The organism is Blautia sp. OM06-15AC, assembly GCF_003481425.1.
Classification (GTDB): Bacteria; Bacillota; Clostridia; order Lachnospirales; family Lachnospiraceae; genus Fusicatenibacter; species Fusicatenibacter saccharivorans.
Window position 1 is genome coordinate 56,747 of the sequence record NZ_QULD01000008.1, and the last position, 100,482, is coordinate 157,228.

General features: G+C 47.0%; 97 protein-coding genes and 2 tRNA genes (1 of these 99 running past the window's edge). 72 read left to right on the forward strand and 27 right to left on the reverse strand.

Annotated elements, in window-relative coordinates; all coding sequences use genetic code 11:
- The 9 genes from DXB83_RS11270 to atpC all read left to right on the forward strand — a co-directional run.
- A protein-coding gene (locus DXB83_RS11270) for a hypothetical protein (protein ID WP_117509356.1) crosses the window boundary here: on the forward strand, nucleotides 1–5 show its 3' end. 418 nt of this gene lie to the left of the window's left edge; only the last 5 of its 423 coding nucleotides appear in the window; its start codon lies off the left edge, out of view; the stop codon is at nucleotides 3–5.
- Between the two features lie 166 nt (nucleotides 6–171).
- On the forward strand, nucleotides 172–933 hold the full coding sequence (locus DXB83_RS11275) for a F0F1 ATP synthase subunit A (protein ID WP_022462450.1): 762 nt from the start codon (nucleotides 172–174) through the stop codon (nucleotides 931–933).
- Nucleotides 934–983: 50 nt separating this feature from the next.
- Nucleotides 984–1,262: an ATP synthase F0 subunit C gene (gene atpE / locus DXB83_RS11280; RefSeq protein ID WP_022462449.1), complete on the forward strand. Its 279-nt coding sequence runs from the start codon at nucleotides 984–986 to the stop codon at nucleotides 1,260–1,262.
- Between the two features lie 37 nt (nucleotides 1,263–1,299).
- Nucleotides 1,300–1,803 (forward strand): F0F1 ATP synthase subunit B, encoded by a 504-nt coding sequence (gene atpF, locus DXB83_RS11285; RefSeq protein ID WP_022462448.1) that lies wholly within the window; start codon nucleotides 1,300–1,302, stop codon nucleotides 1,801–1,803.
- Nucleotides 1,800–2,339, forward strand: coding sequence for an ATP synthase F1 subunit delta (atpH, locus tag DXB83_RS11290; RefSeq protein WP_118697646.1), 540 nt, complete (start codon nucleotides 1,800–1,802; stop codon nucleotides 2,337–2,339). The genes atpF and atpH overlap by 4 nt, the downstream gene beginning before the upstream one ends.
- Nucleotides 2,340–2,348: 9 nt before the next feature.
- On the forward strand, nucleotides 2,349–3,878 hold the full coding sequence (atpA, locus tag DXB83_RS11295; protein ID WP_055220549.1) for a F0F1 ATP synthase subunit alpha: 1,530 nt from the start codon (nucleotides 2,349–2,351) through the stop codon (nucleotides 3,876–3,878).
- Between the two features lie 18 nt (nucleotides 3,879–3,896).
- A complete protein-coding gene (gene atpG, locus DXB83_RS11300; RefSeq protein ID WP_055220552.1) occupies nucleotides 3,897–4,763 on the forward strand; it encodes an ATP synthase F1 subunit gamma in 867 nt (288 codons plus the stop codon).
- 35 nt (nucleotides 4,764–4,798) lie between these two features.
- Nucleotides 4,799–6,199, forward strand: a complete 1,401-nt coding sequence (gene atpD / locus DXB83_RS11305; protein WP_117802068.1) for a F0F1 ATP synthase subunit beta — start codon at nucleotides 4,799–4,801, stop codon at nucleotides 6,197–6,199.
- Between the two features lie 14 nt (nucleotides 6,200–6,213).
- A complete protein-coding gene (atpC, locus tag DXB83_RS11310; protein WP_022462237.1) occupies nucleotides 6,214–6,615 on the forward strand; it encodes an ATP synthase F1 subunit epsilon in 402 nt (133 codons plus the stop codon).
- Between the two features lie 74 nt (nucleotides 6,616–6,689).
- On the opposite strand, the gene DXB83_RS11315 is transcribed toward atpC, so the two are convergent.
- The 8 genes from DXB83_RS11315 to DXB83_RS11350 form a co-directional block, all read right to left on the reverse strand.
- The gene (locus DXB83_RS11315; protein ID WP_118697647.1) at nucleotides 6,690–8,087 is read right to left on the reverse strand and encodes a Na+/H+ antiporter NhaC family protein; all 1,398 of its coding nucleotides are present in this window, start codon (nucleotides 8,085–8,087) and stop codon (nucleotides 6,690–6,692) included.
- Between the two features lie 63 nt (nucleotides 8,088–8,150).
- The gene (gene aguB / locus DXB83_RS11320) at nucleotides 8,151–9,029 is read right to left on the reverse strand and encodes an N-carbamoylputrescine amidase (RefSeq protein ID WP_117760667.1); all 879 of its coding nucleotides are present in this window, start codon (nucleotides 9,027–9,029) and stop codon (nucleotides 8,151–8,153) included.
- Nucleotides 9,026–10,156, reverse strand: a complete 1,131-nt coding sequence (gene aguA / locus DXB83_RS11325) for an agmatine deiminase (protein WP_118697648.1) — start codon at nucleotides 10,154–10,156, stop codon at nucleotides 9,026–9,028. The genes aguB and aguA overlap by 4 nt, the downstream gene beginning before the upstream one ends.
- Nucleotides 10,128–11,261, reverse strand: a complete 1,134-nt coding sequence (nspC, locus tag DXB83_RS11330) for a carboxynorspermidine decarboxylase (protein ID WP_118697649.1) — start codon at nucleotides 11,259–11,261, stop codon at nucleotides 10,128–10,130. Before nspC ends, aguA begins: the two co-directional genes overlap by 29 nt.
- A gap of 4 nt (nucleotides 11,262–11,265) precedes the next feature.
- Complete coding sequence (locus DXB83_RS11335) at nucleotides 11,266–12,525, reverse strand: saccharopine dehydrogenase family protein (RefSeq protein WP_022462242.1); 1,260 nt, start codon at nucleotides 12,523–12,525, stop codon at nucleotides 11,266–11,268.
- 470 nt (nucleotides 12,526–12,995) lie between these two features.
- On the reverse strand, nucleotides 12,996–13,526 hold the full coding sequence (locus DXB83_RS11340) for a GNAT family N-acetyltransferase (protein ID WP_022462243.1): 531 nt from the start codon (nucleotides 13,524–13,526) through the stop codon (nucleotides 12,996–12,998).
- A 2-nt stretch (nucleotides 13,527–13,528) separates the two neighbouring features.
- Nucleotides 13,529–14,047 carry a peptidylprolyl isomerase gene (locus DXB83_RS11345; protein ID WP_055227969.1) on the reverse strand — a complete coding sequence of 173 codons (519 nt, stop codon included), beginning with the start codon at nucleotides 14,045–14,047 and terminating at the stop codon, nucleotides 13,529–13,531.
- Between the two features lie 150 nt (nucleotides 14,048–14,197).
- On the reverse strand, nucleotides 14,198–15,406 hold the full coding sequence (locus DXB83_RS11350; protein ID WP_022462245.1) for an aspartate kinase: 1,209 nt from the start codon (nucleotides 15,404–15,406) through the stop codon (nucleotides 14,198–14,200).
- Nucleotides 15,407–15,651: 245 nt separating this feature from the next.
- Here DXB83_RS11350 and tsaE point away from each other — a divergent pair, with 245 nt between their 5' ends.
- From tsaE to DXB83_RS11375, 5 genes are all read left to right on the forward strand, one after another.
- On the forward strand, nucleotides 15,652–16,071 hold the full coding sequence (gene tsaE / locus DXB83_RS11355; protein ID WP_022462246.1) for a tRNA (adenosine(37)-N6)-threonylcarbamoyltransferase complex ATPase subunit type 1 TsaE: 420 nt from the start codon (nucleotides 15,652–15,654) through the stop codon (nucleotides 16,069–16,071).
- Between the two features lie 117 nt (nucleotides 16,072–16,188).
- Entirely contained in the window at nucleotides 16,189–16,941 is a 753-nt protein-coding gene (tsaB, locus tag DXB83_RS11360; RefSeq protein ID WP_117804712.1) for a tRNA (adenosine(37)-N6)-threonylcarbamoyltransferase complex dimerization subunit type 1 TsaB, read from the forward strand.
- Nucleotides 16,938–17,393 (forward strand): ribosomal protein S18-alanine N-acetyltransferase, encoded by a 456-nt coding sequence (gene rimI / locus DXB83_RS11365; protein ID WP_179965869.1) that lies wholly within the window; start codon nucleotides 16,938–16,940, stop codon nucleotides 17,391–17,393. Before tsaB ends, rimI begins: the two co-directional genes overlap by 4 nt.
- A gap of 168 nt (nucleotides 17,394–17,561) precedes the next feature.
- Nucleotides 17,562–17,804, forward strand: coding sequence for a hypothetical protein (locus tag DXB83_RS11370; protein ID WP_022462249.1), 243 nt, complete (start codon nucleotides 17,562–17,564; stop codon nucleotides 17,802–17,804).
- A gap of 46 nt (nucleotides 17,805–17,850) precedes the next feature.
- Nucleotides 17,851–18,849 carry an alpha/beta fold hydrolase gene (locus DXB83_RS11375; protein WP_118697650.1) on the forward strand — a complete coding sequence of 333 codons (999 nt, stop codon included), beginning with the start codon at nucleotides 17,851–17,853 and terminating at the stop codon, nucleotides 18,847–18,849.
- Nucleotides 18,850–18,922: 73 nt separating this feature from the next.
- On the opposite strand, the gene DXB83_RS11380 is transcribed toward DXB83_RS11375, so the two are convergent.
- Nucleotides 18,923–20,011 carry an MFS transporter gene (locus DXB83_RS11380; RefSeq protein WP_118697651.1) on the reverse strand — a complete coding sequence of 363 codons (1,089 nt, stop codon included), beginning with the start codon at nucleotides 20,009–20,011 and terminating at the stop codon, nucleotides 18,923–18,925.
- Between the two features lie 358 nt (nucleotides 20,012–20,369).
- Here DXB83_RS11380 and DXB83_RS11385 point away from each other — a divergent pair, with 358 nt between their 5' ends.
- The 11 genes from DXB83_RS11385 to DXB83_RS11440 all read left to right on the forward strand — a co-directional run bounded on the left by DXB83_RS11385 (nucleotide 20,370) and on the right by DXB83_RS11440 (nucleotide 34,039).
- Nucleotides 20,370–21,506 (forward strand): aldo/keto reductase, encoded by a 1,137-nt coding sequence (locus tag DXB83_RS11385; protein ID WP_243108917.1) that lies wholly within the window; start codon nucleotides 20,370–20,372, stop codon nucleotides 21,504–21,506.
- Nucleotides 21,507–21,896: 390 nt separating this feature from the next.
- Nucleotides 21,897–22,853, forward strand: coding sequence for a substrate-binding domain-containing protein (locus DXB83_RS11395; RefSeq protein ID WP_118697652.1), 957 nt, complete (start codon nucleotides 21,897–21,899; stop codon nucleotides 22,851–22,853).
- Nucleotides 22,854–23,042: 189 nt separating this feature from the next.
- Nucleotides 23,043–23,897, forward strand: a complete 855-nt coding sequence (gene pstC, locus DXB83_RS11400; RefSeq protein ID WP_022462254.1) for a phosphate ABC transporter permease subunit PstC — start codon at nucleotides 23,043–23,045, stop codon at nucleotides 23,895–23,897.
- Nucleotides 23,887–24,789, forward strand: a complete 903-nt coding sequence (pstA, locus tag DXB83_RS11405) for a phosphate ABC transporter permease PstA (protein WP_330378100.1) — start codon at nucleotides 23,887–23,889, stop codon at nucleotides 24,787–24,789. The genes pstC and pstA overlap by 11 nt, the downstream gene beginning before the upstream one ends.
- Nucleotides 24,790–24,809: 20 nt before the next feature.
- Complete coding sequence (pstB, locus tag DXB83_RS11410) at nucleotides 24,810–25,562, forward strand: phosphate ABC transporter ATP-binding protein PstB (protein ID WP_117802078.1); 753 nt, start codon at nucleotides 24,810–24,812, stop codon at nucleotides 25,560–25,562.
- Between the two features lies 1 nt (nucleotide 25,563).
- Nucleotides 25,564–26,208, forward strand: coding sequence for a phosphate signaling complex protein PhoU (phoU, locus tag DXB83_RS11415; protein ID WP_118697653.1), 645 nt, complete (start codon nucleotides 25,564–25,566; stop codon nucleotides 26,206–26,208).
- A 3-nt stretch (nucleotides 26,209–26,211) separates the two neighbouring features.
- On the forward strand, nucleotides 26,212–26,883 hold the full coding sequence (locus DXB83_RS11420; RefSeq protein WP_022462258.1) for a winged helix-turn-helix domain-containing protein: 672 nt from the start codon (nucleotides 26,212–26,214) through the stop codon (nucleotides 26,881–26,883).
- A 9-nt stretch (nucleotides 26,884–26,892) separates the two neighbouring features.
- On the forward strand, nucleotides 26,893–28,551 hold the full coding sequence (locus DXB83_RS11425) for an ATP-binding protein (protein ID WP_118697654.1): 1,659 nt from the start codon (nucleotides 26,893–26,895) through the stop codon (nucleotides 28,549–28,551).
- Between the two features lie 438 nt (nucleotides 28,552–28,989).
- Nucleotides 28,990–30,471, forward strand: coding sequence for a 4-alpha-glucanotransferase (gene malQ, locus DXB83_RS11430; protein ID WP_117760683.1), 1,482 nt, complete (start codon nucleotides 28,990–28,992; stop codon nucleotides 30,469–30,471).
- A 98-nt stretch (nucleotides 30,472–30,569) separates the two neighbouring features.
- Complete coding sequence (locus DXB83_RS11435; protein WP_117760685.1) at nucleotides 30,570–31,604, forward strand: LacI family DNA-binding transcriptional regulator; 1,035 nt, start codon at nucleotides 30,570–30,572, stop codon at nucleotides 31,602–31,604.
- A 170-nt stretch (nucleotides 31,605–31,774) separates the two neighbouring features.
- On the forward strand, nucleotides 31,775–34,039 hold the full coding sequence (locus DXB83_RS11440) for a glycogen/starch/alpha-glucan phosphorylase (protein ID WP_117760687.1): 2,265 nt from the start codon (nucleotides 31,775–31,777) through the stop codon (nucleotides 34,037–34,039).
- A 73-nt stretch (nucleotides 34,040–34,112) separates the two neighbouring features.
- Here the strand turns inward: DXB83_RS11440 and DXB83_RS11445 are convergent, their stop codons facing one another.
- Genes DXB83_RS11445 through DXB83_RS11455 form a run of 3 tightly spaced genes read right to left on the reverse strand, consistent with a single transcriptional unit; the run spans nucleotide 34,113 to nucleotide 36,008 of the window.
- Nucleotides 34,113–34,946 carry a hypothetical protein gene (locus DXB83_RS11445; protein ID WP_117760689.1) on the reverse strand — a complete coding sequence of 278 codons (834 nt, stop codon included), beginning with the start codon at nucleotides 34,944–34,946 and terminating at the stop codon, nucleotides 34,113–34,115.
- Nucleotides 34,940–35,638 (reverse strand): ATP-binding cassette domain-containing protein, encoded by a 699-nt coding sequence (locus tag DXB83_RS11450; RefSeq protein WP_117760691.1) that lies wholly within the window; start codon nucleotides 35,636–35,638, stop codon nucleotides 34,940–34,942. Before DXB83_RS11450 ends, DXB83_RS11445 begins: the two co-directional genes overlap by 7 nt.
- Nucleotides 35,631–36,008, reverse strand: coding sequence for a GntR family transcriptional regulator (locus tag DXB83_RS11455; RefSeq protein ID WP_022462266.1), 378 nt, complete (start codon nucleotides 36,006–36,008; stop codon nucleotides 35,631–35,633). The genes DXB83_RS11450 and DXB83_RS11455 overlap by 8 nt, the downstream gene beginning before the upstream one ends.
- A 202-nt stretch (nucleotides 36,009–36,210) precedes the next feature.
- Here DXB83_RS11455 and pepF point away from each other — a divergent pair, with 202 nt between their 5' ends.
- The 5 genes from pepF to DXB83_RS11480 all read left to right on the forward strand — a co-directional run bounded on the left by pepF (nucleotide 36,211) and on the right by DXB83_RS11480 (nucleotide 40,813).
- Nucleotides 36,211–38,019, forward strand: coding sequence for an oligoendopeptidase F (gene pepF / locus DXB83_RS11460; RefSeq protein ID WP_243038175.1), 1,809 nt, complete (start codon nucleotides 36,211–36,213; stop codon nucleotides 38,017–38,019).
- 339 nt (nucleotides 38,020–38,358) lie between these two features.
- Nucleotides 38,359–39,123, forward strand: coding sequence for a nitroreductase family protein (locus DXB83_RS11465; protein ID WP_022462268.1), 765 nt, complete (start codon nucleotides 38,359–38,361; stop codon nucleotides 39,121–39,123).
- 2 nt (nucleotides 39,124–39,125) lie between these two features.
- The gene (locus DXB83_RS17025) at nucleotides 39,126–39,251 is read left to right on the forward strand and encodes a hypothetical protein (protein ID WP_279221691.1); all 126 of its coding nucleotides are present in this window, start codon (nucleotides 39,126–39,128) and stop codon (nucleotides 39,249–39,251) included.
- Nucleotides 39,252–39,693: 442 nt separating this feature from the next.
- A tRNA-Gly gene (locus DXB83_RS11470) sits at nucleotides 39,694–39,765 on the forward strand.
- 520 nt (nucleotides 39,766–40,285) lie between these two features.
- The gene (locus DXB83_RS11480) at nucleotides 40,286–40,813 is read left to right on the forward strand and encodes a flavin reductase (protein WP_117509337.1); all 528 of its coding nucleotides are present in this window, start codon (nucleotides 40,286–40,288) and stop codon (nucleotides 40,811–40,813) included.
- A gap of 304 nt (nucleotides 40,814–41,117) precedes the next feature.
- Here the strand turns inward: DXB83_RS11480 and DXB83_RS11490 are convergent, their stop codons facing one another.
- Nucleotides 41,118–42,302, reverse strand: coding sequence for an MFS transporter (locus tag DXB83_RS11490; protein WP_055227985.1), 1,185 nt, complete (start codon nucleotides 42,300–42,302; stop codon nucleotides 41,118–41,120).
- Between the two features lie 338 nt (nucleotides 42,303–42,640).
- Between DXB83_RS11490 and DXB83_RS11495 the strand changes: the two genes are divergently transcribed.
- The 8 genes from DXB83_RS11495 (at nucleotide 42,641) to DXB83_RS11530 (ending at nucleotide 54,770) form a co-directional block, all read left to right on the forward strand.
- Nucleotides 42,641–43,516 (forward strand): LysR family transcriptional regulator, encoded by an 876-nt coding sequence (locus DXB83_RS11495; RefSeq protein ID WP_055227986.1) that lies wholly within the window; start codon nucleotides 42,641–42,643, stop codon nucleotides 43,514–43,516.
- A 207-nt stretch (nucleotides 43,517–43,723) separates the two neighbouring features.
- The gene (locus DXB83_RS11500; protein ID WP_117813789.1) at nucleotides 43,724–45,136 is read left to right on the forward strand and encodes an amidophosphoribosyltransferase; all 1,413 of its coding nucleotides are present in this window, start codon (nucleotides 43,724–43,726) and stop codon (nucleotides 45,134–45,136) included.
- A gap of 95 nt (nucleotides 45,137–45,231) precedes the next feature.
- On the forward strand, nucleotides 45,232–46,791 hold the full coding sequence (locus tag DXB83_RS11505; protein ID WP_117813791.1) for a response regulator transcription factor: 1,560 nt from the start codon (nucleotides 45,232–45,234) through the stop codon (nucleotides 46,789–46,791).
- A gap of 198 nt (nucleotides 46,792–46,989) precedes the next feature.
- Entirely contained in the window at nucleotides 46,990–47,931 is a 942-nt protein-coding gene (locus DXB83_RS11510; protein WP_227093647.1) for an ABC transporter permease, read from the forward strand.
- A 38-nt stretch (nucleotides 47,932–47,969) separates the two neighbouring features.
- Complete coding sequence (locus DXB83_RS11515) at nucleotides 47,970–48,881, forward strand: carbohydrate ABC transporter permease (protein ID WP_118666577.1); 912 nt, start codon at nucleotides 47,970–47,972, stop codon at nucleotides 48,879–48,881.
- A 54-nt stretch (nucleotides 48,882–48,935) separates the two neighbouring features.
- Nucleotides 48,936–50,606, forward strand: a complete 1,671-nt coding sequence (locus DXB83_RS11520; RefSeq protein ID WP_158579811.1) for an extracellular solute-binding protein — start codon at nucleotides 48,936–48,938, stop codon at nucleotides 50,604–50,606.
- Nucleotides 50,607–50,733: 127 nt separating this feature from the next.
- A complete protein-coding gene (locus tag DXB83_RS11525; protein WP_118697655.1) occupies nucleotides 50,734–52,779 on the forward strand; it encodes a glycoside hydrolase family 31 protein in 2,046 nt (681 codons plus the stop codon).
- 236 nt (nucleotides 52,780–53,015) lie between these two features.
- Complete coding sequence (locus DXB83_RS11530; RefSeq protein WP_118697656.1) at nucleotides 53,016–54,770, forward strand: sensor histidine kinase; 1,755 nt, start codon at nucleotides 53,016–53,018, stop codon at nucleotides 54,768–54,770.
- Between the two features lie 143 nt (nucleotides 54,771–54,913).
- On the opposite strand, the gene DXB83_RS11535 is transcribed toward DXB83_RS11530, so the two are convergent.
- Together DXB83_RS11535 and DXB83_RS11540 are read right to left on the reverse strand one after the other, a co-directional pair.
- The gene (locus DXB83_RS11535) at nucleotides 54,914–56,866 is read right to left on the reverse strand and encodes a glycoside hydrolase family 31 protein (protein WP_117813798.1); all 1,953 of its coding nucleotides are present in this window, start codon (nucleotides 56,864–56,866) and stop codon (nucleotides 54,914–54,916) included.
- A 151-nt stretch (nucleotides 56,867–57,017) separates the two neighbouring features.
- Nucleotides 57,018–57,926 (reverse strand): AraC family transcriptional regulator, encoded by a 909-nt coding sequence (locus DXB83_RS11540; protein ID WP_117509328.1) that lies wholly within the window; start codon nucleotides 57,924–57,926, stop codon nucleotides 57,018–57,020.
- A 130-nt stretch (nucleotides 57,927–58,056) separates the two neighbouring features.
- Here DXB83_RS11540 and DXB83_RS11545 point away from each other — a divergent pair, with 130 nt between their 5' ends.
- Both DXB83_RS11545 and DXB83_RS11550 read left to right on the forward strand, forming a co-directional pair.
- Nucleotides 58,057–58,401 carry an MATE family efflux transporter gene (locus tag DXB83_RS11545; protein ID WP_117509327.1) on the forward strand — a complete coding sequence of 115 codons (345 nt, stop codon included), beginning with the start codon at nucleotides 58,057–58,059 and terminating at the stop codon, nucleotides 58,399–58,401.
- Nucleotides 58,401–59,021, forward strand: coding sequence for a sugar O-acetyltransferase (locus DXB83_RS11550; protein WP_118697657.1), 621 nt, complete (start codon nucleotides 58,401–58,403; stop codon nucleotides 59,019–59,021). Before DXB83_RS11545 ends, DXB83_RS11550 begins: the two co-directional genes overlap by 1 nt.
- 168 nt (nucleotides 59,022–59,189) lie before the next feature.
- Here the strand turns inward: DXB83_RS11550 and DXB83_RS11555 are convergent.
- Nucleotides 59,190–59,262 (reverse strand) — tRNA-Phe (locus DXB83_RS11555).
- Nucleotides 59,263–59,516: 254 nt separating this feature from the next.
- On the opposite strand from DXB83_RS11555, the gene DXB83_RS11560 reads away from it, so the two are divergent.
- The 6 genes from DXB83_RS11560 to trmL all read left to right on the forward strand — a co-directional run bounded on the left by DXB83_RS11560 (nucleotide 59,517) and on the right by trmL (nucleotide 65,417).
- On the forward strand, nucleotides 59,517–61,268 hold the full coding sequence (locus DXB83_RS11560) for a B12-binding domain-containing radical SAM protein (RefSeq protein WP_118697658.1): 1,752 nt from the start codon (nucleotides 59,517–59,519) through the stop codon (nucleotides 61,266–61,268).
- 41 nt (nucleotides 61,269–61,309) lie between these two features.
- Nucleotides 61,310–62,047 carry a 3'-5' exonuclease gene (locus tag DXB83_RS11565; protein ID WP_055220616.1) on the forward strand — a complete coding sequence of 246 codons (738 nt, stop codon included), beginning with the start codon at nucleotides 61,310–61,312 and terminating at the stop codon, nucleotides 62,045–62,047.
- Between the two features lie 24 nt (nucleotides 62,048–62,071).
- On the forward strand, nucleotides 62,072–62,230 hold the full coding sequence (locus DXB83_RS16485; protein WP_022462412.1) for a hypothetical protein: 159 nt from the start codon (nucleotides 62,072–62,074) through the stop codon (nucleotides 62,228–62,230).
- 55 nt (nucleotides 62,231–62,285) lie between these two features.
- A complete protein-coding gene (locus DXB83_RS11570; protein WP_118697659.1) occupies nucleotides 62,286–63,794 on the forward strand; it encodes a VanW family protein in 1,509 nt (502 codons plus the stop codon).
- Nucleotides 63,795–63,903: 109 nt separating this feature from the next.
- Nucleotides 63,904–64,884: an AIR synthase-related protein gene (locus DXB83_RS11575; RefSeq protein ID WP_118666573.1), complete on the forward strand. Its 981-nt coding sequence runs from the start codon at nucleotides 63,904–63,906 to the stop codon at nucleotides 64,882–64,884.
- 32 nt (nucleotides 64,885–64,916) lie between these two features.
- Entirely contained in the window at nucleotides 64,917–65,417 is a 501-nt protein-coding gene (gene trmL / locus DXB83_RS11580) for a tRNA (uridine(34)/cytosine(34)/5-carboxymethylaminomethyluridine(34)-2'-O)-methyltransferase TrmL (RefSeq protein WP_117804690.1), read from the forward strand.
- Nucleotides 65,418–65,459: 42 nt separating this feature from the next.
- Here the strand turns inward: trmL and DXB83_RS11585 are convergent, their stop codons facing one another.
- The 4 genes from DXB83_RS11585 to DXB83_RS11600 all read right to left on the reverse strand — a co-directional run bounded on the left by DXB83_RS11585 (nucleotide 65,460) and on the right by DXB83_RS11600 (nucleotide 70,587).
- The gene (locus tag DXB83_RS11585) at nucleotides 65,460–65,951 is read right to left on the reverse strand and encodes a CinA family protein (protein WP_022461605.1); all 492 of its coding nucleotides are present in this window, start codon (nucleotides 65,949–65,951) and stop codon (nucleotides 65,460–65,462) included.
- Between the two features lie 63 nt (nucleotides 65,952–66,014).
- Nucleotides 66,015–67,433, reverse strand: coding sequence for a sensor histidine kinase (locus tag DXB83_RS11590; RefSeq protein ID WP_022461606.1), 1,419 nt, complete (start codon nucleotides 67,431–67,433; stop codon nucleotides 66,015–66,017).
- The gene (locus tag DXB83_RS11595; protein WP_118697660.1) at nucleotides 67,433–68,137 is read right to left on the reverse strand and encodes a response regulator transcription factor; all 705 of its coding nucleotides are present in this window, start codon (nucleotides 68,135–68,137) and stop codon (nucleotides 67,433–67,435) included. Before DXB83_RS11595 ends, DXB83_RS11590 begins: the two co-directional genes overlap by 1 nt.
- Nucleotides 68,138–68,211: 74 nt before the next feature.
- Nucleotides 68,212–70,587 carry an endonuclease MutS2 gene (locus DXB83_RS11600; RefSeq protein ID WP_118697661.1) on the reverse strand — a complete coding sequence of 792 codons (2,376 nt, stop codon included), beginning with the start codon at nucleotides 70,585–70,587 and terminating at the stop codon, nucleotides 68,212–68,214.
- A gap of 348 nt (nucleotides 70,588–70,935) precedes the next feature.
- Between DXB83_RS11600 and DXB83_RS11605 the strand changes: the two genes are divergently transcribed.
- The 4 genes from DXB83_RS11605 (at nucleotide 70,936) to DXB83_RS11620 (ending at nucleotide 75,452) form a co-directional block, all read left to right on the forward strand.
- The gene (locus DXB83_RS11605; RefSeq protein WP_118600858.1) at nucleotides 70,936–72,375 is read left to right on the forward strand and encodes a S1C family serine protease; all 1,440 of its coding nucleotides are present in this window, start codon (nucleotides 70,936–70,938) and stop codon (nucleotides 72,373–72,375) included.
- Nucleotides 72,376–72,585: 210 nt separating this feature from the next.
- Nucleotides 72,586–73,536: a 3'-5' exoribonuclease YhaM family protein gene (locus DXB83_RS11610; RefSeq protein ID WP_118600857.1), complete on the forward strand. Its 951-nt coding sequence runs from the start codon at nucleotides 72,586–72,588 to the stop codon at nucleotides 73,534–73,536.
- Nucleotides 73,533–75,194, forward strand: coding sequence for a 23S rRNA (uracil(1939)-C(5))-methyltransferase RlmD (gene rlmD, locus DXB83_RS11615; RefSeq protein WP_118697662.1), 1,662 nt, complete (start codon nucleotides 73,533–73,535; stop codon nucleotides 75,192–75,194). Before DXB83_RS11610 ends, rlmD begins: the two co-directional genes overlap by 4 nt.
- A gap of 24 nt (nucleotides 75,195–75,218) precedes the next feature.
- Nucleotides 75,219–75,452, forward strand: a complete 234-nt coding sequence (locus tag DXB83_RS11620) for a DUF6061 family protein (protein WP_055303613.1) — start codon at nucleotides 75,219–75,221, stop codon at nucleotides 75,450–75,452.
- A gap of 157 nt (nucleotides 75,453–75,609) precedes the next feature.
- Here DXB83_RS11620 and DXB83_RS11625 read toward each other — a convergent pair whose 3' ends face one another.
- The 7 genes from DXB83_RS11625 to DXB83_RS11655 all read right to left on the reverse strand — a co-directional run bounded on the left by DXB83_RS11625 (nucleotide 75,610) and on the right by DXB83_RS11655 (nucleotide 81,791).
- Nucleotides 75,610–75,936: a hypothetical protein gene (locus tag DXB83_RS11625; RefSeq protein WP_055303614.1), complete on the reverse strand. Its 327-nt coding sequence runs from the start codon at nucleotides 75,934–75,936 to the stop codon at nucleotides 75,610–75,612.
- A 38-nt stretch (nucleotides 75,937–75,974) separates the two neighbouring features.
- The gene (locus DXB83_RS11630; protein WP_055303615.1) at nucleotides 75,975–76,856 is read right to left on the reverse strand and encodes a sensor histidine kinase; all 882 of its coding nucleotides are present in this window, start codon (nucleotides 76,854–76,856) and stop codon (nucleotides 75,975–75,977) included.
- 12 nt (nucleotides 76,857–76,868) lie between these two features.
- A complete protein-coding gene (locus DXB83_RS11635) occupies nucleotides 76,869–77,705 on the reverse strand; it encodes an ABC transporter permease subunit (protein ID WP_158581110.1) in 837 nt (278 codons plus the stop codon).
- On the reverse strand, nucleotides 77,698–78,612 hold the full coding sequence (locus DXB83_RS11640) for an ABC transporter ATP-binding protein (RefSeq protein ID WP_055303617.1): 915 nt from the start codon (nucleotides 78,610–78,612) through the stop codon (nucleotides 77,698–77,700). Before DXB83_RS11640 ends, DXB83_RS11635 begins: the two co-directional genes overlap by 8 nt.
- Before the next feature lie 67 nt (nucleotides 78,613–78,679).
- Nucleotides 78,680–79,363, reverse strand: a complete 684-nt coding sequence (locus DXB83_RS11645) for a response regulator transcription factor (RefSeq protein WP_055303618.1) — start codon at nucleotides 79,361–79,363, stop codon at nucleotides 78,680–78,682.
- A gap of 188 nt (nucleotides 79,364–79,551) precedes the next feature.
- Complete coding sequence (locus DXB83_RS11650; protein ID WP_330426817.1) at nucleotides 79,552–80,562, reverse strand: hypothetical protein; 1,011 nt, start codon at nucleotides 80,560–80,562, stop codon at nucleotides 79,552–79,554.
- Between the two features lie 125 nt (nucleotides 80,563–80,687).
- Complete coding sequence (locus DXB83_RS11655) at nucleotides 80,688–81,791, reverse strand: DUF6076 domain-containing protein (RefSeq protein WP_055303620.1); 1,104 nt, start codon at nucleotides 81,789–81,791, stop codon at nucleotides 80,688–80,690.
- A 222-nt stretch (nucleotides 81,792–82,013) separates the two neighbouring features.
- Here DXB83_RS11655 and DXB83_RS11660 point away from each other — a divergent pair, with 222 nt between their 5' ends.
- From DXB83_RS11660 to DXB83_RS11770, 22 genes are all read left to right on the forward strand, one after another.
- Entirely contained in the window at nucleotides 82,014–82,634 is a 621-nt protein-coding gene (locus DXB83_RS11660) for a CHC2 zinc finger domain-containing protein (protein ID WP_117767770.1), read from the forward strand.
- Nucleotides 82,609–83,982, forward strand: coding sequence for a DNA primase family protein (locus tag DXB83_RS11665; protein WP_070100996.1), 1,374 nt, complete (start codon nucleotides 82,609–82,611; stop codon nucleotides 83,980–83,982). The genes DXB83_RS11660 and DXB83_RS11665 overlap by 26 nt, the downstream gene beginning before the upstream one ends.
- 400 nt (nucleotides 83,983–84,382) lie before the next feature.
- Entirely contained in the window at nucleotides 84,383–84,598 is a 216-nt protein-coding gene (locus DXB83_RS11670; RefSeq protein ID WP_031473406.1) for a hypothetical protein, read from the forward strand.
- Between the two features lie 348 nt (nucleotides 84,599–84,946).
- Complete coding sequence (locus DXB83_RS11680) at nucleotides 84,947–86,236, forward strand: plasmid recombination protein (protein ID WP_055303623.1); 1,290 nt, start codon at nucleotides 84,947–84,949, stop codon at nucleotides 86,234–86,236.
- 16 nt (nucleotides 86,237–86,252) lie between these two features.
- Complete coding sequence (locus tag DXB83_RS11685; RefSeq protein ID WP_055303624.1) at nucleotides 86,253–86,438, forward strand: hypothetical protein; 186 nt, start codon at nucleotides 86,253–86,255, stop codon at nucleotides 86,436–86,438.
- A gap of 90 nt (nucleotides 86,439–86,528) precedes the next feature.
- Entirely contained in the window at nucleotides 86,529–86,759 is a 231-nt protein-coding gene (locus DXB83_RS11690) for a helix-turn-helix domain-containing protein (RefSeq protein WP_055303625.1), read from the forward strand.
- Nucleotides 86,740–88,416, forward strand: a complete 1,677-nt coding sequence (locus DXB83_RS11695; RefSeq protein ID WP_279221259.1) for a recombinase family protein — start codon at nucleotides 86,740–86,742, stop codon at nucleotides 88,414–88,416. Before DXB83_RS11690 ends, DXB83_RS11695 begins: the two co-directional genes overlap by 20 nt.
- Nucleotides 88,417–88,715: 299 nt before the next feature.
- On the forward strand, nucleotides 88,716–89,738 hold the full coding sequence (locus DXB83_RS11700; protein ID WP_226906385.1) for a ParB/RepB/Spo0J family partition protein: 1,023 nt from the start codon (nucleotides 88,716–88,718) through the stop codon (nucleotides 89,736–89,738).
- Between the two features lie 19 nt (nucleotides 89,739–89,757).
- The gene (locus DXB83_RS11705) at nucleotides 89,758–90,135 is read left to right on the forward strand and encodes a TnpV protein (RefSeq protein WP_158579614.1); all 378 of its coding nucleotides are present in this window, start codon (nucleotides 89,758–89,760) and stop codon (nucleotides 90,133–90,135) included.
- Nucleotides 90,136–90,153: 18 nt separating this feature from the next.
- Nucleotides 90,154–91,092, forward strand: coding sequence for a ParM/StbA family protein (locus tag DXB83_RS11710; RefSeq protein WP_118660758.1), 939 nt, complete (start codon nucleotides 90,154–90,156; stop codon nucleotides 91,090–91,092).
- Nucleotides 91,093–91,100: 8 nt separating this feature from the next.
- Nucleotides 91,101–91,643: a hypothetical protein gene (locus DXB83_RS16685; protein WP_173815382.1), complete on the forward strand. Its 543-nt coding sequence runs from the start codon at nucleotides 91,101–91,103 to the stop codon at nucleotides 91,641–91,643.
- Nucleotides 91,644–92,017: 374 nt separating this feature from the next.
- The gene (locus DXB83_RS11720) at nucleotides 92,018–93,508 is read left to right on the forward strand and encodes a MobA/MobL family protein (RefSeq protein WP_118660760.1); all 1,491 of its coding nucleotides are present in this window, start codon (nucleotides 92,018–92,020) and stop codon (nucleotides 93,506–93,508) included.
- 159 nt (nucleotides 93,509–93,667) lie between these two features.
- Entirely contained in the window at nucleotides 93,668–94,264 is a 597-nt protein-coding gene (gene purN, locus DXB83_RS11725; protein WP_118660796.1) for a phosphoribosylglycinamide formyltransferase, read from the forward strand.
- Nucleotides 94,265–94,286: 22 nt separating this feature from the next.
- Complete coding sequence (locus tag DXB83_RS11730; RefSeq protein ID WP_118660762.1) at nucleotides 94,287–94,787, forward strand: kinase; 501 nt, start codon at nucleotides 94,287–94,289, stop codon at nucleotides 94,785–94,787.
- A 46-nt stretch (nucleotides 94,788–94,833) separates the two neighbouring features.
- Nucleotides 94,834–95,244 carry an ASCH domain-containing protein gene (locus tag DXB83_RS11735; RefSeq protein ID WP_118660764.1) on the forward strand — a complete coding sequence of 137 codons (411 nt, stop codon included), beginning with the start codon at nucleotides 94,834–94,836 and terminating at the stop codon, nucleotides 95,242–95,244.
- Nucleotides 95,245–95,318: 74 nt separating this feature from the next.
- Nucleotides 95,319–96,116, forward strand: coding sequence for a hypothetical protein (locus DXB83_RS11740; protein ID WP_118697665.1), 798 nt, complete (start codon nucleotides 95,319–95,321; stop codon nucleotides 96,114–96,116).
- Between the two features lie 15 nt (nucleotides 96,117–96,131).
- On the forward strand, nucleotides 96,132–97,052 hold the full coding sequence (locus DXB83_RS11745) for a helix-turn-helix transcriptional regulator (RefSeq protein ID WP_118660768.1): 921 nt from the start codon (nucleotides 96,132–96,134) through the stop codon (nucleotides 97,050–97,052).
- 85 nt (nucleotides 97,053–97,137) lie between these two features.
- On the forward strand, nucleotides 97,138–97,701 hold the full coding sequence (locus tag DXB83_RS11750; protein ID WP_118660770.1) for a GNAT family N-acetyltransferase: 564 nt from the start codon (nucleotides 97,138–97,140) through the stop codon (nucleotides 97,699–97,701).
- Between the two features lie 3 nt (nucleotides 97,702–97,704).
- Nucleotides 97,705–98,340 carry a GyrI-like domain-containing protein gene (locus DXB83_RS11755; protein WP_118660772.1) on the forward strand — a complete coding sequence of 212 codons (636 nt, stop codon included), beginning with the start codon at nucleotides 97,705–97,707 and terminating at the stop codon, nucleotides 98,338–98,340.
- 24 nt (nucleotides 98,341–98,364) lie between these two features.
- Nucleotides 98,365–99,225 (forward strand): helix-turn-helix domain-containing protein, encoded by an 861-nt coding sequence (locus DXB83_RS11760; protein WP_158579615.1) that lies wholly within the window; start codon nucleotides 98,365–98,367, stop codon nucleotides 99,223–99,225.
- A 50-nt stretch (nucleotides 99,226–99,275) separates the two neighbouring features.
- Entirely contained in the window at nucleotides 99,276–100,025 is a 750-nt protein-coding gene (locus DXB83_RS11765; RefSeq protein WP_118660776.1) for a VOC family protein, read from the forward strand.
- 8 nt (nucleotides 100,026–100,033) lie between these two features.
- The gene (locus DXB83_RS11770; protein WP_118660778.1) at nucleotides 100,034–100,357 is read left to right on the forward strand and encodes a TfoX/Sxy family protein; all 324 of its coding nucleotides are present in this window, start codon (nucleotides 100,034–100,036) and stop codon (nucleotides 100,355–100,357) included.
- Nucleotides 100,358–100,482: the final 125 nt, after the last annotated feature.

Genomic DNA, 100,482 nt, shown 5'->3' on the forward strand with positions numbered 1-100,482 from the left:
GCTGAACCTGATCTTTGGCGAAAGCCGCAAAGACGGGACGGCGTTTTGAAACCGAAACAGCGAAGCAGCGATTCGGTTATGAGCAAGCAGCGAAGCGGATTGTGAAGATCCGCTTTGACAAAAGGTTCAAATTTTTTATTTTATCTCATACAGAGGAGGTGAGAAAAGAGAATGGAGGTTGATATCTCCGGTGCAAAAGTCTTTTTTACGATCCCGATCGATTTTCCGCTGTTCGGGAAAATTCAGATCAGCGAAACGCTGGTGGTAAGCTGGATTGTAATGGCACTCATTACCGGACTTTGCATCTGGCTCACAAGAGATTTGAAGATACGGAACATCTCCAAACGCCAGGCGGTGGCAGAAATGATTGTGGAGACCGCAAATAAATTCGTCATCGGCAACATGGGAGAAAAATTCCGGTATCTGATTCCTTTTGTGTCGGCGCTTTTCGCGACCAGCGTTGTCTCGAACCTGATCAGCCTGATCGGACTTCGAAGTCCGACAGCAGATCTTTCCACCGAGGCGGCCTGGGCTGTTGTGGTTTTCATCATGATCACCACACAGAAGATCAAAACCAACGGTTTTGGCGGATATCTGAAGGGCTTCACGACTCCGATTGCGGTTATGACACCGTTTAACGTTTTGTCGGAGCTCGCAACGCCGATCAGTATGGCGTGCCGTCACTTTGGAAACATTCTTTCCGGCGTTGTCATCAATGCCCTGATCTACGGATCGCTGGCACTGGCAAGCGGAAAGCTGCTGGGACTGCTTCCCGGCGTGCTCGGAAGAACCCTTTCACAGATCCCGATTCTGGACGTCGGTGTCCCGGCTGTTCTGTCGGTCTATTTTGACTGGTTCTCCGGCGTGATGCAGGCCTTTATTTTCTGTATGCTGACTGTCATGTACATTGCGAATGCAGCAGAAGAAGGCTAAAGAGATTAAAAAATGAGGTTTACAAAAAGAAAATACAGGAGGAAAACAAGATGGATTTTCAGATTTTAGCAAAAGGTATCGCTCTCGCAGGATGCGCAATCGGCGCAGGATGCTCCCTGATCGCAGGTATCGGACCTGGTATCGGTGAAGGTAACGCCGTAGCAAAGGCACTTGAGGCAATCGGACGTCAGCCGGAATGCAAAGGTGATGTAACAAGTACGATGCTTCTTGGCTGTGCGATCGCAGAGACCACAGGTATTTACGGTTTCGTAACCGGCCTGCTTCTGATCTTCGTAGCACCGGGAATGTTCATGAACTTCCTGAAATAGTTGCAAGGAGTAAATGATTGCTAGGAGGAAAGAAACTATGCAGGTTCAGGAACTGGTAGGAATTGTCCCCTGGACTTTTATCGCACAGATCTGCAACCTCTTCATCCAGATGTATCTGATCAAACGGTTCCTTTTCAAACCGATCAATGAGATGCTGGAAAAACGGCGTGCGGCAGCCGATGCGGAGATCACAGACGCAGAGGCGGCAAAAAAAGAAGCCAACGCCATCAAAGAGGAATATGAGCAGAATATGCAGGAGGCCAAGGCAAAGGCCAACGAGATTCTCGAAAGCGCCAGAAAGACAGCGACGCTGCAGAGCGAGAAAATCGTAAAAGAGGCTTCCGAACAGGCAGCTGCCCTGAAAAACAAGGCAGAAAAAGAGATTGCCCAGGAGAAAAAGAAAGCGGTCAATGAAGTCAAAGGCGAGATCGGCGGCATTGCCATGGATATTGCCGGAAAGGTCATTGAACGTGAGATTAATGAAAAAGACCATGAGAAGCTGATAGATGAATTTATATCGAATGTAGGTGAAGCATCATGACAGAAACTGCCAGAGTATACGGTGGAAGCCTGTATGAGCTGGCCGCAGAGGAGCATCTCGAGGAGGAAATCCTTTCCGAGATGAAGGAGATCCGAGCTCTGTTCCGGGAAAATCCGGAGTATCCGCGCCTTTTATCGGAGCCTTCGATTCCGCGAAAAGAGCGGATCGGGCTGATCGACGCGGCATTTGGCAGCCAGGCGGAACCGTATTTGGTCAATTTTATCAAACTGCTGTGTGAAAAAAATCTTCTCCGGGAATTCGGCGGATGCCAGGAAGCGTTTCAGCGCAGATACTTTGCGGCGCACAACATTGCCGAGGCAGTTGTGACGAGCGCAGCATCCCTGTCGAAGGAACAGGAAGAGCTTCTGAAGAAAAAACTGGAAACAATGAGTGGAAAAACGGTCGTGATGGAACTGAAAACCGATCCGTCCGTTCTGGCGGGTGTCCGCGTAGAACTCGACGGAAAGCTGTTTGACGGAACCGTAAAGGGACGTTTGTCCGAGCTTTCCAGAAGAATCAGCGATACAGTGGTGTAGGAGGAAAACATGCAACTGAAACCAGAAGAAATATCCAAGGTCATCCGCAGCCAGATCAAATATTATGAAAATGCGATCCGGCAGGATGAGACAGGCACCGTTCTGATGGTCGGAGACGGAATCGCGAGAGCCAGCGGTCTTTCGAACTGCATGGCGGGCGAGCTGCTGGAGTTCGAGGATGGAAGCTATGGAATGGCACAGAACCTCGAGGAAAACAGCGTATCTGTCGTTTTATTCGGTTCCGGCGAGAACATCAGCGAGGGACAGCTTGTAAAAAGAACGGGAAAAGTTGTTTCGGTTCCGGTCGGAGAAGGCATGATCGGACGCGTTGTCAACGCGCTCGGCCAGCCAATCGACGGCGCAGGCCCGATTACGGCAGCAGAGTACCGTCCGATTGAAAGCCCGGCACCGGGCATCTGTGAGAGAAAAGGTGTTAATCAGCCGCTGCAGACCGGTATTAAAGCGATCGATTCCATGGTTCCGATCGGAAGAGGTCAGCGAGAGCTGATCATCGGAGACCGTCAGACCGGAAAGACAACGATTGCAACCGATACCATTCTGAACCAGAAAGGCAAGGATGTGATCTGTATTTACGTTGCCATCGGACAGAAACGTTCGACAGTAGCGTCCTTAGTAGAAAATCTTGAGAAGAACGGCGCAATGGCGTACACCATCGTCGTGGCAGCGACGGCATCCGAAGCGAGCCCGCTGCAGTATATCGTACCGTATTCCGGCTGTGCCATGGGCGAGTACTTTATGTATCAGGGAAAAGATGTGCTGATCATTTATGATGACTTAAGTAAGCACGCGGTTGCATACCGTGCACTTTCCCTGCTGATCCGCCGTCCGCCGGGACGTGAGGCTTATCCGGGAGATGTTTTCTATCTCCATTCCAGACTTCTGGAGCGTGCCGCAAAGCTGGACGATGAACACGGCGGCGGATCCATGACGGCCCTGCCGATCATTGAGACCCAGGCAGGCGATATTTCCGCCTATATTCCGACGAACGTCATCTCCATCACAGACGGACAGATTTTCCTTGAGACAGAGCTGTTCCACTCGGGCGTTATGCCGGCGGTAAACCCTGGCGTATCCGTATCCCGTGTCGGTGGAAATGCGCAGATTAAGGCGATGAAGAAGGTAGCCGGAACTCTGAAACTGATCTATTCCCAGTACCGCGAGCTGGCAAGTTTTGCACAGTTCGGATCCGATCTGGATGCCGATACAAAGGCGCGTCTGGAGCAGGGTGTGCGTATCGTGGAAGTATTAAAACAGAACCAGAATGCACCGGTTCCGGTAGAAAAACAGGTGGCCATTCTTTATGCGGTAACGAAAGGAATTCTGTCAAAGGTTGCAGCTGAGGATGTCCGCGCCTATGAGGACGGACTGTATACCTGGCTTGATACCGATGCCGAGGGTGCTGCCGTGATGCAGGAGATTTCCGCAACCGGAAAACTCGAGGCAGATACCGAAGAGAAGCTGAAAAGTGCGCTCGAATCGTACACCGAAAACTTTATCAATACAAGACCTGCAAAATAAGGAAAGAAGGAGGAGCCTATGGCTGCAAACATGAAAGCCGTAAAGCTGCGGATCAAAAGTGTCGAAAGCACGATGCAGATTACCAAGGCGATGGAACTTGTAGCGTCCTCCAAGCTGCGAAAAGCGAAGGAGCGGGCTGATACCTGCCGTCCGTATTTTCAGGAGCTGTACCGCACTTTGCAGGATATTGCAAAAGGAAACACGGAATTTTATTCCATTTATGCAAAAGAGGCAAAAAACGAGAAATGCTGCTACGTGCTGGTTGCCGGAGACCGCGGCCTTGCGGGCGGATACAACGCGAATCTGTTCCGATGCTTTGAGGCAGATGCCAAAGGAAAAGAGATCTGTGTGGTTCCGGTCGGCAAAAAGGCAGTGGAGTATGCGAAATCCCGGAAGCTGGACATTCTGACGGACAGCTTTGCCGAGATCGCAAATCTTTCCGTGGCAGACAGCTTTGAGATCGCGCGCGCACTGTGCCGTGAGTTCCGGAAAGGGACCTTCGGACATGTGGAGCTTTGCTATACGAAATTCGTGTCGATGCTGTCGCAGATGCCGGTTTCCGTGCCGATCCTGCCTCTGATTGACATTGCAAAAGAGGACGGAGAGGATCCGGAAGCGAAAAAAATCCGGAATCTGATCCTGTATGAGCCAAACGGTGTCGAGGTATTCGAAGCGATTGTGCCGGAATACTTAGGCGGCCTGATCTACGGCGGTATCTGTGAGAGTGTGGCAAGTGAGCTTGCGGCACGCCGTACCGCAATGGAGGCGGCAACGGGAAATGCAGAGGAGATGATTGAACAGCTCAATCTGTATTACAACCGTGCCCGTCAGGCAAGCATTACGCAGGAGATCACGGAGATCGTCGGCGGTGCGGAAGGCGTGTAAGAGTGGAAACAAGAAAAGTGAGGAGAAGTCGTTAAATGAGTGAAAAACACATTGGCGAGGTTGTGCAGGTAACGGGTCCTGTTCTGGACATCCGTTTTCCGGAAGGAGAGCTGCCGGCACTTCTGAATGCCATCGAGATAGACAACCACGGCGAGAAGCTGGTTGTGGAAGTGGCGCAGCAGACAGGCGACAACATGGTTCGCTGCATTGCCATGAAGTCCACAGATGGACTTGTCCGCGGAACGAAAGCAGTCGACACGGGCGGCCCGATCGCCGTTCCGGTCGGAGAGGAGTGCTTAGGCCGCGTGTTCAACCTGCTCGGTGAGACCGTAGACAATAAGCCGGCACCGGAAACAGTAGAAAAATGGCCGATCCACCGCGATCCGCCGTCCTATGAGGAACAGGTTCCGGCAACGGAAATCCTCGAAACCGGAATCAAGGTCGTTGACCTGATCTGCCCGTATGCCAAGGGCGGAAAAATCGGTCTGTTCGGCGGTGCCGGCGTTGGAAAAACAGTCCTTATCATGGAGCTGATCCACAACGTGGCAACGGCGCACGGCGGACTTTCCGTTTTCACCGGTGTCGGAGAGCGTACCCGTGAAGGAAATGACCTTTACAACGAGATGAAAGAGAGCGGTGTTATCGATAAAACAGCACTGGTCTATGGACAGATGAACGAGCCGCCGGGAGCGCGTATGCGTGTCGGACTTTCCGGCCTTACCATGGCAGAATACTTCCGTGATGTGAAAAATCAGGATGTGCTGCTGTTCATTGATAATATTTTCCGATTTACGCAGGCAGGTTCCGAGGTTTCGGCTCTGCTTGGCCGTATGCCGTCCGCAGTAGGATACCAGCCGACGCTGGCAACCGAGATGGGCGCACTGCAGGAGCGTATTACGTCCACGAGAAAGGGTTCCATCACATCGGTACAGGCTGTTTATGTGCCGGCCGATGACCTGACCGACCCGGCTCCGGCAACGACATTTACCCATCTGGATGCCACGACGGTACTTTCCCGTGAAATTTCCAGCCAGGGTATTTATCCGGCCGTTGATCCGCTTGATTCTACCAGTCGTATTCTGACACCGGAAATCGTAGGTCATGAGCATTATGAGGTAGCGCGTGCCGTACAGCAGGTGCTGCAGAGATACAAAGAGCTGCAGGATATCATCGCCATCATGGGTATGGACGAGCTGTCCGAGGAGGATAAGCTGACGGTCAGCCGTGCCCGTAAGGTACAGCGTTTCCTGTCCCAGAGCTTCTCGGTAGCGGAGCAGTTTACCGGTATGGAAGGAAAATACGTGCCGTTAAAAGAAACCCTGCGCGGATTCCGCATGATCCTCGATGGCGAGTGCGACGATCTTCCGGAGAGCTGCTTCCTGTTTGCAGGTACCATCGACGAGGTATTTGAAAAAGCAAAAGCACTGAATCAGTAAAGGAGGAATGACGTATGAGTACATTTCCTTTACGTGTCGGCACGCCGGACGGACTTCTCTATGAGGGTGACGTAGCGCGCGTTGTCTGCAGAACCATCAGCGGCGACCTGGCAATTCTGCCTGGGCACTGCAATTACTGCACTGCACTCGGTATGGGCGAGGCGCATATTGTGCTGGAGGACGGAACGAGAAGAAATGCCGCCTGCATCGGCGGAATGCTTTCCATGATGAACGGGGTCTGCCGTGTCCTGGCAACGACCTGGGAGTGGGAAGAGGATATTGATGCAGAGCGCGCCGAGGCTGCCAAACACAGGGCCGAGCAGGCGCTGGCAAACGGCGGTCTGACGGACAAAGAATACCGTATTGCCGAAGCCAAGCTGCAGCGTGCGCTGGTGCGGTTGAGTGTAAAAGAATAAAAAAACAAAAAAAGCCTTCGACGAATCTGGGAAAATCCGATCGTCGAAGACTTTTTTTATTTTAAGGGTGCTTTTTAAAGAGCAAAAATTCCGCAGATTAAGAATCCTGCTACGGCGAGAGCAGCACTGATCAGGACGTAAGGAAACTGCGACACGGCATGTGACATATTGTCAATCTCGCAGGTCGCGGAGGAAAGAACCGTTGCGTCGGAATAGAAGCATGCATGGCTTCCGAAAACACCGCCGGATACGACAGCGCCAAGCGCCAGAAGTACATTAGCATCAAGGGCGATGGCAAGCGGAACAACGATGGAAACGGCTACGGCCTCAATTCCCCAGAAAGAGCTGGTGACAAAGGTCAGAACTGCAATGACAACAAAAATAATAGCTGCCAGTGTTTTGGCATTCATATACGGAACACACAGGTTGATGACGTATTCCGAGAGTCCCATTTCGCCGCAGGCAGTCTTGATCATAAAGGATGCAAGAAGAATGGCGAGAACCGGAAGAATATCTGCAAAGCCGGCAAAAAACAGTTCCACGTACCGCGTAAAGGTCATTTTCTTCCGCGGAAGATAAAGAATCATACAGGAAGCAAGAGCAAGAATAATCGCCTGCATCATATCCTGTGTGGCTACTGTCACACCGATCAGAATGCCAATAGGGATCAGAAAATCCAGTATATTTCCGGTATTGGTATTTTCGGGCGGGTAATCAACGCTCATTCCGGCCATGGCAAGGTCGACGGAAGGGGCATTGTGCATTTTGGGATGCTCCGGTGTCTGCTCTTTCTTTTCCAGATCGGTATAGGCATCTTTCATTTTTCCGAGCTTTGGCATCAGTTTGCAGGCAAACAGAATGACAACCAGAAGTGCAGCCATGGGATAAAACATATAAGGAAGCACTTTTAAGTAAACACTCATACCGGTGGAAAAGCCCATATTGAGAATGCCCGGTTCCTGAATAAAAACACCGGAATAAAAAACTACCCAGGTGGAAAAGGGAATCAGTGCACAGACAGGTGCACCGGTTGAGTCAATGATATAGGCAAGGGCCTGGCGTGGGACTTTTCGTTTATCACAGACATCCTTCATACAGGTTCCAACGGTCATGATGTTGAGATAATCATCGACAAAAATAATGATTCCGAGAAATACCGACATCATCATGGTGATCCGTTCATTTTTACAGAAACGGCTTAACAGGTTGGAAAAACCAAGTGTTCCTTTTGCCTCGCGGAGCAGGAAAATGAAGCCTCCGAACAGTCCGCAGAGAAGAAGAATATACTGGTTATCTGCGTTGCTGATTTCTGAAAGCAGCAGATCACACCAGGGTTCGATAAAAGCCGCTTTATACATGATGAGATAGGCAACCAGGGTTCCAAAAATCAGAGCTTCGAAGGATTTTTTTGTTTTTAATGCAAAAATCAGCATCGCTGCAGGCGGCAGCAGACATAAAACTCCATATTGCATAGCGGTTCTCCTTTGTAGTTAGAATATGTGATGCAGCGTACCGCTGTAGGAAGCGACGGGGCTTTACTGTTTCGTCATGATACGGTAGGTTTCCGGCCGCCGGTCACGGAAAAGGCCCCAGGAAAAACGTTCTTCACGCAGGCCATCCAGATCGAAGGAAGCATACAGGATTTCCTCGGTATCTCTTCCGGCAGATGCCACGAGTTCACCGGTTGCATCGGCAATAAAGGAAGAACCGTAGAAAGTAAGAGAAGAGGACTGGCCGCCATTTTCTTCACAGGGCATTACGGTTTCAGTACCAATCCGGTTTGCAGCAGCAACCGGAACAAGATTTGCGGCCGCATGTCCCTGCATGACGCGTCGCCAGTGCCCGCTGCTGTCTACATTCAGGATCGGCTCACTTCCGATAGCGGTAGGATAGAGCAGGATTTCAGCACCCTGAACGGCCATGCATCGTGCTGTTTCCGGAAACCACTGATCCCAGCAGATGCCGACGCCGACGGTTCCAAAACGTGTTTCAAAGACTTTGAATCCCGTATCTCCCGGAGTGAAATAGAATTTTTCCTGATAAAAATGATCGTCCGGGATATGGGTCTTGCGGTAAACGCCAAGAATGGATCCGTCTGCATCAATCATGGCAATGGAATTAAACAGGCGCTGAACATCCCTTTCATAAAAGCTGACCGGAATCACGACCCCAAGTTCTCCGGCAACGGCCTGAAAACGCCGGACAGCGGGATTTTCTGTCAAAGGCAGGGCATAATCATAATAATCGTATCGCTTTTCCTGACAAAAATACGGTCTTTCAAATAATTCAGGAAGAAGGATGAGATTGGCGCCGTTGGAAGCGGCTTCACGGACCATGGTCTCTGCTTTGTCTATATTTTCCTGTACCTGGCTGCAGCATGAAAACTGCAGTGCGGCAATTTTTATATTTCTCATAATCTGTTTCCTCTTTTCTTTGCCGGAATCTGCTGGGTAATACAGTGAATATTGCCTCCGCCGGTCAGAATGACGCGTGCATCGATCGGAAAGATTCGTCGATCGGGGAAGCATTCTCCGAGAATTTCTGCAGCCACGGTATCGTTTTCATCGCCGAACCGGGGAAGAAGGACACAGTGATTGGCAAGGTAAAAATTGATATAACTGGCGGCAAGACGTTTGCCGGCTTCCCGCTGGTCTTCGCCAGCTTCAAAATCATAGCCGAGAAGATCTTCTTCTGTAATACAGATGGGATGCTTTGGAATGGGCAGCTTGTGAATCACAAAGCTTCGGCCCTTCGCGTCAACGGTATGGGAGAGAAGATCAAAAGCGGCCCTGCTTCTGGCATACTGAGGATCGTTTTCGTCATCTGTCCAGGCAAGAAGAACTTCTCCGGGCTTTACAAAGCAGCACATATTATCAATATGGCCGTTGGTTTCATCGTTGTAAATACCAAAAGGCAGCCAGATGATTTTTTCAACCGAAAGATACTGACGCAGCTTTTCTTCAATTTCCGCTCTTGTAAGAGAAGGATTGCGTCCCGGACTCAGCAGACATTCTTCGGTAGTAAGCAGGGTTCCTTCCCCGTCAACATGGATGGAACCGCCTTCCAGAACAAAGGGGCGGGCATTATAGAAGGAATCTCCGAGAAAATTGCAGATTCGTTCCGGAACCTCACGGTCATGTTCAAAGTGGGAGTACAGACCGTCATACTGACCACCCCAGGCGTTGAATTCCCATTGAATGCCTCTTCGCCCGCCCTGATTGTTGACCACAAACGTAGCGCCGGTATCCCTCGCCCAGGCATCCTCTGTCGGGGCTTCGATCAGATGGATCCGCTCGGAGGAAAGCAGTTCCTGTGCCGATGCTTTATCCTGTGGCCGGACGAAGAGATAGACCTGCTCATAAGCGGCAATTGTTTCTGCAATTTCTGCAAATGCCGTTCTGGCCGCTTTTGCCCCGTAATTCCAGGAACCGGGGCGCCACGGCCAGATCATCAGCGTGCCTTCATGGGGCTCAAATTCGCCCGGCATGTAAAAGCCATCGGCTTTTGGGGTTCTAAGACAATCGGTTTTTGAAATCTTCATATCCAAACTCCTTTATCATTCGGCAGTTTCCAGCTTTGTCCATCACCGCGATGGAAGGGAGTGGGATTCCGTTAAAGGTATTGGTTTTTACCATCGAATAAATCGCCATATCTTCAAAATACAGTCTGTCACCGATCCGGATTTGGGAATCGAAGGAATATTCGCCGATTACGTCGCCCGCCAGGCAGGTATTGCAGGAAAGGCGGTAGGTATAAGGCTTTTCTCCGGGCAGTCCGCTGCCTTTGAGCGGAGGGCGGTACGGCATCTCAAGCACATCCGGCATATGGCAGGCGGCGGAAGTGTCAAGAATTAAAATTTTTCCGTTATTTTCGACAATATCGAGAACTTCTGTGACATTGTAGCCTGCGTTTAAGGCAAATGCTTCCCCGGGCTCCAGGTAAATCTGAAGACCATACGTTTCTTTCATATGGTTGATACAGGAAATCAGGCGTTCGATATCGTAATCCTCACGGGTGATATGATGTCCGCCTCCCATGTTAAGCCAGTTCATTTTAAAAAGCCACTTGCCGAATTTTTCTTCCACGGCGCGCAGCGTGGTTTCCAGATCATCCGAATTCTGTTCACAGAGGGTATGAAAATGAAGACCGTCCACAAGATCAGCCAGTTCGTCTGTAAAATCGCAGGCGCGGATGCCCATGCGGGAGCCGGGCGCACAGGGATCATAAATCGCATGGCCTTCCTGCGTGGAGCATTCCGGGTTGATGCGAAGTCCGGCTTTTGCGGTTCCGGAAGCCTTAAGTACAGGGAGGTACGTTCGGAGCTGCTTTTCTGAATTGAAAATAATGTGATCGCAGATCTGTGCGAGCTCTTCCATATCCTGCGGGCGGTAGGCCGGAGAATACACATGATTCTCCAGCCCCATTTCTTCCTTTCCAAGCCGCGCCTCATAGAGTCCGCTGGCAGTTGTTCCGCTGATATATTTTCCAATCAGCGGATATTCCGAAAAGCAGGAAAAGCATTTCTGAGCCAGCAGAATTTTTGCACCGGTGCGTTCTTCTACCTGGTGCAGGATCTTTAAGTTTTCTTCCAGTTTGCCTTCATCAATGACAAAACAGGGAGTTGGCAGTTCGTTTATCTTATACATAGGCTTAATCTACTAAAACAGGATTTTCTACGACCTTCCACGGAAGACCCCACTTGTTGAGTGCTTCCATGTACGGATCCGGATCGAATTCATCTGTGGTGTAGACACCCGGCTTGTTCCAGAGGCCGTTCACGACCATCATGGTTCCGATCATAGCCGGAACGCCGGTGGTGTAGGAGATTGCCTGAGACTCTACTTCCCGGTAGCATTCCTGGTGGTCACAGACGTTGTAAATGTAAATGCTTCTTTCTTTTCCATCCTTGATACCGGTAAAAATACAGCCGATATTGGTTTTACCCACGGTGCGCGGGCCAAGAGTGGAAGGATCCGGGAGAAGCTCTTTTAAAAACTGGATCGGTACAATCTGCTGCCCGTTGAAGGTAATCGGAGTGGTAGAGAGAAGTCCTACATTCTCCAGACATTTCATATGAGTCAGATAGCTCTGGCCGAAGGTCATGAAAAAGCGGATTCTTTTTACGCCCGGGATGTTTTTGGCAAGAGCCTCAATTTCTTCATGATGAAGAAGATACATATCCTTCTCGCCTACCTCATCGAAGTTATATTCCCGTTTGATCGACATTGGCGGAATTTCCACCCAGTGGCCGTTTTCCCAGTAAGAACCGGGAGCGGATACCTCGCGGAGGTTGATTTCCGGATTGAAGTTGGTTGCAAACGGATATCCATGATCGCCGCCGTTGCAGTCCAGAATATCAATCGTGTGAATTTCATCGAAATAGTGTTTCTGTGCATAGGCTGCAAAAACGCTGGTGACACCAGGGTCAAAGCCGGTTCCGAGAAGACCGGTGATGCCGGCTTCCTTGAAACGGTCCATATAAGCCCACTGCCAGGAGTAATCAAAGTAAGCAGAAAAGCCAAGCTCTTCGCATCTCTTTTCGTAGATCGCACGCCATGCCGGATCATCCGTGTTTTCTGCTTCGTAGTTTGCAGTATCAATGTAAGGAACCTTACATGCAAGGCAGGCATCCATAATGGTAAGATCCTGATAAGGAAGAGCCAGATTTAATACGGCATCCGGCTGATACTGTTTGATTAAGGCGATTAATTCTTCTGTGCAGTCGGCATCCACCTTTGCTGTTGTGATAATGGTTTTTGTGGTCGGAGCCAGCTTTTCTTTTAAAGCATCGCACTTGGAAAGGGTGCGGCTTGCAATCATAATTTCAGAAAATACTTCACTGTTCTGGCAGCATTTGTGAATGGCTACGGATGCAACACCGCCGCATCCGATGATCATAACTTTTGACATTGTTTGGTTCTCCTTTTTCAGAAAATGGTGTTGGGTTCATCTTTGGCTATAAGCACGAAAAAAAGACAGATGACGTGCATCATCTGTCTAAAAATCGAAATTTATACATGATCGTATTGTGCAAACTTCAGGGGATGGACAAAAATCCAAGCTTCTCCCTGTTTTCCTATGCAGAAATATATAGTCACGTACTCTTATTGACCGTTTCATAAGATGATGTGCTCGTCGTAGAGCATCGATTATAAAGTAATCAACTCATAAAATTTGCGCTTTTAACGCAATCAATAATGTGGCTCTTAACCACGCTCGGCAACTACCCCTGCCTGTCCGTCGGTTTTTTACCAGGGGCATATATTTTGCATAAGAACAGAATTGTTCGCTTGCAGTTCCAAATTATAAAGTGAAATGACATGGATGTCAAGAAAAATTTGTGAAACTATTCAGAGCTATGCGAAATGGAAGATTAAAAATCACAGGGTGATCCAGTAACGCTCCAGTGTTTTGTTTTCATCGGCACGATAAGCGGTGCCGTCGAACCGGCCGCCATTTTTCAGGATCGTTCTGCGGCTTCCCTCGTTGGTATCTAGGCAGCAGACCAGAATTTCGGAAAGGCCGAGGCTTTTGCAGTACGGCTGCACATTTTTCAGCATCCAGGAGGCATAGCCTTTTCTGCGTTCCGACGGGCGGACGGAGTAGCCGATATGGCCGCCAAAGGTGCGCAGAAAATCGTTCAGGTAGTGGCGCACCTGAATCATGCCGACAAGGCGGTTGTCTGATTTGCGGATGCACAGAAACTGTGTTGCGAGAACCATGCCCTCCGGCAGAGTCTCCTCTCTGGTATACCGCATGGTATCTTCAAGATACGCCTTCATATCATCAAACCGGCGAAGCGGTCCGCAGCCGTCCATGGAATCGCTGTTTTCCAGAAAATCGTTCCGGTAGGCGGCGAGCTCGGCGAAGTATTCCTCCGACGGTTCAACTAACATCAGTTCATCGTTCATCCTTAGCATTTCTCCGGTTCCGGATACTCGACGCCGAAGGTCTCAACGGTAACGGTAGCCATTCTCTGCGGCTGCAGCGGTTTGTCGCTGTAGTCGGTGTTGACAGATGCGATTTTATCTACGACTTCCAGGCCTTCTGTTACTTTTCCGAAAGCAGCGTATGCGCCGTCCAGATGCGGAGCAGCTTTGTGCATGATGAAGAACTGGCTTCCTGCGCTGTCCGGGAACATGGTACGTGCCATGGAGAGAACGCCTGGGGTGTGTGCGAGGTTGTTCTCAAATCCGTTCTGGGAGAACTCACCCTTGATGCAGTAATCCGGGCCGCCGGCGCCTGTGCCTGCAGGATCTCCGCCCTGGATCATGAATCCCGGGATGACGCGGTGGAAGATCAGGCCGTCATAGAAGCCTTTTTTTACCAGACTGATGAAGTTGTTTACGGTGTTCGGGGCGATTTCCGGGTAAAGCTCTGCTTTCATCACATCGCCGTTTTCCATAGTAATTGTAACGATTGGGTTAGACATCATTGTTTTCCTCCTGATTTTTAAACGATTTCTTGATAAGACGTAAGCAGCCATTTTTCGAAGAAAAATGGGCGGATTACGAATGTTTTTGATGATTGCCGGAGTGCAAAGCACGTAGCAATCTGGTATCAAAGGGGTTCCCCCTTTTTTTCAGACACGCTCCAGGAATGTCTCATGGATCGCACGCATTGCCTGATCTGCGTATGCTTCGTCGATCAGGGCAGTGATGCGGATTTCTGAGGTGGTAATCATCTCGGTATTGATTCCTGCATTGGCGAGCGCGCCGAACATTTTGGCAGCCACGCCCGAATGGGAGCGGACACCGGCTCCGATGACGGAAATCTTTGCCACGTTCTCATCATAATCCAGCTTTTTGATGCCGAGCGAATCCTTATTGTCGTTCAGCACATCGATCGTGCGCAGCATATCCGGCTTTGCAACGGTAAAGGAAACGGACTTTGTGCCGTCCTTTCCGAGTGACTGGATCATGACATCGATGTTCAGATTGTTCCGATCCAGTAAATTTAAGAGGCGGAACGTGCTCTCCGGATCGTTGCCAAGGCCTGCAACACGGATTTTTGCCACATTTTTGTCGGCAGCCACGCCGCTGATTAACATTTTTTCCATTTTGGTTTTCTCCCTTACCATCGTTCCGGAATTCCGGTTCAGACTGGAGCAGACCAGAAGTTCCACGCCGTATTTTTTTGCGATTTCCACGCATCTGCTGTGAAGGACTTTTGCGCCGAGCGAAGCCATCTCCAGCATTTCATCGTAAGTTACCTCTTCCATTTTGCGCGCATTCGGTACAATCCGCGGATCTGCGGTGTAGACGCCGTCTACATCCGTGTAGATTTCACAGACATCCGCGTGCAGCTCTGCAGCGAGGGCAACCGCAGTCGTATCGGAGCCGCCGCGTCCGAGCGTTGTGATATCATCGTATTTGTTGATCCCCTGGAAGCCGGTGACAATGACAATTTTGTTGTCATCCAGCTCTTTACGGATGCGCTCGGTGTCGATCCGTTTGAAGCGCGCGTTCTGATAATCGGAGGTCGTGTGCATCGGTACCTGCCAGGCATTTAAAGAAACAGCACTGACGCCCATCTGAATCATGGTTATGGCCATCAGGGAAACGGAAACCTGTTCACCGGTGGCAAGAAGCATATCCATCTCGCGGCGGGACGGTTTTTCCGTAATCTGTTTTGCGGTTGCAATCAGTCCGTCCGTCGTTTTTCCCATCGCGGAGAGAACGACAACGACCTGGCTTCCGGCCTGCTGTTTTTCGATGCAGCGCTGTGCTACATTGCGGATGTGCGCAAGATCTGCGACGGAGCTTCCGCCAAATTTCATTACAGTCAGCATAACAGTTTTGATCTCTTTCCTTTTTGATTTACGCGGACAAAAGCGCAGAGCGTGTTTTACCGCGTTTTCCGGGCCGAAAAAACAGGAGTGGGACGTTTTTGGGCCGCGAAACTCTGATACATAGTATAGCGAAAACAGATAGAAAAAGCAAGGAAAAGCACAAGGAAAAGCGGTTTCGTTCTGCGGTTGTATTACCTTTTTGTTTGTGTTAAAATGATAGGCAGAAAAAGAGGAGAAGAAAGCATATGATCATAGAAACAAATTCTGCGTCGGAGACGCTTGCCCTTGGCGAAAAGCTGGGAAAAGCGGCGAAGCCGGGCCAGATTTATACATTAAACGGAGACCTTGGTGTTGGAAAAACCGTTCTGACGCAGGGCTTTGCAAAAGGACTTGGCATCACAGAGGCAGTCAACAGTCCTACATTTACCATTATTCAGGAATATACCGAAGGGCGCCTGCCATTTTATCATTTCGATGTTTACCGGATCGGTGATATAGAAGAAATGGAAGAAATCGGATACGATGATTACTTTTTCGGTGAGGGTGTCTGCCTGATCGAATGGGCAGAACTGATTGAAGAGCTGATCCCGGAGGGTGCGATTTCGATTACGATAGAAAAAGACCTCGAAAAAGGGTTTGATTACCGGAAAATTACGGTGGAATAAAAGAAAAAATCCTGAATGTGGTGGAAAAACAAAAGGAAATCGTAAAGATTCCTGTTTCCGGCAGACTGCCAAAATGAGTTGCACAGGAAGGAAATATCGGAAAGGAAACAAAAAATTATGAAAATACTTGCACTGGACAGCTCCGGCCTGGTGGCTTCGGTGGCTGTTGTTGAAAATGACACACTGCTTGCGGAATACACCGTAAATTATAAAAAAACACATTCCCAGACTCTGCTTCCGATGCTGGATGAAATCTCGAACATGACAGAGCTGGATCTTTCGACGATCGATGCGATTGCAGTTGCCGGAGGTCCGGGCTCGTTTACCGGTCTTCGCATCGGTTCTGCAACAGCCAAGGGACTTGGTCTGGCACTTGAAAAACCACTGATTTCCATTCCAACGACGGCGGCAATCGCGTACAATATCTGGGATACTAACAAATTTGTCTGCCCGATCATGGATGCGAGAAGAAACCAGGTCTATACCGGAGTTTACTGCTACACGGATCATCGTCTCGATACGGTCTGGGAACAGGATACGATGAGCATTGAGGCACTGGCGGAGGGCCTGAACTGCCTCGACCACGAAGTGATTTTCCTCGGGGACGGCGTTGCGGTTTACCGGGAAAAATTAGAGGCACTGCTGACGATTCCGTTTTCCTTTGCACCGGCACACGTCAACCGCCAGAGAGCGGCAGCCGTCGGAGCACTGGCTGAGGTTTATTACAAAGAAGGTAAGATTCAGACGGCAGAAGAGCACGAGCCGGAATACCTGAGAAAATCGCAGGCGGAGCGTGAAAGAGCGGAGCGGGAATCTGTGAAGCATGCCGATGTGGTGAAAAAACAGGAGAACGGAGAAAAAAGCGAATGATCACAATCCGTGAAATGCAGATCGATGATCTGGAGCAGGTGATGCCGATTGAGGAGGCCAACTTTTCGATTCCGTGGACAGAAACCGGATTTTTTACATTTCTGATCCGTGACGACGCACTGTTTCTTGTAGCAGAGGAGGACGGTGAAATTTTAGGATATCTCGGAATCCTGATTTCCTTTGATGAGAGTGAGATCACAAATGTCTGCGTGGCAGAAAAAGCGAGAAGACGCGGCATCGGCCGTGCACTGATGGAAGAGCTGTTCCGTCGGATGCAGGAGAGAAAGGTGCGCGTGATTCATCTGGATGTGCGCATCGGCAATACGCCGGCGCGGAATCTGTATGAGAGTCTTGGCTTTGTGCAGGACGGCCTCAGGAAGGGGTACTACGATCTCCCGAAGGAGGACGCAGTACTGATGAGCCGGACGGATGAATCGGTTCCGAAGAGGTAGAGAGAAATTGTTATTGTATACGCATTTAACGCACAGGACTTTCCTTTCATTCCCAGTAGGAATGGCGGGAAAGATGTGTTACAATCGACAGGACACAGGAGAATCTGATTTCTGTTTTGTGTCAGGAACGAAGAAAGAAACGTTTTTTGATACACGGGAGGAAGAAAAATGCGGAAATACAACAAAAACACAAATGAGCTGGAAGCGGCGGTGTGTAACTGCTGCGGAAAAAGCATGAAAATACAGAATGGAATGCTGCTGGAGGGGATCTGCTCGGTCGACACGACGTGGGGGTACTTTTCCGGGAAGGACCTGGAAAAGCATGAGTTTGATCTGTGCGAGGAGTGCTACGATCGGATTACATTGTCGTTTGCGGTTCCGCCGGAAATTTCGGAGGACACGGAGGTTTAGAATTTCGGGCAGTTCGGCATCGTTCTGGAAGAAAGGGGAAGGTGCAATGCAAAGAGGTTTTACGATTCAGTCGAAGGTGGATGGACTGATGCTTGACGGGCTTGTGGTGGAGCCGGAGGAGGGCGTACAGCGGACGGCGCTTCTGCAGCTCAGCCATGGAATGAGCGAATACAAGGAGCGGTATCTGCCGTTTATGGAGTTTATGGCGGAACACGGTGTAGTGTGTGTGATTCATGATCACCGCGGGCACGGAAAGAGTGTGAAGTCGGAGCAGGACCTCGGATTTATGTACGGCGCAGGCGGCGCAGGACTTGTGGAGGATCTGTTTCTTGTCACGAAGTGGGCAAAGAAGAAGTACCCGGATCTTCCGTTTGTTCTGATGGGACACAGTATGGGATCCCTGGTTGTGCGCGCATACGCGAAGGAACACGACCAGGAGCTGGATGCGCTGATTGTGTGCGGTTCGCCGAGCAAAAATTATCTGCGGCCGCTGGGGGCGGCTGTAGGACACGCGGAAGCGGCGGTGCTCGGGGATGGGCATCGGAGCAATCTTCTGGAGGCGATGTCGTTTGGATCGTTTGCGGCGCGGTTTGCGGATGAGAAGAGCCGGTTCGCCTGGTGCTGTTCGGACCCGGAGGTGGTGCGGGAGTATGAAGAAAATCCGCTCTGTGGCTTTACGTTTTCGGATGATGCTTTTTTTGCGCTGAATGATCTGCTGAAGGAGACGTATGGATTTCATGGATGGCATTGCACAAACCGGAAGCTGCCGGTGCTGTTTTTGTCCGGCGGGGATGATCCGTGTTATGTGAATGTGCGGCGCTTTAAAAAATCCATCGACCATATGCGGCTGATCGGGTACCGCAATGTCAGAGGAAAGCTGTATCCGGGAATGCGGCATGAAATACTGAACGAGAAAGAGAAGTACCGCGTATATGGCGATGTCTGGAAGTGGTTGAAGAAAGAAAAAGTGGTGGAGAATGTGGAGGGGGGAAGCACACCTCCGCAGACCCCGGACGGCGTTCCGGCAGGGAGCGGCGGTGTTTGATCATTTTTTGAAAAAAACGCTCATCAGCAAAAAAACTGATGAGCGTTTTTCAATGAAAGTAAATTTTTGACGATCACATGATCCATCCAAATACGGTGGAAAGGACGATCATAATCATAGAAAAGACAAACGAGTTCACCGACATCAGCGTCGCCCGCTGCCTGGACGGGATCATGTCATTGAGCAGAATATCGGTCCGGACTTCAAGAAAATCATCGGAAAAGGATCCGATAAATCCGCCGAAGACCATAAGGGCCGGCAGTCCGGTAAAGCTCATAAGAAAGGCGAAAAGTACACCGATCGTGCCAAACAGCAGAATCGCGCGGTAGCGGTATTTGTGAAAGTATGCCGTCATCCGCGATCCCAGTGCCGCGCCGAGTCCCATCACGAAGAGGGCAGGTCCAAGCAGCGCGCTGTTCATGCCGGTGAGTGGCAGCTTCGCCTGTAAAAAGAAGAGAACCAGCGTAGAAACGGCACCGATGAGTGCGTTCACCAGCATAATATTTCTTGCTTTTTTCTCACGGACAAGAAACTGCCAGCTTTCCTGCACAACCGAAAAGATTTCCTGTCCAACAGGATAATGAACTGGTGTTGCGTCCGTTTTTACTTCCGTAAGGCGGAATGAAATGCCAAGCGCAATCAGCCCGAAGAAGAGATCAATCGCATACGCGCGCCGGTATCCCAGCCACAGGGCAAGGCCTGCGCAGAGCGTTGCGGTGGAATTGGTGATACGGTACAGCATCATTTCGGTAGAAGAAAAACGGGCATAAAATCCTTCGTCCCCGTTCTGCTTCAGACTGTCATACGCAAGTGCCTCCCGTGTGCCGGATGCAAGGTTATAGCTGAGCGCACTGCATCCAAGCGCAAGCGCCGTTGTGGCAAAGCCGGTGGAAAAAATCATCAGCGTACCGGAAATCAGGGCGGCCACCTGACTTGCAATCAGCGTTTTCCGTCGCCCGAAAACATCGGCGACAACGCCGGAGGGGAGTTCAAAGCAGAGGCTCACGATATGGAAAATACTTTCGAGCATCCCGATCTGCAGCAGCGAAAATCCACGGAGTGCGAGCAGTGCAACCCACGAAGCCGCCGCAATCTGAAAATAGCCGACCGTGGTCATAAGATATAAAGTTCGTATTTGTTTTCTGGTATTTTTCTCAGACATAAAAAAATCTCCTTGTCAAAATATAGTAAAATTCTGATGGGGAGATACGTGCATTTTCTGTGTGATTTTAAGAATACAAGATGTGAAGTTTACTTAAAAAAGAGCGCACTATCCCCATAAACAGCTGAAACATCGCCATTTGTGAGGTGAAGAAACTGGTTTTTCCAGATCATAGTGCTACTCCTTTTGTAATCATAATTTTTTATCAGAATACCACCGGAAACGGAAAAAGTCAAAGAAAAATTTTGACAAAAATAAAAAAAACTATTGACTTTCAAGTATACTTTAATGCTACAATTTTTTCAACAATACTGAGGAAACGAAGGTTTTCTGCGGAAAAGAAAGGGGATATTTTAACATGAGTGTAGATGTAACAAAAATGCCGAAATTAGGATTTGGCATGATGCGCCTTCCGGAGAAGGACGGAGAACTGGATTTGGAGCAGATCTGTAAAATGGTCGATGCGTACCTTGCCTCCGGAATGAACTATTTTGACACCGCCTATATGTACTGCGGCGGAAAATCGGAGAGCATCGTGAAAAAAGCGCTGGTAGAGCGTCATCCGAGAGAAAGCTTTACTCTGACAACCAAACTTCCGCAGTGGATGATGGACGAGGGCATCGAAGGCCGTGACCGCATTTTCAACGATCAGCTCGCGCGCACCGGAGCAGGCTACTTTGATTATTACCTGCTGCATAGCGTAGAAGACGGCGCAAACTATGAAGGCTATGTGAAATACGACTGTTTCAACTGGGCCAAGAAGAAAAAAGAAGAGGGACTGATCAAACACTTTGGTTTCTCCTTCCACGGAACGCCGGAGCTGCTTGACAAGATTCTCTCCGAGCATCCGGAGGTTGAAATTGTCCAGATCCAGATGAACTATGCTGACTGGGACAATCCGCTGATCCAGTCCGGACGTCTGTATGAGGTGCTTCGGAAATACGATATGCCGTTCCTTGTTATGGAGCCGGTAAAGGGCGGTTCCCTTGCATCAGCAGGCAAAGAGATTGAAGCAGAGATGAAACGTGTTCATCCGGATGCATCGATTGCGTCCTGGGCACTCCGCTTTGCGGCTTCCCTCCCGGGTGTTGCAACCGTGCTCTCCGGTATGTCAAACGAGGAACAGATGGAGGATAATATCAAAACCTTCCGAAATTTTGTACTGTTAAACGAGGAAGAAAAAGCAGTGATCGCCAAAGCACAGGAAGCGCTGAAAAAGAGTCCGGCGGTTCCATGTACCGCCTGTCGTTACTGCTGCGACGGATGTCCGATGGGAATCGCGATTCCGGATGTGTTCAAGGCATTGAATACCATCCGCCTGTATGGAGAAGAAGACCGCGCGAAAAATTATTATAAAAAGCTGCTGGAAACATCGGGAAAAGCAGAAGACTGCGTGCAGTGCGGTCAGTGTGAGAGTGTATGCCCGCAGCATCTGCCGATCATTGACCTGTTAAAAGAAGCGTCCGAAAAGCTTGACGTGCCGGTGACGGAATAAGAGGATTGCGAATATCCGCTTTTGCATATGCTTTAGAAAAAGGCTCCCCGGAATACTCTGAAAAAAGAGTATTCCGGGGAGCCTTTTTTTCTATGGGAAATCTTGTTGGAATTTCCTGCGGAGAAAAAGATCCTTTGGGCAGGATTGCACTGCGCGGAAAAAATGTGCCACTTGCGAGAGATGTGACGGAGCGGTTTACGACCGGAAAAATGGAATGTAAAAAAGAAAAAACTCATGTTTTACATAAACTTAACATCTCTGAGATTTTGCATTTTACACGCCGTTGTTATGATGAAACCTGTAAAAACGAAATGTAAAAAACGTCGGGATTGCGATTTTACAAAATAGAAATCACAAAAATCCCGTGTGAAAAGAGGAGAAAAGAATATTATGAAGAGAAAAGTAATTGCAATCACCTTAACCGCAATGATGGCTGCAGGAATGCTTGCAGGATGTGGAAGCAGCGATAGCAGCAGTTCTTCCACAGCAGACACTACAAAAGAGGCTTCTGCAACAGAGGCAGATGGCAGCACAGACGGTGACAGCACCGCAGCAGGCGGAGATTTTTCCGGACAGATCAGCGTGATCTCCCGTGAGGATGGTTCCGGTACCAGAGGTGCATTCATCGAGCTGTTCGGTGTAGAAGAGAAAAACGATGCAGGTGAGAAAGTGGATAATACCACCGTTGATGCACAGATCACCAACAATACTTCCGTTATGATGAGCACAGTGGCAGGTAACCAGTACGCAATCGGTTATATCTCCCTTGGATCCTTAAATGATGAAGTCAAAGCACTGAAAATCGACGGAGCAGAGGCAAGCGCAGAGAACGTAGAAAACGGTTCCTATAAAGTAAGCCGTCCGTTCAACATTGTAACAAAAGACGGTCTTTCCGCAGATGCGCAGGATTTCATGGACTACATCTTAAGCACCGACGGACAGCAGGTTGTTTCAGATGACGGATATATTGCAATCAAAGATACCAAAGCCTACGAAGGAAGCTGCAGCGGTGAAAAGGTTGTGGTAGCAGGATCTTCCTCTGTAACACCACTGATGGAAAAATTAAAAGAGGCTTATACAAAAGTAAATTCAAACGCTAACATCGAAGTACAGCAGAGCGACTCCACAACAGGTATCACTTCCGCAAGCGACGGTCTCTGCGACATCGGTATGGCATCCCGTGACTTAAAGGATGAGGAGAAATCCTCAGGGCTTACCGCAACCGTAATCGCAACCGACGGTATTGCTGTCATCGTAAACAAAGAGAACCCGACCGATGGGCTGACCAGCGATCAGGTAAAGAGCATCTATGTTGGCGACACAACCGACTGGGCAGATGTAAAATAAAGAATGTATAAAGCAATGGAAAAAGAAGTAAGGGCGAACAATGGAAAATCGCTCTTACTTCCGTATCCGAAAATGTTCAGAAAAAGAAGCTGTCTTTCGGAACGTGCTTGAAAAAGCAGTTCGTAAGAAAAAAACGAAAGTCTTTTTCAAACACGCTCCGCGAAACAATGAAATGAAAGGATTTATCTTATGAAACTAAGAGAAACGATCATGAAACTTGTATTCCTGATTGCGGCGTGCTGCTCCGTACTGGCTGTTGCACTGATCTGCATTTTCCTGTTCATGAATGGCGTTCCTGCCATTTTTAAAATCGGACCGCTGAAATTTTTGACCGGTACCGTGTGGAAACCGGGAAACAATATTTTCGGTATCCTGCCGATGATTGTCGGCAGTATCTGCGTGACCGGCCTTGCAATCCTGATGGGTGTGCCGGTTGCCATTCTTACTTCGGTGTTTCTTTCCCGTTACTGTCCGAAAAAGTTTTACGGCATCTGCAAATCAGGTATTAACCTGATGGCCGGTATTCCGTCTATCGTATATGGATTTTTCGGACTGGTTGTGATCGTCCCGTTGATGGCACAGCTGACCGGCAAAAACGGAAACACAATGCTGACGGCATCTATTCTTCTGGCCGTTATGATTCTTCCGACCGTGGTCGGTGTAACAGAATCCGCCATTACAAGTGTTCCGGAATCCTACTATGAAGCAAGCCTTGGCCTTGGTGCAACGCATTCCCAGAGCGTTTTCTTTGCAGTTGTTCCGGCGGCAAAATCCGGAATCCTGGCCGGCATCGTTCTTGGCATCGGACGCGCCATCGGAGAGACGATGGCAGTGATTATGATTGCCGGAAACCAGCCTCGTATGCCAAAAGGAATCACAGAAGGCCTTCGTACCATGACAGCCAATATTGTACTGGAGATGGGATATGCATCCGGACTTCACCGGGAAGCGCTGATTGCAACGGGTGTTGTGCTGTTTGTCTTTATCCTGCTGATCAATTTATCGGTGTCTATGCTGAACCGGAGGGTACATTATGGTGATTAAAGGAAATGGAGCTGTAAATACAATGGAAGCTGTAAAAATAAATACAAAAGAAAAAGAAAGAACAAAGGTTACGTATCACAAAAGTGTTTTTTCTTCGGTACTGACCGGAATTACCTGTGGAGCGGCCATTCTTGCACTTGCTATTCTGGTTTTTCTGGTTGGATTTATTCTGATCCACGGTGTGAAAAACCTGACACTGGAGCAGTTTGCATGGACCTATAATACAGAGAATGTTACGATGCTTCCGGCGATCATCAACACTGTTACGATGACAGTACTTTCCCTGCTGCTTGCTGCGCCCCTCGGCATTTTCTCGGCGATTTATCTGGTTGAATATGCCAACAAACGCGGAAAACTGGTTGGCCTGATCCGGATTACGGCAGAGACCCTTTCCGGTATTCCGTCGATCGTTTACGGTTTGTTCGGTATGCTGTTTTTTACGAAAACCCTGAAAATGGGATACTCGATGATGTCCGGTGCCTGTACCCTTGCCATCATGATTCTTCCGCTGATTATGCGAACAGCAGAAGAAGCCTTAAAATCGGTTCCGGATTCCTATCGGGAAGCAAGCTTTGGACTGGGAGCCGGAAAGCTTCGTACGATTTTTAAAATTGTTCTTCCATCTGCCGTACCCGGCATTCTTTCCGGTGTCATTCTTGCGACAGGCCGTGTCGTAGGAGAGACGGCAGCACTTCTTTTCACAGCAGGAACGATTGCAAAGGTGGCAGGCCTTATGGATTCCGGCCGTACCCTTGCCGTTCATATGTATGCACTTTCCAGTGAAGGCCTTTATATGAATCAGATGTATGCAACCGGCGTCATCCTGATGCTGATTGTCCTTCTGATCAACGGCTGTTCCGGAATGATTGCGAAGAAAATTGCAAAGAAATAAAAGAGAGACGAGGAAAAAACATGAGCAAAATAGATGTATCCAATATGGATCTTTATTACGGAGACTTTCATGCATTAAAAAATATCAACTTGAGCATTGATGCCAATGAAGTGACGGCTTTTATCGGACCTTCCGGCTGTGGTAAATCGACCCTGTTAAAATCCATCAACAGAATGAACGATCTCGTTCCGGGCTGCCGGATCACCGGTGAAATGTTGCTGGACGGAGAAAACATCTACAGCGGAAAAATGGATGTCAACGGACTCCGCAAACGGGTCGGCATGGTATTTCAGAAACCAAATCCGTTCCCGATGAGCATTTACGACAATATCGCCTACGGACCGAGAACCCATGGTGTCCGTTCCAAAGCGAAGCTGGATGATATTGTGGAACAGTCTCTTCGACAGGCAGCAATCTGGGATGAGGTGAAGGACCGTTTGAAGAAAAGCGCACTTGGCATGTCCGGCGGACAACAGCAGCGTCTTTGCATTGCGCGTGCTCTTGCCGTACAGCCGGAGGTTCTTCTGATGGATGAACCAACCTCGGCACTGGATCCGATTTCTACGTCCAAAATCGAAGATCTTGCGGTAGAACTGAAAAAAGATTATACTATTATCATGGTAACCCACAATATGCAGCAGGCAGCCAGAATTTCCGACAAAACCGCATTTTTCCTGTTAGGAGAGGTAGTAGAATACGGAGAGACCGAACAGATCTTCTCCATGCCGAAGGATAAACGGACAGAGGATTACATTACAGGGAGGTTTGGCTGATATGAGGGAAAGATTTGAGCAGCAGATGGAAATTCTGCACACGGAGCTGATTGAGCTTGGCGCACTCTGCGAGCAGGCAATCGGACGGACATATGAGGTTCTGCTGGAGGGAAACCAGAGAGCGGCAGAAGAGATTATCAAAAAAGACCAGGTTGTCGATGCGAAAGAACGGGAGATCGAGGATCTCTGCTTCCGCATCATTTTACAGCAGCAGCCGGTAGCACGTGATCTGCGCCAGGTATCTGCGGCATTAAAAATGATTACCGATATGGAGCGGATCGGAGACCAGGCAGCGGATATTGCGGATATCGTAAAAGTAACGAGTCTTGGTGTGCCGGATGCAAGCATCCGTCTGAAGGATATGGCGAAAGTAACAGCTTCTATGGTAACAAAATGCATCGATGCATACGTTAAGCAGGATCTGAAGCTTGCACGGGAGGTTATCGATTTCGATGATATCGTGGATGATCTTTTTGATGAGGTCAAGGATGAAATTCTGCAGGGTATGCGAAAGGGAATTACCACAGATGTCCAGTCTCTGGACTATCTGATGATTGCAAAATATTATGAAAGAATCGGTGACCATGCAACAAACATTGCGGAATGGGTTGTGTACTCCATTAACGGTCACCATAAAGGGGAATAACAGATGATCTACTGCGTGGAAGATGAAAGAAATATACGGGAACTGATCGTATACACACTGGAATCGAGCGGTTTTACCGCAAGAGGCCTGGAAAGCGGAAAAGAGCTGAATGCAGCTATTGCAGAACAGCTTCCGGATCTGATTCTCCTGGATATCATGCTTCCGGGAGAGGATGGTCTTGAAATTCTTTCACGCCTCAAGGCATCGGAAGTAACAAAAGAAATTCCGGTTATTATGGTAACGGCAAAGGGCGCTGAGTATGATAAGGTCATGGGCCTGGACTGCGGAGCCGATGACTATATTACCAAGCCGTTCGGCATGATGGAATTTATCGCAAGGGTACGTGCCGTGCTGCGCCGTGCCGGAAAAGAAGAGAAGGAAAACGATGTGCTGGAGACCGGGGATCTGCAGATCCAGGTGAAACAGCATCAGGTTCTGGCCAAAGGGGAGAAGGTTACCCTGACCTTAAAAGAGTTTGAACTGCTGAAATTTTTAATGGAAAATAAAGGAATTGTCCTTACGAGAGACCGTCTGCTCGGCCATGTCTGGGGCTATGATTTTGACGGAGAAACCCGTACGGTAGACGTTCATGTGCGTACACTCCGCCAGAAGCTGGGCGAATGCGGCGAGCTGATCGAGACGGTCCGCGGCGTGGGATACCGGATAGGAGGCTGAGAAAGTAAGATGCGTAAAAAAGTCTTTCAACATGCGGGAGCGTTGATTATCGCTGCGATTATCCTGACTTTTTTCACCATGAGCTGGGCAATGTACAACAATACGGCGGAGCAGCTTCGTGTTTCGGTGAGAAATGAATGTGAGTATTACAGGTATTTTCTGGACAAGATGGGTGATGACAGTCTGGATAAACCGGCCGGAAAGATTACAGCAAGTCGGGTCACCCTGATTGACACGGACGGAACCGTTCTGTTTGATTCGGTCGAGGATGCGAAGATGATGGGAAATCATTCCGGGCGGCCGGAGGTGATTGAGGCAGAAAAGACAGGGGAAAGCAATATTTCCCGTTATTCCGAAACGCTGCGGAGCAAAACATATTATACGGCACTGCGCCTGGACAATGGAAAAATCATCCGTGTTTCCCTGACAACGGACAGTGTGTTCGGTGTGATGCTGCGGAATATATGGCTTGTGGCTGTGCTGATTGCGGCAGTCCTTGTCGTGGAGCTGCTGATGGTCAGCCATATGACAAAGGCGCTTGTAAAGCCGATCAATGAGATTGATCTGAATCATCCGCTGGACAACAAAGCATATGAGGAATTGAGTCCGCTGCTTGGAAGAATTCATCAGCAGCAGAAGCAGATCCAGCAGCAGATGGAGGAGCTCCGCCATAATCAGGAGGAGTATCTTGCCATCACGGAATATATGAAGGATGGTCTGATCGTGACAAACCAGTCAGTCGTACTTTCCATCAACCGTTCGGCACAGAATCTGTTTGATGTGACGGCAGAGGAATGCATCAACCACAATATCGTGACAGTCAGCCGCAACGAGCAGCTGAAGGAGGCACTGGATCATGCGCTGGAGGGCAGTTCCGAGGAACGGATGCTGGAGATAAATGGAAGAGTCTATCAGCTTCTTGCAAATCCGGTGCGTGTGGACAGTGTTGTATCCGGTGCGGTCATCCTGGTGCTGGATGTGACGGAAAAACAGAAAGCCGAGGTGATGCGCCGTGAGTTTTCAGCCAATGTGTCACATGAGCTGAAAACACCGCTGATGTCGATTTCCGGATATGCGGAGATCATCGAAAACAACATGGTAAAACCGGAGGATATTCCCAAATTTGCGGGCAGAATCCACAGTGAGGCGAGCCGGTTAAGCTCTCTTGTCGAGGATATTATCAAGCTGTCCAGACTGGACGAGAACGACCAGTCGATCCCGATGGAGGAAGTGGATCTGATGCAGATCTGCCGTGATGTCGAGGGACATCTTTCCATACGGGCAAAGGAGCAGCAGGTGAAGATGACACTGAGAGGAGAGAGCTGCCGGATCAAAGGTGCACGGCAGGTTCTCTATGAGATGATCTACAATCTCTGCGACAATGCGATCAAGTACAACCGCAAGGACGGTGAGGTCGAAGTGACGGTTTCACGCGGAAGAAACGGACGGGCAGTGATATCTGTGGCAGATACCGGAATTGGAATTGCAAAGGAAGATCAGGAGCGGATCTTTGAACGGTTCTATCGTGTAGATAAGAGTCATTCCCGTGAAACGGGAGGTACGGGACTTGGACTTTCCATTGTGAAGCATGGAGCGATTCTTCATGATGCAAAGATTAAAATTGAGAGTACGCTTGGAACCGGAACAAAGATAATTCTGGAGTTTTAAGTGAAAAACAGATAACGCAAAAGACAGCATGCGGGGACAGAACCTATATGGGAGGCTTGAAAAATTCATGATTTTTAAGTGCCCAAAGCGGTTCCGTCCCCGCATGCTGTCTTTTTATGTATGGCTTGTATCGTTACAAAAATGCAAATTCGTTGTTTTGAATAAACAGAGTATTCAATATTTGGTAAATATGATAAGGGGGTTGGGGGTTGTTTTTTGATGCAGAGTATGGTATTGTAAATATAACGAGTTCCGGAAACGTTACCGACACCGTTTCCGGAAATACAGACGAGATACCGACAGCCCTGTTTTTACGAAACAAAATGAGCTGGCTATAGGGGTTGCATAAGTTACAATTTGCTGCGTATCCGTGAACAGGAATTATGTATTTGTGGGGTCGGATGGATAGAAAAAACGACAAGGAGAAAGGGTTAAAAAATGAGAGCAAGTGGTATTTTACTTCCGGTAGCTTCGCTGCCGTCCCGATATGGTATCGGATGTTTTTCGAAAGAAGCATATGAATTTGTGGATCGCCTGGAGGAGGCCGGCCAGAGCTACTGGCAGATTCTTCCACTTGGACCGACGGGATATGGAGATTCGCCGTACCAGTCGTTCTCTACTTTTGCAGGAAATCCATATTTTATTGATCTGGAAACCCTGGTAAAAGAGGGACTTCTGACAGAAGAAGAGTGTGATGCGTGCGATTTCGGCGACAATGCAGAGTATATTGATTACGAAAAGATTTATCTGTCCCGTTTCAAAGTACTCAGAAAAGCATTTGAAAGATTTGTGGCAGATGACGTATATGATGCATTTGTATCGGAAAATGGTTACTGGCTGGAGGATTATGCGCTGTATATGGCGATTAAGGATGCACTCGGCGGAATCAGCTGGAGTGAGTGGCCGGCAGAATTAAAGGACAGAGAAGAAGCAGCACTGAATCAGAAACGGGAAGAACTTGCCGAGGAGGTTGCATTTTACAAATTCCAGCAGTTTATGTTCCTGAAACAGTGGAAAGCACTGAAGGCATACGCAAATGAAAAGGGTATCCGTATCATCGGTGATATTCCGATTTATGTGGCATTTGACAGCGCTGACACCTGGGCAAATCCGGTTCTGTTCCAGTTTGATGAGGACAACCAGCCAAAAGCAGTTGCCGGATGCCCGCCGGATGCGTTCTCCGCAACCGGACAGCTCTGGGGCAACCCGTTATACAAATGGGACTATCATAAGAGCACAGGTTATGCATGGTGGCTGTTGCGTCTGGCTCACGTGTTTAAACTGTACGATACTGTCCGCATCGACCATTTCCGCGGATTTGATGAATATTATTCCATCCCGTTCGGTGATCAGACGGCAGAGCGCGGCCACTGGGAAAAAGGACCGGGCATGGATCTGTTCAACACCGTCAAAGAAAAGCTCGGCGATGTGGATGTCATCGCAGAAGACCTGGGATATCTTACCGAGAGCGTGATCGAAATGGTGAAAGAATCCGGCTATCCGGGTATGAAGGTGCTGCAGTTTGCTTTTGACTCCCGTGAGGAGAGTGATTATCTGCCGCACAATTACGAGAGAAACTGTGTTGTCTACACCGGAACGCACGACAATGATACCATTCTTGGATGGTATTATGTCATGAGTGAGGAAGACCGCGAATTCTCCAAAGAGTATATGGGAAATGCAAAGAGTACCGACGAGGAACTCCCGTGGGATTTCATTCGCATGTCAATGGAGAGCGTGGCAAATCTGGCTGTCACTCCGATGCAGGAATTTTTAGGTCTTGGAACGGAGGCGAGAATTAACTATCCGTCTACACTTGGAAATAACTGGAAATGGCGCCTGCTTCCGGGACAGTTTACACAGGAAATGGCAAAGAGAATTCACCGGCTGACACAGATTACAGCACGTATTGCAAAATAAAAATACGCGCCGGAGAGAAAGCAAAACAGGCCGGGAAAACAAGCCGGAAGAGATTCCGGCAGAACAGGTACAGAGTTTAAAGGAGAGGCCTGCAGAATATGGAACAGGTAACAATCAGGGACATTGCCCGCAAATGTAAGGTAGGCGTGAGTACCGTATCGAGAGCGATGAACAATCATCCGGACATCAATCCGGAAACAAAAGCGATGATCTTAAAGGTGATTGCCGAATCGAATTACGTACCGAACAACAGTGCCAGAAACCTGAAGCGGTCGAATGCCAAAGCGATTGCCATTCTGGTAAAAGGCATGGACAACATGTTCTTCAACAACATGATCAGTGTGATTGAAGAGGTTGTGCGAAAAAAGAAATACGCCTGCATTATTGAGCGAGTAGAGGAAAAGGCAAATGAGGTAGACTCCGCGATCGAGATCGTCAAAGAAAAACGGCTGCGCGGCATCATTTTCCTCGGCGGAAACTTTACGCATCCGCATGAGAAAATGGCGCAGATCCCGGTTCCGTACGTGATCAGTACAATCGGGGCGGTTTCAGACGGAGGAAAACCGTGCGCGAGCGTATCGGTCGATGACTACAGGGAAAGCTATAAGATGGTAGATTATCTCTGTGGTCTCGGGCACCGGCGCATTGCCATCATTACCGCCTGCGAGGACGACATCAGTATCGGACGCCTCCGTCTGAATGCGTACCGCCAGGCTTTACTGGATCATGGGATACCTTATGACCCTGATCTGGTATTTCATATGACGAAGGACGACACGTATTCTTTCGCCACAGGGTACAAGATAACAAAAGAAATTCTGGAAAAAAAGACGGAGTTTTCCGCGCTATATGCCACCGCGGATACGCTGGCAATCGGTGCGTGCCGTGCCTTAAAAGAGGCCGGGCTTACCGTGCCGGATGATATTTCCGTTGCAGGATTTGACGGAATTGATGCGGGAGAGTATTATATACCCAGTATCACAACGATCCGCCAGCCGGTGGAGCAGCTTGCTGCAGAGACGGCAAAGATGCTGTTTTCCTTAATTTCAGGAAAAGAAGAACCCTGCAGCAAAGTATACGATGGGGAACTCGTCGTAAGGGAATCCACAAAGTCGCGGATCGCGCAGCAGTAAAACCCTTGCAGTTTCGCTGCCGCAAAAAAGTGATTCAGAAGTGAACCGTCCCATTCAGGGAAAAGCTTTGAATGGAACTGTGAAAGCTGCCGATCGCAGAAAATCTGGAACGGCAGCGCAACCAAATTACACTGTGGGAATCTTCCACAGCAACACGAGGAGAAAAAAGAATGGAAGAAAGAATTCAGGCAATCTTAAAAGAGCGTTTTGGAAGAGATCTGGACAACTGCACAAAGAGCGAAATCTTTGAAGCCCTGATGGTTATCACCAAACAGGAGATGGCAGGTCGTAAAAGAAACACCGGAAATAAGAAGCTGTATTATATTTCAGCAGAGTTTCTGATCGGAAAACTGCTGTCCAACAACCTGATCAACCTTGGTATGTACGAGGAAGTAGAAAAAGCACTCGCTACTCACGGAAGAGAACTGACGGAGATCGAGGAGATGGAGATGGAGCCGTCCCTTGGAAACGGAGGCCTTGGCCGTCTGGCAGCATGCTTCCTTGATTCCATCGCAACACTTGGATTGCCGGGAGACGGTATCGGCCTTAATTATCACTTCGGTCTGTTCCGCCAGCTTCTGGTCGATCACAAACAGAAAGAAGTGAAAAATCCATGGATCACAAATGAGAGCTGGCTCGTCAGACAGCCGGTATCCTTTGCAGTTCCGTATAAAAACTTCACGATGCATTCTACCCTGTATGATATCGACGTACCGGGTTACAACAATGGCTGTAACCGTCTGCATCTGTTCGATGTAGACACGGTAGATGAGAGCATCGTTCCATCAGACAGCATCAACTTTGACAAGCATCAGATCCAGAAAAACCTGACACTGTTCCTCTACCCGGATGACAGCGACCGTGCCGGACAGCTGCTTCGTATCTACCAGCAGTATTTCATGGTCAGCAACGGTGCACAGTTCATCCTGATGGAGTGCGAGCAGAAGGGCTACGATCTGCATAAGCTGTATGATCACGTTGTGATCCAGATCAACGATACCCATCCGTCCATGGTCATTCCGGAGCTGATCCGTCTGCTGCAGGAGAGAGGCTTTACCATGCAGGAAGCCATTGATGTTGTAAGCAAGACCTGTGCTTACACCAACCACACCATCCTGGCAGAGGCACTGGAAAAATGGCCGATCGATTACCTCGAGGAGGTTGTTCCGCACCTGATGCCGATTATCCACGAGCTGGACGCACAGGCAAAGAAGAAATACAAAGATGAGAAAGTAGCGATCATCGACAAGGATCAGCGCGTCCACATGGCACACATGGATATCCACTACGGATTTTCTGTTAACGGCGTTGCAGCACTGCACACCGAGATCCTGAAAAACTCCGAGCTGAAACCGTTCTACGATATTTATCCGGAGAAATTCAACAACAAGACAAACGGAATCACTTTCCGCCGCTGGCTGCTGCACTGCAACCGTGAACTGGCACAGTATATCGAGAGCCTGATCGGACCGGGATTCAAAAAAGATGCCGACGAGCTGGAAAAACTGCTCAAATACAAAGACAACAAGAAGGTTCTTGCAAAACTTGAGGAGATCAAACACAACCGCAAACTGGATCTCAAACAGTTCCTGTATGAGACACAGAATATCGCGCTGGATGAAAATTCCATCATCGATGTACAGGTAAAACGTCTTCATGAGTACAAACGCCAGCAGATGAACGCCCTGTACGCTATTTACAAATACATGGATATCAAGAGCGGCAACAAGCCGAAAACCCCGATCACCATGGTATTCGGTGCAAAGGCTGCACCGGCTTATATCATCGCAAAAGATATCATCCATCTGATCCTGTGCCTGCAGGAGCTGATTGATAACGATCCTGAGGTAAGCCCGTACTTCAAAGTGATTATGCTTGAGAACTACAACGTATCAAAAGCTGCAAAGGTGATCCCGGCAGCAGATATCTCCGAGCAGATCTCCCTGGCATCCAAAGAGGCTTCCGGAACCGGAAACATGAAATTCATGCTGAACGGTGCCCTGACGCTTGGAACAGAAGACGGTGCAAACGTTGAGATTGGCGATCTTGTCGGAAAAGAGAACATCTACATCTTCGGAAAGAAACCGCAGGATGTCATCGACCTGTACGCAGATGCTGCTTACTGCTCAAAAGACATCTATGACGAAGATCCGGAGATTGCAAAGCTGGTTGATTTCATCGTCAGCGATGAGCTTCTTGCTATCGGCGACAAGGTTTGCCTGGAGAGACTCTACAAAGAGATCTTGAACAAAGACTGGTTCATGACGCTGCTCGACCTGAAAGAGTACATCAAGACAAAAGAAAGAGTATACAAAGACTACGAGAACAAAGATGCATGGAACAAGAAGTGCCTGATCAACATCGCAAAAGCAGGCTTCTTCTCCTCCGACCGTACCATTGCACAGTACAACGAGGATATCTGGCATCTGGCATAAGTGCAGAACATGCATACAAAACGCCGCCGCAGACGATTCGGTTCGTCCGCGGCGGCGCTTTTTAATGTAATTTTTATGAAAGATTCAGCCGTCTGCTTAAGATATAGCGGCAGATCAGGAACAGAACAACGCAGAGCACCACGGTGATGATAAGTGTGGAAACCGAGGATGTGGTAACCACAGCAGTCGGTGTGGAGTCCTGGAAAACACGGACGATGCTGATTCCGCCGAAGATCTGGATCACGGTAGTCATGCCGATGTAAGAGAGGACAGCCGTCAGAATTTTGTGGCTGGATACCAGGCTTCCGATGCTGATGGCGGCATAGAACAGAAGAATGCCAAAGAACAGCGAAGCGAAGAAGCCAACGATGGAAAACAGTGCCATACCGATGTGGTTCGTGATGCCGATCAGGGAAAAAGCAGCATCGGCAACACCGGTAATCTGTGCCCAGAGATAGGACAGAAAATCGGAAAAGGTCATGGTCTTGTTGTAAAAAAGCAGGGTGTTTGCGGTAAAATACCGGATTGCGGACGGCAGAAGCAAAAAAGCGAAGGAAGCGAGAACGGAAAGTGCGTTTAAGATGCTCCATGCGCCGAAAACCAGCATTTTGGAGAGAATATGATCCGTTGCCGATACCGGAAGGACGTTGGTCAGATACCCTTCGTCGGTAAAAAGATTTTTATAGTAGCGCTGGATCATCAGCACCTGTGTCATGACGGATGCGGCGATCACAATCAAAACGTACGCAAACAGATAGAGGACGATCAGCAGATCTGGCAGCTCAGAAATCTGGGAAAAGAGGAATCCGAAGCCTCCGAGAGCGCCCATGAAAATGGCGGCACCGTTCAGCAGCGCCATGTTTTTCCAGCATGCTTTCCACTCATGTTTCAGACATTTTTTTAACATTTGAATACCTCCCTGAAATAAGAATCAATCGATTCACCCTCCTGCATCCGGATATCCTCAACCGAGGCGTGCAGTTTTAACTGGCCCTCCTGGATAAAGATGACCTCATCGAGAATATTTTCGACGTCGGAAATCAGATGTGTTGAGATGAGGATGGATGCGTCTGGTTCGTAGTTGTTTAAAATCGTAGATAAAATGTAATCGCGTGCTGCCGGATCGACGCCTGCAATCGGCTCGTCGAGGCAGTAGAGCTTTGCGCGGCGGCTCATCGTGAGGATGAGCTGGACTTTCTCTTTCGTTCCCTTCGACATCGTTTTCAAACGGTCCTTCGGGCTGATTTTTAAGGATTCCAGCATGGCATTGGCGCGGGACATGTCAAAGTCCTCAAAGAAATCGCTGTAATACGTTAAAAGATCCGAGACGCGCATCCAGCTGCCGAGATACATTTTATCCGGCAGATAGGAGACGATCCGTTTTGTCTCAATACCGGGATGATTTCCGGCGATGAGGACTTCACCCTCACTCGGGGTCAGCAGTCCGTTCAGCAGCTTTAAGAGCGTCGTCTTTCCGCTTCCGTTGGGCCCCAGCAGTCCGATAATTTTCCCGGAATCCAGGGAAAGGTTGAGATGATCGAGCGCGGTGTGGTTTCCGAAGCGCTTCGTCAGGTCTTTACACGTTATAAGTTCACTCATGATTTTCTTCCTCCTCAATCGTTTCGGCAAGTAGCTGCCGGATTTCCTCCGGGGTTATGCCGAGCTGTTTCATGTGGGCAACAAAAGCAGATACTTCTGCGGCGGCAAGTTCTTTTTTCATCTGATGAATCAACTCCTTATCTTCGGTAATAAAGCGTCCGCTGGTCCGCTGGGAATAGATCAGTCCGCTGCGTTCCAGTTCGGAAAGCGCTTTCTGCATTGTGTTCGGGTTGACGGCGGCCTCCTGCGCGAGATCGCGGACGGACGGAAGCTTATCGCCCGGCTGATAGCGCCCGGTGATGATGTCCATCTGTACCCGCTCGATGATCTGCAGATAGATCGGCCGCGAGGAATCAAGATTCCATGGCATATGGCATTCACTCCTTTTGTACTACTGTATTAATTTGATAGTACAATCATACAATCGGTTTATGGATTTGTCAAGAAAATTAAGAAAAAATTTTAGATTTAGAGGTTAAATTGTGGTAAACTAAGCGTAAGTGCGGCACATTAGTATTAGAAGAAAAACCGCAGAAATGGTTCCGTCTAAAAAGATGGATGAAGGGAGAAATATGGCAGAAATTAAACTGAAAAAAAGAGAAGAGATGGATCCGGCGTACTGCTGGGATCTTTCGAGTTTGTTTGGTAGTGATGAAGAATTTGAGAAAACAGAGCAGGAGCTTGCGAAGAAAATAGAAGCGTTCCGCGCAAAACAGGGAACAATGAAAGAGAGTGCAGAAGCGCTGTATGACGTTCTTTCCGGTCTGGATGACATCAGCCGCGTCTTTTCCCGCCTGTATGTCTATGCAAGCCAGAAATATCACCAGGATATGGGAAATCAGAAGTATCAAGGCTATGCCGGAAAGATGGACAGCATGATGGCTGTTCTTGCGGATGCCTCTTCTTTCGTAGAGCCGGAGATCCTGGAGCTTGACGAGGAGACGGTTACAGAATTTGAAAAAGCATATGAGCCGCTCCGTCTGTACGATCGCATATTAAAAGAAAACTTCCGCAAGAAAGAGCACATTCTCTCGCCGGAGATGGAGGCGGTTCTTGCAAAAGCCGGAGAGATGGCATCCAGCCCGGATCAGATTTTCTCGGCATTTTCGAACGCAGACCTCAGATTCCAGCCGGTCACGGATGAAGAGGAAAATCAGGTTCCACTGAGCCACGGCACCTTCGTCGGATTTTTACAGTCGAAGGACCGCCGGGTCAGAAAAGAAGCGTTTGAGAAGTATTATGCGGAGTATGAAAAACACAAAAACATGCTCGCCGCAACGTTCGGTGCCAATCTGAAACAGGCCGCATTCTTTGCAGATGTAAGAAAATATCCATCTGCACTGGCTGCATCGCTGGATGGCGGAAATATCCCGGTTTCGGTTTACGACAAGCTGCTCGAGGCGATTCATGCAAAAATGCCGGCGATGTACCGCTACGTGGCACTGCGTAAAAAGCTGCTCGGTGTGGATGAACTTCATATGTATGATGTTTACGTTTCTCTGACGAAAGAGTACGAGCAGAAATATACGTATGAGCAGGCGATCGAGATCGTGAAGAAAGCGCTTGCCGTGCTCGGGGATGATTATGTGGCACTGCTGGACAAGGGCTTTTCGGAGCGCTGGGTGGATGTTTATGAGAACGAAGGAAAAAAGAGCGGTGCTTACTCCTGGGGTTCTTACGATTCCCATCCGTATGTGCTGATGAGCTTTAACGGAAATATCGATTCGGTCTTCACACTGGCGCATGAGATGGGCCATTCGCTGCATTCCTGGTATTCGAACCATACACAGCCGTTTACGTATGCGGAGTACCGCCTCTTTGTCGCTGAGGTGGCATCAACCTGCAACGAGGCACTGCTGATCCGCTATCTGCTGAAGCATGCGAAAGAAAAAGAGGAGAAGATTTTCCTGCTGAATTATTTCCTGGATCAGTTTAAGGGAACGGTGTTCCGCCAGACGATGTTTGCGGAGTTTGAGAAGCGGATTCATGAGAAGATGGCAGAGGAAGGCACGCTGACGGCGGACGGTATTTCGGAGCTGTATCTGTCGATCAACAAGGAGTATTTCGGACCGGATATGATTTCGGATCCGCAGATCGCGCTGGAATGGGCGAGAATTCCGCATTTTTATACACCGTTCTATGTATATCAGTATGCAACGGGATTTTCGGCGGCGATTGCGATCAGCAGCAAGATCCTGGCAGGGGAGCCGGGTATCGTGGAGAAGTACAAACAGTTCTTAAGCGGCGGCTGCTCGATGGATCCGATTGACCTTTTGAAGATCTGCGGCGTCGATATGACGAAGCCGGAGCCGGTGGAAGAGGCGCTGGATGTGTTTGCTTCTTATGTGGAGGAGCTGGAGAAGCTGACCGCGGAAGCGTAAGCACAGGTTTTAAAGTTGCATAAATTTGATGGGAAATATGTGTGAAAAATATACAAAATTTGGCGCGTTTTTCCCTTGAAAAAGTTTTTGGATATGTTACAATATTATTACAGAGTAAAAATGGATGAGCTGGAAATTGAAAAATATTTGCGATTAAGAGGGAGAATTTCCGTATTTCTGTCGAATGCGGAAGATTAAACGTAAATTTTTCGGAATGCGGCTTTGCTCCTGTAAAAATGGGGAGCGGGCCGCGGCCGGCTATGAAAGAAATGTTACTGTTCATTCAGCAGTGAACTGTAACAAAAACAGACGGATAGCAGATGAAGTAAGGGTGAGAGTATGAATTTATATGAGGCTATTTTTGTTAGAAAATCAGTAAGGAATTATTGTTTTGATACGCTTCCGCCGCAGACTTTGGATAAGATTTGGGAGCATTATAAGGAGATGCCGGCACTGTTTTCGGGCATCGGTGTGGATATGGCGATTCTGGACAACAGAAAAGGGCAGGAGAGAATGCTCAGTATGTTCAGTGTGAAGGCGCCGTATTATATGGCTTTTTATTCGGAGGAGTCAGAACGATATCTGATGAACGTGGGTTATATTATGGAACAGATGGTGCTGTATCTGTGCAGTATCGGACTGGGAACCTGCTTTATCGGAAGTAATCGTGTGAAAAAGGCGGAGCTTGAGAAGAACGGAAAGCGGCTGGTGGGGATCGTCGCTTTTGGTAAGAGTCATGGTTCGCATACGAGACGGCAAAGTGAAGCAAAGAGACTGCCGCTGGAGGATCTTTGTGTGTTCAAAGAGGTGCCGCGACAGTGGATGACGCAGATGCTGGAAGCGGCGAGACTGTCGCCATCCAGTATGAACAGCCAGCCGTGGAGATTTGTGGTGTATGATAACAGGATTCATATTTTCTCGAAGAAGCACAGTGTGGAGAAGCTTCGGAAGTGGGATGAGGTGAATTTCGGGATTATGTTTGCAAATATGATGGTGGCAGCAGAGGAGCTGTGGCTGGATGTTGACCTGATCAGACTCGGGGATATTTCGCAGAAAAACTTCTCAAATAATCAGTATGTGCTGAGCGCGATTCTGAAGGCGTAGAGGTGAATACGGACGACCTCGCGTGGCTTCGTACCTGCGGTGCAGCGGGCGAGAAAAAGAGGGCGGAACTTGTGGCGTGGAATGGGCCCGGAAAAATGAGAATCAACGCAATTCGTCAGGAAACCTGATGGTTTCCCGACTCAGTGCGTTTTGACCTCTGGTGTTGTGCACCAGAGGTCATCCCATTTTTCCGGGCCCCTTCTGCGCTCACAGTTCTTGCCCTCTTTTTCTATGCCCGCTGCACCGCAGGTACGAAGCCACGCGAGGTCTGACGGTGGGGACGGGGGTAAAGCGTCTGGATCCGCCAGGAGGCGGATCGGCGTGAGCATGTGGGGTTGGGAGGACGGATGGAAAGGAGTCTGGATTCGTCAGGAGGGTGGTTCGGTGTGAATTTGTGGGGGGAAGACAGCTGTGCGGGTGTCTGATGGAGAGCGAAAATTGAGGGAATCGTAGATACTTTTGATTTTTTTTGAAAAAAATTGAAAATAGGTATTGACAAATGAGGGGAGTTCCTGTATAGTAACATTTGTAAGGTGCAGCGAGCACTTAGCAAGATAAAAATTAATAAATGCGCGAGTGGCTCAGGGGTGGAGTACAACCTTGCCAAGGTTGGGGTCGCGGGTTCGAATCCCGTCTCGCGCTCTGCTGGAAACCGGAATGTGTAAGCATTCCGGTTTTTGCGTTGTGGAAAAATAGATGAAAAAGAAATCTTATTTTTAAAACTTAAGAATATTGCATTTTAAATTTTCATATGCTATAATGCCGATAGGCAATGAAATGAATGGCTTGCAAAGTCAACAAAAGCCCCACGAGCTGCAACTCGTGGGGCTTTCTGTGCCTTTTGGGCAAGGCGGCTTAAACCTTAGGCTGGCTGCCAGTTATTTCTTACCGTCCAGCCATTTGCAGATATAGTAGGCTACTATACTTGCCATAACGGAAAGAAAAAATGAAATGAATAGTTCTTGCACTGTCAACCCTCCCTTCTCTGCCTGTCTGGGAGTGGCAACGTTCATTAGTATAACATACAATTCTTATTTCTAAAATAAAAAAATTCCCTGTTTTTATAAAAATTCAAGGCTTCGAAAAAAAGTTCTTGCCCGGTAGTTACTACCGTACGGTATGCTAAGGATAACAAAGCAAATCAGCGAAAGGGGAATGTAGTATGAACATTACGATGGAGAATTTTAAAACCGCAAAGTATGATGTGTTTTCTATTTTTGATGACCGCTGGGGTTTGTGTACTGCGGGTACGCCAAGGGAGTATAATACGATGACGATCGGATGGGGTACGATGGGGACGATCTGGGGACCGCCAAAGAAAGGAAAGCAGATCATTACCGTATTTATCCGGGAAAGCCGCCGGACGCATCAGATTCTGCAGAAGGAAGACGAGTTTACGGTCTGCTTTTTTCCAGAGAAATATCGGAAGGATCTTGGAATCCTGGGATCAAAATCGGGAAATGATGTGCCGGATAAGATCAGTCTGACCAGTCTGACACCGAAGATGCTGGGAAATGCGGTTGGATTTGAAGAGGCAGAGCTGACCTTTGTCTGCAAAAAAATCTATGCGGTCAGAATGGAGAAAGAAGATCTGCCGGAATTTACGCGCGATACTTTATATAAAGATGGCGATCTCCATTATCTGTATATGGGCGAGATTGAAGATGTCTTTGGCATGATTGAGGAATGAAACAGGAAAATTGGCGTGATGTATCAGTATTTCTTATCACAATCTTGTATATACTGCACCGGGCAGAAAGGCATCAGACTGCGTGAAATGCGGAAAATGTGAGAAAGTATGTCTGCAGCACCTGCAGATCAGAAACCTGCTGGAGGATGTGGTGAAAGAGTTTGAAGCGGAGCGTGCTTGAAAAAATTTCCGAAATTTACAAAAAGTACATCTGATCAGGGAGTAACCTGATCAGATGTACTTTTTTGTACGCAGTATATCAGAGTTTGATCCAAGGGGACCATTCTGCTGCAGAATAATTGGATTAATAGTTGGCTTTATAAGAATTTCTCTTTTCCGCCGTTACGCGGTGCATCCGCTCTGCCATTACAACCATCAGAATCAAAATGGCCATCAGGAATACCGGATACAGTCCGAAGGAAATATGCTGGCCGAGAACACCGAAAACCGGCGGCATCAGGCAGGTTCCGACGTAAGCAAAGGCCATCTGGATGCCGATGATTCCCTGGCTTAAGTCGGCACCGAAGTTTGCCGGTGTCTCGTGAATGATGGAAGGATAAATCGGCGCACAGCCAAGTCCGATCAGGATCAGGCCGATAAAAAGAAGGGAATCGCCAAACGGCAGCAGCATCAGAACCGCACCAACGGCGATGAAAAACTGTCCCAGACGAATCATATTCTGATCGTTCAGCTTCATGGTAACGAAACCGCAGATAAAACGTCCGATGGTAATACCAATGTAAAACAGGCTGGCCCAGCTTGCGGCACGCTGTGCATCAATACCGCGGAACAGCGTACAATAACTTGCAGCCCACATGCCAGCAGTAGATTCCACTGCACAGTAACAGAAAAAGCAGATCAGCACCTCTTTGACACCAGGAACACGGATCAGACTGGAAAAACTCCGCTCCGCCGGAACAGAGGTATCCTCTTCGGCAGCTCCGGCAGGTTTCTGCCAAAGAGGAAGGCTTAAGAACAAAACCAATGTCAGCACAATCTGGAAAATGGAAATGATGAGATATCCTTTGTTCCAGTTCAGGTGACTGATTGCCCAGCTCATCACAACAGGGCCGGTACTGCAGCCAACACCCCACATGCAGTGCAGCCAGCTCATATGGCGCGCCTTATAATGAAGCGCAACGTAGTTATTCAAAGCGGCATCGACGCTTCCGGCGCCGAGACCGTAGGGAATTCCCCAGAGGCACAGGGCCCAGAAAGAATGGCTGATGGAAAAACCAAACAGTGCCACAGCGGTTGTCAGAACACTGACAGCGGTGACCTTTCCGGTGCCAAACCGTGTGTTCAGCCGGTCACTGTTCAGACTGGAAACAATTGTTCCGGCAGAGATAATCATGGAAATGATACCGGCTGCGGAAACGGAAGTTCCAAGTTCCTGGTACATGACCGGCCACGCAGAGCCAAGCAGGGAATCCGGCAGTCCAAGACTGATGAATGCCAGATAAATGACAGGCAGCAAAAGTGAAACCATAGTAAAACCCTCCTAATAAAAAAATCATCGTAAGAAATCAGAAAAAAGAAAAGATATGCTTATTTCGGATTTCTGCAGATAGCAAGCAGGTACAGAAAATTTTCGTTAAGTTTAACGCAGAACCTCTGTACGCAATAATTTCAAGGTATCATACTTGAAAAAAAGAATCAATACTTTCTTTTCAGAAAACAAAAAAAGCGATATAGTAGAAGAAAGAAAATTCTTTCCCAAAAGCAAAGCGTGTTTGAAAAACATTTCTGCAGTTTGCAAAAAGCCTTTTTCAAATATGCTTCAGGAAAGAAATAAAAAACGAAACAAATAAAACGAGAGGGAGACATATGGAAACAAGAGTACTTCGCTATTTTCTTGCCGTAGCACGGGAAGAAAACATCAGCCGTGCGGCAGAGGTCCTGCATATCACGCAGCCAACCCTAAGCCGTCAGCTGTCCCAGATGGAAGAAGAACTGGGGGTAATCCTGTTTGAACGGGGAACTAGGAGAATCCGGCTGACAGATGCGGGGGTCCTGCTGCGCCGCAGGGCAGAAGAAATTATCGGGCTGATTGATAAGACAGAAAAAGAACTGGCAGAGCAGGAAGCACTGATCGACGGACGTGTGACAATCGGATGCGGAGAGACAAGGTCTGTGAATGTTCTGGCAGATCTGATCGAAACTTTCAGCCAAAAATATCCGAACGTGACGTTCGATCTGGTGACGGGAACCGCAGATGTATTGAAGGAGCAGATGGATCGTGGTCTGATGGATGTTGCACTGCTTCTGGAGCCGGTTGATGTGGGAAAATATGAGTTTGTGCGTCTGAAAGAAGGGGAGCGGCAGCAGGTGCTGATGCGTCCGGATGATCCGCTGGCACAAAAAGAAGTCGTACATCCGGAAGATTTAAAAGATCTTCCGCTGATTCTGCCAAGAAGACAGGATGTGCAAAATGAAATTACCAACTGGTTCGGAGCATATTATCAGAAGCTGAACATCCGATTTACCTGTAATATGCCGACAAATGGAGCAAAAATGGTTCGGAAGGGACTCGGTTATCTGATTACGGTGCAGGGCGTTTCCGAGCTATGGAAGGAAGAAGAGATTGTCGGACGATTCTTAGATCCGCCGATCATCTGCCGCAGTGTGTTTACCTGGAAAAGGGAACAGCCATTCAGCCTTGCTGCGACGAAGTTTATCGATCATATCCGGGAAAATTTGTGAAAACAGCCAGAAAATGATTTATTAATGTAAGTTATTTTTGTAATCTAATTTATTAGAAAAACTTTACAATCCGGGAAAAATCGTGTTACACTATAACAGAAAAGAAAGTATGTGCAAATCGAAACGGTGTAAAAGGACCATGGCCCGAATTACCGATACGTTTCGCATCACAAGGGAGAAAAAATACAAAAGAGAGGTAAACGACAAATGGGAGGCTTTTTTGGAGTTGCATCAAGAGAAGACTGTACGCTGGAACTGTTTTATGGAGTAGATTATCATTCTCATCTCGGTACAAGACGAGGAGGAATGGCGACCTATGGAGCAAATGGTTTCAGCCGTGCAATCCACAATATAGAAAATTCCCCGTTTCGTACAAAATTTGAGCGCGATGTAGCAGAGATGGAAGGCCATCTTGGTATCGGATGCATTTCCGACTATGAACCGCAGCCGCTCCTGATCCAGTCACATCTTGGAAGCTTTGCGATTACAACCGTTGGAAAGATTAACAACATGGACAAGCTCCTGGAGAATGTTTATGGAAACGGACGGACGCATTTCCAGGAAATGAGCACCGGACAGATCAATGCCACAGAGCTGGCAGCATCTCTGATCTGCAGCGAAAAAACGATTACGGAAGGTATTCGTCATCTGCAGGATGTGGTGGATGGCTCCATGACGCTGCTTTTGATGACGAAAGACGGAATTTACGCCGCCCGTGATAAAAAAGGCCGTACGCCACTTGTCATTGGTAAAAAAGAGGGCGCTTACTGTGCCTCCTTTGAAAATTTTGCTTACCTGAATCTTGGCTATACCGATTATCATGAACTGGGACCTGGAGAGATCGACTTTATCACACCGGAGAGCGTGGAGATGCTTGTTCCGCCGCAGGAGGAGATGAAAATCTGCTCTTTCCTGTGGGTTTACTACGGCTATCCGACAGCATCGTACGAGGGGATTAACGTCGAGGAGATGCGATATCACTGTGGTGCCATGCTTGCAAAACGTGATGCGGGAAGTGATGTTCACCCGGATCTCATTGCCGGTGTGCCGGATTCCGGTATCGCCCATGCGATTGGCTACGCCAATGAGTCTAAAATTCCATTTGCAAGACCGTTTATCAAATACACTCCGACCTGGCCGCGTTCCTTTATGCCGACCAATCAGGAGCAGAGAAACCTGATCGCACGCATGAAACTGATTCCGGTACAGGCACTGATCGATCAGAAAAAGCTGCTTTTGATTGATGATTCCATTGTGCGCGGTACACAGCTTCGGGAGACGACTGAGTTTCTGTATCAGAGCGGTGCAAAAGAAGTTCATGTCCGCCCGGCATGCCCGCCGCTGCTGTATGGATGCAAGTTCCTGAACTTTTCCCGTTCCAAATCCGAGCTTGATCTGATTACCAGACGGATCATCCTCGAAAAAGAAGGAGAAAATGCAGAAAAAACACTGGAGGAATATGCAGATCCGAAGAGCGACCGCTACGAATCCATGTGCCAGGAAATCTGCCGCCGTCAGAACTTTACCAGCCTCCGGTATCACCGCCTCGATGATCTGGTAGAATCCATTGGACTGCCGAAGTGCAAAATGTGTACCTATTGCTTTGACGGAAAAGAATAAAAAGGATATAATAGTTTTTAAGCAGGCCAACTGGCAGAATATTCTATGTAAGTGGAATCTGCCGGCTGGCCTTAAAAAATATTGGGGGCTTTTTTATGGCAATTACTATTCTGATCGTGGATGATGATAAGCTGCTGGTCGATAAGCTGGAAGAGACTGTGAACTGGAGTAAAATCGGAATCGATATGGTTTTTACGGCAAACAATATCCGCCAGGCGCAAAAACTGCTGGAAGAATATCCAATCGAAATGCTTTTGTGTGACATCGACATGCCACAGGGAAACGGGCTGGAACTGCTCGAATGGATCCGATATAAAAAACTGGATATCGAATGTGCCTTCCTGAGCAGTTATGCAAATTTTGCCTATGCACAGATGGCGCTGAAACTTTCATCCAGAGAGTATCTTCTGAAACCGATTTCCAATACAGATCTGGAAATCGCGCTTCTTCGTTTGGTCGAGATTGTAAAGGAAAAACAGCAGAAGACAAAAGCACAGGAAAATACAGAACAGAAAGAAAAGAAACTATGGGAAGATCTTCTGATCCAGTGTATGCAGGAAGAATACTGGATTGAGCAGGCAAAAAAGAAATATGACGATCCGGAAGAAAAATTCTGCCTGATACAGCTGCGTGTTCTGGAGATTCCTTCGAAAGAATATTATAAAAAAGAAATCAGTCTGGAGAATTTTGTGATTGAGAATGTCACGACAGAATTTTTTGAAACAAGAGGGCGGCGTGTGGAAGCCATTGTCCATGCCAGTGATCTGGAGTGGGCGATTGTACTGCGGAACGTGATCCGAAATGCAGGGGATGAAGAAAAACTGGAGGAATGGAGAAAGTGTCTTTCCGGTGCGGTTCCGGCAAGATTCTGTACCTATATGGGAAAACCCGTTACGCTGGAAGAGATTCCAAAAAGCCGGGATAAACTGGAAGAAATCGAAAAATACGCCGTGCCGGATGAGACAGGAATTTTGTACGAAGACCGCTGGTACTTTGTGGAACGTGAATATCAAAAGCCATCCTGGAAAACGTATCTTGCAGAAATGGAGCAGACGGACTCTGTGCAGCAGGTAAGGAAATCTCTGCAGGGCTATATTACACAGCGCCGGGCTGCGGGTGGAATGCGAAAAGATTTTACCGTTCGTTTTATCGGAGAACTGGTTCAGACGGTTTATGGCTATTTAAAAGACCGTGGAATCGCTTTTGAACAGATTTTTGAAAGAGAAGAATTCGAGCACAGAAGACGAGAAGCCTGTCTTTCTGTAGTTGGAAGCCGGGAATTTATCGAATATCTGTTTGCTGTACTGGAGGGACAGAAAAAGAGCGAAACACACAGCGACAATGTGGTGGATCAGCTGAAAAAATATATTGAACAGAATCTGGGAGAAGATCTCTCACGGCCGGTGCTGGCAGGAAAAGTCTTTCTTTCGGAAGATTATGTTTCCAAACTTTTTATGAAAACGACGGGAATGTCGTTGCCAAATTATATCGCCGAGCGCAGAATTGAACGGGCAAAAGAATATTTGCGCACATCATCCCTGCCGATTAGCAAAATTGCGATGGAAGTCGGGTACGGAAATTTTTCCTATTTCAGTAAAACGTTCCGGGAGCTGGTTGGATGTACGCCAAATGAATACCGGAGCCGTCAGAAATAACAAAAAAATGGTGTCAATAACAAAAAAACGTGATAGATAACAAAAAACAGATTTTACTTAAAAAAAGACGTTGCGAAAACGTCTTTTTTTTAATATACAGACTGCCGGAAAATGTTAGAAAAATGAGGCGAGTTTTTGTATAATATGTTCATCGGTTGAGACGAGAAAAAGAAATCTAAAGGAAAGAAGGGATGATATGTGAGCGCCAACCATAGTAAAACCAAAAAGAAGAGTTCCATAGGATTTGTAGAGGGAGTGAGAAGAAGCAGGCCATTATATTTACTGATGCTTCCTTCCATTATCATTTTTGCACTGTTTACGTACTACCCGATGTACGGAATTGTGATTGCATTTAAAAACTTTACACCTGCGGATGGAATTATGGGAAGCAGCTGGGCTGGACTGAAATACTTCAAACAGTACTTTAACTCCTATCAGTTCGGTCTGACCATTAAAAACACAATTATCATCAGTCTTTACACCATCGCGGTAACATTCCCGCTCCCGGTTATCATGGGACTGCTGGTTAACCAGATGAAGGCACAGAAGTTTAAAAAATTCTTCCAGGTATCAACCTACCTGCCGCACTTTATCTCCACCGTTGTTATGGCCGGAATGCTGATCCTGTTCCTTTCCCCGAGTACAGGTATTATCGCAAAGCTGGTGGGAGTGCTTGGATTCAAGCTCCCGAACCTGATGGGAAGTGCAAAAGCATTCCCACACATTTATGTATGGTCTGAGGCATGGCAGCATGTAGGATGGGACAGTATCCTCTATATCGCAACACTTTCCTCTGTAGACCCGACCCTGTATGAAGCGGCAACGATGGACGGTGCCAACAAATGGCATAAAATGATCCACATCGATGTTCCGGCTCTGCTGCCGACGGCAACCATCATGTTTATCATGAGAATGGGAAGCGTCATGAGCGTTGGATTTGAGAAGGTTTACCTGCTGCAGAATACACTGAACAGTACCTCAAGTGAGATCATTTCCACCTATGTGTATAAGATGGGTCTTGTGAGCAGCCAGTACAGCCTTTCCGCTGCAATTGGCCTGTTCAACAACATTATCAACCTGATTCTTCTTCTGGCAGTCAACTTCATTTCCAGTAAAATGAGTGATACCTCACTGATCTGACAGAATTTTGAGCCTACATAGGAATGGAGAGCAAAGATATGAGTAAAGCAAAAGCAGTATCAACAAATAAAGTAAAGAAATCCAGAGAAGACTGGATTTTCGATATCATCCTGTATACGATCGGCGTGCTTCTGATCATCATCACCCTGTATCCGATGTACTTCATCATCATTGCATCGTTCAGTGATCCGGCAGCCGTATCCAACGGACAGATTATGTTCCTTCCGAAAGGAGTTAACTTCAAAGGATACAAACAGCTGGCGAGCTATGCAAAGCTGTGGACCGGCTACCGTAATACGATTGCTTACGTAATTATGGGAACGCTTGTGACACTCGTTGTCAATGTTCCGGCTTCCTACGCGCTTTCCAGAAAGCATTTGTATGGAAGAAGATTTTTCACAGCATTTTACCTGATCCCGATGTTCTTCACCGGCGGTCTGATCCCAACCTACCTGGCAGTACAGAGATTTCATCTGCTGGACACCTTCTGGGTTATGGTTGTTCCGTTCTCCGTTGTAACGTATTACATCATCGTAGGACGAACGTTCTTCAACAACAGTATCCCGGAGGATCTCTGGGAGGCGGCGCAGCTGGATGGATGTGGATACCTTGGATTCTTCTTCAAGATTGTGCTTCCGCTTTCCAAAGCCGTTATCGCTGTTATTGCCCTGTGGGCAGCAGTAGGACAGTGGAACTCCTACTTTAATGCATTGATTTATATCCGAAGCGAAAGTCTGCAGCCGCTGCAGATTGTCCTTCGAAGCATTCTGGTCGGCAATCAGACCATGAGTGCCATGAGTACCGGCGCTGCAGCCGTTGAGGCAAAGCAGATGGCCGATCTTATCAAATACGCGATCATCGTGGTTTCCTCCGCGCCGATCATGTGTATGTACCCGTTAGTGCAGAAATACTTCAATCAGGGTGTTATGCTCGGATCACTGAAAGGCTGATCCTGCGGATAGGAGAGAAGTATTGCAAATAAAAATCATAAAGGAGAGATGATGATGCGAAAGAAAACAAAAATGGCCTGGAGCGTTGCTCTTTCGGCCGCAATGGCAGCTGGACTGCTTGCAGGATGTGGAAGTAATGGAGGAACGGAAAGTACGAGTGGAAGCACTGCAGCAAGTTCTGCAAAGACAGAATCTTCTGCCAGTGACACGACAGATACCAGTGACCGCCCAACCTACAAAATTGCAACAGTAAGATGGACCGATACCTGGCCGACCGATTTCCTGCATGAAGGCGTCATGAAAGAAATCGAGGACAAGATGAATATCAACATCGACTGGCAGGTTTATTACAACAGTGACTGGTCCGAGCAGAAATCTCTGCTGCTGGCTTCCGGAGACCTCCCGGATGCATTTCTTGGCTCCATCTGCTTAACACAGGCAGATATGGCACAGAACAAATCGGCATTCCTGGATCTGACAGATCTGATCGAAAAAGATATGCCAAACCTGAAAGCAGCCTTTGAGGCTGATCCGGAACTGAAAGCAGTCTGCACCAGCCGTGACGGAAGAATCTACAGCTTACCGAAGAAGCTTCCGCTTCGTCCGAAGGTTTGCGGCGATGTTATGTGCATCAACCAGGAATGGCTGGATAACTTAGGACTGGAAACTCCGAAGACCTATAAAGAACTGGAAGAGGTTCTTGTTAAATTTGCGACAGAAGATGCTGACGGCGACGGCGATCCGACCAACGAGATCGGTATCACAAATGCGGCAAGCAGCGGACTGTTAAGCGGCGATCTGCGCCACATCCTTTCCCCGTTCGGAACCATGGTAAGCCGTGACGGAAACTACATGGGACTGAATGGCGAAGGAAAACCGGTCTTCATGCCGATGGAAGAAAATTACAAAGAAGCAGTAAAATGGATGCGTCAGTTATGGGAAGAGGGCGTTGTTGACCCAGAGTACTTCACACAGGATGGCTCTATGCAGACAGCAAAACAGCAGGCTGATGGCGGTTCTCAGGTAGGTCTTATCTTTGGATGGACTGCAGACGCCCAGGTTGGTCCGAACGTAAATCAGTTTAAGACTCTTGAGGCAGTAGAAGGCTACGATGGAAACCACTACGTAGAAGCAGCAACCAATTACCTTGATATCTCCGACCGTGAGCTCATGATCTCCAAAGACTGTAAAGATCCTGACACCCTGCTGAAATGGGCGGATGAATTTTATACCGATCTTGCATCGTTACAGACCTTCTATGGTACGATCGGAAGCCAGATCACAGACAATGGCGACGGAACCTACAATGTAGATGTGCCAAGCGATGGATCTTCTCTGGATACTTCCGCATGGTCCAATTCCTTACGTGACTTCGGACCAAAATACATGAACGAGGATTTCTATGACAAAGTTTCTCTTCCGGAGGATCAGGGCGATGGTGTCAAACTGGCCGATGATGCAATCAATGAGAAATACGTTGATACTGAGAAAAACTGTGGATTCCCGATGGTTCAGTACACTGACGAAGACCTTTCCAGAATCACGGCAATCGGAACCGATATCTATAAATATGTAGAAGCACAGTATGCACACTGGGTAGTAGACGGCGGCATCGATGATGAATGGGATTCCTACATCGATCAGCTGAAAGCTATGGGTATTGACGAGTTCCTCCAGATTCAGACAGATGCTTACAATGCATACAAAGAAAATCTGGCAAAATAAACAGAAAATAACATTACCTGTAAGAAGCAGGCGTTGATCCGGCGGATCAATGTCTGAGGTGCAAAACAGCAGGAGAAACGGCAGGCCAGAAATGACCTGCCGTTTTTGACAAAAGGAGGATTTTTACATGTTTTTGGAAAAAGAGGGTAAGTTAATTTATTCTTACGATGGCGAGACCGTCTGCATCGAAGCGTGGGGAAAAGATGCACTGCGTGTGCGCGCGACAAAAAATCGAAGCTTTACCGGCCGCGACTGGGCGCTGGAAGCAAAGGACGCGCATGCGGGAGAGGTTGAAATCTTTGAGGATCCATCAGCAAAAGGCGGAGCCTTTGCCAATATGTACGAGGGAACGGATACTTCCTACGGAAAAATCACAAATGGAAAGCTTCATGCAGTGATCGATTCCGGCAGCGTCATTACGTTCTATCATGAGGATGGAAGAGTTCTGTTAAAGGAGCATTTCCGCCGTCTGCGCGATGAGGAAAGCATGCCGCTCAACATCATGGGACGCGAGTACAGCAACGGCGTCGGGGATAATTTCCGTATTGTAGCGCGGTTTGTAGCAAGAAAAGGTGAGAAAATCTTCGGAATGGGACAGTATCAGCAGCATGAGCTGGATCTGAAGGGCTGTATGCTGGAGCTGGCACAGAGAAACTCACAGGTCAGTGTTCCGTTCTATCTTTCCAGTATCGGCTACGGCTTCTTATGGAACAATCCGGGTGTCGGACAGGTGATGTTTGCGAATAATGGAACGGAATGGGTAACGGAATCCGGGAAAGAAATCGATTATCTTGTGATTGCAGGTGATACCCCTGCCGAGATCGAGGAGAATTATATGACGCTGACCGGAAAACCGCCGATGATGCCGGAATACGGCATGGGCTTCTGGCAGTGTAAGCTCCGCTACTGGAATCAGGAACAGCTTCTGTCTGTAGCAAGAAAATACAAAGAACTCGGTGTGCCGCTTGATGTGATTGTCGTTGACTTCTTCCATTGGACAAAGCAGGGCGAGTTCAAATTTGATCCGAAATACTGGCCGGATGTGCCGGGCATGTGCCGTGAATTAAAGGAGATGGGAATTCAGGTTGTTGTGTCGGTATGGCCGACCGTTGACATTTATTCCGAAAACTTCGAGGAGATGAAAGAGAAGGGCTATCTGGTTCGCACAGAGCACGGTGTACCGCTGACGATGCTCTGCGGTGGAAATGAAGTCTTCTTCGATGCAACCAACCCGGATGCAAGAACGTATGTCTGGGAAAAAATCAAGAAAAATTATTACGATCAGGGTGCAAAACTCTTCTGGCTTGATGTGGCAGAGCCGGAATACAGCGTTTACGATTTCAGGAACTACCGCTATCAGCTCGGAAGCGTACAGGAGGTCGGAAATGTTTATCCGAAATATTATCTGAAAGCGTTCTATGACGGCATGACGGCAGAAGGCGATACTATGCCAATCAGCCTGATCCGTTCTGCCTGGGCAGGCAGCGCGAAATATGGTGCGCTCGTATGGTCAGGCGATATTGTAAGTACCTTCGAGTGCTTCCGGCGCCAGGTACAGGCAGGGCTTAACATGGCGATTGCCGGTATTCCGTGGTGGACCACCGATATTGGCGGTTTCCACGGCGCCAGAACCGACGACCCGGATTTCCATCGTCTGTACATCCGCTGGTTTGAGTACGGATGCTTCTGTCCTGTCATGCGTCTGCATGGAAACCGCAATCCACAGGAGGGCTACGGTGCAGAGCAGATCGGCTCCGGCAGCGATAATGAGATCTGGAGTTTTGGCGATAAGGCATATGAAATTTCAAAGAAATATATTTTCCTGCGTGAGCGCCTGAGAGATTATATCCGGACACAGATGAAGAAAGCACATGAGGACGGAACTCCGATGATGCGGCCTGTTTTCTATGATTTCCCGACAGATCAGGAAAGCTGGAATGTGGAGGATGCTTATCTGTTCGGACCGGATCTCTATGTTGCACCTGTGATGGAGGATCACGTAACGGAGCGCGAGGTTTATCTCCCGGATGGAACAGCATGGTTTAACGCATGGACCGGAGAAAAGTATGAGGGAGGACAGAACGTAACGGTTGCTGCACCGCTGGATACTATTCCGGTATTCGTAAAAGAAGGAGCGGATGCAGAAAAGCTGCTGAACATTTTCTCTGAATAAGAGAATGTTACCGCTCACCGGTAGCAGGCGAACGGCAACAAAGAATCCTGTTCTCACCATGTGAAACACGGACTTTGCATGCACAAAGCGAAAAAATGTGATATAATGGGCTGTGTTACAAAGAACATAGCTGCAAATATATTCCGTGAGTGTAAAATGACTGCCGGAGCTGCGCGGTAAGGTGCGGCGTCCGGCAGTCGCTCTGCAGACAGAAAAAAGGAGGGGTGGATGCGCTTATGAATCTCTGGCAGAAAGGAAAACGAAGGATGCTGCGCAGCGTTCGAATACGCAGTTTGAAGGATACGTCCCTGCGGCTTGGAACTCCGGTTTTTCTGGTCCTGATGGGGCTTGTTGTCTGCCTGCTCTGGGGCGTTTGGGAAAACCGCAAGCTGGCAGATAAATATATTGCCGATACGGCAAAGCTCTATGTCGATCAGATCAACCGTGATATGTCGCAGATCAACAGTGAACTGATCTATCTGCTGGATTCTGACAGCAACATCAAAGAAATCCCGGATCAGATAACATCGACAGATGCTCAGTATTATGAAATGGAGCAGACGCTGCGGGAGCGAAACCGTGTGCTGAAAATCCGTTACCATGAGGTACAGACCTTCTTCGTCTACGGTCAGAAAGCCAATGTTCTGATTACGGACAGCGGAACTATGTTTACCGAGAGTAAGGGAATGACAACGCTGAATCAGATGCTGATGTCCTATCTGCAGATTATGACATCAAAGGATTCGATCAGCACACAATGGACCGTGATTACGTTTGGCGACGACGACTATATTGTCGGCTGGTACGCGAAAAACAAAAAAGTCATAGGCTGCGTCATCAATCTGAATCTGATTTTCCGGACCATCCGCGCCAAAACAGAGGAGTATGATGTCATTCCGTTTATGGTAGATGCCAGAGGGCGCGTGATGACGCAGGCAGACACATCGGAAAAATATAAAAATGAGATTATCGATTTTTCCAAAGCGGGAGAGAAAAAAGAGAAAAATGCGACGGTCTATTCCTACCAGCTTGGCACGGTCGGAAAAATCAATCTCATGGTTCTGCCGGGAGGCGGTATTCTTGAGAATGTACTGATTATGCAGATTGCATTCGTCGTCCTGATCGCAGTTCTTCTGATTGTCTGCGCATTGGAAATTACAGCATATTACCACCGGATTCTGGAACCGCTGGAAAAATTCGGACAAAAACTGGAGGAGCTGGAAAAAGAGCAGAGTCTGAATGACGATGGAAGCAACAATCTGTTAGAGCTGGAGTCTGTGAGCGGCAAATTCAAGGAACTGCTGCGGAAAATACAGGGATTGAAAATTGCGATCTACGAAAAAGAGCTTGCCGAACAGAAAGCCGAGCTGGAATACACGCAGGAACAGATCAAGCCACACTTCTTTCTGAACTGCCTGAGCCTGATCCATGGCATTGCGGATAAGAATAACGAAGGCGAGATCGTTGAGATCACAACGGTGCTGTCCGACTATATGCGCTACATTTTCCAGGATTCCAAGAAGCAGCGCGATGTGGAGGAAGAGCTGGAACACATTGAGGCATATATCCGCATCCAGAAGCTGCGGTACGGAGAAGAAGCCTTTTCCTTTGAAGCAACGACGGATGGTGATATCGGAGAATGGAAGGTTCCGTCTCTTCTGCTGCAGACACTGGTGGAAAACTCCGTAGTACACGGTGTATCCCTGGACCGGAAGAGTGAGATTTCCCTATATCTCACAAACGAGACGTACGAGGACGGTGAGTACCTCTACATCTGTATTTCCGACACCGGAAACGGATTTTCGAAAGAGGCACTGGATGCAATCGAAAACGACACGCCTATCATCTACCACGGCCGTCACCATGTCGGCATCTCCAATATAAAACGCCGCCTGGCGCTGATGTACGGCGAACGGGCGAGCATTACGTGCTCCAATATGGATGAAAATTACGGAGCCGTCGTAGAGGTGCGGCTGCCTAAAACAGAATAAAGCGAAAAGAAAAAAGGCGGGAACCCGGAGAAACATAGAGGGTTCCCGCCTTTTTGCGTGAAAAAACTGCAGGAGCTTCCGGAACCTGATGGCTCCGGGAAGCTCCTGCAAAGGGGGAGATGATTCAAAAACTGTTTTCTGTATCAGATACGGGAAACTCCGTCATCGGTATAACGCTCGTAGGAAGCGCCTTCGTATCCGACCATGCGGATGCTTTCCTCTTTGATATCCGGTATGGATTCTGCAAAATCAGCAACCGGGATTGCGCAGCCTTTGCGGATGAAGAGCGGAACCTCATTCAGGGCAACTTCTACATAGTGGATACCTTTTGGAAGAACCTCCTGGAACATGTTTCCATTGCCGAGGAATTTTACAAACATCATTTCTTCCGGCAGATATACGTAACGGCCGATGGCATTCTGGGTGTAAACCGGTGCGATCATGATCTCATTACCGATCATCAACTGATCTTCTGTATTTCTTGCCAGCTTGTCGTCTGGATAAACGAAAGCAAGCGGTTTGAAGTACATATCATCGTTTAAAGCAGCCTTCATGTACTCGCTGTACAGATACGGAACGAGGCGGTAGCGGACGCCGATGACGTTGCGGAAGTCTTCGATATGCTCAAACTGGTAAGGTTCCTGCTCACGTGTTCCGAGTGCAGCATGGTTTCTCATCAGAGGAGTGAAAACACCAAGTGCCAGCCAGCGGAGCAGCAGGTCTCTTGTAGTATTTGCACCGAATCCACCGAGGTCGGCTCCGGTATAAAGGAAACCGCACATATTGAGGGACGGCATCATCTTCAGGTTCAGCAGGATGTGTGACCACCACGAGCAGTTGTCTCCAGTCCAGATTCCGCCGTAACGGTGCATGCCGATGTAGGAAGAACGGGAGAACATCAGGATTCGCTTATCCGGGGAAATTCGTTCAAAAGCTTCACCGGCAGAACGTGTCATGTTGTAGCCAAACAGATTGTGTACCTTGTCATGGCGGACCTGTTCGCCGTTTACGTTGTGATAGAAGCGTTTATAGTCCTCATGGTTGTTTGCCAGTGCCTGAAGCTTTCCGCCTACCATGTAGTGCGGAACCTCCGGATCACCTTCCACATATTTCTTTGCAGTCTCCTTGAAATCAGCAAGGCCTTCCTGAGAATAGAAGATGGATGGCTCGTTCATGTCATTCCAGAAGGCATCGATTCCCTTGGAAACGAGAACATCGTATTTGTCACCAAACCATTTTCTGGCATCTGCATTTAAGACATCCGGGAAATGAGTCCAGCCCGGCCATACAGTAGCTTCGAAGTAGGAGCCATCCTCGCGGCGGCAGAAGTAGCCTTTTTCACAGCCCTCTTCGTAAATGTCATAACCCTCTTCGACTTTCACACCGGCATCGATGATCGGAACGAGATGGATCTTTTCTTTTTTCATATCCTGTACAAAGCCCTCGAAATCCGGGAAACGTTCTTCATTTACGGTGAAGTCCTTGTAATCCTGCATGTAGTCGATATCCATGTAAACCATATCGAGCGGTACATGGTTTTCGCGGTATTTTTTCACTACCGTGCGGAAATCATCCTCTGTTTTGTAGCCCCAGCGGCTCTGACCGTAACCGAAAGCAAACTTCGGAGCAATGTAGCTGCGTCCGATGATGCCGCGGAACTGTTTTACGATATCAAGATCGGAATCACCGGTGATCATGTAAACGTAGAGGTCTGCGTTTTCGCAGGAAACGGTCATTGTATCGGAAGTCGTGTAGCCGATATCGAAACGCAGGGTGCCCGGATAATCGAAGAAGAATCCTACGTGTGTCTTGCCGGAGATGATGATGAAGTTGTGTGCTGCATACAGAGAGGTTTTGCTCTCTACGTGATTTGGATCATCGGCGCAGTCACTGATGTAAAGAAAGCCGCGTTTGTTGATGCCGCGGTTGGCTTCGCCAAGTCCGAATACCATGTCCTCGTCAGCAAGCTTTGTAGTGAAGGAGAAGCCGTTCTCGGTGGAGAAGGTACCGTAATCAGGGTTTCCTTCGGAAGAGGGGATCTCTTTTACAACAGCTTCGGTTTCAAATGGGGTTCCGTAGACAAATTTTTTTACCATGTCATCCTCCTTGTAAAATAAATGGAAAATATAGTGTTTTGGTTAGGTTTAGCGCAACACCTTTGTAATTTTATTATAACAGGGATCGGAAAAATGTCTAGCAAAATTCTTCCTTTTTTTTAACAAAAAAACGTGTACAGAAAAAATCCGGTTATGTTGGCAGGACTTCTGCACGTTTCCGGAAATCTCTCGGCGTACAATGGTAAGTACGCAGAAAGATTTTGGAATAATAGCTCTGATGATTGAAACCGCATGCGGTACAGATTTCCGCGATGGACATTTTGGTTGTGTTTAGCAGATGACAGCTCACTTCCAGACGGTAATGATTCAGAAAATCAATCGGGCTCTGGCAAAGATAGCGGCGGAAAATCTGACAGCATTTATTGCGGCAGACTTTTCCGGCGGCGGCGATCTCTTCCAGATTGATGGATTCACTGTAGTGGCTGTAAATATAGGAAACCATATCGCGCTGGATCAGAAGATCTGGATCCTGTGAGACGGCGGTGTTGCCGTCCGGCATCATCGGATGCGTGCGCAAAAGACGGCACCACAAAAGGGAAAGCAGAGCAGCAGCCTCGATTTCGTAGGCGGTCGGCTGTTCCTTCTTCAGCCGGAGAATTTCCGGGAGGGTCTGCAGCGCTTCAGTATCTTCCGGATTTTCCGGCTTCAGATGAAGATATTCCAGAGCCGGATTCGAAAGAACCGGCGTAATATAAGACTGGTACAGAACGCTGTTCGCGGTGAGGATTTTCGGATGGCACAGGATACAGATAAAGTCACATTCCTGGCCGTTTTCAGAATATCCGTAGTGCATCTGGCGGGAATTGACGATAATCGCCTCCCCGGCGTTTAAAAGGACTCTTTTTCCATTGATATAGTAGTTCATCTGACCGGAGCGGATCTGTACCCATTCGATATCCTCATGCCAGTGGCAGAGCGCCCGGTGATCCGGATAGGAAGAAAGCAGTCCTTCCCGGATATAAAGCGGAATGCCGACTTCATCGTAGCGGACGATTTCGGATGCGTCCTGCATGACTTTTGTAATTGGGTCATTCATCATAAAAACCTCCGTGAAAAAGTACAATTATTATAAAAAATAAGAAATATTGTCGTAGAAAAAACGCAAAACCTAAGATAATATGATTATAACATATACGTGTATGGAATAAAACAGAAAAAAGGAAAAAGAAATGAAAAATCAGAGGGAAATCAAGAAAAAAGATCCAGAATTCTACCGGAAACTTCTTGCACTGCTGATCCCGATGGTTGTACAGAACCTGATGAATGCACTGGTAAGTGCGTCCGATGCGTTAATGGTTGGTACGCTGGACCAGAATTCACTGTCTGCAGTTTCGCTTGCCACACAGATTTCTTTTGTCCTGAATCTCTTTTATGCGGCGATTACGATCGGAACAACGGTCATGGTCGTTTATTTCCTGCTGAATCTGGATGAAATGATTAAGCTTCCTGCCGTATACAGACACTATAAAAAATATCAGTGGGTGAATAATATTACCAGGGAGGATACAGAATAATGAAAAACGTAGAGAGAAGAGACAGACAGTTACCGTACATTTCCGATGCAGAGGTCATGGAGCAGCAGATGAATGCGAGAAGACTGACGCAGAAACTGAACACCATCGACCGTTCGGATTTTGGCGGAATCGCAGCCATTGTAAAAGAACTGTTTGGAAAATCCGAGGGTGCATTTGTCAATCCGCCATTTTACTGTGATTATGGCTCTCATATTGAGGTCGGAAAAAATTTCTTTGCAAATTATAACTGCACCATTCTCGATGTGGCAAAGGTAAAAATCGGAGACAACTGCCAGATGGCGCCGAACGTTGCCATCTATACTGCAGGTCATCCTGTGCATCCGGCGGCAAGAAACAGTGCGTATGAATACGGCATTGAAGTTACCATCGGAGATAATGTCTGGATTGGCGGAAATACAGTTATTTTACCAGGCGTACATATCGGAGATAACGTTGTTATCGGCGGCGGAAGTGTTGTAACAAAGGACATTCCGGACTGGTCGATTGCAGCAGGAAATCCGTGTAAAGTCATTCGGAAGATTACCGAAGAAGATAAACAGTACTATTTCAGAGATAGAAAATTTGATGATGAAGCATGGGAGGTAATCAAAAATCTGTAAAAACGAAATGTTTTCTTGGGCAGTTATGCGACGAAAAAAACTCTGTACCGTATCCATCCGGGAATTTCCGGGGATGCGGTGCAGAGTTTTTTTGCGATAGGAGACAGGAGATTCTGCCGGATTTTGCTGTGGCAAAAAATGTGAATCCTGCTTTTGTGCAGCAAAAAATGCCCAGAGCCGGAATCGAACCAGCGACACGAGGATTTTCAGTCCTCTGCTCTACCAACTGAGCTATCTGGGCATTTTGATTTCCTGTTGGAAACCTCTGTTAATATAACATGGATTCGCGAAAATTGCAACTGTTTTATCGAAAATCGCGAAAAAATTGTGCTTTTGGAGGAATGGCGGTGTATTTTCGTTCGAGAATGTGGTAGTATAAAGGGTATGCAAAGAGATGTACTCTCGGAATCTTTCTGCAAAAATCATCTCTCAAAATCAAGCACAGAAAGGCTCCGAGAGTACAGAGAGGAACAAAGGAGAAATGGTAAAAATAGTATGAAAATGATTCTGACTGCGGTCAACGCAAAATATATTCATTCCAATCTCGCAGTTTACACGCTGCAGGCGAGCGCGGAGAAAGCCGGTGTGTTCCCGGAGATCCGTGAGTTTACGATCAACCAGTCAAAAGATTCCATGCTGCGGAGTCTGTTTCTGGCGCATGCGGATGTCGTCTGTGTGTCGTGTTATATCTGGAACATATCTATTGTGGAAGATTTGATTACAGAATATCACAAAATCAGCCCGGAAACGAAGATCTGGCTTGGCGGGCCGGAGGTGTCGTACCACGCGGAGGAGATGCTGGAGCAGTATCCGTTCCTTGACGGAATCATGAAGGGTGAGGGCGAAATTACCTTCCGTGAACTGGCAGTGTATTACCAGAATCAGGAGAACGGCACGGAGGGGAAAACGCTTGAAGAGATCCACGGCATTACATACCGTGATGCAGAAGGAGCCATCAAAAGCAACCCGTGGCGTCCGGTCATGGATCTGTCCGAGGTGGATTTTCCGTATGCGAATCTGAAAAAATTCGAGAACCGCATCATTTATTATGAGTCAAGCCGCGGTTGCCCGTTTTCATGCAGTTACTGTCTTTCTTCTATTGATAAGCGGCTTCGGTTCCGAAATCTGGATCTGGTCAAAAAGGAACTCGCCTTTTTCCTGGAACAGAAAGTACCGCAGGTCAAATTTGTGGACCGTACGTTCAACTGCAAGAAAGACCATGCAATGGCGATCTGGAAATTCATTGCGGAGCATGACAACGGCGTGACGAATTTCCACTTTGAGATTGCCGCTGATCTGATTACTGAGGAGGAACTGGAACTCTTAAATACCCTGCGCCCGGGGCTGGTACAGCTTGAGATCGGCGTTCAGTCTACGAATCCGCAGACGATCGAGGCGATCCACCGGAAGATGGATTTTGGAAGAGTCACAGAGATTGTAAACCGGATTGCGAAGGGAAGAAACATCCATCAGCATCTCGACCTGATCGCGGGCCTGCCGTATGAGGATTATGACAGTTTCCGCCGTTCGTTTGCGGATGTCTATGCACTGCGTCCGCAGCAGTTACAGCTGGGATTTTTGAAAGTGCTGCGCGGTTCTTTCATGTATGAGCATACCGAGGAATATGACTGTCATTATCAGGAGCGCGAACCATATGAGGTACTGTACACGAAATGGCTGCCGTATGACGATGTGCTGAAGCTCAAAGACGTGGAGGAGATGGTGGAAGTCTACTACAACAGCGGCCAGTTCGTCCACACACTGCCGATGATCGAGCGTCTGTATGAGAACCCGTTCGATTTCTTCCAGGAGCTCGGCGATTTCTACCGGGCAAAGGGCTACAGTGAGGCGGCACATAACCGGATTCAGCGGTATGAAATTCTGCTCGGGTTTTTGCAGGACGAAAAACAGCAGGACGAAGCATTCTTCCGTCAGATGATGGTGCTCGATCTGTATGCGCGTGAAAATATGAAGACACGGCCGCGCTTTGCAAAAGATCCGTCCGAATGGAAAAACGAGTCGCGTGACTTTTATCAGAAAGAAGCCGAAACGAGAACGCTTCTGCCATCGTATACGACATACGATTGGAAGCAGCTGCAGCGCATGACGCATGTGGAAGTTTTTGATTACGATGTGCTCGGAAACGGGGAAAAGGCGCGTACGGTACTCCTGTTTGATTATCAGAAGCGCGATCCGCTGACGGGAAATGCGGAGATGATCGACTGCAGTGAGCTTTTTTACGCTTGACATTTCAAAAGAACATGAGATACTAGAAAAGGTAATAAAAGATGAAAATACAAGATTTTGTAGTGCTCGATCTTGAGACAACGGGTCTTTCTGTAAAGGAAGACCAGATTCTGGAGATCGGTGCAGTAAAAGTGCAGGGCGGAGAGGTCACGGCATCGTATGAGACTTTCGTCAATCCGGGCAGAAAAGTGCCGGAGCGGATCACGGAACTCACCGGAATCCGGGATGAGATGATTGCGAATGCGCCCGATGTGGAGACTGCTGTCCGCGGCTTTCTGGATTTCTGCGGCGGCCTGCCGCTTCTGGGGCACAATATTCTGTTCGATTACAGCTTCATCAAGCAGGCAGCGATAAATGCCCGTCTGGACTTTGAAAAAGAAGCGTGGGATACGTTGAAAATTGCACGGAAAGCCCTCCCGGATCTGGAGAGCAGAAGCCTTGAAGCACTCTGCGGCTACTATCAGATCCCGCGGGAACACGCACACCGTGCAATGGACGATGTGCTGGAAACGCTGGCACTGTTCCGAAAACTGGAAGAAGGATTTTCGGAAGATCACCCGGAATGGTTTGCCGCAGCGCCTCTGAAGGCCAAAATGAAACGTGAGGTTCCGGCGACGGAGGCACAGAAAAAATATCTGGCGGATCTGATCCGGTACCATGAGCTGGATCTCGAACCGGAGTGGGGAGCACTCACAAAAAGCCGTGCATCCCGCATGATCGATCAGATTATTCTGGCACATGGAAGAATGGAAAAACGACAGAGAACTGAGAAAAAATAGAAGAGAAAAAGAAAGGATGGAACGATGAGTAATAAAGTCAATCGAAAAGCCCCGACAGAGGCACAGAAAAAGAAGAAAGATCCGCTGGCAAAGAAGAGAAATGCAGCAAAGATACTGGCATTGATTCTTGCAGTGGTTATGGTGCTTGGTATGGTTCTTCCAGCACTTTTATGGCTGGTGTAAAGAGATTCTGTAAAAGACAGAGTGAAATGGGAAACGGATCAAGAAGAGGCACAGTATGAAAAACAGCAGAAAAATGAGAGGCATGCTGGTGATGCTTATCGCATTCGCATTCTGCTTTCTGGCAGAACCAGTCAAAGCGGATGGCCGGGCAGCGCTGGACGGAATCTATGTAGAAGACATTTCCGTCGGCGGTATGACCGAAGAGCAGATCACACAGGCAGTAAACGACAAAATTGAACAGTTAAAACCCTCGGTTATCAACCTGTCTGCCGGAGAGCAGAATGCACAGGTGACAGCAGGGGATCTCGGACTTTCCTGTGCCAACCCGGAGGTGGCAAGAGAAGCCGTCACAATCGGGCAGGAAGGCAATGTACTGAAGCGGTTCCTGACACAGAACCGGCTCAAAAATGGAGAGACGGTGACGTTTTCCCTGAAATATACAGTCGATGGCGAGGCAGCGCGCCAGGCGGTAGAAAACAACACAGCCGTGCTGAACCGCGAGGCAACAGATGCAACGCTGACCCGCGAAAACGGCGAATTTATCGTCAATCCGGGCCAGACCGGATGCAGCGTCAACGTGGATGAGTCCACGGCGAAGGTTGTCAATTACCTGACGACAAGCTGGCGGGGCGGCATCGGCGGCGTAGAACTGGTAACAGAAGAAACACCGGCAGGCGGTAATCCGGAGCAGCTTGCACTTGTCAAAGATCTGCTCGGCGAGGGTACGACGGAGTATGGCAATGGTACGAGCGGCAGAAAACAGAATGTCGCAGTCGGCGCAGAGAAGATTAACGGAACGCTGGTACAGCCGGGCGAGGAATTTTCCGTAGAGGCGGTCGTTGTGCCGTTTGATGCGGAAAATGGTTATGCACTGGCAGCATCGTATGAGATGGGCAAGGTCGTCGATTCGTACGGCGGCGGTATCTGCCAGGTTTCCACAACGCTCTATGTTGCTGTCTTAAAAGCAGAGCTTGAGGTGACGGAGCGGTACAGCCATTCCATGATTGTCCACTATGTGGATCCGTCGATGGATGCGGCGATTGCAGAGGGATTGAAAGACCTGAAATTCATCAACAATACGGATGCGCCGATTTATATTGAGGCGAGCGCGGACGGAAGCACCCTGCATTTTGCCATCTACGGCCATGAGACGAGAGATCCGAACCGCACGGTCCGCTATGAGAGTGAGACGACAAACACGGAGGATCCGACGCCGAGCCTGACGGAAGATGCGAATGCATCGTTTGGAACAATTGAACAGACATCGTACGGCTATCAGGGTTCGACGGCGCGGCTGTGGAAGATTGTGAATGACAATGAAAATGAGACGAAGGAGCAGGTGAATTCCAGCACTTACCGCATGACATCGGATGTCTATACCGTGGGAACAAAGACGGACAATGCAGCGGCGCGTGCGGAAATGCAGGCGGCGATTGCGGCAAATGATCTTGCAAAAGCAAAGGAAGTTGCAGCGAAATACAGCCAGAGCAGTTCGTCATCGAGTTCTTCGGAGAAGAAGGAAGACAGCAGCGATACAGAGAAAACGGAGGACGATGAGGACTAGGCGTTTTCTGGTTACTGTTCACTTAGCAGTGAAACACTTGCTGTTTCGCTGCGTAAGAACATGACGTCTGCTTTTTCGTTTGAAACAGGAAGTTCGAGGAGGACGAGGGATGCGAAAGGGTAAATTACAGCAGAGCGTGCTGGTGCGCTCGGTGTTTAAGATGCTGGGGCAGAAAAGAGAGGACGCAGCAGGGCCGGCGGTCGGACGTGGGGTATCGGCATTTGCAGGAGAAAAGGAGACGCAGGTGTTTTCGTGTGCGCCGGTGCTGGTGAAGGATCCGGAGGACGCGGTGCTCGCGGTCTGCCGGGTGTGCAACAGTGTGGCCGCGGCGGGGGCATCGGCAAAAGGAGTGCTGGTGTCGCTGATGCTGCCGGAGGCGATGGAAGAAAAGGATTTAAAGGAGCTGATGCGGGCGGTTGACGGTGCGTGTGTGCGGTATGGAACTGCGGTGATCGGCGGGCATACGGAGGTGACGGACGGGGTTTTGTATCCGGTGCTTACCGTGACGGCGGCAGGCGGGACAACGCGTGCGGGGCTGTTTGATCCGTCGTGTGTGACAGCGGATTTGGATCTTGTCGTGACGAAGGGGATTGCGCTTGGCGCGGTGTCTTATCTGGCAAAGACAAGAAGGGATGAGCTTCTGACGAGATTTTCTCCGGGATTTATCCATGGGGCGGCGGATTTTTCGGAGGATTACTCTGTCTGCCGTGAGGCGGAGATTGCGATCGAGCACGGTGCGGCTGCGATGCAGGATCTCTCGGAGGGCGGGATTTTCGGGGCGCTCTGGGAGATGGCGGATGGCGCGGGTATCGGGCTTGATGTGGCGCTGAAGAGGATTCCGATCCAGCAGGAGACGGTGGAGATCTGTGAATTTTTCGGGGTGAATCCGTATCAGATGCTTTCGACGGGGGCGCTGCTGATTGCGGCGGCGGACGGCGAGGGGCTGGTGCAGAAAATGGCACTCGAAGGGATTCCATCGGCGGTGATTGGGCGGACGACATCCGGGAAGGAGAGGATTCTCCGGAACGGGGAAGAGGTCAGGTATCTGGATAAGCCGCAGATGGATGAGATGTACCGGGTTGGCAGATAAGGCTTAAATATACGACAGGAGTGATTGGTAAAATGGCACATTTGAATATTGTTCTTCATGAGCCGGAGATTCCAGCAAATACAGGTAATATCGGACGGACGTGTGTGGCGACGGGGACGAGGCTGCATCTGATTAAGCCGCTGGGGTTTGATATTTCGGACAAGGCGGTCAGGCGCGCGGGGCTGGATTACTGGTCGAAGCTGGATGTGACAGTGTATGAGAGTTACGAGGATTTTCTGGAGAAAAATCCGGGGGCGAAGATTTACTATGCGACGACGAAGGGGCCGCAGACGTATGTGGATGTGCAGTATGAAGAGGACTGCTTTATCATGTTCGGAAAGGAAAGCGCGGGGATTCCGGAGGATATTCTGTACGATAATCAGGAGACGGCGGTGCGGATTCCGATGATTAATGATATTCGGTCGCTGAACCTTTCAAATTCCGTGGCGATCGTACTGTACGAGGCACTGCGGCAGAATAGCTTTGACCATATGCAGCTCGCGGGGCATTTGCGGACGCATGAGTGGAGGTAGACGGACGGGACTCTGGTGATCGTAGACGGAGCTGCATTCTTTTTATAAGGAAGAAGTTAAGATCATTTCCAATTCGGCAAAGACCTGCTCTGCGTAAAGCTGTTTGATTTCGTGGCGGGTCATGCCGGAGACGTTGGTCTGGAAGGTGAAGGTGTGGGCTTGGGCTTTGTATAAAATACAGAAGTAGACGACGCCCTGTACGCTGTCAGCGTTGTTGGGGTCGAGATTTCCGGTTGTGCCGGTGATTCCGATGGCGATGGCGGTGTGCAGGTTTTCTTGTACTGTGCGGGCCATGGCTTCGGCGCATTCGGGGGAGTAGACGCCGTGGATTTCGATGACGGAAGGGTCGACGCCGACGAGGACTTTGGTTTCGTTCAGATACGTGACGTAGCCGCCGGGGAAAATGGCGGAGGCGCCTTCGGTGTCGGTGATCAGGGAGGCGATCAGGCCGGAAGTGCAGCTTTCCATGGTGGAAATGGTGGTGTGGGATGCAATGAGCTGTTTGATGATGGAATCAATGGTGTTTGGGTTCATAGTGAAAATTACCTCCAGAGTTAGTTTGATATGTCTGGCAAAAAAGCCCCTCGGCGGAGGGGCTTATTTTGGTGCTTCGCCTTTGGCGAGTGTAAAGATAAATTCGGTACCAACGCCCTCTGTACTGATGACATTGATATTCTGGTTATGCGCAGTGATGATCTCTTTGACGATTGAAAGCCCAAGTCCCGTTCCTTTGCGGTCCTTGCCGCGGGAGGCGTCGAGCTTGTAGAAGCGCTCCCAGATTTTCGTGATGCTTGCCTTTGGAATGCCGCAGCCGGTGTCCTTGACGGAGACGAAGACTTTACCGTGCTTCTCCGTTGTCTCAACTGTGATGGTGGAATCGTTGTTGCTGAATTTGATTGCATTATCAATGAGATTGTACAGCACCTGCTGGATTTTTCCCATATCGGCGCAGACGTATAAGGTGCGCGATGCGAGGATCAGTGAAATGGAAATCCGTTTTTTTGTGCAGGTTCCCTCAAACGAAGCGGCGGTATCCTTGATGACGGCGTTGATGTCAAACGAGGTCAGATCGAGCATATTCCCTTTATCGTCGATGTCGTTCAGCGTCAGCAGGCTCTGCGTCAGCTTGTGCAGCCGTTCTGTCTCAAACAGAACGATTTTCAGATATTTTTCCTGCATTTCCGGCGGAATCGTTCCGTCGAGGATTGCCTCCACATAGCCTTTGATCGAGGTCAGCGGTGAGCGGAAGTCGTGAGAGACGTTCGCCACAAATTTCCGCTGGTATTCGCCGGTCTTGTTCAGCTCGCCGGACATGTAGTTCAGCGTGGAAGCGAGATACCCCATCTCATCGTGAGATTTAACATCAATTTTGTGGGTCAGGTTGCCGGAGGCATACTCCTTTGCACCGTTGATGATCTTTTTCAGCGGCCGGTACACGACGAGGGAGAAAAAAATCAGAATCACAAACGAGAGTCCGAACACGAGCAGGAACAGAAAATCAATCCGTGCCAGCAGACTTTCCCTCTGCTGATAGACGTCCTGCAGCGGAAGGTGGATGGCGACATAGCCATTGATCCGGAAATCGGAGGTGACGGGAACCATGACGCTCAGCATCTTGTCTTCGAAATAGCCGAAAAACGTTCCCGTGCTGTAATACTCGCTGCCGAGCGCAACTGGATCAAAACCGTCGATGATCTCCGGGTTTTCCTCATCGAGTGCAGCTGCCGTGTTCAGCAGAATTTCCCCGTCTGCGCTGATGAGCCAGATCTGGGAATTGTGATAGGAAGCCAGTGCACTGAGCGAATTGTAAAGATCCGTCAGGGAACGCTCACTGTGGTAATAAAGGTCGCCCTGTTTGGAAGCGATCTGCGTGGCCTCCCGGTACAGACTGGTGCTCGCGCTGGAGACCAGACTGTCCTCCACCATGCGGGAGCCGACCGTTGAGATCAGCGTAAAGCCGGCAATGGCGAGAATGACATAAATGAGAATTAATTTCCGGTAAAGCGTGCGTCGCATTATTTTTTAACCTCAAACTTGTAACCGATGCCCCAGACCGTCGTGATGGCCCAGGAGGAATGGTCCTTGATTTTTTCGCGGAGACGTTTGATATGAACGTCTACCGTGCGGGTATCGCCGATGTACTCATAGCCCCAGATATGGTCGAGGAGCTGTTCTCGCGTAAAGACCTGGTTTGGTGAGGAAGCAAGGAAGTAGAGAAGCTCCAGTTCCTTCGGCGGCATATCGACGGTGCGGCCCTGGTAAATGACGGAATAGTTCGTCTGGTTGATGATAAGATCCGGGTACTCGACACATTTTCCTGCGGTCGCGGACACCGGGATCGTGCGTGATGGCTGAAATCTCCGCAGCACTGCTTTCACACGGGCAACGAGCTCCTTGGAATCAAATGGTTTGATGATGTAGTCATCCGCGCCGAGTTCCAGGCCGAGGACTTTGTCGAACACCTCGCCCTTTGCCGAGAGCATGATGATCGGAACATCGGAATCGTGCCGGATTTCGCGGCAGACCTGGTAGCCGTCCATGCCGGGCAGCATCAGGTCGAGCAGAATCAGGTTCGGCTGGAAGGAGTGAAACTCCCGGACAGCCTCTTCTCCATCGTTTACAATTTTTGTGTCATAGCATTCCTTGGTCAGATAGAGAGAAATCAGTTCTGCGATATTGTTATCGTCATCGACGATCAGAATTTTCTGTTTGGAAGCCATAAAAGATTCTCCTTCACTGGGGACAGGACGGAACCGCATACAGTATGCGTTCCGTCCCATATTTTCCTGAGTTTTTATTTCTTAAACGTAACAATCGTAACGCCGGCATCGCCCTCGCCGAATTCCGCTAAATGGAAGTCCGCTACGTGTTTCTGGCGGCGCAGATAATTGTGAATGCCTTTCCGCAGTGCGCCCGTTCCTTTTCCGTGGACAACGCGGACACTCGGCAGATGGGAGAGATAAGCGTCATCGAGATATTTGTCGAGTTCGGCAACCGCTTCATCCACCGTTTTTCCGAGCAGATTGATCTCGGTAGAAATCGTGGCAGCCTTGGAAAGCTTCGATTTTCCGCTGCTTGTGCAGGAGATGGACGGGCCGGTGATGACAGCCTCGTCGATCAGCACAAGGTCGGAGATATGCACTTTGGTCCGCATGATACCCATCTGGACGAAGAGATTTCCCTTCGAATCCGGGCGGGTGCTGACAGTACCTTTGAGATTCATGCTTAAGACTTTGACGGCATCGCCGAGATGAAGATCCTGCGGGCGGAGATTTCCGGTGCGCTTCGGCACTTCCTTCGCCTTTTTCTTATCGAGCTTGTTCATTTTTTCACGCAGAGCGGTACGTTTCTGCTCCATTTCGCGGACGGAAACATTCTCTTTTCCAAATTTCTGGAAATCGCGCATCGTCTGGTCGGCGTATTCCTTCGCCTCGCGGAGAATTCGCTGTGCCTCCTCGGTTGCATTGGAGATCATCTTTTCTTTTCTTGCGTCAATCTGTTCCTGATTCTTGGCAAGGCTCTGCTTCAGGGATTCGACTTCCGCGCGGGTGCGGGCAAGCTCTTCTTTTTCGCGTTCCAGCGTGATCCGGTTCTGCTCGAGAGTGGTCAGAACGTCTTCAAACGATTCATCCTGCTCGCTGATTTCGTCTTTTGCCTTGTTGATGATGTAGTCCGGCAGGCCGAGTTTGCTGGAAATCGCAAACGCATTACTCTTTCCAGGAACGCCGACGAGCAGGCGGTATGTCGGGCTTAAAGTCTCGACATCGAATTCACAGCAGGCATTCTCCACGCCCGGTGTGGATAAGGCATAGATTTTCAGTTCACTGTAGTGTGTCGTTGCCATGGTGCGGATGCCGCGCTCGTGGAGCGTAGAGAGGATCGCGATGGCAAGCGCCGCGCCCTCTGTCGGGTCGGTACCGGCGCCGAGCTCATCGAACAGGACGAGGGAATTGCGGTCTGCCTTGTCGAGGAAGGAAACCACATTCGTCATGTGGGAGGAGAAGGTACTCAACGACTGCTCGATGCTCTGCTCATCACCGATATCGGCGTAAACCTCGTCGAAAACGGAAAGGGAGGAGCGGTCGAGTGCCGGAATGTGAAGTCCGGACTGGCCCATCAGTGTTAAGAGTCCGACCGTCTTTAAGGAAACCGTTTTACCGCCGGTATTCGGTCCTGTGACGATCAGAAGGTCGAAATCTTCGCCGAGCGACAGATCAATCGGAACGACTTTTTTCGCATTGATCAGCGGGTGGCGTGCCTTGCGCAGGTGGATTTTACCTTCGGTGTTGAAGATCGGCTCATTGGCGTTCTGCTCCATTGCAAGAGCGGCGCGCGCGAAGATGAAGTCAAGCTCTACCATGTTTTCGAGGTCGTAACGGATCTCATCGCGGTGCAGGTCTGCCTGGGCACTCAACGTAGAGAGGATGACCTCGATTTCTTTTGCTTCTTCAATTTCCAGCTCACGGATATCGTTGTTCAGTTTGACAACGGCCATCGGCTCGACAAAGAAGGTGGAACCGGTCGAGGACTGGTCATGTACCATGCCAGGAACCTGGCCTTTGTACTCGGATTTGATCGGGATACAGTAGCGGCCGTCGCGCATCGTGATGACGGCATCCTGCAGATACGTGCGGTAGGAACCGTTGACGAGCGAGATTAACTGGCTGTGGATTTTTTCCTCACACGATTTGATGGAACGACGGATGCGGCGTAGATTCGGGCTTGCATCATCGCTGATTTCATCCTCGGAGAGAATACAGCGGCGGATTTCCGTGGAAAGCAGCGTCAGAGGCTCCAGTGTTTCGAAGAGATCTTCGAGGCTGTCCGGCGTCTGGTCCGCATTTTCGCGGCGGCCGTACGCTTTGACGCGTGCCGTGTTTTCCAGAAGTGCGGCGGTCTGCAGAAGCTCCGTGATGTTCATGGAGCTGCCGATTTCGAGACGCTTTAATGCGCCGCGGATATCTTTGGCATCACCAAAGGAAATGTGGCCTTTTTTAAAGAGCCGGGTGAGCGCGTCGTGTGTTTCGTGCTGCATCCGTGTAATCTGGGAAAGGGAAGAGGAAGGAACGAGTTCCAGACATTTCTTCCGGCCCAGCGGAGAACTGGCATACGAAGCCAGTTGTTCGATAATTTTGTCGTATTCGAGCGTTTTTAATGCTTTCTGATTCATGATACTTACCTTTTCGTATTAATAATTCATCATCATTTACAGATAATGCGGTATTTTTTATCACATACCGCCCGGATCTGATCTGGCGTCTGTACGGGAAAGCACAGAGCGCAGGTGGAATGTGGGTCACAGGTTTTTCCACTCCCCCAATTATACCTTAAAAAGGAAAAGAAAGAAACCCCAAGAACGAGAAAATGCGGGATCTTGGAGAAATGAGAAAAAAATGTAACAGTCTTCATAAAATGTTCATATCTATCTGGTAAAGTTTCTTATATATGTGAAAATTGTGGGAGCGCGTATGCGCAGAGCAGTTCGGAATGGAATACGAATGTATGGAGAAAGAAATGTATGGAAAATGACCCAAAACCTTACAAATTCATGAAAGAGAGCATCAAAAAGCAGCCGCCTGACTGGAAAAAGATCGTATTGCTGATTGCCGGATGGCTGGTTCTTGCAGCACTTGGCGGTCTGGTTGCGGCCGCGGTCTTTGCTGTGACAGAGCCAAAGATTGCCGGTGCAATTACAAAAGAGGAGCCGCCGGCCAAAGTGGATATTCCGGGCGACGAGGATCCGAACAGCGGACAGGAGATGGATGAGACGATGACAGCATCTTCGGAGAATGCGCCGGTGGACAGCAGTGGTTCCGGCTCGGAAATCAGCAGTTCCACAGCGGATGGCAGTGTTTTGGATGAAAGTGTCGCAGAAAGCACGATTTCCGAGAGCACGGATGGAAACGAAGCGGCAGAGGGAACGGAGACGGGGGAGGAGAGCAGTGAGGCTTCCACAGTCGATGGTGAAACGGATGCGGAGGCAAAGGACAACAGTCTCAGAAATTATGAAGTGCTCTACCAGGATATGCTGGAAGTAACGGAAAAACCAAAACGAGCGCTGGTGACCGTCATCGGCATTACCAATCAGATGGACTATTTTAACCAGAACTATGAAAACCAGCAGCAGATTTCCGGACTGATCGTTGCAGACAACGGACAGGATCTTTTCATCCTGACGGAATACCGCATTGTGGAAAATGTGGAGCGGATTCAGGTTACGTTCTGGGATGAGACGATGGTAGATGCCACATACCAGCGCCATGATCCGAGCACCGGTTTTACGATTGTGAAGGTGGACAAGTCGAAGCTGGATGAGGAAACACGGGACGGCCTTGAAATTGCGCCGCTTGGCAGTTCGTATCTCGTAAGCCAGGGTGATCCGGTTGTGGCCGTCGGAAGCCCGGTTGGCTACAGTGATTCGATTGCGTACGGCGTGGTGACTTCGGTTACGAATAAGATCTCAGCGCTGGACAATGAGTACAATCTGCTGACAACTGACATCCTCGGCAGTACGGACGGCAGCGGTATTCTGGTAAATCTGGACGGCGAAATCGTCGGTATTATCGCGCAGAGCTACAGTGCCAAGGGAAACAACGTGGTGACGGGCATTGCAATTTCGCAGATCAAAAAGCTGATTGAAAATCTCTCCAACAATGTGAGCCGCGCTTATATCGGCATCCGCGGGCAGGATGTCACAGAAGAGCTTTCCGACAAAACAGGGATTCCAAAAGGCGTTCTGATCAGCAGCGTCACAGACGATTCGCCGGCGATGATGGCGGGCATGAAAGAGTATGATGTGATTGTAAAGCTCGGGGAACAGAAGGTGGAAACGATCAAACAGTACCATGAGCAGCTGGGAAAACACAGCGCAGGAGAAGTGGTTACCGTGACGGCGATGCGGAAAGGCGCCGAAGGATACGCGGAGATGACGTTTGATGTGACGCTTGGAGAAGTCTGAAAACAGAGGCTTTCGGAAGCCAAAAAGCCGGCCTTGACCGGCGTGGTTTCCGAAAGCTTTTTCTTTTCGGACGGTTTCCGAACCGCTGTGAAAAAATACGTGCATTCTGTATAAAAATCTGGTAGAATTGGTAAGGCATGTAAAGAAACAAGGAAAACAAAAACGGAACGCTGTGTCCGCATTTATTTTAGAAAAAGAGGATTTATTTTTATGAAGTATATTAACGAACTCCGGGAAGGAAACCGCATGTCCGGTGTCTATCTCTGCAAACATAAACAGTCAGCCGTTACGAAAAACGGAAAACAGTATGAAAACGTGATCTTACAGGACCGCACCGGTACGATCGATGCGAAAATCTGGGATCCGAATTCGATGGGAATCGACGAATTCGAAGCACTTGACTACGTCGACATCAGCGGCGATATCACCGTATTCAACGGCGCGCTTCAGGTTTCGATCAAGCGTGCAAGAAAGGCAGGAGAGGGCGAGTACAACCCGGCAGACTATCTGCCGACCAGCCGTTACGACATCGACACGATGTATCAGGAACTGCTTTCCTGGATTGGAACGGTGAAAAACCAGTATCTTTCCGCAATCCTGACGTACTATTTTATCCAGGACCAGGAGACGGTAAAACGGTTCCGCATGAGCTCTGCGGCAAAAAGTGTTCACCACGGCTTTGTCGGCGGACTGCTGGAGCATACGTTAAGTGTCACCCGTTTCTGTGATTTTATGGCGAAATCGTACGGGATCTTAAACCGTGATCTGCTGATTACGGCAGCGATTCTGCATGACATCGGAAAGACGAAAGAACTCTCTTTATTCCCGCAGAACGATTACACGGATGATGGACAGCTTCTCGGCCACATTATGATCGGTGCGGAGATGGTACACGATGCTGCACAGAAAATAGAAGGTTTTCCGATGGAGCTGGAAAATCAGTTAAAACACTGCATTCTGGCACACCACGGTGAGCTGGAATACGGTTCCCCGAAAAAGCCGGCAATGGTAGAAGCGGTAGCGCTGAACTTGGCTGATAATGCCGATGCCAAAATGGAGACTCTGACCGAGCTGTTTGATGCAGCGCCGGCAGGCAATGAGTGGATTGGCTACAACCGGTTCTTTGAGTCCAACATCCGCAGAACAGGAGACTTTTCATGAGCTATCAGAAAAATGATGTACTGACGGTGAAAATTGAAGATATGGGACACGACGGAGAGGGTATAGGCAAATGCGAGGGCTATACCCTCTTTGTCAAGGACACGGTTATCGGAGATCTTGCCGAAGTAAAAGTGATAAAAGCAAAGAAAAATTACGGCTACGCACGGCTGATGCGTCTGATCGAACCGTCCCCGCACCGCGTAGAGCCGATATGCCCTGTGGCCCGTCCATGCGGCGGCTGTCAGTTACAGATGCTTGATTATGCAGAGCAGCTCCGCTTTAAAGAAAAGAAAATTGCCCAGAACCTCCAGCGGATCGGTGGGATGACGGAAATTCCGATGGAGCCGATTGTGGGGATGGAGTCTCCGTTCCGGTATCGAAACAAAGCACAGTTCCCGATCGGACAGGATAAAAACGGGAAACTGATTACCGGATTTTATGCGGGAAGAACGCATCAGATCATGGAAAACCGGAACTGCTATCTTGGCGTAGAGCAGAACGAAGAGATTTTGAACCGCATTCTCGCGTGGATGGAAGAAAACAGTGTTTCGGCATACCAGGAGGAGACCGGCAAAGGTCTGGTGCGCCATGTGCTGATCCGGTTTGGATTTACAACGAAAGAAATCATGGTCTGTCTCGTTGTGAACGGAAAGAAACTGCCGGCAGAGAAAAAACTCATCCAATCACTGACGGAACTGGAAGGCATGACGAGCATTACACTCAGCGTAAACCGTGAGCGGACCAATGTTATCATGGGGAAAGAGATTCGCTGTCTGTGGGGACAGGAATTTATTACCGATTATATCGGAAAGGTAAAATACCAGATTTCTCCGCTTTCCTTCTATCAGGTAAATCCCGTGCAGACAGAAAAACTGTACAGCCTTGCGCTGGAATATGCTGGTCTTACCGGAGAAGAGACTGTCTGGGATCTGTACTGCGGTATCGGAACGATTTCACTTTTTCTGGCGCAGAAGGCGAAAAAAGTTTACGGCGTGGAGATCGTGCCGGAGGCCATCGCAGATGCGAAAAACAATGCGAAAATCAATGGAATCGAAAATGCAGAGTTTTTTGTCGGAAAATCCGAGGAAGTACTGCCGGAATATTACGAAAAATATGCCAAAGAACATCCAGGCGAACATGCGCATGCCGATGTGATTGTAGTCGATCCGCCGCGGAAAGGATGCGAGGAAAATCTGCTCCGCACCATGGCCGATATGCAGCCGGATCGGATTGTGTATGTCTCGTGCGATTCTGCGACACTGGCAAGGGATCTGAAGATTCTTCAGGAGCTGGGGTATGAGGTGAAAAAGGTAAGAGGCGTGGACCAGTTTCCGATGACTTGCCATGTAGAGACGGTTGTTTTGCTTTCCAAGGGTGAGGTCGACTCGAAAAAGATTCGGGTTGAGTTCTCTTTAGAAGATATGGATATGTCCGAATTTCAAGATGGGGCAACCTACACGCAGATCAAGGACTATGTACTGGAACATAGCGGATTAAAGGTATCAAACCTGTATATCTCACAGATTAAGCGGAAATGTGGGATTGAGGTTGGTAAGAACTACAATCTGCCGAAGTCCGAAGATTCCAGACAGCCTCTGTGTCCACCGGAAAAAGAGAAAGCAATCCGAGAAGCATTCAAATATTTTGGGATGATATAACATCCCGTAAAATGGAGGTTTCTTATGGATAGATTGATTTCTTGTAAGTTTAACATGGATACCGCTTGTGTGGAACTGAAATTCTTTGATGGTAGTATGATTGCGATTGATACGATTGCGGTTGAGAACGAGGTTGCCGACAATATGTATCAGAGGTCGGAACTGGATTATCTGATTTACAATGACCCGATTGGATATGCTGATTTGATATTGAACGGAGATTCCAAAACCTATTTGAAAAACTGTTACAGAGTATAAATCTGTGGATATGGCGATTGGAGCGATTTGCCTGGCTCACTAAACCTCTAAGCCCATAGTTATTGGCTAAGGCAGATATTCAACTTTAATTTTAGAAAACATAAATAAAGGCTATCCAATCTTTTTGACTGGGTAGCCTTTGAAAGTTTTGCTCTTTCTACTTTTTAAGAATCAATTTATGAATGACCATGCCGATTATCAAACCAAAGGATGATACTGCCAAATACCAAAGCGAATGTATCAATGCTGTCTCGTTATAGTATATAAACACAGATGGCACAAATGTAATTGCTATGATTATTGGATACAAGTACTTTACTTTCAGATTTGAAATGCTGCCAATTAGAATTGAAAGCAATAATGTTGCTAAAATAAGCAAAACTATCATTCCCATAACGTCTGTTGGTCCTGCAAATAATGGAAATACATAAAACATAAATAATTGAATTAAGAGTATTAGTATCTCCTTCAAGTATTTCTTCATAATCAAAACACCTCCGTTCATATAAACTCTTTTTTATTTCATTTTGCAAAGATTATCTTGATTTGCAGTTTGTCATTGTTGTAGATTGCTCCAATACTTCCGCCCATACGCTCAATCAGCAGCTTGGCGATGGACAATCCCAAACCGGTTGAATTGCGACTGGCTTCTACTGTATAGAAACGGTCAAACAATCTGCCGACCGTCACATAATTCAGATTGTGCGCCGTGTTGCTGAATGTAACACAGCCGTTCTTATCCATGACTACGGACAGATCGCCGTCAGAGTATTTCAGCGCATTGCTGATAATGTTGGAAAAGATACGGTTGACCGCACCTGCATCCAGTTCACGGAAAACCGGTTCCTCCGGCAATTCGATTTCCGGTTGGATGCCTTTTTCCTGCATGACCGCATAGAAAGACAGCAGACTTTCCTCCAATGCCCGGACAACATCCATACGTTCTGGTTTCAGTTCCTGAAAAGAAGTAACCACACTATATCTGAATAGTTCTTCGGTTAGATTTTTTAAAACATCTGTTCTGTTTTGGATTTGAGAAAGATAGCAGTGTACCGTTTCGCTTTTTTCCTCTCGTTCCAATAGGTCAAGATAACCGTTTATCGCCGTAAGCGGAGTTCTCAGGTCATGGGAAATATTGGTGATAGCTTCTTTCAGTTCCAGATCGCCCTGTTGGTAACGATGGCGTTCCTTGCGGAGCAATCGAAGCTGGATATTAATCTCCGAAGCCAGTTTTCTCAGATGAGGGTCGCTGGAAGAAATATCAATCAGAGTGTTTGTGTCGGAGGAAAGACGTTCCTGGAATTCTGTATGAATTTCATCAATACTTTTTTCTATAAAAATAATCTTTGTGATTAGAAAAAATACAACAATTAGCAAAATACAACACAAAATCCAAGGGAACATCTTTCTACCTCCTTACTTTAGGTTCTTTTTCTTAAAGGAACGACTTCCTATAAGAGATGTTGAAAAAATTACAAACGCAGAGCACAATGGAAGAAAAATCAGGTGTTCCACCCCTTCTTCGCAAAGAATTACACCTTGTCCTCCAGGTGTCAGACAGATAAGAAATTCCAGCAGGATACGAAATGTTCCACCGATGAATTTGATATTTTGGGGATGCCATCGCACAGTTGGGTCTGTATCACTCCACATCCATCCATCCAATAACTCTGGTTCTGCAAAACGATCATAAAGGAGCATCCCGATTATGACCATTGCAGCTACAGCTCCCAGACAAAGAAGTGTCGCTGAGTTTTTGTTCTCCGCCAGACTTGCCAACAGACAACATACGCTGGAGAGTGCAACGACCATCAAAAGGCTTGAAAAAATATAAAATGCCATCTTTCCCAAAGAGAGGTTCAGGCTTGCCGTACCCAGTAGCGGAATACCCAGCATCCCATTAACTATCAACCAGATTAGTGCAGTACTCAGTCCAGCACATATGGTCAGGAGAAGATTGGAAAAATAAACTTCTTCACGAGTGTGTCCGCAGATTAGTTTATTGCGCAGAGTTCCATATTCATAGTCTGTTCCCCACAAATATGCGGCAAATACGGCGATAAATGGTCCCATCAGGGGTGAATATCCAAAAAAACGGGCGACCAGCTTATAGATGTATGCATTAGTCAAATTCGTCTGGAAGTAACCGTTGAGGATGATGAATGCGGAAAGCAATACAGCAATCACTAATTCTATTCGAATCATTTTTTTATTCTCTGTACGGTAAAAGGCTGCTCGAAAAAGTTTACGCATTATTATCACCTCCAACCAGAGAGATGTAATAACTCTCCAAACTTTCATCTTTTTCCTGCATAGACAGCACTTCGCAGTTTTCCTTTGCCAGTACAACGGTCAGCTGTGTCACATTGATCTTTGCGAACACATCGGCTGTTGTTGCGGAGATAATTTTATATTCCAGATTCATGGAATCCAGCACACGAGCCAGAGTAGAAGTATCGGTCACTTCCATGCGGACACACTTGCGGCAAACTGTGTCCAGTTCTTCTGCACTCAGTTCCTTCACCATGCGACCATTATCAATGATACCGTAATGAGTAGCCAGACGGGAAAGTTCATCCAGAATGTGACTGGAAATAAGAACTGTAATCTGTTTTTCTCGGTTCAACTTCAAAATCAGTTCTCGCATTTCCACAATACCCTGAGGGTCGAGACCATTTACAGGCTCATCAAGAACAAGAAAGTCGGGATCACCGGCTAATGCGATAGCGATGCCCAGACGCTGCTTCATACCGAGGGAGAAGTTCTTCGCTTTTTTCTCTCCCGTGTTGTCGAGACCTACCAGCTTCAACAATTCCTGAATACAATCAAATGATGGCAGACCAAGAATGAGATACTGGTGCTTCAGATTTTCCTCCGCAGTCATATCCATGTAGATGGACGGTGTTTCCACCACAGCACCCATGCGACGGCGGGATTTGATAATATCCTTGCTGTCATTGCGGATGCCGTACAGAGAAAAGCTACCGGAAGTCGGTTCCTGCAATCCGCAGATCAAGCGGATCAGGGTTGTCTTACCAGCGCCGTTCTTTCCCACAAAGCCATAGATGGAACCTTTGGGAACATTCATAGTAAGACCATTCAATGCCTGAAAGTTTTTATACTTTTTTGTCAGGCTGTTTGTTTGCAAAATATAGTTCATATTGTATTACCTCCTTTGCTGACCTAAGTTTACAAAACAAAAGTCAAGAAAGTGGTCAAGAAAAACGTCAAGATTTGGTCAAGATTTTTTGTTCTGCCAATTTGAAACCAATTCCCCAGACTGTTTCGATATAGTCTACACCGCTGACATCCTGCATCTTTTTACGAAGATTGCTGATGTGCTGCTTCAAAGAACGCTCGGTGCAGTCGGGTGTGTCCAGACTGATTCTGTCAAGCAGGACACTCTTTGAAATTACCTGTTTGGGATTTTCCATCAGCAGTTTTAAGATGGCATACTCCGTTCGGGTCAGCTTCACAGGCTGCTCCTGTACTGTCAGAGAAAGGGAAACCATATCCAAAACCAAATCGCCAACGGAAAGAGATTTGGTTTCGCCATGTTGTTCTGCCTTGCGGAGCTGAACAGTGATACGGGCAAGAAGCTCCTTTGTATCAAAAGGCTTGGTCATGTAATCTGCCGCACCGCCCAGCAGAAGATTTACCTTGTCTTGCACATCTACTTTTGCGCTGAGAACGATAACAGGAATGTTCTCAATGTGGGGCAGAACTTCCTCGCCAGACAATCCCGGCAACATCAGATCCAGCAGCACCAAATCGGGCTTGTTTTGTGAAAGAAGATATAACGCTTCTGTGCCGGAGTATGCACGAAGAACAGAATAGCCCTCTTGCACCAGCACTTCTCTCAGCATATCTCCAATATGAATATCATCATCTATGATTGCGATTGTTTTCATTCTCGTTCCTCGTCAATTTCCTTTTATAGTTCAAACGCTACTATCGTTTCCTTTGGCAACTTCTCGTTTTCGCAGTTTAGAAGGTAGGCTATTGCCTTGTTCGCAAAGCGGTTTGTTTTCATTGTATCCCAATCGGCAAGTCGGACTATTTCTGATGTGCCGTTCTCAAAATCAAATGAAATCTGGCCCTATTCGCCGTCGCAGTCTGCTTGGTATTCGTAGATTGCGGTGGCGATTTTCTTTTTTCGTTTGGTCTTGGATTTCTGTTTCAAGCGGACAGCATGGATTGCGCCCTCGGCAACCAACAATTCTGTCAGTTTGTCCACTGCTCTGCGGTAGGCTCGCTCCGCACCGCTGGCAGTGCTGCCCTCAAACATTACAGCCAGTTCCTCAAAGGTGGGACGGCCTTTCCATGAGCCGACATGCCCGCAGGTCATGCAGATTGCCAGCCGCTTTTCAAGCAAGGTCTGTTCCCGGTAGTTCAGCTTATCAAAAGCTCGCTGCACCTTTTCTGCCTGTATGCCGTTCCAGAGGATGTCGGAGTAGTTCCAAGTATCATCAAGAGCAACATCTTCGCCCGTTTCCTCGCCGTCCTCATCTGTCACATAGAATGGTTGCTGATTGCGGATACCTCGAACAACTCTCAGATATTCTTCCGCAAGGGCAAAGTCACAGTTATACTTTTTGGAAAACTCGCTGACCGCATCCTTGGTGTTATGGTACAGCCAAGCCATTGACCGCACCATTTTATAATTGGTCAGAGAGGATACCGACCATTTTTCTTCGCCCATGCGGAAGCGGAGCATAGCATCCCGGATGAACGGGAAAATGTATGTAGCATACTCCGCACCCTTGGCAGGATCATAGTCCATCAGCTTTTGGAGCATTTGTTCCCTGCAGGAGAGCTTTATATCTATAAAACGGTCTGTATCGTACAGATCGCCGCCATCCACACCCCAAAAGCTTTTGATGCGCTTATTGAGCTGTGGCTCATAATGGTGGAGGAAGAACGAGAAATATATCAAATTCTTTTCCCGCAAGGCAGACAGGATATATTCATTCAGACTGCCCACCGCTGGCGGCTCCGGTTCCAGTTGGAAGATGCGCTCTGCCATATAGGGAATGATACCATCACCGTGCGGATTGACAGCGTATTTTGGTATGTATCCGGTCATATTCCATGTAAAATCACTTAGCATAGCGCACCTCCTTTCAACGTCCAATTTCAAATTTATTTCTTTTTCTTACTCGCAAAAATTGCAATTATACAGAAAACCAAGAAAAACAAAAATCCTATTTTCATTGACTGTTCCTCCTAACAAATTCAAATGCACTTTTGGGCTTCTTTCTTCAAAGCAACCTGTTCCATTTCTTTCTCATAAGTTCCCTTGGCATAAGCGACATTACTTTTTGCCCGGAGCATCTTATCTTTCGCCAGTTTCTTCATAACCTCTGCTAAATCCTCATCCAGTTTGCCACGCTTGATATAGCGGTTTATGGTATTCAGCCGCTTTTCGTATATCTGGATAACAGGATGATCGTCTGCAAGCTCCCGTTGTTCTCTGCCTTTCAGATTGCCGATCTGTCGGCAGGTGCGGTGTAGCTTGTCCCCCGGCGCATAGCCGCCGCAGTATTTGGTGTGCCTTGCGTTGGTTGTCAGAAACCATTTGCCGCAAATTTTACATTTCTTCGGTGCATGACCGACACACAAGCCCTCAAAGAGATCAGACCGGAACATCCCCACAAAGGATACATAATGGATTCGCTTGACGAGCTTTGCAACTTTTTCGCCGGGACGGATGACCGATACATACTGAACGGAATTGTTCAGGGTAGACATCCAGGCATTGCCCTCCGTGATAGAGAACTCCGGCGGGAAATAGCTGCCGAACATTCTGGCGAAGCCCTCTGCGGTACGGTCTGCTTCATTTCCGTCTGATTTTTCCGCAAAATCAAGCATTGCGGTTTGGTATTCCCCAAGGGAGTATGCCAGATGCCCGAATACAGCAGTATATCGTTGGAGCATCATTGCATCGGCATAGTTCGGGATTTCTTCAAACTGCAAGGAATTAGTTGCGGCTTTTATGGCAAACTCCATATATTTCAGCGCATTGTCCGCAGTAAAGACTTTTTCAATCCGTTCTCTATGTTTTGGAATATTCATATTGGAGAACGGCGGCGTTTCGCTGAGAATATCCACCATTGTCAGCACAGCTTCCTTTGCCATAGGAAAGAGTGCGGAAGCATCCTGTCCGGCGTTTAACATTCCAAGCAGTAGATTGATTTTCTCGCATTGCTCGTTCATTCTTGCGAGGGTATCCGCAGGAACATTCAGCGCATCACAGGCAAGAGTACCGATAGGAAATATTTTGCCCTCATATATGACCGTATCCTGCCAAAAATCCAATGTCATCAGTTCTTGATTCATGCTTGCCCTCCTGTCCTGTTTTTTCACTTTTCTAATTATACCATGCAAATGTGAAGAAATCTACATCATCAGATAAGTTGTCCTGTTTTTTGAAATGAGGTTGTCCTGCTTTTAGCCTGCTTTTTTTCAAATCCGTCATAACCATAGTAGAAAGGGCGAAGCACCTGCCAATCACGGCGGGTGCTTCGTGCTTTCCAGACTATTATGAACGGAGGTTTTTCTATGACAATCTATGAAAACATCAAGGCGGCGATCAGCGTGAAGCAAGCTGCCGAGCACTATGGGCTGAAAGTCAACCGCAGCGGTATGACTTGCTGCCCATTCCACAATGACCGGCATCCGAGCTTGAAGCTGAATGAAGATTATTTCTTCTGCTTCGGTTGCGGAGCCAAGGGAGACGTGATCGACCTTGTGGCAAAGCTGTTCAATCTGAGTAACCATGAAGCAGTGCAAAAGCTGGCTGCGGACTTTGGGCTTGACCCGAAACCGCCCACTGCCGCAGCTATGGTCAAGCCAAAGCGTCCCTATATCCGTCAGTTCCGGGAGGATGAAATGCTGTGTTTCCGGGTGCTGACGGATTATCTGCATTTGTTGGAGGATTGGAAAGTGCGCTATGCACCAAAGACACCGGACGAGCCTTATGATGACCGTTTTGTGGAAGCCTGCCAGATGCACTGCCATATCGAATATATGGCAGATGTGCTGACCGTGGGCGAATTGGAACAGCGTGTAGCTGTTGTGGACAAACTGATGAAGGACGGGTATATCGACTTTCTGAAAGAGTACACTGCACGAAAGAAAAAGGAGGTGGCACACCATGGCGAAGAACCGGAAAACGCCTGATATGAATTTGCCTGTCTGGTTTGATGGGCAGAATATCAATGAAGCTCTGTTTTGTGAAGAATTTCTGCAAGAGAGCAGAATCATCTTTGCAAACAGGGCTTTCTTTACGCCCAATGGACGGGTAACGGATGATATTGTCCTGCGGGGCGAGGTCTACGAAAAGCTGAAAAGCTACACCATCAGCAGCGTACCGCAGAAGATCAAAAACATCATGGAATTGCTGAAACTGGAAGCCATGGTTGAGGATCTTCCTCCCCAGCCTGACCGCATCCATGTTGCCAACGGAACGCTCATGCTGGATGGAAGATTTATCGAGGGGAAAAAGGAAATCGTACAGAGCCGCTTGCCTGTTTCCTACAATCCAAACGCTGCTGCACCTGCTCTGTGGCTGAACTTTTTGGACGGTTTGCTCTATGAAGAAGATATTCCCACCTTGCAGGAGTTTATCGGCTACTGCCTGATTCCCTCCAACAAGGGGCAGCGCATGATGGTGATTAAGGGCAACGGCGGCGAGGGCAAATCTCAAATCGGTGCAGTGCTGTCCACCATATTCGGCACGAATATGAAAGACGGCAGTATCGGTAAAATTTCCGAAAACCGCTTCGCCCGTGCCGATCTGGAACACATCCTGCTGTGCGTGGATGATGATATGCGGATGGAAGCTCTGCGCCAGACCAACTATGTAAAATCCATTGTAACCGCACAGGGCAAGATGGATTTGGAACGCAAAGGTAAACAGAGCTATCAGGGCTGGATGTTCGCCCGGTTGATGGCATTCAGCAATGGCGATCTGCAAGCCCTGTATGACCGTAGCGATGGTTTTTACCGTAGACAGCTTGTGCTGACTACCAAGGAAAAGCCCGTGGACAGAGCCGACGATCCCGATCTTGCAGAGAAGATGAAAGCCGAAGCCGAGGGGATTTTCCTCTGGGCATTTGAAGGCTTGCAGCGGCTTGTTGCCAACAACTTTAAGTTTACGGAGAGCGACCGCATCCGTGAAAACCGGGAAGCGGTCAAGCGTGACAATAACAACATTTTTGACTTCATGGATTCCGAGGGATATATCCGGCGCAAGGCGGATGCGTCCATCAGTTCCAAGGACTTTTACGCTATCTATCGCCTGTGGTGTGAGGAAAACTCCCTTGCCCCTCTGAAATCCCGCAGCTTCAGCGATGCCATGGTTGCCAATGCAAAGAAATTTAATTTGGAGCATTGCAACAACATCACCAACTCAGCCGGACGGCGGGTATGGGGATTTATGGGTGTGGAAGCTGTGGCACGACCTAATATAAACGGGTTTTACGACGTTTCGCCATGTACGTACGTACCGGAGGAATGGCAGGACTGATTCCTGTCTTTCGTTTTCTGTATGTATGTACACAGCGTTTTACCTGTTTTCCTTTTTTATAGGAATAATCAGCTGTCAGAACTGACCTGTTTTCGGGCATTGAAAATCAATGGTAATGGAAACAGCAAAGTTCTTGACCGCAGGACGAAACCATTTCACCAAATCGTGCTTCTCCAAACCATGCACCCAGTTTACGAAACAATGGGTGTTTTCACTGTTTCAGACAAAATCCCACGGAACAGCAAAGTGGGATATATGCCTGTATGGACAGAGTATCGCACTCACAAAATGAAAGCGATTTTGGAGAAAGCAGATTTTTCACTGTTCGGTGCATCTGCTCCGCTTTGGGGAGTAGCCTTTGCACCGAATTGTAAATCAAAAATATGGAGGAATTTACAATATGAATGTACGCAACGAAATCAAGGCACAGATCATCCGTGCCGGAATGACTATGCAGGAAGTAGTTGACCTGCTCTCGGACGAGTACGGTTGGAGCGACAGCGTTTCCAACCTGTCCGCAAAATTACAGCGGGAAAGCATCCGATACAAGGAAGTATTGGAGCTTGCCGATGTGCTGGGATACGACATCGTATGGCAGCAAAGACGGGAGAAGTGATGCCCCGGCAACATCCCCTCGTAGTTCCCGTCCCCATAGGCACACCGCAGTGCTGTCTATGGATGGCAGTGAAAGATACGCTTTTCGCTGCCGCCGTCTGCAAAGAGAAGTTCACCGGAACAGCTTCATGCAGACGGGCTGACCATGGGAAAAGTTGCAGACATTTTCGCATTGGTCAGCAGAGGTTGCCGCAGCAACCGCACTCCCCCTCGGGAGAGCCCTCGGAGAGCCCACGGCACTTTGCAGCCAGTATGGATGAAAGTGTTATAGTGGGTTATTACACTTTGAAAAAGTGCCTCTCCGCAGCTCCCCGCTGTCTGCAAATTTTAAGGAAAGGACAAAAAATCTATGGCAAGAAATGATGGAATAGACCGCACCGTAGCCCGGAATCAGGACTTACCGACACCGGACGATGTGGCAAAAATACAGGAACACAATGAGCGAGAAAAGGACAGTTACAGCAATCAAGACATTGTGCCGGAACGCACTCCGCTGAATGTTCACTTCAAGACTCCCACCGATGATTATGTGAAAATGTTTGAGCAAATGGAACAGGATGGCGTGATCTCCACCAGAGGTCTGAAACCGGATGCCATCAAATACGGCGAGTTGGTTTTTGATGTGAACTCCGCTTATTTCTACAACCACGGCGGCTATGAATTTGCAAAACAGTTTTATGCTGATGCCTATAAAGCCGCCGTGGAGATCGTAGGCGGTGAGCAGTATATCCTCTCTGCTGTGATGCACGCCGATGAGCACAACCGGGCAATGTCCGAAGCTCTTGGCGAGGATGTGTACCACTATCACCTCCATGTGGTTTATATTCCGGTAGTGGAAAAGCAGATCCTTTGGTCGAAGCGATGTAAGGATGAAGCTCTCCGGGGAACGGTAAAGGAAACGATCACACAAGTCAGCCGAAGTAAGAAATGGGACTCCAAACCGGTGCTTGACGAGGACGGAAATCCCAAGCTCAATGAAAAAGGAAAAAAGATTTTAAGGTCATCCTACAGCGTGTTGCAGGATGACTTTTTTAATTTCATGCGTGCTGCCGGATATACCGATGTGGAGCGTGGAGAGCGTGGCAGCACCGAGGAACATCTGACGGTGACACAGTTTAAGGTGCAGGCGGAACAGCAGCGTTTGGAAGCTGTGACAGGACAGGTGGCACAGGCAGAACAGAGTTTGGAGGATGCTAAAGCTGCTACGGAAAAGCAGAAAAAGAAACTGGAAGCTCTGCAAAAGGAAACCAAGGCAGCAAAGGCCATTGCACTTACGGTGCAGGATATTGAAGCGATGGGCAAGAAAGCCACGTTCGGAAACAATATCACGCTGACACCGGATGAATGCGACACGTTGAAACGCTATGCCACCAACGGCATTCTCTTTCATGCAGAGAATGAGCGATTGAAAGGGAAACTGGAATCTGCTCAAAAGTCTGCATCCATTTGGAAGCAGCGATGTGAAGAAGCGAATAAAAAATATCAAGAGTTGAAGCAAAAAGCCCAGCCTTTCCTGGATGCACTGGAAATTGCATCCGAAAAGGTTCGGGCTTTTATCAATTCCATCCTCGCCAGAGGAAAGGAAACACAGGAACACAAAGCACCTGCCCGTAAGCGTGGACAGGACATGGAAATTTGATGGAGGTAACTGCCTATTGAAGAAATATTATGAGGATGCAAAATATAATGCGGCATTTGTCCGCTGTGTGGATGTTATGAGCCAGATGCTCCAGAAATATGGACATCAGGTTTTGGATAAATTGGAACAGGATGCCCCTCAGAAAGTGGAGCATTCCAAGGAAAGTAATCAAGCACAGCCTTTGACGAATAAGGCTGCGTAAAAATTTACAATTTACACGTTGCGTATTCACTGCGGCTATGCTATAATGATTACGCAACGTGTATTTTTGTTTTTTATGGAGAAAAGACAGATGGATTGTAAGAACAGAATTATCAAGTTGCGGGAAAGCACAGGACTGAACCGGAAAGATTTTTGCAAGCTCGTCCATATCCCTTACAGGACTATGACCGAGTGGGAATTGGACAACCGCCATGCACCGGATTATGTGCTGTGGCTTTTGGAGTATTATATCCGCAACGAGGGACTTATGGTAAAGGAAATGAATGAGGGAGGTGGAGATTCTGAAAAAGAAACAACTTAAATGCTATATTTATACAAGAGTGTCCACCTCTATGCAGGTTGACGGGTACAGCTTGGATGCCCAGCGTGACAAGCTGAGGAAGTATGCGGCATACGAAGATATGGTTATTGCCGGGGAGTATTCTGACGAGGGATTTTCCGGAAAGAATATCCAAGGGCGGCAGGACTTCCAACGGATGCTGAATGACATCCAGGACTGCAAGGACGGCGTTTCCTATGTGCTGGTCTTTAAGCTGTCCCGATTCGGCAGAAATGCGGCGGATGTTCTGAACTCTTTGCAGCTCATGCAGGATTTCGGTGTCAATCTGATCTGCGTGGAGGATGGCATCGACAGTTCAAAGGATGCCGGAAAGCTGATGATTTCCGTGCTGTCTGCGGTGGCAGAAATAGAGCGAGAGAATATCCGCACCCAGACAATGGCAGGACGTGAGCAAAAGGCTCGTGAGGGCAAGTGGAACGGTGGTTTCGCTCCTTATGGCTACAAACTGGAAAACGGAGATTTGGTCATTGCGGAGGATGAAGTGGAAGTAATCCGTGTCATTTATGACCGCTACATTCACACCGACGAGGGCGTTGCCGGGGTTGCTAAATATCTGAACCGCAACGGCTTTATCAAGAAACTGCGGCAGAACAATACCATTCCCGGATTTTCAAGGAACTTCGTGCAGGATGTATTGGACAATCCCGTTTACATGGGAAAGATCGCCTATGGCAGACGCAGGACGGAAAAGAAGCAAGGCACAAGAAATGAGATGCACGTAGTTGAGCAGTCGGAGTTCCCGATTTATGAGGGACAGCACGAAGCCATCATTTCGGAAGAAGATTGGTATCTGGCACAGGAAAAGCGTAAGATCAATTCCTTTAAGCGGGAAAAGGTCAACAATCCAGATCATGCACACATCCTGTCCGGCATTCTGAAATGCCCATGCTGCGGAAAGAGTATGTACGGCAATATCGCCAGGGCTCACAGCAAGGACAAGAAAACGAGGTATTATTACTACTGCAAAAACACGGTAACACCTACCGGACATGAGTGCAGCTTCCGACTGAATATCGAGCAGACGGAGATCAACAAGTTTGTGGCTAAGATTATATCCGCTATGGTCAACAATCCCCGGTTTGTAGAAGCGATTCAGGCGAAAATCGGCTCGGCTGTTGATACAGAGGATATGGAAAAGCAGATCGCCGTCCTGCAAGGACAGTTGAAGCAAGCCTTTGGAACGAAAAGCCGCTTGGAGCGTCAGATGGACACCTTGGACATCAACGATGCCCACTATGACAGAAAGATTTTGGACTTGCAGCGCCGCTATGATGAGCAGTATGATACAATAGAGGATATCGAAGTTCAGATTGGCGAATTGCAAGGTCAAATCCGCAGCATTCAGCAGGAGAAAATCTCCGGTAACAATATCTATCGGCTCTTACTGGCATTTGATGAAGTCTACCATTCCGCAACAGAAGCGGAACAGAAAGAGTTTATGAAAGCCTTTATCGAGCGAATTGAGATGTTCCCGGAGAAAAGGAAAGACGGAAGCTGGATAAGAAAGATTGTGTTCAACTTCCCTGTGCCTGTTGATGGCGAGGAAGTGAAAGAACTTCCCTTGGAAACTGAAACAACTGTCGAGACCGTCGCATGTCTACAAAGGGTGGATATGTAGAAATCCTTGAATTTACGCACTTTTCACAGGTTTTTAGATTTAATCATACCGGCGGAATCGGACGTAAAAAGGAGATTTCTCACGAGATTAAAGTTTCAGTAGTTATGGAACTGGTATGAGTGGACACAAAAATCTACAGTTAATATTTAAGGTTATTTCGGAGATTATTTTCATCAACAACTAAATATTAAAAGAGTCGCAAGACCGCTTGTTTTCAACATCTTTGGATGTGAAAGCATGCGGTCTTCTTTCTTTTGTCAGCTTTCATATCTAAGATTTCAGAATGGAGGAATGCGAGAATGAAAGAAATAAAGGAAATGTATCCATCATGGGGTGACGACCATGGTGTCAGGTTGGGAAACGTCAAAATCAGTGATTTACACGACTTTAAGGAACATCCTTTCCATGTTGTGGAAGACACTGCGTTGTTTGAACTTGCAAAGAGCATTGAGGATAAGGGAGTACTAGTTCCATTAATTGTTCGTGCTAATCCGTATGGAGATGGGTATGAGATTATTGCAGGGCATCGTAGGAAGGCTGCCTGTAAATGGGCAGGGCTTTCGGAAGTGTCGGTAATGGTTGTGGAAATGGATGATAATGAGGCTGTGATTGCTATGGTAGATAGTAATTTGCAGAGAGAGCATATTAAGCCAAGCGAAAAGGCATTTGCTTACAAGATGAAGCTGGAGGCAATGAAACAGCAGGGGAGGAGGACGGATTTAACTTCTTGCCAAGTTGGCAAAAAGTCCGTAGAAAATCCAACGTTGTCTCTTGCAAAGGTGGGATGCGGATATGATGAGAACGGCAGATGGCAAGTGACGAACGAAGAAGTTGAACAAATGCCTATTGATTCTAATAAACAGCTTGCAATGCAGCTGGGAGAAAGTCAGAGGCAGATTGCCCGCTATATCCGCCTGACCAATCTTATTCCTAAGATTCTGGATATGGTGAACGAAGGAAAGATTGCTTTTACGGTGGCTGTGGAGCTATCTTATCTGAAGGAAGAGGAGCAGTACGAGCTTCATGCCATTATGGATTTGGAACAGTGTACACCATGCTTATCACAGGCGTGTCGCTTGAAGGTAATGAGCCAGCACGGAACCTTGGATATGGATGCGATTTGTATGGTTTTGGAGGAAGAAAAGCCCAATCAGCGGGAGCAGATAAAGCTTCGTGCAGATGCATTGGCAAAATATTTCCCAGAGGATTATACACCAAAGCAGAAGACGGATTTAATCGAACAGCTTCTGAAGGAGTGGTATGAGAAGCAGGAATACAGCAAGCAGGAAAGCCTTGGCAGCAGTCGTGGCAGAGCAAGATAAAGGAATGGAGGTAGTAGCGATGAGCAGAGAATTATCAACTTATGAAGCAATGGGTGGCACTTATACAGAGGCGGATGGAGTGTTTTATCCGAATATTGTGGTTTCGGAGGAAGCAGATGTGTGGATTGGAAAATATGGTCTGTTATGGATAGATTATATGAAATCCAATCATGCAGAAAGGTACAGGCACCATATTCGTATGGGAACCTTGAGTGCCAGAGCTTTTGAGCTAAATGAAGAGGCTTATGAAATGCTGGAAGGAATCGTGAGTCAGTATCTGGCAAAGCATAAGCCACAGCATTCAGCTTCCACAATGGAAATGTGGAAGCTTCGGGAACAGGCAAAACAAATGGCGGAAGAGATCGTGTTAAGCGACATTGTTCGCCAGTATCATTAGAATTTGGAGGATTTTAGTATGAGAGAGATTAGAGAATACAATATGAACGGAACTATTATTTTGGGCGTGGATAATGGTTATGGCAATGTGAAAACCGCCCACAGAGTATTTCCTACGGGAATTATAAAGTGTGACAGTGAACCGGTGCTGAGTAAGGAGTATATCGAATATGATGGTTCTTATTATATTATTGGTGAAGGTCACAAGGGCTTTGTTGCAGACAAGCAGGAGGATGATGATACTTATATTCTGACTCTTGCAGCGATTGCAAAGGAGCTTGAGGCAAGAGGACTTACAGAGACTAGAATTCATCTGGCGGTGGGACTTCCTTTGAAGTGGGTACAGGCACAGAGGGAGAGCTTTAAGAAGTATCTGACCAGAGAAAGATATGTTTCACTGAAATACAAGAAGGTGGACTATCTGATTGAAATTGTGGATTGCACGGTCATGCCACAGGGCTATGCGGCTGTTGCAGAAAATTTGAAGGATTTCAAGGGAATGAATCTGCTGGTGGATGTTGGCAACGGTACTATGAATGTTATGTATCTGAATAACGGAAGACCGATTGAAAGCAAGTCATGGACAGAAAAACTGGGTGTGAATCAATGCTTTATTCGTATTCAGAATCGAATAATGGATAGGACTGGAACAAAATTACCAGATGAAATTATCAATGATTTCTTAAGATATGGCGATGCGGATGTAAGTGAGGCATATTTATCAGCGATGAAGCAGGTTGCTGAACAGTATGTACAGGGATTGTTCCAGAAGCTTCGGGATTACGAGTATAACGAGGATTTGATGAATCTGTATGTTATGGGTGGCGGTGCCAAAATGGTGGAAATTTTTGGAAAATACAATCCGGATAGGACAACCTATAATCATGATATTTGTGCAAATGCCAAGGGGTATGAATACTTCTGTTATATGATGCTTCGTCAGAAGAATCGAAAGTAGGTGGTTAGATGGCTATAAAGAATCACAATTTCCGCTTCAATGAGGAAAAAGAAGCGGAAAGAAAAGCATGGCAAATTCTTCACTCAGAAGAAGTGAAGGAGGACTTCCGCTCTCAGAATGAATTTGTTATAGCTGCCATCAATGATTACTATGCAAGGCATCTTGCTCTCAAACGAGATCCCTATCTGGAATCGAGGGAGAAGGAGGATACATTTGTAAAAGGAATTGTAGAGGCAGTAGAGCAAAAGGTACTTGATAATCTGCCGGGGTTGGCGGGCATGTATATGATGCAACAGCAGTCTCTTTTATCCGTGTTGGGATTACAGGGGATGGTGCCTGTACAACAACAGGTGCCAATGCCACAGATGGTAGCAGGAATGCAGATGTCAGGTCAGGTATCAGCAGCCGTACAAGAGTCGAAGCAAGGGCAAGAGACTATGGTTGGTGGAGATGGATGTGAAAAAAGAGATTACACTGAGGAGGATGAGAAAAAGTATCAGATAGAACCTGATATTAACGAGTTCCTTGATTTTAGTTTTTGTGGTGAATGATAGTAGATGGCTACAAAGCTTTTGTAAATAAAAGCGATGTAGCATCAGTTGTGAAAGAATATGTAGCCATAATTGCAGTAGGAATAAGTGGTGTCGGAAACGGCAAATTATGTAGCCAATTAAATACAGCTATTAGCTTTGATGAAGCCATGTATCTTTTCGAAGGTATGTGGCTTTTTCTGTATTTGCTAAAGATAGATTTTTTATCCAGCCGTCGGCGTTTGAGAGCGAAATACACCCATCGCACAATACTTCGTTTTGTACTCTGTGTATTTCGCCATTGCAGGGGGCTATTACGCCGGAAACGGCGGTGGGTTCGTATACGGATGCCTATGCATCCACTCACATTATGCAATAGAAGGGAGATGATTAGAATGCCAAGAAATTCATTTGTGCAAATGAATAAGCTGACCAATGTGTCTGGCAGAATTACTTATATATCAAGTAAGGCAAAGCAGGAAAATCTGTATGCTACTTATACTACGGTTTCGGAGCAGAGTTTTTGGAGAGAACTGGCGAAATATAACCAGGAAAGTTTTCGGCAGAGTGGGACTGAGGGAAAGTGTATTGAGGCAAGGGAACTGATTATAGCGTTGCCGGAATCCTTTGTGTATTATGAGCCGGAATATTTGCTTAGGCGATTTACAGACCATTTTAAGCAGAATTATAAGGTGGAATGTATCTCAGCACTGCATCATAACAAGCGAAAGACCAATTACCACATTCATCTGATATTTGCAGAGCGTCAGCTTCTTGATAAACCTATTGAGAAGATTGCCACCAGAAATATGTTTTATGACGAGAAAGGTAAGCATAGGCGTACCAAGAAGGAAATCTTGGATGAAGCAGGGAACATCCGTAAAAAGTGCAAGGTTATCAAGAAGGGGGAAGCGTATGAGCGGAATCTGTTTACTACGAAAAACGAGCTGTTTAAGGCTGATGGATTTCTGGACGAGGTAAAGCGTTTATACACGGACCTGATTAATGTCTGTGCCATAAATGAAGAAGATAAACTTCAGGTATTTGATAGGAATGGAATGTATCTTGCTACCAAGAAAATTGGTAAAAACAATCCTAAAGGAGCAGAGATAGAAGCTGACAATATGGAGCGTGCAAGATGGAATCAGACTGTGGACAGAGCATTGATTTCAGGTGTTGCCGAGGAGGATATCCTAGGCGTGAAGCGAGAAAAGATATCGGAGGAAGTCAAGCATTCTATTGAATTATATGGGAATAATCCGTCTTTCTTGGGGGATATTATCAGACTTGCAATTAAGGCATTGGAATTGCTTATATCAAAGGTATTACTTGCAGCAGCTAAAGTGGCTAAAAAGATTGTGGATGTGGTTCATGAGAAAGTTGTAGAGAAAGAAGTTCCAGTGTTGGTGGAAGAGCCAGAGCAGGCGGTTGAGATTTGGGAAAAGGTACAGCTTCCTAAGAAACCAAAGGAACCGTTATTGCTGTCTAAGTATCCAGTGATTATGGAGCTGGATGCAGAATTGAAGCGTTGGAATAAGGAAATCTTTGCGGTTGAACAGGAGCGGGGCAATCTGGAGATTGAACTGTCTGTATGTTCCAGAGTATTTAAGCAGAAGCAGAGGAGGGAATTGCAGGAGAGGATTACTCTGTTGGATAAAAAGGTGGAGAAGATGAAGGCTGAGCTTTCACAGGTGCTTCGGGATGCCGGATATGCTAATGCTGCGGAATTCTTTACAGAGCTTTTTGCGGTGCGTGAGGAGAAGCGGAAGTATGAGGAGGCTTGCAAGGTATGGCAGGAAGAATGTGTTAGGACGGAGATTGAAGCGACGGGGGATGGACAGTATTATGGGAATGTTCCGTCGATTGAAAGAGGAAGAACACGTTAGTTTTTGGAGGATTACTAAGTTTGGTAATCCTCTGCTCTTTTATAGCAAAAATAACTGTAATAGTAAGAGAAAAAACAGAGGAAATAAGGTGGGTAATATGCTATGATATATACGGTAGCTGCATTAGCTTTATCGAACCAAAGAATGGAGAAAACAATTATGAATATAGCAGTATTTGCATCCCATGGTGGAAGTGATTTACAAGCGATTATGGATGGGTGTAAGAATAATCAAATTAATGCAAAGGTGGCAGTTGTTATTAGTAACAATGGAAGTTCAATGGCTTTACAAAGAGTTGCTGGCGAAGGTATCCCAAACTATCACCTTAGTGCCAAGAAATCAGGAAGTGAAGAGAGTTTGGCAACAGAGATTTTAGATGTATTGTCAAAATATAATGTTGATATGATTTTTTTGGCAGGATATATGAGGATGTTACATATATCAGTTCTTGAAAGATATAACAATAGAATTTTTAATATTCATCCGGCATTACTACCTAAATTTGGCGGTAAAGGTATGTTTGGAATGAATGTGCATACGGCTGTTATTGAGGCAAAAGAAAGTGAAACAGGAGTAACAATTCATAGAGTAAATGCAGAATATGATAGCGGCAAAATCGTAGCTCAAACAACAGTACCCGTGTTGGAAAGAGACACACTGGAAACATTAGCAGCGAGGGTGTTGGAGAGAGAACATGAATTTTTGGTGGAAGTCATAGCTGACATTGTGAACGGTAAAATTCCTTTAGGAGAATAATGGGACACGATAAGGAGAATCTATGAAAAAATTAGTTATACTTAGAGGTAATTCAGGTAGTGGGAAAACGACAGTAGCAAGAGCGTTACAAAGAAAGATAGGATTTAATACAATGCTTATTTCACAGGATGAAATTAGAAGAAATATGCTTTGGGTTAAAGATGGCATAGATACGAAAGCATTGCCACTAATGATAGAACTTTTGAAATATGGAAATGAACATAGTGACATTGTTATTTTAGAAGGAATTATGTATGACGAGTGGTATAATCCATTATTTAATGTGGCTAATGAATTATATGGGGCAAATGTTTATTCATACTATTTTAATATACCATTTGAGGAAACCGTAAGACGTCATCAAACAAGGAGTAAAAGCCAAGAATTTGGCGAAGAGCATATGCGCCAATGGTGGCGGGAAAAAGATTTTTCATCTGTTCTTGAGGAAGAAATTATTTCTTGTGAAATGGATGCGGAATGTATTATTGAAAAGATATACACAGATTTGCTAAAGTATATTTAGAGAAAGTATCAGCAACTGATGAGTGTTCTAGATTAAGGAGACAAATATGAAACACACGATGAAATTACGTCCCAATCCTTTTCGTATGATTTTATGTGGAGAAAAGACATATGAACTTAGATTATATGATGAAAAACGTCAATGTATTAAAATAGGTGATAAGATAGTATTTGTCAATACTAAGACTGACGAACCGCTTGTAGTAAGTGTTAAAAGCATACATATATTTAAGAATTTTACTGAATTATATCAAGCGTTACCATTGCTAAAATGTGGTTATACAGAGGAAAATCTTACAACTGCTAATCCAGCAGATATGGAGGAATATTATTCAAAAGAACAACAGATGCAGTATGGTGTTGTGGCGTTTGAAATAGAGAGAATAACAGAACGACAATTTGTTAATGGAAGAATTGGCGGGACGGAAAACGGACTCCAAGGAACTATTGGAGATTAAATAGATTTGTGATATAGAAGAAGCTCATTGATAAAAAGAGTGATTAAACATGATTTTGATACAGAGGAAAAGGTATGGATGTATTACTTGAATTATTAATTAAATTGTTGTCATTAACAGTGATAATGATATTTTTAATTGGTTTATTATTCGTTATGTTAATTTCAGTAGTATACATAGCGGGATATGTTTACGATAGTATATTTGGCAATTCATTTATAAGTCTGGGGCACTTTATAAGTGGAAAATATCCGAAAATCAAGAATATTCCGATAGTTGTAAAACTGTGGAGAAAAATACAACCAAAAGAATTATATTTGCGATATGAAACACCATTATTTACATATTGTTTTTCGTATACGGCAATTTCGTTGTTGGCATTAGTATTGCCGAATGAGAATGGTATGGGTATTATTGTAGCATCGGCTTTATATCTATTGTTTTACTTTGTCGGAATGGCTAGAAAATGTGGAAGAAATGAACAATATTATGAAAAAATATTGGACAACAATATTGAATTTCTTAAATTATCTTTTTTACCATTAGGTTTCATTATCACCGTGTTGGGATTCTGTTTTACTATTACTGGGATGAAAGTGCAAGAACTTCCTCTGGATTTTGCAATAATAGGAAATACATACGCGAGTTTAATGAATTATAATGACGAGACAAATACATTAATGCTCTTTCTGAAATTGATTGTATCTGGGGGACTTATATTGATTTTGTTTTATGTTATAAGTTTACCTATTCAAGTGATATCATATTTTGTCATTTCAGTTATTAATTATTTCAGAAAACATAAAGCTGGCTACATAGGACTATCTAAGAAATTTCTTGGCATTGTAGCTTATTTCTTGAAAAATATATGATAGGAAAAAGTAGTAATGAAAACAGACAGATTATACGCACTTACTTTATATCTGCTAAATCATGGAAAGTCTTCCGCCTCGGAGTTGGCAAAGCATTTTGAAGTATCTGTACGGACGATTCAGAGGGATATCGATACTTTGTGTCAGGCGGGTATTCCGATTTGTGCTTTTACCGGTACAAATGGTGGATATGAAATTTTAGGTGATTTCAAAATGAATAACCAACTTGCATCGAAAGATGAATATGCCTATATTGCAACTGCTATAAATGGATTAAAAACGGTTACTAATAATCCGGTGGCTGATGATATTTACGAGAAAATAACAGCCATATCCAAGAACAGTAATATAGGTATGATTTTGGATTTTTCTGTATTAAGAGAAGGCGATGAGAAATTGCTTCAAACTTTACAGTCTGCAGTTAAGAATAAGCAAGTGGTTAGATTTACATATACAAATAATGGTGGAGAAACAAGACAACATTGTGTAGAACCGATAGCGGTTATTTACAAATGGTATGCTTGGTATATGTTGGCTTATAATACGGCGAAACAGGATTATAGAACCTATAAGCTGGTTCGGATGGAAGATGTTTGTATAACGGAAGATGAATTTTCCAAGGAGCACAAGTCGGCACAGGATATTTTAAATGATTGTGACAATTCCTATCAGGGAAAGGACATATCCATAAGAGTTCGGATGCGATGCCGGGGTAATGCGATACACAGAATAAAGGAATATTTAAACGGACAGCTTATAAAAAACTGTGATGATGGTAGTTCTATTATGGAAGTTCATATTGTAGAGAAGGAACAATGGTGGATAGGTGTTGTTTTGTCACAGGGAAAAGAAGTCGAGATTATAGAACAGGAGCATATAAAAGAAAGGATTATTAATTACGCAAAAGATATTCTTTTTTTATACGATAAACTATGACATATAGATGTCGTAATTTGTGTGAGATAATGTAAATGAAGTTATTTAATGTTTAACAAATTACGATATGGAGGTTGATAAGAAGATGGGTATTGATGTGTATGAACAAATTCCTGTTATGGAAAGTGAAAAGTTTCTGCTGAGAGAAATTAAGGATGGAGATGCAGAGGATTTGCTTAGGGTATATTCCGATAAGGATGCAGTACCGCTTTTTAACAGTGATAATTGTGTGAATGGTTTTTACTATACTTCAATTGAAGAAATGAAGGATACTATTGCTTTTTGGAAGAGAGAATATCAAAACAGATATTATGCACGGTGGGCTATTATAGACAAAAATGCTAACTGTGCAATTGGTACAATAGAATTATTTAACCGAAGGGCAAAGGATTATTTCAATAATTGCGGATTGCTTAGACTGGATTTGAGAAGTGATTATGAAAAACAAGATACGATAGAAGATATTCTTGGGATTATTATTCCTGAAACGAGAGATATGTTTGCTTGTGAAATGATTGCCACTAAGGCAGTTTCAATTGCCCAAGAGCGTATACAGGCTTTAGAACATATGGGATTTTGTTTGTCGGAAGAAGCTTTAATAGGACATGATGGAACGAAGTACAATTCATATTATGTTCGGGAGGTGTAAGGAATGACTTTTGATTTCAAGAAAGAATACAAAGAATTTTATATGCCTAAGAATAAACCTGAAATAGTCAATGTTCCGACGGCTAATTATATTGCTGTCGGAGGGAAAGGTAATCCGAATACTCCGGATGGCGAGTACCAACAGGCAATAGGTGTATTGTATGCGGTTGCATATACTTTGAAGATGAGTTACAAATCAGATTACAAGATAAAAGGATTTTTTGAATACGTAGTTCCACCCTTGGAAGGTTTCTGGTGGCAAGACAATGTAAGAGGCGCAGACTATGGGAACAAGGATTCTTTTAACTGGATTTCTGTGATTCGATTACCTGACTTTGTTACAAAGAATGATTTTGATTGGGCGGTAGATACTGCGACCAAAAAGAAAAAGTTAGACTGCAGCAAAGCAGAATTTTTGACGATAGACGAAGGATTATGTGTTCAGATGATGCATATAGGACCATTTGATAATGAGCCGGAGTCTGTGAAGATTATGGATGCGTTCTTAGAAGAAAATGGATATGTAAATGATATAAATGAAAAGCGTTTACATCATGAAATATATATGTCTGATGCAAGGAAGATTGCACCGGAGAAGTGGAAAACAGTAATTAGACATCCGATTAGAAGAAAAGAGTAATTTATGCGAAAGGAGTTGTGGGATATGAACAATTCAATAATTTATCGCCCTTTGACGGCAACTCCATTCAAAAGAAATAGCTTTTATACAGAAATTTCCCCTTCTAAAGAATTGCAATCCTACATCCGATGTTATTGGGGAACAGAAAAAACACTTATACAAATCGAAAATAGTGATGCACCGGAATTAGTAATTCCGGATACTTGTGTGGATATTATTTATCATATAGATTATACCGATAATACCGTAACCGGAGGACTCTGTGGGGTAAATGATTGCAGTTTCCATGCACATGGCAACGGAACCATAGGTCATATGGTATCAACCTATGCTATTCGACTTTATGCGTGGAGTGCATATGCATTTTGCGATGATTCATTGCAATCCACCATGAATGGATACTTTGATGTGGATTCAAGGTTTGAATGGTTGGACAAGATTATTCGCCCCAAACTGTTGGAACTAAAAACCTTACAGGAAAAGATTTCATTTACCGAACAAGCATTGCTTAAAAGATTATCTGATGTGAGAGAAAATACGGTTGTTAACGATACAATACAGAACATTTTGATAAATAAAGGTTCTTTGGATATAGCAAAATTGGCAAAGAAATCCTTTGTGAGTACCAGACAGTTGGAGCGATTGTTTCATGAGTATGTTGGCATTACGCCTAAAAAGTTAAGCAATCTGATAAGATATCAATTCCTATGGAGAGATATTTTGTGTGAGCCGGATTTTGATGTGTTAAGTGCGGTTTACAAATTTGGATATACAGACCAATCACACTTATTACGGGAATTCAAGAGATACCATTCTATGGATATACATAATGCAAGAATAATGGCTTTTAAGGATGTCGGAAATATACAAGATGTTTTCGTTTGAATTTAGTATAATAGTTTCAAATTCTGACAGGCAGGAGAGGATGAAAAACTATGAAATACTGTACCACCGTAATAGCAGTACGAGATATGGAAAAATCTTTGCAGTTTTATAAGGATTTATTTCAGCAAGATGTACTTGTAGATTTTGGGAAAAATAAAACTTTGACTTGTGGATTAGCATTGCAGCAGGGATTGGAGCATATAGCTGGATTTGATGCCAGTACAATGAAATTTCGTTCCAATACCATGGAGTTGTATTTTGAGACAGAAGATTTTGATGCTTTTATACAATTGCTGGATTCTTATCCACAAGTGGAAAGACTTCATGAGCCGAAAACTTTTTCCTGGCTTCAAAGAGGAATTCATATATTTGACCCGGATGGACATTTGATAGAGGTTTCGGAGAGTATGTATTCTGTTGCCTGTAAGCAGTTTGAATCAGGTAAAACCATAGAGGAAACAGCTAAATTAGTGCAACATCCGATTGAGGTGGTCAGAGGTTGGTACGACCAGTATCAAAAGGAATTGATAAGTGTCTGTGGCACGGATTGTAGTGCGTGTTATTGTTTTGGCAAGATGTGCAATGGCTGTAATTCCTGTAAGGGAAAAGTTTTTCATGCACCGGAAGGAAAAGCTTGTCCGATTTATGACTGTGTCAGAAATAATAAGTGTATGCAGAATTGTGGAGAATGTGGGGAAATACCTTGTAAGTTATGGTTTGATACCAGAGAGCCAAAGTTTTCTGATGAAGAATTTAAAGAAAATATAGCAATGAGGGTACAAACATTGAAAAAGGAATAGAGGTAGTTATGTCAAAGAATAAAGAGATTGCAGATTACATAATGGATCAACTATCTGATTTAGGAAATGTACGAAACATTCCTATGATGGGTGGATATATTTTTTACTATAAAGAACGGATATTTGGTGGGATTTATGGTAATGGTTTTCTTGTAAAGATTACAGAGACCAGTAAGAAGTTTATGCCGGACAGTGAACCGGAACCACCGTATGAGGGTGCAAAACCTATGTTACCGGTAACTATTTTGGAGGATAGAACTAGCTTGCAAAATATGGTGGAAGAAATGTATCCGGAATTACCAGAGAGAAAACCAAAAAAGAAAAAAGCATAAAATGTGGTCAAATGTAAAAAGTCACTCAGTTTACGATGATGTAAATTGGGTGATTTTTAAATTTAAAAAATAAAAGTAAGCGCAAAATATTGCTACGTTACTCATGAATTACGCTTGCACCAAAA

Bases quoted from the DNA above. Each gene is read 5' to 3' on its own strand.
- pepF (WP_243038175.1), top strand. From the start codon at position 36,211: ATGGCAGAAATTAAACTGAAAAAAAGAGAAGAGATGGATCCGGCGTAC.
- DXB83_RS11705 (WP_158579614.1), top strand. From the start codon at position 89,758: ATGAGCAGAGAATTATCAACTTATGAAGCAATGGGTGGCACTTATACA.
- DXB83_RS11500 (WP_117813789.1), top strand. From the start codon at position 43,724: ATGGGAGGCTTTTTTGGAGTTGCATCAAGAGAAGACTGTACGCTGGAA.
- DXB83_RS11345 (WP_055227969.1), bottom strand. From the start codon at position 14,047: ATGTCTAACCCAATCGTTACAATTACTATGGAAAACGGCGATGTGATG.
- pstC (WP_022462254.1), top strand. From the start codon at position 23,043: ATGAAACTAAGAGAAACGATCATGAAACTTGTATTCCTGATTGCGGCG.
- tsaE (WP_022462246.1), top strand. From the start codon at position 15,652: ATGATCATAGAAACAAATTCTGCGTCGGAGACGCTTGCCCTTGGCGAA.
- pstA (WP_330378100.1), top strand. From the start codon at position 23,887: ATGGTGATTAAAGGAAATGGAGCTGTAAATACAATGGAAGCTGTAAAA.
- DXB83_RS11655 (WP_055303620.1), bottom strand. From the start codon at position 81,791: ATGAATCAAGAACTGATGACATTGGATTTTTGGCAGGATACGGTCATA.
- DXB83_RS11315 (WP_118697647.1), bottom strand. From the start codon at position 8,087: ATGCAATATGGAGTTTTATGTCTGCTGCCGCCTGCAGCGATGCTGATT.
- DXB83_RS11520 (WP_158579811.1), top strand. From the start codon at position 48,936: ATGCGAAAGAAAACAAAAATGGCCTGGAGCGTTGCTCTTTCGGCCGCA.
- DXB83_RS11575 (WP_118666573.1), top strand. From the start codon at position 63,904: ATGCGAAAGGGTAAATTACAGCAGAGCGTGCTGGTGCGCTCGGTGTTT.
- DXB83_RS11755 (WP_118660772.1), top strand. From the start codon at position 97,705: ATGACTTTTGATTTCAAGAAAGAATACAAAGAATTTTATATGCCTAAG.
- DXB83_RS11395 (WP_118697652.1), top strand. From the start codon at position 21,897: ATGAAGAGAAAAGTAATTGCAATCACCTTAACCGCAATGATGGCTGCA.
- DXB83_RS11670 (WP_031473406.1), top strand. From the start codon at position 84,383: ATGAATGTACGCAACGAAATCAAGGCACAGATCATCCGTGCCGGAATG.
- atpH (WP_118697646.1), top strand. From the start codon at position 1,800: ATGACAGAAACTGCCAGAGTATACGGTGGAAGCCTGTATGAGCTGGCC.
- DXB83_RS11490 (WP_055227985.1), bottom strand. From the start codon at position 42,302: ATGGTTTCACTTTTGCTGCCTGTCATTTATCTGGCATTCATCAGTCTT.
- aguB (WP_117760667.1), bottom strand. From the start codon at position 9,029: ATGAGAAATATAAAAATTGCCGCACTGCAGTTTTCATGCTGCAGCCAG.
- atpA (WP_055220549.1), top strand. From the start codon at position 2,349: ATGCAACTGAAACCAGAAGAAATATCCAAGGTCATCCGCAGCCAGATC.
- atpE (WP_022462449.1), top strand. From the start codon at position 984: ATGGATTTTCAGATTTTAGCAAAAGGTATCGCTCTCGCAGGATGCGCA.
- DXB83_RS11530 (WP_118697656.1), top strand. From the start codon at position 53,016: ATGAATCTCTGGCAGAAAGGAAAACGAAGGATGCTGCGCAGCGTTCGA.
- tsaB (WP_117804712.1), top strand. From the start codon at position 16,189: ATGAAAATACTTGCACTGGACAGCTCCGGCCTGGTGGCTTCGGTGGCT.
- DXB83_RS11770 (WP_118660778.1), top strand. From the start codon at position 100,034: ATGTCAAAGAATAAAGAGATTGCAGATTACATAATGGATCAACTATCT.
- DXB83_RS11340 (WP_022462243.1), bottom strand. From the start codon at position 13,526: ATGAACGATGAACTGATGTTAGTTGAACCGTCGGAGGAATACTTCGCC.
- phoU (WP_118697653.1), top strand. From the start codon at position 25,564: ATGAGGGAAAGATTTGAGCAGCAGATGGAAATTCTGCACACGGAGCTG.
- DXB83_RS11275 (WP_022462450.1), top strand. From the start codon at position 172: ATGGAGGTTGATATCTCCGGTGCAAAAGTCTTTTTTACGATCCCGATC.
- DXB83_RS11710 (WP_118660758.1), top strand. From the start codon at position 90,154: ATGAGAGAGATTAGAGAATACAATATGAACGGAACTATTATTTTGGGC.
- rimI (WP_179965869.1), top strand. From the start codon at position 16,938: ATGATCACAATCCGTGAAATGCAGATCGATGATCTGGAGCAGGTGATG.
- DXB83_RS11465 (WP_022462268.1), top strand. From the start codon at position 38,359: ATGAATTTATATGAGGCTATTTTTGTTAGAAAATCAGTAAGGAATTAT.
- DXB83_RS11700 (WP_226906385.1), top strand. From the start codon at position 88,716: ATGAAAGAAATAAAGGAAATGTATCCATCATGGGGTGACGACCATGGT.
- DXB83_RS11380 (WP_118697651.1), bottom strand. From the start codon at position 20,011: ATGTCTGAGAAAAATACCAGAAAACAAATACGAACTTTATATCTTATG.
- DXB83_RS11740 (WP_118697665.1), top strand. From the start codon at position 95,319: ATGGATGTATTACTTGAATTATTAATTAAATTGTTGTCATTAACAGTG.
- DXB83_RS11640 (WP_055303617.1), bottom strand. From the start codon at position 78,612: ATGAACTATATTTTGCAAACAAACAGCCTGACAAAAAAGTATAAAAAC.
- DXB83_RS11735 (WP_118660764.1), top strand. From the start codon at position 94,834: ATGAAACACACGATGAAATTACGTCCCAATCCTTTTCGTATGATTTTA.
- rlmD (WP_118697662.1), top strand. From the start codon at position 73,533: ATGAGCTATCAGAAAAATGATGTACTGACGGTGAAAATTGAAGATATG.
- DXB83_RS11650 (WP_330426817.1), bottom strand. From the start codon at position 80,562: ATGCTAAGTGATTTTACATGGAATATGACCGGATACATACCAAAATAC.
- DXB83_RS11660 (WP_117767770.1), top strand. From the start codon at position 82,014: ATGACAATCTATGAAAACATCAAGGCGGCGATCAGCGTGAAGCAAGCT.
- nspC (WP_118697649.1), bottom strand. From the start codon at position 11,261: ATGTATAAGATAAACGAACTGCCAACTCCCTGTTTTGTCATTGATGAA.
- DXB83_RS11420 (WP_022462258.1), top strand. From the start codon at position 26,212: ATGATCTACTGCGTGGAAGATGAAAGAAATATACGGGAACTGATCGTA.
- DXB83_RS11375 (WP_118697650.1), top strand. From the start codon at position 17,851: ATGCAAAGAGGTTTTACGATTCAGTCGAAGGTGGATGGACTGATGCTT.
- DXB83_RS11525 (WP_118697655.1), top strand. From the start codon at position 50,734: ATGTTTTTGGAAAAAGAGGGTAAGTTAATTTATTCTTACGATGGCGAG.
- DXB83_RS11535 (WP_117813798.1), bottom strand. From the start codon at position 56,866: ATGGTAAAAAAATTTGTCTACGGAACCCCATTTGAAACCGAAGCTGTT.
- atpG (WP_055220552.1), top strand. From the start codon at position 3,897: ATGGCTGCAAACATGAAAGCCGTAAAGCTGCGGATCAAAAGTGTCGAA.
- DXB83_RS11765 (WP_118660776.1), top strand. From the start codon at position 99,276: ATGAAATACTGTACCACCGTAATAGCAGTACGAGATATGGAAAAATCT.
- DXB83_RS11600 (WP_118697661.1), bottom strand. From the start codon at position 70,587: ATGAATCAGAAAGCATTAAAAACGCTCGAATACGACAAAATTATCGAA.
- DXB83_RS11605 (WP_118600858.1), top strand. From the start codon at position 70,936: ATGGAAAATGACCCAAAACCTTACAAATTCATGAAAGAGAGCATCAAA.
- DXB83_RS11450 (WP_117760691.1), bottom strand. From the start codon at position 35,638: ATGAGTGAACTTATAACGTGTAAAGACCTGACGAAGCGCTTCGGAAAC.
- DXB83_RS11565 (WP_055220616.1), top strand. From the start codon at position 61,310: ATGAAAATACAAGATTTTGTAGTGCTCGATCTTGAGACAACGGGTCTT.
- DXB83_RS11760 (WP_158579615.1), top strand. From the start codon at position 98,365: ATGAACAATTCAATAATTTATCGCCCTTTGACGGCAACTCCATTCAAA.
- DXB83_RS11730 (WP_118660762.1), top strand. From the start codon at position 94,287: ATGAAAAAATTAGTTATACTTAGAGGTAATTCAGGTAGTGGGAAAACG.
- DXB83_RS11445 (WP_117760689.1), bottom strand. From the start codon at position 34,946: ATGTTAAAAAAATGTCTGAAACATGAGTGGAAAGCATGCTGGAAAAAC.
- DXB83_RS11690 (WP_055303625.1), top strand. From the start codon at position 86,529: ATGGATTGTAAGAACAGAATTATCAAGTTGCGGGAAAGCACAGGACTG.
- DXB83_RS11480 (WP_117509337.1), top strand. From the start codon at position 40,286: ATGAACATTACGATGGAGAATTTTAAAACCGCAAAGTATGATGTGTTT.
- atpC (WP_022462237.1), top strand. From the start codon at position 6,214: ATGAGTACATTTCCTTTACGTGTCGGCACGCCGGACGGACTTCTCTAT.
- DXB83_RS11620 (WP_055303613.1), top strand. From the start codon at position 75,219: ATGGATAGATTGATTTCTTGTAAGTTTAACATGGATACCGCTTGTGTG.
- DXB83_RS11335 (WP_022462242.1), bottom strand. From the start codon at position 12,525: ATGTCAAAAGTTATGATCATCGGATGCGGCGGTGTTGCATCCGTAGCC.
- DXB83_RS11455 (WP_022462266.1), bottom strand. From the start codon at position 36,008: ATGCCATGGAATCTTGATTCCTCGCGGCCGATCTATCTGCAGATCATC.
- DXB83_RS11515 (WP_118666577.1), top strand. From the start codon at position 47,970: ATGAGTAAAGCAAAAGCAGTATCAACAAATAAAGTAAAGAAATCCAGA.
- DXB83_RS11545 (WP_117509327.1), top strand. From the start codon at position 58,057: ATGAAAAATCAGAGGGAAATCAAGAAAAAAGATCCAGAATTCTACCGG.
- DXB83_RS11425 (WP_118697654.1), top strand. From the start codon at position 26,893: ATGCGTAAAAAAGTCTTTCAACATGCGGGAGCGTTGATTATCGCTGCG.
- DXB83_RS11595 (WP_118697660.1), bottom strand. From the start codon at position 68,137: ATGGCTTCCAAACAGAAAATTCTGATCGTCGATGACGATAACAATATC.
- DXB83_RS11570 (WP_118697659.1), top strand. From the start codon at position 62,286: ATGAAAAACAGCAGAAAAATGAGAGGCATGCTGGTGATGCTTATCGCA.
- malQ (WP_117760683.1), top strand. From the start codon at position 28,990: ATGAGAGCAAGTGGTATTTTACTTCCGGTAGCTTCGCTGCCGTCCCGA.
- DXB83_RS11625 (WP_055303614.1), bottom strand. From the start codon at position 75,936: ATGAAGAAATACTTGAAGGAGATACTAATACTCTTAATTCAATTATTT.
- DXB83_RS11370 (WP_022462249.1), top strand. From the start codon at position 17,562: ATGCGGAAATACAACAAAAACACAAATGAGCTGGAAGCGGCGGTGTGT.
- DXB83_RS11745 (WP_118660768.1), top strand. From the start codon at position 96,132: ATGAAAACAGACAGATTATACGCACTTACTTTATATCTGCTAAATCAT.
- DXB83_RS11635 (WP_158581110.1), bottom strand. From the start codon at position 77,705: ATGCGTAAACTTTTTCGAGCAGCCTTTTACCGTACAGAGAATAAAAAA.
- DXB83_RS11585 (WP_022461605.1), bottom strand. From the start codon at position 65,951: ATGAACCCAAACACCATTGATTCCATCATCAAACAGCTCATTGCATCC.
- trmL (WP_117804690.1), top strand. From the start codon at position 64,917: ATGGCACATTTGAATATTGTTCTTCATGAGCCGGAGATTCCAGCAAAT.
- purN (WP_118660796.1), top strand. From the start codon at position 93,668: ATGAATATAGCAGTATTTGCATCCCATGGTGGAAGTGATTTACAAGCG.
- DXB83_RS16485 (WP_022462412.1), top strand. From the start codon at position 62,072: ATGAGTAATAAAGTCAATCGAAAAGCCCCGACAGAGGCACAGAAAAAG.
- DXB83_RS11540 (WP_117509328.1), bottom strand. From the start codon at position 57,926: ATGATGAATGACCCAATTACAAAAGTCATGCAGGACGCATCCGAAATC.
- DXB83_RS11350 (WP_022462245.1), bottom strand. From the start codon at position 15,406: ATGCTGACTGTAATGAAATTTGGCGGAAGCTCCGTCGCAGATCTTGCG.
- DXB83_RS11385 (WP_243108917.1), top strand. From the start codon at position 20,370: ATGAGTGTAGATGTAACAAAAATGCCGAAATTAGGATTTGGCATGATG.
- DXB83_RS11665 (WP_070100996.1), top strand. From the start codon at position 82,609: ATGGCGAAGAACCGGAAAACGCCTGATATGAATTTGCCTGTCTGGTTT.
- DXB83_RS16685 (WP_173815382.1), top strand. From the start codon at position 91,101: ATGGCTATAAAGAATCACAATTTCCGCTTCAATGAGGAAAAAGAAGCG.
- DXB83_RS11560 (WP_118697658.1), top strand. From the start codon at position 59,517: ATGAAAATGATTCTGACTGCGGTCAACGCAAAATATATTCATTCCAAT.
- DXB83_RS11590 (WP_022461606.1), bottom strand. From the start codon at position 67,433: ATGCGACGCACGCTTTACCGGAAATTAATTCTCATTTATGTCATTCTC.
- DXB83_RS11440 (WP_117760687.1), top strand. From the start codon at position 31,775: ATGGAAGAAAGAATTCAGGCAATCTTAAAAGAGCGTTTTGGAAGAGAT.
- pstB (WP_117802078.1), top strand. From the start codon at position 24,810: ATGAGCAAAATAGATGTATCCAATATGGATCTTTATTACGGAGACTTT.
- DXB83_RS11630 (WP_055303615.1), bottom strand. From the start codon at position 76,856: ATGTTCCCTTGGATTTTGTGTTGTATTTTGCTAATTGTTGTATTTTTT.
- DXB83_RS11645 (WP_055303618.1), bottom strand. From the start codon at position 79,363: ATGAAAACAATCGCAATCATAGATGATGATATTCATATTGGAGATATG.
- DXB83_RS11720 (WP_118660760.1), top strand. From the start codon at position 92,018: ATGCCAAGAAATTCATTTGTGCAAATGAATAAGCTGACCAATGTGTCT.
- atpD (WP_117802068.1), top strand. From the start codon at position 4,799: ATGAGTGAAAAACACATTGGCGAGGTTGTGCAGGTAACGGGTCCTGTT.
- DXB83_RS11505 (WP_117813791.1), top strand. From the start codon at position 45,232: ATGGCAATTACTATTCTGATCGTGGATGATGATAAGCTGCTGGTCGAT.
- DXB83_RS11495 (WP_055227986.1), top strand. From the start codon at position 42,641: ATGGAAACAAGAGTACTTCGCTATTTTCTTGCCGTAGCACGGGAAGAA.
- DXB83_RS11550 (WP_118697657.1), top strand. From the start codon at position 58,401: ATGAAAAACGTAGAGAGAAGAGACAGACAGTTACCGTACATTTCCGAT.
- DXB83_RS11610 (WP_118600857.1), top strand. From the start codon at position 72,586: ATGAAGTATATTAACGAACTCCGGGAAGGAAACCGCATGTCCGGTGTC.
- atpF (WP_022462448.1), top strand. From the start codon at position 1,300: ATGCAGGTTCAGGAACTGGTAGGAATTGTCCCCTGGACTTTTATCGCA.
- DXB83_RS11680 (WP_055303623.1), top strand. From the start codon at position 84,947: ATGGCAAGAAATGATGGAATAGACCGCACCGTAGCCCGGAATCAGGAC.
- DXB83_RS11750 (WP_118660770.1), top strand. From the start codon at position 97,138: ATGGGTATTGATGTGTATGAACAAATTCCTGTTATGGAAAGTGAAAAG.
- DXB83_RS11435 (WP_117760685.1), top strand. From the start codon at position 30,570: ATGGAACAGGTAACAATCAGGGACATTGCCCGCAAATGTAAGGTAGGC.
- aguA (WP_118697648.1), bottom strand. From the start codon at position 10,156: ATGAAGATTTCAAAAACCGATTGTCTTAGAACCCCAAAAGCCGATGGC.